Genomic DNA, 111,354 nt, shown 5'->3' with positions numbered 1-111,354 from the left:
CGGAGAGCGCGGCACCGGAAGGCGGATCGCCGGAGAGCGGCACGGACACCGCCGAGTTCCCCGCCGCCCGTTCCCGGGCCCGCCGCCGGAGCACCGCCGAGCAGCCTCCGCCCGGCAAACGCGGCGACACCCTGGTCGCCAGGCAGAAGAACCCTCCCGCGGACGGCTGAGCCGGCCGGGCGCCCCGCACCGGTGTCCCGGAGGGCAGGGGCGTCCCCTCTCTCGGACATGCCCGGGTGGACATGTCATGAAATCGACGCTCACATAGTGATAAATCCATGCACGGCTGTCGATCTTGCGGACAGAATGTGCGGCATGCGTCTGCCTGGCTGGTTCGCCGAGCGAGCCGAACCCGCGCCCCCGGAGACCGAACTGCGCGTCTCCACCCTCGAACTCTTCTTCGACCTGGTCTTCGTCTTCACCGTCACCCAGCTCACCCGGCTGGTCGCCGACGGCATCCAGAACGGCGCCCCGCTGCAGGGGGCCCTCCAGGCGCTGCTGGTGTTCGGCGCCATCTGGTGGATGTACGCGGGCTACGCCTGGCTGACCAACGCCATCCCCCCGGTGCGGTCCGCCCGGCGGGTGCTGATCCTGCTGGGCATGGCCGGGTTCATGATCGTGGCCTTGGCGATCCCCACGGCGTTCGACGGCGGCGGCGCCGCCTTCGCGATCGGCTACCTGCTGCTGATCCTCGTCCACGCGGCCCTGTACCTCCAGGCGACCGCCGCCATCTCCCGGGTGATCCCGTTCAACCTCGGCGGCGTGGCGCTGATCGGCGCGGCGAGCCTCCTCGGCCCGCCCTACGACCACCTGCTCTGGGGCGCGGCGGTGCTCCTGCTCTGGGGCAGCCCGTACTTCATCGGGCAGAAGGGCTTCGAGCTCAAGGCCGGGCACATCGTCGAGCGGCACGGGCTGCTGGTGATCGTGGCGCTCGGCGAGTCGATCGTGGCGCTCGGCATCGGCGCCGAGGGGCTCCCGGTCGGCTTCGCCCTGGGCCTGACGGCGGTGCTGGGGCTGGCCCTGGCCGCGGGCCTGTGGTGGGTCTACTTCGGCGGCGACGACGAGACCCGAGCCGAGCACGCCCTGGCCGGCAGCGAGCCGGTACGGCGCACCCGGCTGGTCCTCGGCGCCTACTTCTACGCGCACATCCCGATGCTGCTCGGCATCGTCGCGGTCGCCGCCGGGGTCAAGAAGGCGATCGGCCACCCGGTCGACCCGCTGAAGCTCAGCGCCGCCGTGACCCTCGCCGCGGGCGTCACCCTGTTCCTGGCGGGCAGCGCCTGGTTCCGCCGGGTGCTCGGCATCACGGGCAACCGGCTCCGGGCCGCGGGCGCGGCGGCCGCGCCGGTGACCGTCGCCTTCGGGCTCTGGTCCGCGCTGGCGCAGCTCACCGTACTGGTGGCCCTGGTGGTCGCGGTGGTCGTCCTCGGACGCCGCCCGGCCGCCGCCCCGCAGCCCGCCCCGCAGCCCGCTCCGCCCCGATCCGGCACGCTCTGACCCCCGTCACCCGCCGCTGCCGTACGGGCGGGTGATGATCTCCAGGTTGTGCCGGTCGGGGTCCTCGAAGTACAGCCCGCGCCCGCCGTCGTGGCGGTTGAACCGGCCGGGCTGCCGGTGGCCGGGGTCGGCGTAGTAGGCGATCCCGGCCTCCCTGATCCGCGCGAAGATCTCGTCGAACTCCTCCTCGGAGACCAGGAAGGCGTAGTGCTGCGAGGTGATCGGCCCGTCCCCGGCGTCCATGAAGTCCAGGGTGACGCCGTTGGCCGTCCCGACGGGGAGGAACGGCCCGTACGGCGGGCCGACCTCGAGCCCCAGGACCGCGGCCAGGAAGTCGGCGGACGCCTTCTTGTCGCGGGCCGCGACGATGGTGTGGTTCAGCTCGACTGCCATCTCGGATGCCTCCAAAGGCGTGCCGTCGGCGGCGTCCGCGTCGCCGGGCGAGGCCGCGACGGGCGCCGTGCCCCCATCCTAGGCGGCGGGTCCGATCTTCAACGGGCCTCGCGGCGGGCGGCGCCGCCCGCCGGCCGCGCCCGGCGGGGCCCGTAGGTCACCGCGCGCAGCACCCACTCGACCGGACCGTACCGGTGCCGCCGGGTCCACCAGGCGCTCAGCGGGAGCTGGAGCGCGTAGACCACCGCGGCCACGCCGAGCACCGCCCACGGGGAGAGCTCCAGCCCGGCGACGGTGAACAGGATCGAGGTGGCCACCGACTGGCCGATGTAGTTGGAGGCCGCGATCCTCCCCGCGGGGGCCAGCGCGGCCGGGACCGCCGGGTACCGGTGCATGAGCCGCAGGACGGTCGCCGCGTAGGCCGCCGAGAGCAGGGGCGAGGCCAGTTCGGACAGGGGTTCCAGGAACGGGGCCGCGCCCCGGTCCGCCCACCGGGACGCGGAGACCGCCAGTGTGACCGCGCCGCCGACGCCGTACCCGATGAGCTGGATGCGGGGCAGGAACGGCAGGTAGCGCTCGGGGTCCTCCAGCAGCCGGGTCCTGCCCGCGGCCAGGCCGACGAGGAACATGGCCAGCACCGTCGGGAGCTGGAAGACCACCAGCAGGACGCCGATCGCGCTGTACAGCTCCCAGCGCACGCCGGCCGCCTCCAGCCAGCCGGAGCGGAACTCGGCGCGCATCCTCTCCTGGTTGGCCGGGTCGAACAGGCCTCCGGTGGGGTCGCCGGCCTCCAGCGTGCTCGTCGCCAGGGAGAGCAGAGTGACCAGGATCATCAGGGTCCCGGCGACGATCAGCGCGGTCCGGGGCCGGATCGCGCGCATCAGCAGCAGGATCAGGCCGGTGATCCCGTACAGCAGCAGGATGTCCCCGAGCCAGAGGAACACCGCGTGCAGCGCGCCCAGCACGATCAGCGCCAGGCAGCGCCGTACCGTCCGGGCCCTGGCGCCGGCGCCGTCCCGCTCGGCCGAGCGGAGCTGCATCGTGAAGGAGTAGCCGAACAGGAACGAGAACAGCACGTAGAACTTGCCCGCGAACAGCAGGCCCACCAGGTCGTCGGCCGGGTGCCCGTCGCCGCCCAGGAGATTGGCCATGGCGGAGACGTTGACCATCAGGATGCCGCCCAGGGCGAAGCCCCGCAGGACGTCGAGCGCGGCGATTCGGGGGACGGCGGGCGCCGGCGGGAACGGGCCCGGCGGGCTCGTGGACGGATTCATGGTTCGACGGTAGGAGCGGCACGGCGCCGGAGGATCACCCCCGATGCCGATCCCGGAGTGCGACCCGGAGATGACCGGCATGGCCGATAGATGCCATCAAACTGGCCGAAAGACTGGCATTCCTCAGTTTGATCCGCATAATTAGCGATCTACTGACGGATGCCTCGGGGGGAGCCGTAATGCCGGAGATCGGTCCGGGTGATCCCGGCCGCGTGGACGGGTACGAGATCGCCGCGAGGCTCGGGGAGGCGGTCTACCTGGCGCGCTCCCCCTCCGGGAACCGGGTCGTCGTCCGGCTGCTGCCGGCGGGTCTCGACCGGGAGCAGGTCCTCGCCTCCGTCGCGCCGCTGCGGGAGGTGTCGGCGTTCTGCACCGCCGAGGTCCTGGACAGCGGGGTGGCGGACGGCCGGCCGTACATCGTGAGCGAGTACATCGACGGCCCCACGCTCGAGGAGGCGGTCGCCTCCGGGGGCACGCTGCGGGAGGCCGTGCTGCACCGGCTCGCGGTCGGCACCATGACGGCGCTGGTCGCCATCCACCAGGCGGGGACGGTCCACGGCGACGTCCGGCCGGACAACGTGGTCCTGGGCCCCGACGGGCCGCGGGTGATCAATTTCGGGGTGGCCCGGGCGATCGCGGCCGCCGCCGACACCGACACCCGCCGGGTCGGCGTCCCGGCCTTCACCGCCCCCGAACTGCTCCGGGGGGCCGCCCCCGCGCCCCCGGCGGACCTGTTCGCCTGGGCCGCGACCCTGGCGTTCGCCGCGACCGGCCGCTCTCCCTTCGACGCCGGGTCGATGGCCGGGACCGTCAACCGCATCCTGCACGGCGACCCCGATCTGAGCGCGCTCCCCGACGACCTGCACGGCGTCGTGGCCGCCTGCCTGGCCAAGGAGCCGGAAGCCCGCCCCGCCGCGAGCGACGTCCTGCTCAAACTGGTCGGCGAGCTGCTCACCTCCGACCTCGGCCCGCCGCCGTCCGCCGGCCGTCCGGCGCGGCGGAGCCGGCCGCTGCTCCTCGGCGCGGGCGCGGCGGCGATCGCCCTGCTCTCCGGGGGCTCGGTGTACCTCGCCACGTCCCTCGCCGCTCCCGCTCCCGCCGTCTCGGCCGCCGCGACCGCCTCCGCGGCCCCGGCGGGAGAACCGCTCCCCTCCGCCTCGCCCGCCGCGAGCGGCCCGGAGACCGTGCTCTCCCCGCTGGAGGAGGTGGAGAAGACCTCCGAGGAGGTCGTCCTCCCCGACGTCGGCGTCACCCTGCGCGAACACCCGCAGGACCCGGCCGGGCTCGGCGCCTACACCGTGGTCGGGAAACCGTTCACCACCTTCGCCAGGGAGAGGGGCGGACACGCCTTCCGCACGGTGGACCACGGGATGGCGCCGGTCCTCTCCCCGGACCAGGAGCGGGTGGCGCTCAACCCCTTCCTGAAGTTCAACCAGTCGGACACCGACTACCTGAAGATCACCGAAGTCGCGACCGGCGAGACCTTCACCGTGCCGACGGTGCGCAAGCCCTTCCAGACCTTCGTCCCGGTGTGGTCGGCGGACGGCTCCAAGGTGCTGCTCTCGGTCCACCAGCCGGACAAGAAGGTGATCGGCGGCTTCGTGGTCGTGGACGTGGCCGCGCGGAAGTCCACGCTCGTGGTGACGGAGGTGGTGGGCGACGAGTCCAATCCCTTCACCTTCGCCCCCGACGGATCGGTGGCCCGCCGCTACTTCGACGGCGAGAAGTCCGGCGCCGACTTCTACAACCTCCAGGGGCAGATCGTCCGGACCATGCACTGGGTCGGCGACCCCCGGGGAACGGACTGGTTCTCCCCCTCCGGGAAGCTCTTCTCCACCGTCTGCCCCCGGGGGCGGGACATCTGCGTGTGGGACACGGTGACCGGCAACCGCCGCCACACCGTCCCCGGCGCCGGCATAACGGAGCTCGTCGGCTGGTTCAACGAGAACCACCTGCTGGTGAAGAAGCGCGTCGGGAAGAAGCGCCAGGTCCAGGTGATCGACTTCGTCGGCGGCACGCACCGGGTGCTCGCCGAGATCGAGGGCGGGGAGGACAGGGCGGTCCTGAGCTTCACCCGCAGGCGGGCCTCCTGATGCCGGCCGAACCGCCCGCGGCCGGCGACCCCGGGCGGATCGGCGCCTACCGGATCACCGGCAGGCTCGGCGCGGGCGGGCAGGGCGTGGTCTACCTCGCCGTCTCCCCCTCCGGGGAGCCGGTCGCGGTCAAGCTGCTGCGCTCGGGCGCCCGCGGTCCGAGCGCGGCCGAGTTCGACCGGGAGATCGAGCTGGCCCTGCGGGTGAAGGCGTTCTGCACGGCGCAGGTGCTGGAGCACGGCGACTTCGACGGCGCGCCGTACATCGTGAGCGAGTACGTCGACGGCCCCACCCTCGCCCGGGTGATCTCCGAGCGCGGCGCGCTGCGGGGAGCCGAGCTGCGCAGACTGGCGATCGGCACCTTGACCGCGCTGTCCGCCATCCACCAGGCGGGTGTGGTCCACCGGGACTTCAAGCCCGCCAACGTGCTGCTGCCCAGGGACGGTCCCCGGGTGATCGACTTCGGGATCGCCCAGACGGCGGACTCCGCCGCCGCGGCCGCCGAGCACGTCGTCGGCACCCCGCCGTACATGGCGCCCGAGCAGTTCGGCGGGACGGGGAGCGGGGCGCCCGCCGACCTGTTCGCCTGGGCGGCCACGGTGACCTGCGCGGCGACCGGGGCGCCCCCGTTCGGGACGGGTCCGGTGCCCGCGCTGATCCACCGGATCCTGCACCGCGAGCCGGAGCTGGGCACGCTGGACGGGCAGCTGCGGGAACTGGTCCTGGAGTGCCTGGCCAAGGATCCCGCCGCACGGCCGACCGCCACGGACGCGCTGCTCCGGCTGCTCGGCCATCCCGTGCCGCCGCGGTCGCTGCCGGCCGAGGGCCACGCCCGGGCCGGAGGGCACGCCGGCCTCCGGGAAGAGGACACGCTCCCTCCCCGGGCCGGCGGCGGTACGCCTTCCGCCCGTCGCCGGGCGGCGGCCGGGCTCGCCGCCGTGTCGCTCGCGATCGCCTCCGGGCTCGGCCTCCACCTTGCGCGGGCGGAGGAGCAGCCGGCCGCCGCACCCCGGAGCACGGCCGGCCCCGCGGCGCGGCAGGGCTCCCCGGGGACGATGGCCCCCGGGACGACGGCCTCGGTGCGGATCCCCGGGACCGGGATCACCCTGCGGGAGGACCCCCGGGATTCCTGGCGGGTCACCTCCTACCAGGACAACCGGGAGTACCCGGCCTGGGGGCCCTCGCACGTCAGGACCGCCGGCGGGGACGCCTTCGAGGAGGTCGCCGGGCGGCATCACGCCGTCGTCTCCCCCGGCGGCTCGTACGTCGCGATCAATCCGGAGATCAAGGCCGACTTCTCCGACTTCGACCGGATCCGGATCGTCGATCGCGGCACCGGGCGGGAGACCACGGTCCGGACGGTCGGGCGGCCGGAGCAGACCCGCTTCCCGCACTGGTCGCCCGACGGCTCCCGGGTGCTGCTCACCGTCCTGGAGACCGTGGGATGGGACGAGCCCGGGCGGGACGTCGGCTTCGTGATCGTGGACGCGGCCTCGCACCGCGCGCACCTCATCCGGGTCGCCGACGACGGCGAAGGCCCCCATCCGTACGCCTGGGGACCCGGCGGGACCACCGTGATCCACCGGGCGCCCGGCGGAGCGGTGCAGGTCAGGAACCTGGACGGCACGCTCGTCCGCACGCTGCGCTCGGTCGGCGAGGCGACCTCCGACGACGCCGCGCCCAGCCCGGCGGGCACGGTGATCACCACGATGTGCCCCGGTGGATCGGGCGACGTCTGCCTGTGGGACTACGTCACCGGCGAGAGGAGGGCCAGGGTGCCGATCGCGAGGGGGACCTCCTTCGCGGGCCGGCTGGGCGAGCGGAACCTCATCGCCGTCAGGCCGAAGGGGAAGCGCAAGGAGGTGGTGATGCTCGATCTCGCGGGCGACGCCGTGCGCGTCCTCGCCGACGGGCCCGCCGCCGCGATCGACGGGATCGTGCTGCACTACAGCGCCGGGTGACGTACCACCGGACCTCGGACCATACCATCCCGGAAGTTCCGTTACCACACGTAAAAATACAAACTCGCAGGGTCACCAAACCCATTGAACCCGGACGCGTCGCCCCTATAGGTTGGCGCGCATGGCCTTCGGGGGAAGGCACCGTTCAAGCGGGCGCCAACCGGACGTCAAGCGCTCCGGCGCACAGTCACGGCAAGGAGAGGGGGCAATCGTGAGACGCATCAGAATCGTCCGGCCGCAGAGCCGCCGTCCCATCAGACTTCCCGACCTGGACCTCAGGTCCCCGTCAGGCCGCCGACTGCCCTACTGACGGGATCTTTACGACCGCTTTACGCGGTTATGTGCATATTCCATATAACGGAACCATCACGCCGGGGGGCTCAATGAAGAGACTTGTGGTCGTGCCACCATATGTCGCGCGGATCAAAATCAGGGACATCCGCTCTGCGGCACGCCGCAGAGCCCCCGGCGACACCAAGGTCGTCGACCTGCGCGCCTACACCGGCGGGAACGTCATCCGTTTCCCCCGCCCGGGCGGGCCCACCTCCGCCGCCTGAACCCGACCCCGGGAAGACCCGCGATCCGCGGGTCTTCCCCCGTGCGGGGAGGCCTCACCGGGATCCCCCCGCACCGTCCCCCCGGGGCCGTCCTCCGGACAGGGTGCTCGCACGGACCTCCGCGAGCACGCCGGCGAGTTCATCGGGGTGGGTGAGCTGCGGGCAGTGCCCGGCTCCGCCGATCACGACCGCCGGGCGGTCCACCGCGAGCGGGTCATGCTCCCCCGCCACGATCGTCACCGGCACCCGGACGCGGTCGAGCAGCAGGCGGAGTTCCGCGCGGCGGGCGTGGGCCGCCCGCATCGCCCCGACCACCCGGCGCGCCGCTCCCGGGCGGCGCAGGTCCGCCGGCGCCTCGGGCGGGACGCCGACGCGCTGCCCCAGCCGCTCCCGCGGCATGCGGCGCAGCACGGGGACCGCGAGCCGCGAGCGGGAGAACCACCCGGACGGCTCCTGCAGGAACGCCGGGGCGACCAGCACCAGCCCGGCGATCCGGTCCGGATGGGCGGCGGCGTACCGGAGGGCGGGGCCGCAGCCGAACGAGTGCCCCACGAGCAGCGGCCGGGTCGCGACCGGGCGGAGCAGTTCGGCCAGCCAGCCGTCCGTCCCGTCGGCCGCGGGCGCCCGGCCCGGACCCGTCCCTCCCCGCGCCCGCAAGGGGCGGCCGGAGGGGAGCGGGGCCGAGCGCCCGAGGCCGGGCAGGTCGGGGGCGAGCACGGAGTCGTCGAGCCGGGCCGCCGTCTCCGCCCACGAGTCGGCGTCCAGGGGCAGCCCGTGGAGCAGCACGTATCCGGGGGTCTCGCGCGCGCCGGTCACCCAGGTCCGGACTCCGGCGACGTCGCGGAAGCCGTACGGCCGCGCGGGGCCTGCCGCCCGGCTCCCCGCCGTCCCGCCGGTCCCGTACGGCTCGCGCCCGGCGGGTCCGGCGTTCCGGGCGGGGGCCGCGCCGAAGCGGGCGGCCACCAGGTCGTCGGCCCAGCTCCGGAGAGCCCGGCGGACCGGCGGCATGCGCAGCCCCGCCCGCTCGGCGAAGGCCAGCGCCGGCGCGGTGTCGTAGCGGTCCGCCGACACGAACGACAACGTCTCCGGGTCGGCCCCGGTCAGCGCGCGGGGCAGCCGCCGTACCAGCCCGACGGGGATCGACCGGCGCGGAGCGGGCACGCCCAGGTGGTCCGCGAGCAGCGCGACCAGTTCCGGCAGTTCGGGCGTCTCGTCGTCGAGCACCCAGTAGGCCCGGCCCGCGGTCTCCTCGTCCTCGGGCAGCGCGGCCATGAACCGGGCGAGGTAGCCGACGTCCACGACCGGCACGAAGACGCCGGGTCCGCCGGGGAGGGCGGGCAGCCGCCCGAGCCAGAGATCGCGGACCAGCGAGGCCAGGCCGATGAACTGGCCGGGACCGATCACCGTGGCGGGGTTCGCGATCGTCAGCGGGAGTCCCAGCTCCCGGGCCCGGACCCGGACCGCTGCGTCGCCCTCGCCCTTGGACGCCTCGTAGGCGCCCAGCCGCCGGTAGTCCGCCTCCGCGCCGCTCACCCGGTAGCCGCTGACGTGGACCAGGCGGCGCAGGCCGGGCCGGGCGGCGGCCCAGTCGGCCACGTTGACCGCGCCGGTGACGTTGGCGAGCCGCGCCTCCGCGGCGCTCAGCCCGAAGGCGAAGCGCGCGGCGGCGTTGTACACGTCGCGCACCCCGTCCAGGCCCGTGAGACCGAGGCCGGGCACGGTGATGTCCGCGGTGACGACGGCCAGCCCCGCCGTGTCCGCCCCCTGCGCGGCGAGCCAGGAGGTGAGCCGGTCCCCCGGCCCCCGGACGGCGGCGGCGACCCGGCGGCCCCGGCGGAGCAGCTCGGCGACCAGGGAGCGGCCGACGAACCCGGCGGCGCCGAAGACGATGGAGTCGGGAGTCATGTGCTCTCCTCTGAAAAAATAGATCGGTCTACATATTCGATGGCCGAAAAACAGGCCCTCCGGAGAGGGCCTGCGGGGCCGGACCGCGACGGCCCGCCCTACAGCAGCGCCGGGATCCGCCGGGCCACCCGGTCCAGCGGATCCCGGCTCCGGTGGGCCCTGGCCAGCAGCAGCGCCCCCTCGATCAGGGCGAGGACGGCGACGGCGGTGTCGGCGGGGTCGGGGTGCCCGTCGGCGGCCAGCCGGTCGCGCAGCGCGCCCTCCCAGGAGCCGTAGACCTCCGAGCAGACCTCGTGCAGCGGGTCGCTCGTGGCCGCCATCTCCAGGGCGACCGTGGCCACCGGGCAGCCCTTGCGCCACCCGGACTCCGCCAGCCGGTCGCCGAGCAGCCCGAGCACCCCGGCGACCAGGCTCCGGGCGTCGGGCGCGGCCGCCGCCAGCTCGCGGACCGCCCGGTCGATCTCGCCTCCGGCGCGCCGTACGGACTCCCCGACCAGCTGGTCCTTGCCGCCGGGGAAGTGGAAGTAGAGCGAGCCGCGCGGCGCCCCGCTGGCGGCGATCACCTGGTTCACCCCGGCGCCGGAGTAGCCGCCGGTCTCGATCAGGTCCCGCGTCGCGTCCAGCAGGCGCCCGCGCGTCTCCTCACCCTTCTGACCCATGCCGCAAAAATAGACCGGTCTTCCTATTCTTGGCAAGATCCCAGGACAGCAGGGCCAGCGGGACCACCACGGCGATGGAGAGCGTGACGACCTGGCCGACCACGTCCACCATCGCGAAATGCCGGAGATGGCCCAGGTGGAAGGCCAGGTGCGGTACCGCGTAGGCCAGGTATCCGGCGAGCACCGTGCGGACGAGCAGCCGCTCCGGCGTCACGGCCGCCACCGCCAGCATCATCCCGAACCCCAGGTTGAGGCCGCCGAAGTCCAGCAGCAGATGCTCGTTGTACGGCGGCAGCGTCGCCACCCAGCGCCGCCCCGGCAGCGGGAAGTCCTCGTAGAACCCGGACGGGGAGGCCAGCGCCCATGCCCCGACCGCGAGCTCGGCGACCGCCAGGTAGGCCAGTCCCGCCCGGAACCAGGCCGCCGCCCGGCGCGACCCGGGCCCCCGCGCCGCGGACTCCGCCGCCCGCCCCGGCCGTGCCGTCCCCCGGCCCGCGCTCACCGGTCCACCCCCGCGTACCCCGGGCGGCCCTGCGCCGCGGCCAGGAACTGCGCGAAGGTGATCCGGCCGTCGCGGTGGGCGGGGGCGAGGTGCACGCCCCGCCGGTAGGCCGCGAACACCCCGCCCGGGACCGGGACCGGCAGCACGGGCCGCCGCCTGCCCGTCGAGCGCAGGTAGATCCGGGCGAGCTCGGCCGCGTCCAGGATCTCGGGACCGCCCATGTCGGGCACCCGCCCGGCGGGTTCGCCCAGCGCCAGGCCGGCCAGCCGCGCGGCGACCTCCTCGGCCGCGACCGGCTGGAAGGCCACCCCGGCCGGGACGGGCACGACCGGCAGCCGGGCCAGCGTGCGCGCGCCGTACAGGACCAGGTCGTGGAACTGCGCGGCACGCAGGATCGTGTACGGCAGGCCGGAGCGCTCGATCATGCCCTCGACCTCGTACTTCGCCCGGTAGTAGGAGTAGGGGTGCCGGTCGACCCCGACGATCGAGACGAAGACCAGGTGCGTCCCCGCAGGCGCCGCGGCGATCAGGTTCCGGGCCCCCTCGACGTCGGCCCCGCGCCTGCGGGGGTCGCTGGCCAGGTGGACGACGGTCCGGACCCCGTCGAGCGCCGCCGCCAGGCCCGCCCCGGTGCCCAGGTCCCCGATGTACGGCCCGCGTGTGCGGCTGAGCACGCGGGCGGGGCGGCCGGCCTCGGCGAGCCGGTCCACGACGTGGCGGCCGAGGGTTCCGGTGCCGCCGGTGACGAGGATGTCCTGCACGGGACCCCCCGCGGTGTGCTCTGCGGGCGATCCCGTGGTGTGCTCTGCGGGGAGTCCCGCGGTGTTCTCTTCCATGCAACTGAGAACCGGCGGGCCCTCGCGAACGTGACAGTTCCGCGGAAAAAAATCCCGGAGCCGGGTCTCACGAGCCCGGCGGCTCTCCGAAACGGGACAGCTTGCCGGGGTCGAGCACGCTCCGCAGACCGACGACCACCCCGTCCGCGACGTCCACCACCAGGACCATGACGGCCTGCCCGCCGTACAGCGCGACGATCGCGTCCTGGCCGTTGACCTCGGCGTGGCGGACATCGAGGCCCTCGCCGGCGCCGGCCGCGATCCCGGCCACGTAGCGGATGACCTTCGCCCTGCCGAGGACGGGCCGCAGCGCCGCGCTGACCTTGCCGCCGCCGTCGGCCCAGGCGATCACGTCGGCGGCGAGGACCTGCTCCAGCCCCGCCAGGTCGCCGCTCCGCGCGGCCTCCAGGAAGCGCTCCACGATCAGGCGGCGCCGCCCGCCGGGTGCGTCGAACCGGCGGCGCTCGCCGACCCGCCGCCGCGCCCGGTGGTGGAGCTGGCGGCAGCCGGCCTCGGAGAGGTCGAGCACCTCGGCGATCTCGCGGTAGCCGTACGCGAACGCCTCGCGGAGGACGAAGACGGCGCGCTCGGCCGGGGTGAGCCGCTCCAGCAGGACCAGGAAGGCCATGGAGACGGAGTCGCGCTGCTCGGCGGTCTCCAGCGGGCCGAGCTCGCCGGTCGGCACGGGCTCGGGGAGCCAGGCGCCGACGTGGCTCTCCCGGGTGGCGCGGGCGGAGGTCAGCCGGTTGAGGCAGAGGTTCACGACCACCTTGGCCAGCCAGGCGCCGGGGGCCGCGACGCCGCCCGGCTCGGTTCCGCTCCAGCGCAGGTAGGCGTCCTGGACGACGTCCTCGGCCTCGGCCGCGGAGCCGAGCATCCGGTAGGCCAGGCCGAACATCCTCACCCGGTGGGCCTCGAACTCCTCGATCACGCACCCAGCGTGACAGAGATGCCCGGAATCATGCCAATCACGACGGGAGTCCCTTCTGTGAAGGCTCGAAAATTTAGGGCCATTTTGCGGAATTGGCCGGAGACGCGTCCTTCCCGGGCTTCTACGGTGGCCGCATGCATCCACTTCTCGGTGACGACCTCGCACGCCTGCCCGAACTGCTCGACGAGACCCGGGCCTACGCCGTACGGCTCCTGGCCGGCATGGACGACCGCCCGGTCGCCCGGACCCCCGTACGGCGCCCGCCTTCGCCCCTGCCCCTGGTGGGAAGCGGGGCGAAGGGGGCGATGGAGGCGTTCGCCGAGCGCTGGGAGCCCGGTTTCGCCGCCAGCGCCGGCCCCCGCTACCTGGGTTTCGTGACCGGCGGCGCCACCCCCGCCTCGCTGGCGGGCGACTGGCTGACCGGCGTCCTCGACCAGAACCCCACCTCCGGCATCGACTCCACCGCCCCCGACCTGGAGCGGGAGGCGGTCGCCTGGCTGCGCGAGCTGTTCGGCCTGCCGCCGGAGCACGAGGGCACGTTCGTCAGCGGCGCGACCATGTCCAACGCCGCCGGCCTGGCCATCGGCAGGGAGTGGCTGGGCGAGCGGCGCGGGATCCCGGTGGCCGAGCAGGGGGCCGCCGCGCTCGGTCCGGTCGCCGTGCTCTCCGGAAGCCCGCACTCCAGCGTCGGCAAGGCGCTGTCCGTGCTCGGGCTGGGCCGCTCGGCGATGCGGCGCGTCGATCTCCTGCCCGGCCGGGAGGCCGTCGACCCGGCGCGGCTCGCGGCGGCGCTGGAGGAGCTCGGCGGGCGGCCCGCGATCGTGGTCGCCAACGCCGGCACGGTGAACACCGTCGACTTCGACGACCTTCGCGCGATCATCGCGCTGCGCGAGCGGTACCCCTTCTGGCTGCACGTGGACGCCGCCTTCGGGGCCTTCGCCGCCCTCTCCCCCGGCCACGCCCACCTCGTCGACGGGCTCGGCGAGGCGGACTCGGTCTGCGTGGACCTGCACAAGTGGCTGAACGTCCCCTACAGCAGCGCGGTCCAGTTCACCCGCCGCCGCGACCTGCAGGCGCGGGTCTTCGCCAACTCCGCCGCCGCGTACCTCGGCCCGGTCGGCGACGACCCCGTGCACCTGACCCCGGAGAACTCCCGGCGGCTGCACGCCGTACCCGCCTGGTTCGCGCTGGCCGCCTACGGGCGCGAGGGACACGCGGAGATCGTCCGGCGCGACGTCGCCCTCGCCGGGCTGCTCGGCGAACGCATCGCCGCGCTGCCCGCCTACCGGCTGCTGGCGCCGGTCCGGCTCAACGTGGTCTGCTTCACCCTGGCCGACGCCCCCGAGCGGGCCGGGGAGCTCGTCAACGCGATCATCGAGTCGGGAGAGGCGTTCCTCACGCCGACGGTCCACGACGGCGTGCCCGCGCTCCGCGCCGCCTTCAGCAACTGGCGCACCACCGAGGCCGACGTCGAGCGGGTCGCCGACCTCCTGAAGCGGCTCGCGCCGTAGCCGCCCTCCGGTCTCGTGGACCGGGCACGTAAGGTGAAGATCATGACATATCCGGAACCGAGTTACTTCGGGGAGAAGGGCGAGATCAGCGCGACCTTCCGCCCCGCGGGCCACGAGCCCGAGCTGACCTACCAGAGCGGCAACACGGTGGACTACCTGGCGACGGGGGCCTCCACCGGCGGGAAGTTCGGCCTCTACCGGTGGAACATGGGACCCGAGCCGTCCGGGCCCGGCCCCCACTTCCACCGGTCGATCTCCGAGTCGTTCTTCATCCTCACCGGGACCGTGAAGATCTTCAACGGCGACCGCTGGATCGACACGCATCCCGGCGACTTCGTCCACGTCCCCGAGGGCGGGATCCACGGCTTCCGCAACGAGTCGGGCGAGCCGGCCTCCATGCTCCTGCACTTCTCCCCCGGGGCGCCCCGGGAGGGCTACTTCGAGGGCCTCGCCGAGTTCGCCGTCTCCGGCCGCCCCGGAGAGGAGGAGCTCGCCGAGTTCTACCTCCGCCACGACAACCACTGGCTCTGAGACCCCCCGCGAGGCCTCTCCCGCGGACCGTCCGCCGGGCTCCCCGGCGCGGGCCGGGGCCCCGCCGGCGGGAGCCGGTCCTTCTCCCCCGGGCGGCGGAGAAGGGAATGGGTGGCACCGGTGATGTCCCGCCGGAGCGGACCCGCGATCATTTACGACATGTTGACGAAGTTCATAACCGCTCTGGTCCTGATGACCGCCCCGGTGCAGGCGGCCGAGCCGCCGGCCCTGCAGGGGCTCGGCGCACTGGTCGACGAACACGTCACCGCGGCGATGGCCGAGGAGAAGATCCCGGGCGTGGCGGTGACCGTGGTGGCGGACGGCGAGCGGGTGGTGCACAAGGGATACGGCTGGGCCGATACGGAGCGGCGGGTGCCGGTCGACCCCGAGCGCACCCGGTTCCTCATCGGCTCGGAGACCAAGTTGTTCGCCGCCCAGGCCGCCCTGCAGCTCGTCCGCGCGGGCAGGCTCACGCTGGACGCCGACGTGAACACCTATCTGAAGACGTTCACGGTCCGTGACACCTACCCGGGGCGTCCGGTCACGTTGCGGCACCTGCTGACGCACACGGCCGGGTTCGACGAGGACTACGTCGTGGGCAGCGGTGCGGACGTGCTGCCGCTGGGCGAGGCGCTGGCCGCGCACCAGCCGGCGCGGGTGCGCCCGCCGGGCACCGGGGTGTCCTACAGCAACTACGGGGTGGCGCTGGCCGGGTACCTGGTGCAGACCGTCTCGGGGATGCCGTTCGAGGAGTACGTGAAGCGGCAGGTGTTCGAACCGCTCGGCATGAAGGAATCCGTCGCCGCCTGCGGCGGGCTGCGCGGCACCAAGGCCTACCTGGCGGACGGGACGCCGACGCCGGTCGACTGCGCGGACTTCGCCGCCTCCGGCGCCGGCCCGGCCTCGACCGCCTCCGACATGGCCGTCTACCTGCAGGCCCAGCTGTCGCAGGACGGGCGCCTCGGGACCGGGATCGCGGCCGAGATGCAGCGCCGGCAGTACAGCGAGCACCCCGGCCTGGCCGGGATGGGGTTCATCTGGGAGGAGCGCCCGTACAAGGGGCACCGGCTGCTGTTCAAGGGCGGCGACATGCCCGGCATGCACGCCTTCATGTTCCTGCTGCCCGAGCAGGGCATCGGCGTCCACGTGATGGCCAACGGGGACGGCACCGGGCGGCACGGGCTGGACGGGTTCGCGCTGGTCGAGAAGATCATCGACCGGTACCTGCCGAAGACGGCGCCGCCCGCGGTCACGGCGCCGGCGGGCGCGTCCTCCCGCGCGTACGAGGGCTGGTACCAGAGCAGCGGCGTCAGCCGCGGCAGCCTGCTCAGGGTGCAGGCGCTGGCGGACACGCCGGTGCACGTCACCGCCACCGCCGACGGCGGCGTCGTCACCACCGGCCTGGGCGGCGGCGAGCGGCGCTGGATCCAGTTCGAGCCCGGCGTCTTCCAGCAGGAGGGCGGGTGGAGCCGCATCGCCTTCCCCGAACCCGGACAGCTCGCGCTCGGCGGCAGCACGGTCGTCTTCGACCGGATCGGCCCGCTGGAGCACTCGTGGCTGCATCTCGGCCTGATGGCGTGGGCGCTGGCGGTGTCGGTGATCGCCGTGGTGGCGTATCCCGTGGCGCTGGCCGTGCGCAGGATCCGCGGGCGTGCGGTGCAGGGGCCCTGGGCTCCGCGGCTGGCGGCCTGGCTCGGCGGCGTCGCGGTGACGGTGGTCGTGGCCGGGTTCGGCTCTCTGCTCGCCGACCAGAGCCGGGCGCTGCCGATGGTCCTGCAGGCGGCGCCGGCGCTGATCGCACTGCTGGTGCTGGCCACGCTGACCGTGGCGCTGGCCGCCGCACTGTCGGTCTGCGCGGTGATCGCCTGGTGGCGGCGCTGGTGGCGGCCGGCGGCCAGGATCGGCTACACGCTGGTCACGACGGGTGTCGTCGCCTTCGCCGTCGTGGCGGTCCTCTACAACTTCGTCGGCCCGCCCTACACCTGAACCGTCCACCGGCCCGCCCCCACCTGGAATAGGATCTCGCATCGGTATGTCAGCCATCACCCGATCAATCCGCCGGATTCCTCCGCTGGCCGCGGACCTCGCGACCGCCCTGGTGGTGCTCGCCGCGCATTCGGCCCCCTTCGTCCTGACGGTCCGGGAAGCCGACCCGGTGACGGGCTACACGCTCGGGCAGTACCTGCCCGTGCTCGGCCTGGCGCTGCCGCTGGTCTGGCGGCGGCGCGCACCGCTGGCGGTCCTGGCGGCGGTGATGACCGCGACGGGTGCGTACCTGCTCAACGATCCCGACACCGCCCCGCAGCCGATCCCCTACGCACTGCTGGTCGCGCTCTACACGGTGGCCGCGCACGGCTCGCCCCGCACCCGGACCTGGGCGCTGGCCCTGCTCGGGTGCGGCGCCGGTATCCAGCTCGCCGGGCTGGTCCTGAATCCGCCGAGTGCGGACACCACCGTGCGGGCGCTGGTGATGTACGTCGCGGCCTGGGCCATGGGCCGGGCGACGGCCAACCGGCACACCTACGTCCTCCAGCTCGAACGCGACAGGCAGCGGGAGGCGGAGCGGGCCGTCGAGCGGGAGCGGGCGGCGATCGCCCGGGACATGCACGACGTCCTCGGCCACGCGATCAGCCTGATCGTGGTGCAGGCGGAGGCCGGGCCGCTGGCCGTACGCCCCGACCCGGGCCGTGCCGAGGCCGCCTTCGACGCCATCGCCGAGACCGGGCGCGAGGCGATGGACCAGCTGCGCCGTCTGCTCGGCCTGCTCGGCAGCTCCTCGCCCGGCGCTCCGCCGACCGTGGCCCGGATCGAGGCGCTGGTGCACAGCGTGGACCGGGCCGGACAACGCGCTACGCTGACCGTCCACGGCACGCCGCGCCCGCTGCCCGCGGACGTGGAGGCCGCCGCCTACCGGGTCGTGCAGGAGGCGCTCACCAACGCGGTCAAGCACGCCCGGGCGTCCGCGGTGGCCGTCGAACTGGACTGGAGGCAGGACGCGCTCATGATCGGCGTCACCGACGGGGGCCGCGGCCACACCGGCGGCTCAGGGTACGGGCTGGTCGGCATCCGCGAGCGCGCGGCGGCGTGCGGCGGTTCGGCGTCCTTCGGCCCCGGGCCGGGCGGGCGCGGCTTCGCCGTCGCGGTGCGCCTGCCGGGAGCCGCCGCGTGACGATCCGCGTCGTGGTCGCCGACGACCACGAGCTCATGCGCAGCGGCTTCGCCCTGATCCTGGACACCCAGCCGGACATCACGGTCGTGGCCGAGGCCGGTGACGGCGCCCAGGCCGTCGCGGCGGTCCGCGCGCACGCGCCCGACGTCATCCTGCTCGACATCCACATGCCCGTCATGGACGGCATCCGGGCCGCCAGGACGATCTGCGCCGAGACCGGCACCAAGGTCGTCATCCTGACCGTCTTCGACCAGGACGAGTACGTCTACGAGGCCCTGCACGCCGGGGCCAGCGGTTTCCTGCTCAAGGACGTGCGCCGCGACGACCTCGTCCACGCCGTCCGGGTCGTGATGGCCGGGGAATCGCTGCTGGCGCCCGTCGTGACCAGAAAGCTGATCGACGATCTGATCCGCCGCAAGGCCCGCCCACCGGTCGCGATCTCGGGGATGGACGCCCTGACCGGCAGGGAGCGGGAAACCCTCGCCCTGCTCGGCCAGGGCCTGTCCAATCCCGAGATCGCCGCGGCCCTGGTGGTCAGCGAGCACACCGTGAAGACCCACGTCAGCAACGTGCTGTCCAAGCTCGGCCTGCGCGACCGGATCCAGGCGGTCATCTGCGCCTACGAGTCCGGCCTCGTCCAGCCGGGCCTCTGGCGCCGCTGAGGGGGCGGCGCCGGTGGCCCGACGGGAGCGGCGGCGGAGTCGGCCGCCGCCCCGCAGACCGCCCGTCCGGGCGCTCCCCCTTCGCACGGGCCGGACCGCGGCCCCTCCGCCGCCGGCGGACGGCGCATGGTTTGCTTGCCCCGTGGACGAGTCACAGATCACCCGTTACATAGACAGAATCGGCGCAACCCGACCTTCGCGACCGGACGTGCGGAGCCTGCACGCCCTGCAACTCGCCCATCTTCGGGCGGTGCCGTTCGAGAATCTGAGCATCCATCTCGGCGAGCAGATCTCACTCGAACCCGGGGCGCTGTTCGACAAGATCGTAAGTCGCCGGCGCGGTGGCTTCTGCTACGAGTTGAACGGACTGTTCGCCGAGTTGCTGACCTCGCTCGGTTACCGGGTGACGCTGCTGGCCGCCCGGGTCTTCCAGGACGGCACGCCGGGACCGCTCTTCGACCACCTGGCGCTCCGTGTCGACCTGGACGAGCCGTGGCTGGTCGACGTCGGCTTCGGCGACTTCGCCGACCAGCCGCTCCGGCTCGACGAACGCGCGGAGCAGAAAGAGGACGGAGGCGTGTTCCAGGTCGTGCCCGCCCCCGGCGGCCACGGTGATCTCGACATCGTGCGCGGAGGCGAGCAGAGCTACCGGCTGACCGCCCGGCCCTACGAACTGGCGGACTTCGTCCCGACGTGCTGGTGGCAGGCGACCTCTCCCCAGTCGCACTTCACCAGGTCGCCGGTCTGCTCGATACGCACGCCCGAGGGCAGGACGACGATCAGGGGCGGCAGACTGATCCGGACCGCCCACGGCGAGCGCACCGAACGCGTCCTGGGCGAAGCCGAACTCCGCTCCGCCTACCGGGAGCACTTCGGGGTCGCGCTCGACCGGCTCCCGCCCGCCGGAGCGTGACCTTCCCGGCGTGACCGGCGGGGCCGCCGGTCACGCCGGTCGCACCGCGCGCGACCCCGCCCGCTGTCAGCTGCAGCCGCTGGTGGAGCCGCAGCCCTCGCAGACGTAGCAGCTGCCGGCCGGGCGCATCTTGGTGCCGCAGGTCATGCAGAGCGGGGCGTCGGCGGTACGGCCCTGGTGAGACTCCAGGGAGCCGGCGCGCACCGGCTCCGGCAGGAGCTCGGCCCTGCTCCCGGTGTTCTCGGCGTTCTCGCCGCGGGGCTTCTCGATCGGGGCCGAGGTGGCCAGCTCGGCGATGACCTCGTCGTTGTGGACGACGGCCGGGTCCTCGCCCCGCTGCTGGGCGGCCCGCTCGGCGGCGGAGAAGATGCCGAGGGCGGCGCGCTCGTCGTAGGGCAGGTGGTCCAGGGCCAGCCGGCGGAAGATGTAGTCCATCACCGAGGCGGCCATGCGGATGTCCGGGTCGTCGGTCATGCCCGCCGGGTCGAAGCGCATGTTGACGAACTTGCTGACGTAGGTCTCCAGCGGCACGCCGTACTGCAGGCCGATGGAGATGGCCACGGAGAAGGCGTCCATGACGCCCGCGAGGGTCGAGCCCTGCTTGGACATCTTCAGGAAGACCTCGCCCACGCCGTCGTCGGGGTAGGACGAGGCGGTCATGTAGCCCTTGGCGCCGCCCACGGTGAAGCGGGTGGTCGTGCTGGGCCGCTGGTTCGGCATCCGGCGGCGGGTCGGGCGGCTGATCTCCACCACCCGGACCTCCGGCTCCGCGGCGGCACCGGTCTTGTCCCCGGTCTTGTCCCCGGTCTTGCCGTCGGTCTTGCCGTCGGTCTTGCCGTCGGTCTTCTTGCCCGCGGCCGAGAGCGGCTGACCGACCTTGCAGTTGTCGCGGTAGACGGCCAGGGCCTTCAGGCCGAGCTTCCAGCCCTCCAGGTAGACCTGCTCGATGTCCTCGACCGTCGCGGACTCGGGCAGGTTGACCGTCTTGCTGATCGCGCCCGACAGGAACGGCTGGGCGGCGGCCATCATGCGGACGTGGCCCATCGGGGCGATGGCCCGCTCGCCCATGGCGCAGTCGAAGACCTCGTAGTGCTCGCGGCGCAGGCCCGGCGCGTCGACGACGTGGCCGTGCTCGGCGATGAACTCGACGATCGCCTCGATCTGCTCATCCTGGTAGCCGAGCTGCTTGAGCGCCCGCGGGATCGTCTGGTTGACGATCTGCATGGAGCCGCCGCCGACGAGCTTCTTGAACTTGACCAGCGCGAGGTCGGGCTCGATGCCGGTGGTGTCGCAGTCCATCATCAGGCCGATGGTGCCGGTGGGCGCCAGCAGCGAGGCCTGGGCGTTGCGGTAGCCGTTCTTCTCGCCGGTCCTGAGGCACTCCTCCCACTGGCGGGTGGCCTCGGCGTGGACGGCGCCGTCGATGTCGTCCAGCGTGCGCAGGGCGTCGTTGGCGGCGGAGTGCTTGCGCATGACGCGCTTGTGCGCCTCGGCGTTGCGGGCGTAGCCGTCGTACGGTCCCACGACGCCGGCCAGCTCGGCGCTGCGGCGGTAGGAGGTGCCGGTCATCAGCGAGGTGATCGCCCCGGCGATGGCCCGGCCGCCGTCGGAGTCGTAGGCGTGGCCGGTCGCCATGAGCAGCGCGCCGAGGTTGGCGTAGCCGATGCCGAGCTGGCGGTAGGCGCGGGTGGTCTCGCCGATCTTCTCGGTCGGGAAGTCGGCGAAGGTGATGGAGGCGTCCATCGCGGTGATGATCAGCTCGGTGATCTTCACGAAGTTCTCGATGTCGAAGGAGTTGTCGTCCTTCAGGAACTTCATCAGGTTGATGCTGGCCAGGTTGCAGGAGGAGTTGTCCAGGTGGAGGTACTCCGAGCACGGGTTGCTGGCGGTGATGCGGCCCGTCTCGGGGCTGGTGTGCCAGTCGTTGATCGTGTCGTCGTACTGGATGCCGGGGTCGGCGCACTCCCAGGCGGCGGTCGCCATCTTGCGGAACAGGTCGCGGGCGTCGACCTTCTCGATGATCTCGCCGGACAGGCGGGCGCGCAGGCCGAACTCCTCGCCGTCCTCCACCGCGCGCATGAACTCGTCGGAGACGCGCACGGAGTTGTTGGCGTTCTGGTACTGGACGGAGACGATGTCCTTGCCGCCGAGGTCCATGTCGAACCCGGCGTCGCGCAGCGCGCGGACCTTGTCCTCCTCGCGCGCCTTGGTCTCGATGAACTCCTCGATGTCGGGGTGGTCGACGTCGAGGACGACCATCTTGGCGGCGCGGCGGGTGGCGCCGCCCGACTTGATGGTGCCGGCGGAGGCGTCCGCACCGCGCATGAAGGAGACCGGGCCGCTGGCCGTGCCGCCGCTGGAGAGCAGCTCCTTGGAGGAGCGGATCCGGGAGAGGTTCACGCCGGAGCCGGAACCGCCCTTGAAGATCACACCCTCTTCCTTGTACCAGTCGAGGATGGACTCCATCTGGTCGTCGACGGCCAGGATGAAGCACGCGCTGACCTGCTGCGGGGAGGCGGTGCCGACGTTGAACCAGACCGGCGAGTTGAAGCTGAAGACCTGGTTGACCAGGGCGTGCTTGAGCTCGTGGTCGAAGATCTCGGCGTCCTCGTCGGTGGCGAAGTAGCCGTTCTCGACGGCGGTGCGGGTGTAGACGCCCACCACGCGGTCGACGAGCTGCTTGAGGCTCCACTCGCGCTGCGGGGTGCCGACCGCGCCGCGGAAGTACTTGGTGGTGACGATGTTGGCGGCGTTGACCGACCAGGAGTCGGGGAACTCCACTCCGCGCTGCTCGAAGTTGACCGAGCCGTCACGCCAGTTGGTCATGACGACGTCACGGCGCTCCCAGCGCACCTCGTCGTACGGATGCACGCCGGCGGTGGTGAAGATGCGCTTCATCTTCAGCCCCTTGCGCGGCCTCTTGCCCCCGCGCGACGCCGTGCCGCTGACCGTCTCCGTCATGACTTCCCCCTTCCGGGACTCCGCACGAGCCCCCGATCCGGACCACATCAACGCGCCGCTGTTCGTCCCCCGGCGCCCGGGGATTGACTTCTTCAGTCGTGCTTGGCGGAGCGATCCGCCCGCAACTGCTCGATCTCGGCCTCGAAGTCGGCCAGCGTCTCGAACCCCCGGTAGACCGAGGCGAAGCGGAGATAGGCCACCTCGTCCAGCTCGCGGAGCGGCCCCAGGATGGCCAGGCCCACCTCGTGGGCGGGGATCTCCGCGGCCCCGGTCCCCCGGATGCCCTCCTCGACCCGCTGACCGAGCTGGGCCAGCGAGTCCTCGCTGACCGGCCGCCCCTGGCAGGCCCGCCGGACACCGGCGATCACCTTGTCCCGGGAGAACGGCTCGGTCACCCCGCTGCGCTTGCTCACCATGAGCAGCACGGTCTCCTGGGTGGTGAACCGGCGCCCGCACTCGGGGCACGTGCGCCTGCGGCGGATGGCTCCGCCGTCCTCGGTGGAGCGGCTGTCGATGACCCGCGTGTCGGGGTGGCGACAGAACGGGCAGTGCACGCGCGTCGCCTCCCTGATCCGCCGGGCGGCTCACCTGCCCCATGTGTCCCAGAGTGCCCACGCGGGGACGCTCGCGCACACCTCTTCTGAATCGAGGTGCAGTAACGGAAACACAATCTGTGGTGGAGTGCACCGGTAAAGCCACTAGATGTTGTGGTCCAACCGTAGAAGTGCGCGACCATGAACGCAAGTTAGACGAGGGCCCGCGGCCGAAGTCGCTGATCAGCGCTCCGAACGCGCCGCGGCCGGGCGTGTCGCCCCTCCGGCGCGCCCCCGGACGCCCTCGCGCTCCCCCGGGCACCCCGGCGCCCGCTCCCGCCCGCCCCCTCGGGCGGCGGCCCTCAGCCGGCCGGGCCGTCCGGCGGGTAGAGCCGGTCGCCGGACCTGATCACGGAGGCGGACAGGCCGTTGACGATCATGATCCGGTCGACGGCCGCGGCGGGGTCGCCCTCCGGAGCCGCAGCCCCGGCGATCCCCCGGAGGGTGTCGCCCGGGTGCACCACCACCCCGGGCGGGCCCTCCCGGCCCTCCTGCCCGGCCGCCGAGGCCGCGTCGACGCGCGAGGCGATCCACAGCAGCCCGAGGGTGGCCAGGACGAGCAGGACCAGCACCACGATCCGCCCCCGGCGGGTGAGCCGGAGCGGCGTGCCAGGATATCGGACGCCTCCCGCAGGTCCGGGCCGCCGGGCCGGAGCCCTGCCGGGCCCGGCGGGCCCGCCGGGCCGTCGCGTCCGAGCGGTCGCCTTCATCATGACCCCCATCCCTCCCACCTGGCCGAACACAGGTCGAAGAAAGATCGGCGAATCGAACACGATGTCGATCGAACTCCCGTACGATGTTGTACACCACGCCGCCATCGATTTCGAGGACGACTCGAACAATTGTTTGAAGATGATCTTCGACGAGGGTACGGTCGCTGTGTGCGACACGAGGAATACGGACCGGGAGGCAAGGAGATCGCATGAGCGAGCAGAAAGAGAACGGCGCGGCCGTCAGTGATCTGGCGGTGCGCAGACGCGACTCCCTTGGCCTCACTCCCAGGCAGCGCAAGATCCTTGAGGTGATCCGCGACTCGGTGCAGCAGCGCGGCTATCCGCCGTCGATGCGCGAGATCGGCGAGGCGGTGCAGCTCACCAGCACCTCCAGCGTTTCGCACCAGCTGACGGCGTTGCAGCGCAAGGGCTACCTCAGGCGCGACCCGCACCGCCCCCGGGCGCTCGAGGTCCGCCTGCCCGGCGAGCCGGTCCTGTGGGTGGATCCCGACGCCTCCACGGACGAGGCCCCGGTCAGCCGCCCGACCGCGGCCTACGTGCCGCTGGTCGGCCGGATCGCCGCCGGCGGCCCGATCCTCGCCGAGGAGAGCATCGAGGACGTCTTCGCCCTGCCCAAGCAGCTCGTGGGCGAGGGGACGCTCTTCCTGCTCCAGGTGACCGGCGACTCGATGATCGAGGCCGCGATCGCCGACGGCGACTGGGTGGTCGTGCGCCAGCAGCCGGTGGCCGACAGCGGCGACGTCGTCGCGGCGATGATCGACGGGGAGGCCACGGTCAAGACCTTCAAGCGCAAGGACGGCCACGTCTGGCTGGTCCCGCACAACCCCAACTACGACCCCATCCCGGGTGACGAGGCCACCGTCCTCGGCAAGGTCGTGGCGGTCCTGCGCAGGCTCTGACCCGGCCGGTCCGGGCAGGTCCGACGGCCGGTACGGCACACGCCGTACCGACTCGCAGGCACGCTGCGGGAACGGCGCGCCGGAAGGGCGGGATCCGCGCGAGCGGAGTCCCGCCCTTCCGCATGTCCGGAATCCCGGACATGCGGCAACCACGATGATCTTTCATTGGATCATGAAACGGCCTACGCTCACTCCCGCACAGAGCGCGGCCGGCACGCGTTCCCGGACGAGGGGGCGGGATCGCGGGGGTGCGGGAGCCGCGCGACAGACGCGACCGACAGGAGCGCCCCCATGCCGCGCCGAGCCCCCGAGCCGATCGGTGACCGCGACACCCTGCTCCGCTCCGGCCCGTTCCATCTCGCCCTCCGCGCCTGCATCCGGGAGAGCGGGCTCTCGCTCGACCGGATCCGGGCCCGCCTCGCCCAGCACGGTCCGGCGGTCGCGCTGTCCACGCTGAGCGACTGGCAGCGGGGGAACCGGCGTCCCGGCGGCGAGCGGTCGATGGCGGTGATCACGGCGCTGGAGGGCATCCTCGGCGTCCCGGAGCGGGCGCTGGCGGATCTCCTGCATCCCGGCCCGGGAGCGGACGAACGGCCAGGCGGACCGCCCGGCCCGTTCCCCGGCCGGTACGAGCAGCACGTGACCGTCATCAGCCAGCACCAGAAGGTGGTCCTCGACGCCGCCGGATGCCGCGCCTCGGTCTGGACGCGCACCCTGATCAGGGCCCGCCGGCACGGGGTGGACCGCTACCTGGCCCGCTCGCCCGACGGCCCGGGGGCGGACCCCGGCGCCCGCGAGATCCTCCCCCTGGCGAACTGCCGGCTGGGCGAGGTCCGGCGGGAGCCGGAACCGTTCGTGGAGCTCCTGTTCGACCAGGCGCTGCGCAGCGGGGAGACCTGGGTCTTCGAGTGGGAGGCCCGCGACCGTCCGCCCGTCCCCTGCACCGGCCACGGACACGGCTTCCGCCAGCCGGTGGAGCAGTTCCTGGTCGAGGTGCGGTTCGACCCGGCGGCGCTCCCGGCGGAGTGCTACGCCTACGCCCGGCACGGCGTGGACGGCGAGGTCCGCCGCACCGGAGCCCTGGCGCCCAACGTCCACCACACCGTGCACCTGTCGGCCTGCGGCGTCTCCTCCGGGGTGCTGGGCATCGCCTGGCGCTGGCCGCCTCCCGGCATGTCCTGAAACTCCCTTAAACCTCCGCCTTACCCCCGAAATTTCGCACCTTGACCGCCTGTGGTCACAGGGATACGTTCACCCCAAATTAATAGGAAAGCTTCTTATTAATTTAATCCCCCCGTGCAGGTAGGAGAGGTACAAGCCGTGCGCAACAGACTCACCCTGAAACTCTTAGCCGCCGCGGGAGCCATGCTGCTCCCGTTGGGCGCCGCCGCCGTCACCATGGCCCCCGGAGCGTACGGCGCCGCCGCCGTGCCGATCCGGGCCAACTCGGGCGGCGCGGCCGTCACCGACGGCGCGGGCGTCCAGTGGTCGGCCGACAAGGCCTACACCGCCGGCGACTGGGGCTACCAGACGAGCTACGGCACGAACACGACCAGCAGCCCGATCGCCGGCACCACCGACGACTCCCTCTACCAGAGCTACAACACCTTCAACGGCTGGAGCGGCTACCGCTTCGACGTGCCGAACGGCACCTACCAGGTGACGCTGAAGATGGTCGAGGACTGGGCCAACGGCGCGGGCCAGCGCAAGTTCGACGTCCGGGCCGAGGGCGCCGGCGTGCTGACCGCCTTCGACATCTTCGCCGCCTGCGGCCGGCTGACCGCCTGCGACAAGACCTTCCCGGTGACGGTCACCGACGGCGCCCTCGACGTGCAGTTCAACATGAACGGCGGGGCCAACTACGCGACCGTCTCCGCGATCTCGGTCACCGGGCAGACCGGCGGGGACACCCCGCCGACCGCCCCCGCGAACCTGCGCTCCACCGCGGCCACCACGACCAGCGTCTCCCTCCAGTGGAACGCCTCCACCGACGACGTCGGCGTCACCGGTTACGAGGTCTACCGCGGCGGCACCCTCGTCGCCACCGTCACCGGCACGAGCCACACCGACACCGGCCTGACGGCCAAGACCGAGTACGCCTACACCGTCCGCGCCCGCGACACCGCCGGCCAGCGCTCCGGCGCGAGCAACGAGCTCAAGGTCACCACCGAGGACGACGGCGGCGGCGACACCGAGGCGCCGAGCACCCCGGGCGGCCTGCGCGCCGGGGCCGTCGGCGCCACCACCGCCGAGCTGTCCTGGAACGCCTCCACCGACAACGTCAAGGTCACCGGTTACGAGGTCTACCGCGGCGGCGCCCTCGTCGCCACCGTCACCGGCACGAGCCACACCGACACCGGCCTGACGGCCAAGACCGAGTACGCCTACACGGTCAAGGCCCGCGACGCCGCCGGGAACCGCTCCGGTGCGAGCAACGAGCTCAAGGTCACCACCAAGGAGGGCGGCACCGGCGGGAGCAGGCTGCTGGGCTACTTCACGAACTGGGGCGTCTACGGCCGCAACTACCACGTGAAGAACATCGTGACCAGCGGCTCGGCGTCCAAGCTGACCCACATCAACTACGCCTTCGGCAACGTCCAGGGCGGCCGGTGCACCATCGGCGACGGCTTCGCCGACTACGAGAAGTCCTACACGGCCGACCAGAGCGTCGACGGCGTCGCCGACACCTGGGACCAGCCGCTGCGCGGCAACTTCAACCAGCTCCGCAAGCTGAAGAAGGCCTACCCGAACATCAAGGTCCTGTGGTCTTTCGGCGGCTGGACCTGGTCCGGCGGCTTCGGCCAGGCCGCGGCCAACCCGGCCGCGTTCGCCGAGTCCTGCTACAACCTGGTCGAGGACCCGCGCTGGGCCGACGTGTTCGACGGCATCGACATCGACTGGGAGTACCCCAACGCCTGCGGCCTCACCTGCGACACCAGCGGCCCGAACGCCTTCAAGAACCTGATGGCCGCGCTGCGCGCCAAGTTCGGCTCCGGCAACCTGGTCACCGCGGCGATCACCGCCGACGGCTCCAGCGGCGGCAAGATCGACGCCACCGACTACGCGGGCGCCGCCCAGTACGTCGACTGGCTCATGCCGATGACCTACGACTTCTTCGGTGCCTGGGCCGCCCAGGGCCCGACGGCTCCGCACTCGCCGCTCACCTCCTACAGCGGCATCCCGCAGGAGGGCTTCAACTCCGACGCCGCCATCCAGAAGCTGAAGAGCAAGGGCGTCCCGGCGAACAAGCTGCTGCTGGGCATCGGCTTCTACGGCCGCGGCTGGACCGGCGTGACCCAGTCCGCGCCCGGCGGCACCGCGACCGGCGCGGCTCCGGGCACCTACGAGGCGGGCAACGAGGACTACAAGGTCCTCAAGACCAAGTGCCCCGCCACCGGCACCATCGCCGGTACGGCCTACGCCCACTGCGGCAACCAGTGGTGGAGCTACGACACCCCGGCCACCATCGGCGGGAAGATGGGCTACTCCAAGAACCAGGGCCTGGGCGGCGCGTTCTTCTGGGAGCTGAGCGGCGACACCGCCAACGGTGAGCTGATCAGCGCGATGAAGTCCGGTCTCGGGTAATCAGTCCAGATATCTCACAGTAAGTCGGTCACCGTCCCAATTAGGCTGGGACGGTGACCGACTCCTCTTCCGCGAACGCCCAGAACGCCCTGAACGAGCTGACGTTGGAGACCCTGGCCTCCCGGGACGGGATCAAGTGGTCCCAGCCCGGGCCGGGAGTGATCCCGGCGTGGATCGCCGACATGGACTTCCCCGTGGCCCCGGCGATCAGCGAGGCCCTGGCCCGGCGGGCCCGCGGCGACCTCGGCTACCCGGGCTGGCTCGACCGGCCCGGATCCGGTCCCCTCGCCGAGGCGTTCGCCGCTCGGATGGACCACCGGTACGGCTGGCGCCCCGATCCCGGCCACGTCCGCTCCTTCAGCGACATCAACCAGGCGCTCCAGGTCGTCCTGCACGTCGCCGCCGCCCCCGGCGACGAGGTGGCCGTGCACGTCCCGGCCTATCCCCCCTTCCTCGGGACGCTCGCCGAGATGGACCGCCCGGCGCTCACCGTCCCGATGGAGCCCGCCGGGGACTCCTGGGGCTTCGACACCGCCGCCCTGGCCGCCCGGCTCGCCGCGGGCCGCTGCCGCGTGCTGCTCCTGGTCAACCCGCACAACCCGACCGGCCGCGCCTTCACCCGCGAGGAACTGACCGCCCTGGCCGAGCTGGCCGAGCGCCACGACCTGCTGGTGATCTCCGACGAGATCCACGCCGACCTGGTCCACGCCCCCGGCGGTCACATCCCCTTCGCCACGCTGCTGCCGGAGCGGACGGTCACGCTCACCTCCGCCACCAAGGCTTTCAACCTGGGCGGCATCCGCTGCTCGGTGGCCCACGTCGGCCCGCCCGCCCTGCGCGCGGCCCTGGAGGCCCAGCCGACGCACCTGTACGGCGCCGCCCACGTCTTCGGGGTCGAGGCGACGGTCGCGGCCTGGCGGCACGGCGACGACTGGCTGGCGGAGGCGCGGGCGGTGCTCGACCGCAACCGCCGCCTGATCGCCGAGCGGCTCCCCGAGGGCGTCGGCTACCGCGTCCCCGACGCCACCTACCTGGCCTGGCTGGACTTCACCGCCCTGGGCCCGGCCGAGGACCCGGCCGCGTTCCTGGAGCGGGAGGCCCGGGTGATGCTCAGCGCGGGCCCGCTGTTCGGCCCCGGCGGCGAGGGCTTCGCCCGGCTGAACTTCGCCACCTCCGGCCCGGTCCTGTCGGAGATCCTCGACCGGATCGCGCGGGCGGTGAAGTCGTCCGGGTCGTGAAGACGTCTCCCTGACCGTCCTGGCCGTCTCCCGGGCCCTGCCCGTCTCCCGGATCCCGGATCCCGTCCAGCTCTCGCTGCCGGATCCCGTCCGCCCCCGGTTCCCGGCCCACGCCGCCGCGCGGGCGGGGTTCAGGAGGCCGGGGTGGGCGGCGGCAGGCGGCTGCTCGCCGCCGTGGGGTCGGCGACCGCTTCCAGGTCGCGGCTGAGCAGCATCCGGTGCACGAAGGAGGCCGGGGTGCCCGGGGTGAGGACGAGGGTGGCGCGCAGGACCGTGACGTTCCCGCTCACCACCTCGTCGTGCTCGATCTCCTTGACGTGCTCCCCGTACCGCGTGCCCTGGGTGGTCGGGGCCGCCGTGGTGAGCTTGGCGGTGAGCGCCTGTCCCACCGCGGCGATCGCGCCGCTCCTGGGCGCCACGCAGATCACGTTGACCGGCGTGTCGCCCGGGGACGCGGGGCGGCGCAGCCCGACCCCGTAGAGGGCCACCGCCCCGGAGTCCTGCGGCACGGTGAGCACCGCGGTGACGACGTCGCCGAGGCAGTCGGCGACGGCGGCGTGCGAGGAGACGTCCGCGAGGGAACGGGCACCGCCGAGCACGGCGGAGACGGGCGCGGCGGCCGATCCCACGGCGAGCGTGGAGCCGGTGACGACGACCTTGTTGAGCTGGTTCACCAGGCCGAGGTCGATCAGCGGCCCGTCCGGATCGAGGGCGTGGTCGTCGGCGAGCGACAGTCCGTCGTGGTCGCCGATCTTCCCGGGCCTGCCGCCCAGCGCGGTCAGCTTGGCCTTGATCGCTTCGGCGTCCACGCCGCCGTCGATGCGGACCGCCGTGTCCGGCGGCACGCCGATCGAGACGGCGTGGTCGGCGGCGTAGGGGGTGATGCCCGTCCGTTCCGTCAGCGGCCGCCCCGCCCGGACCAGTTCGCCCAGGCCGTACCCGATGACGGACAGCCAGGTCTTGTCCCGCCCCGGCCCCTTGTCGGTGGCGACGCCGATGTCGCGCCAGTGGGCCAGGTCCCCGTACTCGAGGTGGAGGGCGGCGGGTCCCTCTCCGGAGACCTCGGCCAGCGCCGCCCGGAGCCCGCCGGGGGCCGCGGGGGTTCCGGAGCTCGCGGGGGCCGCCCGGGTCTCCCCGCGCCCGGGCTCGCCGTCCCCTCCGGAGCAGCCCGTCACGACCAACCCGCCCGCCAGCAGGAGCGCACCGATACGTCGCATGCCCGCACCCTAGTGTCAGCCGGACCCAGCCGAGAACGGGCGGGTCCCGATCCCCCGCAGCCGTACCGCGCGGTCCTCGCCGCCGGTGGCGGTCAGACGGCCGCCGGGCGCGAAGGCTCGGGGGAAGGCCGCCTCGTCGGCGGGGCCGAGGTGGCCGGCGAGGATGGTGCCGGAGAGGGGGAAGCGGGCGGACCGATCGATCGCAGTGGCACGAGCATGCCGCTTCCCGCCGGGTCAGGACGGGCCGGTCGCCCGGTAGTCCTCCGGGGCGAGCGTCCGGAGGAAGAAGGACGCCGAGGTCGTGGCGGTGTGCCTGACCGTGGCTCGGAGCACCGTGAGGTCCTCGAACGCGACCTCGTCGTGGACGATCTCCTCGGCGTGGTCGCCGAACGGCTTGCCCAGGCGGTTCTTCCCCTCCGTGGTGAACCGGGTGGGGAAGTCCCCGCGCACGGCGGCGTGCTCGGCCGCCTCCGGCAGCACGCACACCACGCTGACCGGCTGGTCGGTCACGGACTCGGGACGCCTCAGCCCCACACCCTGGAGCCTCACTCCCGGCCCCGAGCCCACCTCCTGGGGATCGACGATGAAAGCGGCGGCGACATCTCCGAGACAGGCCGCGAGGGCGAGGTATCCGTCCTTGCCGGCCAGGGCGGGCGATCCGCCGAGCACGTCCCTGACGCTCGACGCGAACGGGCTCGCCGCGATGACGGAGCCGGTGACGACCACGTTGCCGAACGGGTCGTCGGTGGAGGTCTGGACGAACATGCCGTTCTCCGAGGTGGTGGTGACGCCCTCGCCCCGGGTGATCACTTCGTGCCCGCCGAGCCTGCGGGGTGCTCCTCCGGCCGCCACCAGCCTGTCCCGGACGGCGGCGGCGTCGAAGCCCCCGTCCAGCCGTACGGTGTCCGGCGGTATGCCGATGGAGATCGCCCGGTCGGCTCCGGACAGATCGCCGCCGACCGGATCCCGCCGTTCCGGGACGCCGAACGCGCCGAGGCTGAAGGAGACCGTCTCCAGCCAGGGAGCCTCCGACTCCACTCCGGGCGTCAGGCCGAGATCCCGCCAGTGGGCCAGGTCGTTGTAGAGGAACGCCTGGCTCGCCGGCCCGCTCTCGGCCACCTCGGCCATCGCCCTGGCCAGTCCTGTCTCCGAGGGGTCACCGCCCGCCCGGGCGCAACCCGCCAGGGCCAGGACCGTCACCATCGTGAGCACACCGCAACGCCGCATGGGAGAAGCCTAGGGGGCTCCGGATCATGATCCGGAGCCCCCTTCCCGGCGGCGCCACGAGCTTGCCGCCGGCCCTACGGCACGATGTTGACCAGCTTCGGCGCGCGGACGATGATCTTGCGCGGCTCGCCGGACAGGAAGCCCCGGACCCGCTCGGAGGCCAGCGCCAGGGTCTTCAGGTCGGCCTCGGAGATGTCCGGGGAGACCTCCAGGCGGTCGCGGACCTTCCCGGCGACCTGCACGACGCAGGTGACGGACTCCTCGACCAGCAGGGCCGCCTCGGCGACCGGCCAGCCGGCCGTGGCGACCGAGGCGGGGTGGCCCAGGCGCTCCCAGCCCTCCTCCGCGGCGTACGGCGCGACCAGGGAGAGCATGACGGCCAGGGCCTCGCAGCCCTCCCGGACGGCCGGGTCGGCGGCGCCGGGGCCGGAGTCGATGGCCTTGCGCAGCGCGCTGGTCAGCTCCATCATGCGGGCCACCGCGACGTTGAAGCGGTAGGACTCGACCAGCTTGGTGACCTCGTCGACGACCTTGTGCACAGTCTTGCGCACCCCCAGGTCGCCGGTGGCGGCGTCCGCCCCGGGCGCGGAGGCGGCGCCGGCCTCGGCCATCACCCGGAAGGCGCGGGCCAGGAACTTCTGCGAGGCGGCGGGCGAGACGTCGGCCCAGTCGATGTCGTCCTCGGGCGGGCCCGCGAAGACCATGGTCAGCCGGACGGCGTCCACGCCGAAGGCGTCGATCTGCTGGCCCAGGTCCACGCCGTTGCCCAGGGACTTCGACATCGCCTTGCCCTGGTTGATGACCTGGCCCTGGTTCAGCAGGCGGACGAAGGGCTCGGTGAAGTCGACCATGCCCATGTCGTGCAGGACCTTGGTGAAGAACCGCGAGTACAGCAGGTGCAGGATCGCGTGCTCGACGCCGCCGACGTACTGGTCGATCGGGCCCCACTGGCGGACCTTCTCCACGTCGAACGGGCCGCCGGTGTGGCCGGGGTCCACGTAGCGCAGGTAGTACCACGAGGAGTCGACGAAGGTGTCCATGGTGTCGGTGTCGCGCCGGGCGGCCCCGCCGCACTTGGGGCACGCGACGTCCACCCAGTCGGCGGCCGAGGCCAGCGGGGAGACGCCCTTGGGGGCCAGGGCCTCGCCGCGCAGGTCGGGCAGGGTGACCGGCAGCTGCTCGTCCGGGACGGGGACCTCACCGCAGTCGGCGCAGTGGACGATCGGGATGGGGCAGCCCCAGAAGCGCTGGCGGGACAGCAGCCAGTCACGCAGCCGGTAGTTGACCGCCGCCCTGCCGGTGCCCCTCCCGTGCAGGATCTCGATGATCTTCTGGATCGCCTCGGTCTTGCTCAGGCCGTCCAGCGGGCCGGAGTTGACCAGGGCGCCGTCGCCGGAGGTGGCGACGCCGGTCTCGCCCGGGTCGGCCAGGCCGGTGTGGACCACGACCCGCACCGGCAGCCCGAAGGCGCGGGCGAAGTCCAGGTCGCGCTGGTCGTGCGCGGGCACCGCCATGATGGCGCCGTGGCCGTAGTCGGACAGCACGTAGTCGGCGGCCCAGATCGGCATGCGCTCGCCGTTGACCGGGTTGATCGCGTAGCGGCCCAGGAAGACGCCGGTCTTCTCCTTGTCGGTGGAGAGCCGGTCGATGTCGCTCAGCTTGGCGACCTCGGCCCGGTAGGCCTCGAAGGCCGCCCGCTGCCCGTCGGAGACGATCTCGGCGGCCAGCGCGGCGTCCGGGGCGACCACGAAGAAGGTCGCGCCGTACAGCGTGTCGGGACGGGTGGTGTAGACGGTGACCGGTTCGTCGCGGCCCTCGATCACGAAGTCGACGTCCGCGCCCTGGGAGCGGCCGATCCAGTTGCGCTGCATGCTCAGCACGCGCTCCGGCCAGCCGCCCTCCAGCTGGTGCATGTCGTCCAGCAGCCGGTCGGCGTATTCAGTGATCTTGAAGTACCACTGGGTCAGCTCGCGGCGGACCACCTCGGCGTGGCAGCGCTCGCACTTGCCGCCGACGACCTGCTCGTTGGCCAGCACGGTCTGGTCGTTGGGGCACCAGTTGACCAGGCCGCCCTTGCGGTAGGCCAGACCGCGCTCGAAGAAGCGCAGGAACAGCCACTGGGTCCAGCGGTAGTACTCCGGGTCGCTGGTGTGCAGGCGGGTCGACCAGTCGAAGGAGATCCCGTACCGCCTGAAGGAGGCCGCCTGGGTCTCGATGTTGGCGTAGGTCCACTCGGCCGGGTGCGCGTTCCGTTTGATCGCGGCGTTCTCCGCGGGCAGGCCGAAGGAGTCCCAGCCGATCGGGTGCAGGACGTTGTAGCCCTTCTGCACCCAGTAGCGTGCGACGACGTCGCCCAGGCCGAACGCCTCGGCGTGCCCCATGTGCAGGTCGCCCGAGGGGTAGGAGAACATGTCGAGCATGTAGCGCTTCTCACGCGTGTCGGCGGGGTCCGCGGAGGCCCGGAAGGGGTCCAGCTCCTCCCACCGCCGCTCCCACTTGACCTGCAGTGCCTGCGGGTCGTAGTGCTGCTCGTCGCTCTGCATGTCGGCTCGCTCGCTCACGTTTCTTCCCTCGGTGTCCGTCCGCGAAGATGATCTCAGTCATCCGACCCAATAGAAAAACCCTCCGCTCACGCGAAGGGCAGCCGCACCGGCGGGGCGCTCAGCGCCGGGAAGGCCGGTGCGGCCCGGTAAGCAGCAGGGTCGCGGCACGCATAATCACAGCCTAGCGCAGCCCGCAAGTCTTTTCATGAACCGCGGAGAGAGACGATCGGGCGAACCCGGGACACCGGTGGGACCCGGGCAGCACAATGGCGGAGTACTCCACCGAGAGGTGCCGGAAGACCGTAATGGTAGATCGGTTGTGACCTCGCACGTCCATCCCGTTTACCCTTTTCACCGTGGCACACTCAGCAGCGCCGGGGCAGGGCCCGGATCCCACGGAGGCGGGCCTGCCCCTGCAGGATCCTCCGACCGACCCCACCGGGCTCCAGTTCAGGGAAGCGTTCTCCCGTTTCCCTGCGGACTCCCCCGCCCCACATGAGAACATGCCCAATACCCCCAATTCGGGCACCCATCCGGGAGGTAAGGAACCCATGGCCTCGGAGCACTCCAGCCGGCCCCACCTGCCTCCGGCATGGGAGCAGACTCCCGAACCCCCGCCGGCCTGGGCCAACGACCCGCTCGGCACCGGCGGCACGGGTCCCCGCAACGCCCTGCCCGCGGACCCGCCCCCCTCGGGCAACACCTCGTGGAAGGCGTCCGTGCCCGGCAACGGCTCATGGCAGCAGGCCTTCGAGACCCTCGCCTCCACGCAGGGCGGAGCCTCCACCACCGGCCCCCAGAACGGCGGGCCCCAGAACGGCAGCCCCCAGAACGGTGCCTCAGGCCCGCAGGGCGGCGACGGCCTCCGGCAGAGCGCCCCTCCGGGGGAGAACTCCGGCACCTGGCCTCCTTCCCCGGCCGCCCAGGCTCCGGAGAACGGCGGGTGGGGCGCGGCCTCCGACCCGTTCGCCAAGCCCGACCCCTTCATGCAGGCGGACCCCTTCGCAAGACCGGACCCGTTCGCCAAGCCCGACCCGTTCACGCAGGCCGACCCCTTCGCAAGACCGGACCCGTTCGCCAAGCCCGACCCGTTCACGCAGGCCGACCCCTTCGCAAGACCGGACCCGTTCGCCCAGGCGGACCCCTTCCCCCGTCCCGACCCCCTCGCGAGGACCGCCGCATTCGGCGTTCCCGCCGCCCCGGACGCGGCTCCGCCCGGCGGCGGAGGGCAGCCCGGCGGCAACGGCCACTCCCATCCGCGCAACGAACCGCCCGGCGGCCCGTACGGCTCCGCCCAGCAGGGCCTCACGCACCCCGGCGCTCCCGGGCAGGGTCACCCGCAGCCCGCACAGCCGATGCAGCCCTCCCCCGACGGGCGGGGCCCCGCGCACCCGGACCAGCAGGGCCGGAACCACCCCCAGGGCCATCCGCAGGGCCACCCCCAGGACCGGCAGGCCGCGCCGGGCGGCCACCTCAGCCGCGACCCCTCCGACCCCAACCGGCCGTTCGTCACCGCGGGCCAGATCAGCGGGCCCAAGACGCCGCCGCCGGAGCGCCAGCAGGAGCTGTGGAACACCGTCTTCGGCGAGAACTACCAGGCCATCGGCGACGAGGACGAGGACGAGGAGCCCGGCAAGCCGGTCTGGATCTTCGCGCTCGCCGGGTCGGCGGTGATCGCGCTGGTCGGCGCGCTGCTCTGGGCGTTCCTGGCCGGGCCGCTGGCCTCCGCCGAGGAGAGCGGTCCGGCCGCCGGGACCAAGGCCACCGCCACTCCCAAGGCGAGCACCAAGCCGAAGGCGAAGATCGGCCGCCTGCCGCGCTACCCGGGTGACGCCTCACCCGTCGCCGGCACCGTCACCGACACCGGCGCGGCCCTCACCATCGCCAGGCTCGGTGCGCCGTGGCGGCAGGACACCCGGCCGACGGTGCCGACGACGTACGGCTTCAGCACCCGCCAGTACGCCCCCGCGGGCCAGGACTCCACCGGGAAGAACCAGTACGCCCAGGTGATGTCGGGGCCGCTCTCGCCCAGGCTGGAGAAGTACTACACCTCGCCGGAGAACCTGGCCCCGGTGATCAACGCGGTGGCGAACAGCGCGCGCAGGAAGTTCTTCCCCGAGGGCAACAAGGCCGCCAAGACCGCCCAGCAGACCCTGTCGGTCGGCGGGCTCCCGGGCCAGCTGGCCGCCTACGAGATCACCTCGGGCGAGGACAGGACCACCATCGTCGTGGCGGCCGTGAGCACCGGGGCCGACCTGCCCTCCATCGTCTACATGTCGGTGCCGGGCAGCGCCGGGGAGCTGCTGCCCGATGTGAACACCGTCTTCAAGTCGATCAAGACGACCACCGGGTGAGAACGGGGGCGGGCCGCGCGGACCGGGCGCGTGCCCGTCCCGCGTCCCCCGGGCCGCCGGAAGCGGCGGCCCGGGACCCGGCGTCTCAGAAGTCGCAGCGCATGCGCTTGATGCCGTTGATGAAGCTGGAGCGGAGCCGGTCGGGCTCGCCGACCGAGCGGAGCTGCGGCAGCCGGGTGAACAGCTCGCGGAACATCACGGTGATCTCCCGCCGGGCCAGGTGGGCGCCGAGGCAGAAGTGCGGCCCTGGCCCGCCGAAGCCCACGTGCGGCCCGTCGGTCCGCAGGATGTCGAAGCGGTAGGGGTCGGCGAAGACGTCCTCGTCCCGGTTGGCCGCCCAGTAGTAGAGCAGCACCTTGTCGCCCTCGCGGTAGTGGGTGCCGTTCATCTCGTGGTCGCGGGTGACCGTGCGGCGCATCCAGGCGACCGGGGAGGCGAGCCGGACGATCTCCTCGACCGCTCCGGCCGCGCGGCCGTCGAAGTCGGCCAGGAGCAGCTCGCGCTGGTCCGGGTTCTCGGTGAACAGGTGCAGGCCGTGCGAGATGGCGTTGCGGGTGGTCTCGTTGCCCGCCACCACCAGCAGGATGAAGAACGAGCCCAGCTCCTGCATCGTCAGCTTCTCGCCGTCGATGTTGGCCCTGGTCAGCGCGGCGATGAGGGTGTCGTCGCCGGCGTCGGCCGCGTCGGCGAGGGAGACGACGAGGTCCTGCAGCCGCTGCCCGGCGCCCAGGAGCAGCTCGGCCGCGCGGCTGATGTCCTCGATGAACTCGGGGTCGCCGCCGGAGAGGATGACGTTGGAGGCGTCGAAGACCGTCTGGTAGTGCTCCTCCGGGATGCCCATCATGTCGCAGATGATCTTCAGCGGGAGCCTGGCGGCCACCTCGGTGACGAAGTCGCAGCCGGGCCCCTTCGCGACGAGGCCGTCGACGATCCGGGTGGCCTCGGCCTGGACGTCGTCCTCGAACTGCTTGATCATCTTGGGGGTGAAGGCCCGGGAGACGATCCGGCGCAGCCGCGCGTGCCGGGGGTCGTCCATGTTGATCATCGAGCCGAAGTACTCGTTGAACTCGGCCGGGAGGTCGTGGATGCTCGTCGAGCTCTGCCCCGAGCAGAAGACCTCCGGGTTCCGGCTGGCCCCGACGATGTCGGCGTGCCGGACCAGCGCGTAGTAGCCGGGCCCCGCCGGGGCGAAGCCGATGTCGGGCTCCGGGAAGCGGACCGGGCCCGGCTGGGCGCGGAGCACGGCGAAGGCCGCCTCGCGCTCGGCCATCGGCCGCTCCCAGAACGCCATGTCGGACAGGTCGATGTCCGCCAGCGGGATCGTCACGCCAGCACCTGAAACCGCCACGCCAGCCTCCACTAGAACCGAGTTCGGTTTCTCACCGATCCTGCCACACCCTCACCGCGCCAACCAGTCCAGAATCAGGTTGTTCACCTCCTTGGGCCGCTCCAGATGGAGGAAGTGCCCGGCGTCCGCGACCAGTCCCGTCCGGGAGCCGGGCGGCAGGAACTCCGGGGCCGTCGCGGCCAGGCCCGGGTCCAGGCAGCCGTCGTCCTCCCCGTGCAGGTAGAGGATCGGGACGTCCCCGCCCGTCGCGGCCTGCTCGGCGGCGTATCGGCCGGTCGGCGGGACGGCGCCGAGCATGGCCCGGTAGTAGCCGATCGCCGCGGCCAGGTTGGCCGGATCGGCCAGGCTCCGCCGTACCTCCGCCACGTCCTCGGCGGCGTCGTAGCCCGGAGACCAGTCGCGCCAGAGCCCTTCGAGGAACCCCTCCTGCGAGGCGGCCGTCTCGGCCAGGGGCGTCTGGAACAGGAAGATGTAGAAGGACCGCTTGAGCTGCTCGTACGCGAAGAAGCTCGAGATCGTCGCAGCCGGCGGGGGCACCGCCATGGCGACCGCCCTGCGCCAGCGCGCCGGGGCGAAGGCGGGCGCGCCGTAGGCCGGGAACGCACCCCAGTCGTGGCCGATGAGCACCGCGTCGCCGTCCCCGCCGAGCGCCTCGTGCAGCGCGCAGGCGTCGGCGACCAGCGCACCCGGCTCGTAGGCGCCGTCGGCCGGGACCGAGGTGGGCGCGTAGCCGCGCATGAACGGCGCGACCGCCCGGTAGCCGCGCCCGGCCAGCTCGGGCAGCAGGTGCCGCCAGGTGTGCGCGGTGTCGGGGAACCCGTGCAGGCAGAGCGCGAGCGGCCCCTGCCCCATCTCCAGGTAGGCGAAGTCGACCCCGTTGGCCGTGACCGTCCTGATCTCCATACTGGGCAACCTAACACTTGCTCAGTCCCCTGCGGCGGGCACGCCCCCGGCGATCCCCTCCTTCACGGCACCGGCCGCGACCGGGCCAGGCGGGCCTGCCGTCCGGCTACGTCGTGTACGGCAGGTGCTTGATGCCGTTGATGAAGTTGGACAGCAGGTAGTCGGGCTCGCCGGTGGAACGGATCTCCGGCAGGCGGGTGAAGAGCTCGCGGAACATCACGGTGATCTCGCGGCGGGCCAGGTGGGCGCCGAGGCAGTAGTGCGGACCGGGCCCGCCGAACCCGACGTGCGGGTTGGGGTGGCGGGTGATGTCGAAGGCGTCGGGGTCGGTGAAGACGGCCTCGTCGCGGTTGGCGGAGTTGTAGAAGAGCAGGACCTTGTCGCCCTTGCGGTAGTCCATGCCGTTCATCGAGTGGTCGCGCGTGAGGGTCCGGCGGAACTGGATCACCGGGGTGGAGTAGCGGATGATCTCCTCGACTGCGCCGCCGATCCGGCCCTCGAAGTCCTCCAGCAGGAGCGCCCGCTGCTCGGGGTGGTCGGTGAGCAGCTTCAGGCCGTGCGAGATGGCGTTGCGGGTGGTCTCGCTCCCGGCGACCACCAGGAGGATGAAGAACGAGCCCAGCTCCTGCGGGGTGAGGGACTCCTCGCCGTTGACCAGCAGGCTGGTCAGGTCGCCGGTGGAGTTTCCCCGGCGGGTACGGCCGAGCCGGGCGGCCAGGTGGTTGAGCTCCCGGCCGGCGCCCATCAGCTTGACCAGGCCGCGGGCCACGTTCCAGCGCTTGAACTCGGGCTCGATGCCGGTGTACTCGGGATCGGCGTTGCCGAGGATGATGTTGGTCGCCCGGAGCACCCGGCCGTGGAACTTCGGGGGGATGCCCATCATGTCGCAGATGACCTGGACCGGAAGGCGGGCGGCGATCTGGGTGACGAAGTCGCCGGACCCCTCCGCGACGGCCTCGTCCACGATGCGGGTCGCCGCGCGCTGCAGGTCCTCCTCCATCTTGGACAGGATCCGGGGCGTGAAGGCCCGCGAGACGATCCGGCGCAGCCGCGCGTGCCGGGGGTCGTCCATGTTGATCATCGAGCCGAAGTAGACGGCCATCCACCGGGGCATGTCGACGATGCTGTTGGCGGTCGGCTCGCTGCTGAAGACCCCGGCGTTCCTGCTCGCCTCGGAGACGTCGGCATGCCGTACCAGCGCGTAGTAGCCGGGCCCGTGCCCGACGAACGGCACCCTGTTCTCCTTGGTGAACACGGGCCGTTCCAGCTCGCGCAGGCGCCGGAAGGCGTCGGCGCGCTCCTGCTGCGGGAGCGCCCAGAACGGGATCTGCGACAGATCGATATCGGCCACGTTCACGGTCATTAACCCAGATTTGTGCAAGTAACCACTTACGTCAAGTGTGAGCCACCCCACACTCGGCCGGCAGGGCCGTACGGTCTGCCCCAAAGGCCGTACGGCCCGCGGCCGGTCCGGTCAGGAGGCCGCGCGGTCCGCCGCGATCAGGTCCGCCGCCTTCTCTCCGATCATGACGGCCGGGGCGTGCGTGTGCCCCCGGTTGATGACCGGCATGATCGAGACGTCGGCGACGCGCAGCCCCTCCACCCCCCGCACCCTCAGCGCCGGATCGACCACCGACTCGGCGTCCGTCCCCATCCGGCAGGTGCCGGCCGGGTGGTAGAGGGTCTCGCTCCGCTCGCGGATCCAGCGGGCGAGCTCCTCGTCGCTCTCCGCACCCCAGTAGGGGTCCATCGGCGGGCCGGCGAACGGCTTGAGCGCAGCGGTCGCGAACAGCTCCCGGGCCTTCTTCAGCCCGGCCACCTGCCGCCGGAGGTCGATCTCGGCCGTCAGGTAGCCGGGGTCGATCGCCGCCTCCCGGCCGTTCAGCGCGATCCGCCCCCGGCTCTCGGGCTGGAGCAGGATGGAGGCGATGGTCAGGCCGTGGCCGGACGGGGGCGTCAGCCCGTGGTCGATGAACGGGCCGGGGGCGAAGATCAGCTCGATGTCGGGGGCGGGCTCCTCCGGGCCGGTGCGGATGAAGGCCACCGCCTCGCCGACGTTGGAGGTGAGCATGCCGGTGCGGCCCGCCAGGAAGCGCAGCAGGTTGGCCATCGAGTCGGCGCCGGCGAGCGTGACCGGCCGGGGGCAGTGCAGGATGACGGCCGAGGCCAGGTGGTCCTGGAGGTTCCGGCCGACCTGGGGCAGGTCGAGGACCGGCTCCACGCCCTGCTCCCGCAGCTCGTCGGCGGCGCCGACGCCGGAGAGCATCAGCAGGTGCGGTGAGCCGATCGCCCCGGCCGCCAGGACCACCTCCCGCCGGGCGCGCACCACCGAGGCGCCCGCCGGGCCGCCGTACTCCACGCCGGTCGCGCGGCCGTCCTCGATGAGGATCCTGTTCACGTGAGAAGAGGTGAGCACGGTCAGGTTGGGCCGTTTCAGCGCGGGCCGCAGGTAGGCGTCGGCGGCGCTCCAGCGGCGGCCCCGGTCCTGGGTCACGGGCGTGGCGCAGAAGCCCTCGTTGGAAGGGCCGTTCAGCTCCTCCAGGCGGGTCAGGCCGAGCTCCTCGCAGGCGGTCAGGAACGCGGTGGTGGTGATGTTGGGGCTGCGCAGCTCGGAGATGTGGATCGGGCCGCCGCTGCCGTACACGTCGCCGCGGTTGCTGCCGACGCGGTTCTCGGCCCGCCGGAAGTACGGCAGGACCTCGTCGTAGGACCAGCCGGGCACGTCCCAGCCGTCGTAGTCGGCCCGGTGCCCGCGGACCCACATCTGGGCGTTGAGCGAGGAGGAGCCGCCGAGCACCCGGCCGCGCGGCCAGTAGAGCTCCCGGCCGGACAGCTCGGCCTGCTTGGCGGTGGTGAAGTTCCAGTCGTAGTCGGTCTTGAACAGCTTGGCGAACCCTGCGGGCATGCGGATCTCGAGTTTCCGGTCGGACCCGCCCGCCTCCAGGAGCGCGACCGTCACGGCGGGGTCCGCCGAGAGCCGGCCGGCGAGCACGCAGCCCGCCGACCCGGCTCCCACGATCACGTAGTCGTACTGCTTGCCCATCGAGGTGCTCGTCGGCATGCTCACTGAACCCTTCCTCGCTCAGACGGCCGGCTCGCCTCCCCCCGGTAAGCGGGCTCTTACCTGCATACTCTCAGCCAGGGCACCCGTCAATTTGTGACCTGGGTTACCTACCGGTCGGTATGCTCGGACTGCAAGGATGAACCGGTCAGAGATTGTTCGGACGGAGGATCCACCATGCTCAACCTGTCGATCGTGCTGGAGGACAGCGCCCGGGAGAACCCCGACCGCACCGCACTCGTCTTCGGCGAACTGCGGCTGCCGTACTCCCTGGTCGACACGGTCGCCAACCAGGTGGCCAACCTGCTGGTCTCCCGGGGGATCGGCAAGGGCGACAAGGTCGCGCTCGCCTGCCCGAACCTTCCCTACTTCCCGTTCGTCTACTTCGGCATCCTCAAGGCCGGGGCGACGGTCGTCCCGCTCAACGTGCTGCTGCAGTCCCGCGAGATCACCTACCACCTGGAGGACTCCGAGGCCAAGGCGCTGTTCTGCTTCGAGGGCTCTCCCGAGCTGCCGCTGGGCGAGCGGGGCAAGGCCGGCTTCGAGGGGGCGGCGAACACCGAGCACTTCTTCGTGCTGCCCGCCACGCCGTTCGCCACCGAGTCGGAGTACGGCGAGACCATCTGGGCGGCACTGGACGGCGTCTCCGGGGAGTTCCAGACGGTGCAGACCTCGGCGGACGACACCGCGGTGATCCTCTACACCAGCGGCACCACCGGCCAGCCCAAGGGCGCCGAGCTCAGCCACCAGAACATGCTGATGAACGCCATGGTCTCGGACGAGATGTTCCCGCGCGCCGAGGGCGGCGACGCCTACCTCGCGGTGCTGCCGCTGTTCCACTCCTTCGGCCAGACCGTGATCATGAACGCCGGGTTCCGCCGCCGCGGCACCATCGTGCTCATGCCGCGCTTCGAGCCGGGGCCGGCGCTGGAGCTGATGCGCAAGGAGAACGTCACGCTGTTCGCGGGCGTGCCGACGATGTACTGGGGCATGCTGACGAAGATCCACGCCGACGGCGACGAGGTGCCCACCTCGCTGCGGGTCGCGGTGGCCGGCGGCGCCTCCTCCCCGGTCGAGGTGCTCAAGGACTTCGAGACGACCTTCGGCGTCGGCATCCTGGAGGGCTACGGCCTGTCGGAGACCTCCCCGGTGGCCAGTTTCAACCAGCCCGGCAAGCCCAGCAAGGCGGGCAGCATCGGCACGCCGATCTGGGGCGTGGAGATGAAGCTCATCGACGGCGAGTGGAACACGGTCGAGGGCGAGGGCCCGGGTGAGATCGCGATCCGCGGCCACAACGTGATGAAGGGCTACTACAACCGGCCCGAGGCGACCGCCGAGGTCATGAACGACGGCTGGTTCCGGACCGGCGACATCGCCACCCGCGACGCGGACGGCTACTACGCGATCATCGACCGGGCCAAGGACATGATCATCCGTGGCGGCTTCAACGTCTACCCGCGCGAGCTCGAAGAGGTCCTGATGACCCACCCCGAGGTCTCCCTCGCCGCGGTGGTCGGGGTCGCCCACGACTCGCACGGCGAGGAGGTCAAGGCCTACATCATCCGCACCCCCGGCGCGACCGTCACCGAGGAGCAGCTGGTCGCCTGGTGCAAGGAGAACATGGCGGCCTACAAGTACCCGCGGATCGTCGAGTTCCGCGACGCCCTGCCGATGACCGCCACCGGAAAGATCCTCAAGCGCGAGCTCCGCTGAGGGCTCCCGGTGGGCCCCGCCACGGCGGGGCCCACCGGATCCTCGCAGAATCCCTCAACCGGCGGACCGTCCTGCCGAAGAGGGGGACATGACGGTCGGCGGGACAAGGCTCTTCCTCGGTACGGCGGTCACGGCCGCGGTCGTGACCGCCGTTCTCTATGCGGTGCCGGCCGGCCAGATCCTCTACTTCGCCACTTACGGGGCGATCTGCGCCCTGTCCTGGTGGGCGGCGCTGCGGCTGGTGGCGGGCTCCGACCGGCGGCCGTGGCTGCTGGTCGCGACGGCCCAGACGCTCTGGCTGACCGGCGACGCGATCGAGATGGCGTTCTTCCTGTTCGGGGAGGTGCCCGCGGTCGGGGTCAGCGACGCCTTCTGGCTCGGCGGCTACCCGCTCGTCGCGACGGCCCTGGTCCTGATGGCGCGCCGCCGCGCCCCCGGCCGGCTCAGCGGCGGTGTGCTCGACGCGCTGACCCTCACCACGGTGGCCGCGCTGGCCTCCTGGCAGTTCCTGATCCAGCCCCTCTTCGAGTACGGCTTCGGCGACGCCGTCGTGCCCGCCCTCTACCCCGTCGGCGACATCGTGCTGCTGGCCGCCGTGCTGTTCCTGACCCTCTCGCCGGGCGAGCGCGGCGCCCCGACGCTCCTGCTGTTCGGCGCGGTCTCCACCTACCTCGCCGTCGACCTGGGCTACAACCTGCTGCCGTACGTGCTCGACTACCAGTACGTGGAGAAGCTCGGCGCGGGCCTGCTGGCCGGCCACGCCCTGATGGTCGCGGCCATGCTGCACCCCGGCCGGGCCGAGCTGACGCACCCCGGCTCCCGGGTCCGCACGCTGCACCCGGCGCGGGTCGTCTTCCTGGGCCTGGCCCTGCTCGGCACCCCCGCCCTGGCCCTGCGGTACGCGGGCTTCAGCGGGCAGGAACTGGCGACCATCGTCGCCAGCGCGGCCTGTGCGGCGTTCGTGCTGGCCAGGTTCACCACCGCCGTCCGCGAGCAGGAGCGGATGCAGGCCGAACTCGCCTACCAGGCGCACCACGACCCGCTGACCGGGCTGGTCAACCGGACGGTGATGCACGACACCCTGGAGGAGACCGTGCGGGTCTCCGGCACCGGGGCGGCCGTGCTCTACCTCGACCTCGACGGCTTCAAGGAGATCAACGACCGCCACGGCCACGACGCCGGCGACGCCGTCCTCGTCGAGATCGCCGGCCGCCTGTCGGCCGCGATGGACGGGACCGGCCTGGTGGCCCGGCTCGGCGGCGACGAGTTCGTCCTGCTGCGCCCGGAGTCCTCGGCCGAGGAGACCGTACGGCTGGCCGAACGGGTCCTGGAGGAGATCCCCCGGCCGGTCCTGTTCCGCGGGCACCGGCTGTCCGTGGGCGCCAGCATCGGCATCGCCGTCCACTCCGGCGACCTGTCCGAGGGGACGCCCACGGAGATGCTCCGCGCGGCCGACACCGCGATGTACTCGGCCAAGCGCCTCGGCAGGGGCCGCTGGGTGGCGGCCGACGGATCCGGCCCGCTGCTGGCGGCCTGAGCCGCGCTCCGGGCCGGTCCGGAGGCGCCGGAAAGCGCGGCCGGGCAGGCCGCGGCCCGTCCGTGCGGAACGGGGCCGCCGCCTGCCGCGGGCGGGGTCAGGGCCAGTCGAGGGAGGGGCGCAGCGGCATGCGGGCGCCGCCCCCGGCGTCGAGCCTGGTGGCCAGCACCTGGTGGAGCTGGATCTTGTTGCGTTCGAATCCCACCACGCAGCCGGCCATGTAGAGCCGCCAGACCCTGGCGGTGCCCTGGCCGACCTCCCCGACCGCCTCGTCCCAGTGCTCGTCGAGGTTGGCCCCCCAGTGGCGGAGGGTCCGCGCGTAGTGCTCGCGCAGGTTCTCCTCGTGGCGGATCTCGAAGCCGGTGTCCTCCATCTGGCGGATCAGGTGGCCGACCGACTCCAGTTCCCCGTCGGGGAAGACGTAGCGGTTGATGAAGCCCCCCGCGTTGAGGGTCTTCTCCGTCCCCGTCGGCCGGGTGATGCAGTGGTTGAGCAGCCGCCCGCCGGGGACGAGCTTGTCGTACAGGAAGCGGAAGTAGAACGGGAGCTGCTCCTTGCCGATGTGCTCGGTCAGGCCGATCGAGCTGACCGCGTCGAACCCGGTCTCGGTGACGTCGCGGTAGTCCATGTGCCGGATCTCGACCAGCTCGGTGAGCCCGGCCTCCGCGACGGCCTTCTGCCCCCACTCGGCCTGCTGGCGCGAGAGGGTGACCGCCAGGACCTTCACTCCGTACTCGCGGGCGGCGTGCATGGCCATGCCGCCCCAGCCGCAGCCCACGTCCAGCAGCCGCATGCCGGGCTGGAGCCCGAGCTTCTTCGCCACCAGGTCGAACTTGGCGAACTGCGCCTCCTCCAGCGAGGCCTCCTCGGAGGGGAAGACCGCGCAGGTGTAGGCCATGGAGGGACCGAGCACCCACTCGTAGAACCGGTTGGAGACGTCGTAGTGGTGGTGGATCACCTCGGCGTCGCGCTGCTTGGCGTGCCTGCTGCCCAGCTTGGCCAGGAGGCTGCGCCGCATCTCCTGGGGCGGGGGCGGCACCCGCATCAGCAGGGGCTTGACGCCGAGCGCGCGGACCGCGGCGGCCTTCTCGCTCATCGGGATGTCGTTGATGGTGAGCGACCACATGCGCGACAGCAGTGTGTACATGTCCCCGTGGACGTCGAGATGCCCGGAGACGTAGGCACGGGCCAGCCCCAGCTCGCCGGGGGCCTGCGCCAGGTAGGCCACCGCCGCCGGGCTCTTCACCTCCAGGCCGACGTCCGCGCCCGCCGTTCCCGCCTTGCTTCCGTCGTAGGCGACGAGGCGGATGCCCGACTCGGTGCCCACGACCTTCTCGAATACTTCCGCGAGCCTCACAGAAGAAACCTCCCTAACGCCCCCGTACACACTTGTCATAGAGGTCGAGCAACCGGCCGCCCGGGTCGTAGGCCCGTTTGACCGGCCAGTAGGCGTCCCCGTTGTAGAGGCGCCAGAATTCGTCCCGGGGGTAGAACGACGTGGAGTACAGCGACTTGTGCCCGTCGAGCGCGTGCACCTCGTGCTCGATGAGGCGGTTGTGGTAGCCGTCGAACTGCCCCCGGGGCAGCGGGACGGTCCCCCAGAAGCCGAAGTTCACATACAGCCGCCCCGGCTCCAGCGGGTAGAGCGGCCACCGGCCGGTGGAGGTGAGCGGGCACATCCAGACCGGCGTCATGCCGACGCGGTCGTGGAAGAACTCCAGGAAGTCGGCGCCGCGCTCCACGGGCACCTCGATGTCCTGGATGACCGACTCCTGCACGGGCTGGTTGCGCCACCGGTCCACCCGGGCGATCACGCCGTACCTGCGGTCGAGGCCGACGAGCCTGCGGTAGACGTCCGAGCGCATCCACCGGCGCGGCATCAGCGAGCGCACCAGCGGCCCCTGCACGCCGAAGGCGCGCGAGCACCAGAACCAGTCGGTGTCCCAGCGCCACAGGTAGTCGCGGACGGTCAGCCAGTCGCGGGTCCTGGTCTGGATCGACTGGTAGTAGATCCGCATGCCGGTGTAGTCGGAGACGTACGGCGCGCGCCCGGCGAAGCGGCCGAGGGTGACGTAGAGCTCACCCGGCTCGAAGAACGTGCCGTCCACGAAGTCGACCGGCTCGCCCTCGTGCTCGCCGCTCTCGCAGATCTCCTGCATGGCGAGCATGCACTTGTGCGCGTCGGTGAAGCGCACGTGGGTCAGGCGGACGTACGGCTGGACGGGCTTGAGCCGGATCCGGATGCGGAGCGCGTAGCCGAGCGTGCCGTAGGAGTTGGGGAACGCGCGGAACAGCTCGCGGTGCTCGTTGTCGTCGCGCGCGACGACGACGCGGCCGTCGCCGGTGAGGATCTCCATCTCCTCGACCGACTCGTGCGGCAGCCCGTCGCGGAAGCTGGTGGACTCGATGCCCAGCCCGGTCACCGCGCCGCCGAGCGTGATGGTCTTCAACTGCGGCACGACGTGCGGCATGAGCCCGTGCGCGAGCGTGGCGTCCACGAGGTGCTCGTAGGTCGTCATGCCCTGGACCTCGGCGGTCATCGCCACCGGGTCGACCTCGATGACCTTGTCCAGGTCCCGGGCGGAGAGCGCGGCCCCCCTCGGGCCGTTCCGGAACCGGAAGAGGTTCGTGGTGGCCTTCGCCAGCCGGGGCGGCGCGTCCTGCGGGATCGCGGCGTAGGACTCCCTGATCCGCTCGACCGCTCGCCGGTGCTCCGCCATCTGCGTCGTCTGCGCCACAGAACATCACCCCCAGGGCACTCCACCGGAAAGATCGCCTATAGAACGTTATATCCCTGATATCCCGTAGGCCAGGTCGGCCGCGTTAAACGCGCGAAAACTCTTCACGGGGGTGACACCGCCATGTCTTTCAGGACACCCGTTCGCGGGCCTGGAAACTCTCGAAGACGGTCTCGGCCGTGGCACTCAGGGCAGGCCACTCCTCGTCCGGAGCGGTCCAGGTCAGGACCATGGCCGTTCCGCCGACCTCGATGAAGCGCCGCTTCTCGTGGTAGGTCACCCCGGGGGAGACCCAGTCCTCCGCCCCGCCGCCCTCCTTCGGCCGCCAGGTGAACTCCCAGTCGAGGCCCTCGCCGTACGAGGTGACGACGCTCTCCGTCCGCCCCCCGACGATCTCGCCCCGCCGTCCGAAGTCCTCCTCCGCGCTCGCCTGCACGGACTCCAGGTCGAAGTACGAGCCCAGCTCCTCCACCGACATGGCGGCGCCCCCCTCGGGGCGGGTCCAGCGGGCGCCCTCCCCGCCGGTGGACCCCGCCGTCCAGCCGGCGGGGCGCATGATCGACCAGTCGCCCTGCGCCGCGGCGGTCAGCCTCGGGACGGAGGCCTCGGCCCGGGTCCGCTCCGGCTCCGGCTCCGGCGTGGGGGTGGGCGTGCGCCGCTTCTTCGCCCGGCCCTCGCCCTCCCCGCGGCCGGTGGGCGCGCTCGCGGACCGCTCCGGCTCCGCGACCGCCTCGGCGGACCCCGACGCGTTCTCCCTGAGCACGATCCATCCGACCGCGCCCGCACCGGCCAGGACCAGCGCCAGCGCCAGCGCCGGCACGACCGGGCTCCGCCGTCCTCTCCGCCGCCGCGCGGGCGGCTCCCCCGCCCCGTCCTGCCCGCGGCCGTAGCCGGGAAGGGTCTGCCCCGGGTGACTCCGGCCCCCCTCGTGACGGCCCTGCTCGTGACGGCCCTGCTCGTGACGGCCCTGCTCGTGACGGCCCTGCTCGTGACGGCCCTGCTCGTGACGGCCCTGCTCGTGGTGGCCGCGGCCGGTCCGGCCTGTGTGCTCCCGCGCCACCGGGCCGGACGCCGTACGGCGGGCCGCGGCGGCCGGGTCCCCCGCCGCCTCCGCCAGCAGCAGGTCGGCCTGCTCCGCGGTGAGCCGGTGGGCGGGCTCGCGCTGGAGCAGGCCGTACAGGACCTCGCGCATCTCCGGCGGCACCGGGCCGAAGTCGGGCTCCTCGGTGAGCAGCGCCCCCAGGGTGGCGATGGCGTCGCGGCGCTCGAAGGGGGCGTGCCCGACCAGCATCGCGTACATCGTGGCGCCGAGCGCCCACAGGTCCGACCAGGGGCCGGCGGGTGTGCCCGTGGCGCGTTCGGGCGCCAGGAAGCTGGGCGAACCGGTCACCATGCCGGTCTGGGTGAGCGAGGCGTCGCCCTCCACGGTGGCGATGCCGAAGTCGGTGAGCACGGCCCGGCCCTCGGAGGTGAGCAGGACGTTGCTCGGCTTGACGTCGCGGTGCAGGACCCCGGCCCGGTGGGCGGTGTGCAGCGCGGCCAGCACCTGGCGGCCGATCTCGGCGACCTGCCGCACCGGCAGCAGGCCGACCTCGTCCAGGCCCCGGGCCCTGACCAGCTCCATGACGATCCAGGGCCGGCCGTCCTCCTCGGCCACGTCGTAGACGGCGACGATGCCCGGGTGGTTGAGCTTGGCCGCGGTCCTGGCCTCCCGCGCGGTGCGGACCAGCTGGCGCTCGTGCTCGGCCGGTGCGAGGTTCGGCGGGAGCAGTACCTCCTTCACCGCGACCGGGCGGTTGAGGAGTGTGTCGTGCGCCTCCCAGACCGCGCCCATGCCTCCCCGGCCGAGCTCGCGCAGGAGCCGGTAGCGCCCGGCGATCTCCCGTCCCCCGTGCGGGTGTGCCATCCGTGTCCCCCCGTGCCGATCCGACAAGCTGCAAGTTTCCCACACGTCCCACGTGTCGGGCAGGGCGTCTTGCCAGGCCGATCCGAATGTTGTTCTACTTGCCCCGCAGGGAAGTTTCATCTGACCAAGCGATTGCTTGTTTACCGTCCGCCCGGCTAGAGTCGGGTCCGCGCCCCGGAGGAGAACGACCATGGATTCCATGAGTGAGCGAGCCGGCGGCCCCGGCAGGAAGGGCCCCCTGGCCGGAGTCCGGGTGCTGGAGCTGGCCGGGCTGGCCCCCGGGCCGTTCGCCGGGATGATGCTCGCCGACCACGGCGCGGAGGTGCTGCGGATCGACCGGGTCTCCGCCGTGGCCGCCGCGGGCGACAAGCCGCGCACGGACGTGATGGACCGCGGCAAGCGGACCGTCGGCCTGGACCTGAAGTCCCCCGAGGGGGTCGCCGCCTTCAAGCGGCTCGCCGCCCGTGCCGACGTGGTCGTCGAGGTCTTCCGGCCCGGGGTCGCCGAGCGCCTCGGCATCGGCCCCGCCGACCTGCACGCGGTCAACCCCCGGCTGGTCTACGGCCGGATGACCGGCTGGGGCCAGGACGGCCCGCTGGCCCCGACCGCCGGCCACGACATCGACTACATCGCGATCTCCGGCGTGCTGTCCATGCTCGGCCGCCGGGACGAGAAGCCCACCCCGCCGATCAACATCCTCGGCGACTTCGCGGGCGGCGGCCTGATGCTGGCCTACGGCGTGCTGCTGGCACTGCTGGAGCGGGAGCGGACCGGCGAGGGCCGGGTGGTCGACGCGGCCATGGTGGACGGGGCGGCGACGCTGTTCGCGATGTTCTACCACGGCGTGCAGAGCGGCTTCTGGGGGCCGCGCGGCAGCAACCTGCTCGACACCGGCGCGCCCATGTACGACACCTACGAGACCGCCGACGGCAAGTACCTGGCCGTCGGCTCCCTGGAACCGCAGTTCTGGGCCGAGATGGTCTCCCTCATGGGCCTGACCGACCTGCCCGACCGCAGCGACCGCGGCCAGTGGCCCGCGCTGCGCGAACGCCTGGCCGGGGCGTTCCGCTCCAGGACCCGCGCCGAGTGGGAGGCGGTCTTCGACGGCTCGGACGCCTGCGTCTCGCCCGTGCTGGAGATGTCCGAGGCCCCCGAGCACCCGCACAACAAGGCGCGGGGCACGTTCGTCGAGGTCGGGGGGGTCCGGCAGCCCGCGCCCGCGCCCCGCCTGCTGGGCGTCGCCGAGCAGGACCTCTCCCCCGCGACCCGGCTGGCCGACCTGTCCTCCTGGGGGCTGCCGGAAGAGACCGCCGCCGAGCTGCGCGAGGCGGGAGTGCTCGCCTGACGAAAGGGAACCCCCATGGACCAACCGGTCAGGATCGACCTGCTCGACGGAGACATGTACGCCGGGGACCCCGGGCCGGTCTACGCCTGGCTCCGCGAGCACGCGCCGGCGTACTTCGACGAGGGCAACGGGTTGTGGGGGATCTCCCGGCACGCCGACATCTCGGCGGTCGAACGGGACGGAAGGCTCTGGTCCAGCACCGGCGGCTACCGGCCGCAGCTCCCCAGCGACCCGTCGATGATCGGGATGGACGACCCCGAGCACGCCGAGCGCCGCCGCCTGGTCTACAAGCGCTTCACCCCGCGCTACGTGGCGGAGAAGTACAGCGACCGGGTCCGGGCCGTGGTGACCGAGCTGATCGACGAGGCGCTGGAGAGCAAGACGGTGGACGCCGTCCCGGCGCTGGCCGCGCCGCTGCCCGGCCGGATGATCGGCTGGCTGCTGGGCTTCCCCGACGAGCGCTGGCCGGAGCTGGTCCACTGGTCGGAGACGACGATCGTGGCCGGCGGCGGCCTGCGCTACGTCACCCACGAGGCGGCCGTGGCGGCGGGCGAGTTCGCCGCCGCCGTGCTGGAGCTGGCCGCCGAACGGCGCGGCTGCCCGCGTGACGACCTGACCTCGATCTGGGCCGGGCGGCCCGGATACGACGACGAGCACCTGGCCAGCGAGGCGCTGCTGCTGCTCGACGGCGGCGCGGAGACCACCAGGACCGTCATCGCCACCGCGATCGACGCCCTGATCAGGCACCCCGACCAGTGGGCGCTGCTCAGGGAGGACCCCGCGCTGATCGGGAACGCGGTCGAGGAGTTCGTCCGCTGGACCACCCCCGTGCTCAACATGTGCCGTGCCGCCACCCGGGACACGGTCCTGGCCGGGCAGAAGATCTCCGAGGGCCGGCAGGTCCTGATGATGTACGGCTCCGCCAACCGCGACCCGGCGGTCTTCACCGACCCCGACACCTTCGACGTGACCCGGACCCCCGGCGGCCACATCGCCTTCGGCCTCGGCACCCACTTCTGCCTCGGCGCGGCGCTGGCCCGGCTGGAGCTGCGGATCTTCTTCGAGGAGTTCGTGCGCCGGGTCGGCTCGGCCTCCTGGGCCGACGACCGGGGCCCGCGCATCCTGCCCAACGCCTTCGTCCGGGGCGTCACCTCCTTCCCCGTCACCCTGGAGCCCCGCTGACCGTCACCGTGCGGCCGTTCCGGCGGACGCGTCCGGGACCGTGACCGGCGGCGGGAGCGCCGGGTGCGACGTTCCAGGTGTACTGCCCTTCGTCGTACGAGTTGATTGATGTGTAGTACTTCTACTACATTCATCAGTATGAGTACTGCGGTGAGCGTGCGCGGGCTGCGGATGTCGTACGGCGCGGCCGAGGTGTTGCGTGGCGTGGACCTGGAGATCCGGCGAGGGGAGATCTTCACCCTCCTCGGTCCCAACGGGGCCGGCAAGACCACCACGATCGAGATCCTGGAGGGCTTCCGGAAGCGGTCGGCCGGCGAGGTGAGCGTGCTCGGGACGGACCCCGGGAAGGCCACCGACGCCTGGCGGGCCAAGCTGGGGATCGTGCTGCAGAACTGGCGGGACCACGCCAGGTGGGGCGTGCGGGAGCTCATCGTCCATCTGAGCGGGTTCTACGACGACCCGCACGACCCCGGCGAGCTGCTGGCCGCCGTCGGACTGGACGAGCAGGCCGGGCAGCAGGTCGGCCGCCTGTCCGGCGGGCAGCGCCGCCGCCTGGACGTCGCGCTGGGCATCGTGGGCCGTCCCGAGCTGCTGTTCCTGGACGAGCCGACGACCGGCTTCGACCCGGAGGCCCGCAACGACTTCCACCGGCTGCTCGCCAGGCTGGCCGCCGACGACGGCATGACGGTGCTGCTCACCACGCACGACCTGGTCGAGGCAGAGAAGCTGGCGCACCGCACCGCGATCCTGTCCGGCGGCCGGATCGCCGTCTGCGGGACCCCGGCCGAGCTGGCGCAGGCCGTCCAGGCCCCGTCGCAGGTGCGCTGGCTGGAGGACGGCCGCGAGCAGGTCATGACCACTCCGGACCCCTCCCAGGCCGCGTGGGAGCTGCACCGGAGGTTCGGCGGGCCGGTGCCGGGACTGGAGATCCGGCGGCCGTCGCTGGAGGAGAGCTACCTCGGACTGATCGGGAGGAACGTGTGAACGCCAGGGCACTGCGCATCGGGATGAAGCGGGGCTGGACCGAGCACAACCATCTGCTCAGGACCCGCAAGGAGCTGCTCGGCACCCTCATCGGCACGGTCGGCGTCTTCGCCGCCCTGACCCTGTGGATGGGCGACTCCACCGTCGAGGAGACGGGAGTCCCCACGATCACGTTCATGATGGTGGGATTCCTGGCCTTCACCGTCTTCGGCACCGCGCTGATGACATTCCCGATGGCGCTGGTCACCGACCGGGAGGAGGGCACGCTGCTGCGGCTGCGCACCATCCCCGGCGGCATCCCCGCCTACCTTGCCGGCCGGGCGGTGACCGCCCTGTGCCAGATCGCCGTGCAGAGCGTGCTGATCGTCGCCGCCGGCGTCCTGCTGGGCGGCGCCCCCCTGCCCCATGACTGGTTCACCCTGGCCTGGGTGCTGCTGCTGGGCACGGTCGCGACGGTCCCGCTCGGGGCGGCGATCGGCTGCGTGCTGCCGAGCAGGAACGCCGTCGGGGTCGCGACCCTGCCGCTGATGGCCCTGATGTTCACCTCGGGTGTCTTCATCCCCGTGACGCTCATGCCCGAGGTCCTCCAGTGGACCGCCCAGGCGTTCCCGCTCTACTGGCAGGGCCTCGGCCTGCGCGCCGCCTTCCTGCCCGACACGATGCTCGCCGCGGAGATCGGCGGGAGCTGGCGCCTGCCGTACGTCGCCGCCGCGCTGGCGGCCTGGACGGTGGCCGGCATGCTGCTCGCGCCGCCGCTGATCCGCCGGGTCACCCGGCGGGAGTCCGGCTCGCGGCTCGCCGCGCGCCAGCTCGCCGCGCAGCGCTCCTGACCCCCGCCGGGCTGGGAGACTGCTGCGATGTCCGCGGAAGAGGTGTACAACCGCATCCCGATGCTGAGGGCCGAGCGCGGCGTCTCGCGCAAGGAACTGGCGGCCGCGCTCGGGGTCCACTACCAGACGGTCGGCTACCTGGAGCGGGGCGAGTACAGCCCGAGCCTGTACCTCGCCCTGCGCATCGCCGAGTATTTCGAGGTTCCCTTGGAAGTGGTGTTCTCGTTGAGACCGTTCCCCCGGCTGGGCAGCGAGGTCAAGTGATGAGCGAGCGCAAGAACGTCCGGCAGCTGAGCTGGGCGGAGTTCAGGCGGCTGAGCCGGGCCGAGATCCTGCAGATGGACTTCCTGCCGGGCTGGTACGCCACGCGCACCCGGCGCAGGGTGCTGGCCGCGGCGGGGCTGGTCCCGGCGGCGCTGATGTGGATCAGCGCGCTGCTGGCCGCGCTGATCACTGACCGGGACGTCGAGCGGTGGGTCTACCTCGGCCTGGGGGCGCTCGTGCTGGTCATCTCCATTCCCGTCACCGGCGTGCTCAACACGGCCACCAGGGGCGCCACCGACCTGGCCGAACGGCACCTGGACGAATGGCAGCTGGCCCACCGGCTCCGGGTCACCGCCCTGGCCCACCGCGTCACGTTCGGGATCCTCGGCGCCGCCATGGCCGCGACGCTCGCCGTGTCCGCCGGTAAGGACGAGGAATTCCTGATCCCCGGCGACGTCTTCCTGACCATGGTGATCGCCCTGTTCCTGACCCACATGATCATGCCGCTGGTCATCTCCGCCTGGCGGCTCCCCGACCCGCCGCCGGACGACGAGGACTGAGGGCCGCGAGGACCGAGGGCCGCGAGGGCGCCGGGCCGTACGGAACGCGTGCCGCCGTACGGGACGGAGCACCCGTTCCGTACGGCCCGGCGGGGATCCGTTCAGCCCATCGGCGGGAAGACCGCGACGTAGAGGTCCACGCCCTCCGGGTGGTGGACCTCCACGTCGGTGGTGAAGGACCGGGGCGGGGTGCCGCCCGACTCGGTGTGCTTCCACAGCCGCTGCCACACCTCGATGAGCGCGCCCGGCATCGGCCCCCGGGCCTCCAGCCTCAGCGCGGGCACCGCGGGGACCCGCACCGCGACCATGCCCTCGGGCAGGCGCGGGATGCTGCGCACGGCCACCCCGACGATCTGGGTGTAGGAGCCGTGGTGGTCGCTCTCGTAGTCGGTCAGAACGGCGTAGAGGTTCTCGTCGACCCGCCCCGGCACGTGCGCGAAGGCCCCCGGGGCACCCGCCCGCTGCCAGAGCGCGGGCAGCCTCCCCCGAGACGGGTCCATCTCCTCGGCGTTGGAGGTCCGTACGGCATGACCCACGACGAGCGTCTCCTGCCGCTCCACAACGATCACAGCGCCTCCTCTGGCCAACCCGAATAAAACACGCAAACCGGATCTTAGTCCCAGCCTGCGCAGGCAACTCTCTTGACCGGGGCGGAAACGGGGAATGAACACCCGTATCCGCTCACCGCATAAGGTAGACCTCTGCGGGGTCTGGTGACACACACGCCGGATCCATGCTCACCCTATCGCCCCTGGTCAGCCCATGTTTCGATCATGGATGGCCGAAAAAATCGGGCTCCCACCCGTCCGCGTATAGGTGACTGACCACATAATCGGCCTCCCCCCGCGTAGCCCGATCCGTGGTCAGCAAGACGACAGGGAGCCCTCACCGTGACCGAAAACGTGGTCCCATTCGCCCGCCCCGACCGCCCCCGGAAGCCCCGCCGAATCCGTCACAGCATCCCGGCCGGCACCCCGCTGGAGGCGATGCTCGACTCCTGGCAGCTCCAGCTCGAAGCCGCCAATAAGGCGAAGCAGACCTACGAGCTCTACAGCCGGTCCGCCCGGCTGTTCATCACGTTCCTGCGCGAGCACGACATGCCATGCGACGCCGAAGGGGTCGCCGCGGAGCATGTCCGCGCGTTCCTGGTCGCCGAGACCGCGCGCACCTCGGCGCGGACCGCGGGGATCCGGCACGACTGCTTGAGCGTCTGGTTCAACTGGATGATCGCCGAGGAGGAGCGGACCACCCTCTCCCCCGTGCTGCGCGCAGACAAGCCGAAGTCGCCGAAGAAGGTCCGGCCGTACCTGACCGACGACGAGCTGCGCCGGCTCCTGGAGGCGTGCAAGGGCAGCGGGTTCGGGGAGCGCCGGGACACGGCGATGATCCTGATCCTCATCGACAACGGGGCGCGCGTGTCCGGGCTGGCCGGGCTGCAACTCGACGACGTCGACCTGCGTGGCCATCGACTGCGCATCGTGCTCAAGGGCGGGGACGAGTTCTGGGCGCCGATCGGGAAGAAGACTGCCGCCGCGATCGACCGGTATCTGCGGGTCCGGGCCCAGCATCCGTACGCGTCGGCGACGACGGCGCTGTGGCTGCCGTTGCGGGGTGTTCGGTCCGGGCAGATGACGCGGTACGGGGTGGCGGACATGCTGAAGCGGCGGGGCGCCCAGGCGCAGGTCGCGGGGGTACATCCGCATCGGTTCCGGGGAACGGCCGCTCACAAGCTGCTGGCGGCCGGCGCCGGGGACTCGGATGTGCAGCACATTCTCGGCTGGACGTCTCGGGCGATGGTGGAGCACTACACGGGCGAGCTGTCGCTGGAGCGGGCTCGGGCGACGCATGCCCGTCTGTCACCAGGTGATCAAATTTGAGGCCCCGTGCCCACTTTTGAGCTTTTTTGATAGTGACGTACCGTGCCCATGCCGGTACGATCCTCATTTAGCGGGGATTGCGGCGGGCCGTTTCTTGCAGGCGGCGTTGCTCGTCGCAATGACGTGATCGTATCCGACCTCGGTGACGGGAGGTCGGGGGCGGTCACCCTATCGGGGTGGACACGTATTCCTTACCGGGTAAGTGTTGCCCTAAACCTACATTCGGGCATTTGAGGTAATTCAACCTTCAATTTTTACGGTGCGTAACGTTGCGAATCCAGGTCGCTCACCAGCGGAAACAGATCAACAAAGAAGTCACTTACGCCCCTTTAGAATGGCCAGTGCGTGACGTACTGTGATCAAACCCCGCCGTCGCCTGCAACAACGGCCAACGTGAGACGCGTGGAGCGTTCCATGATCCACGCCTCATAAGGGAAGGAACACGATAGATGGCACGGCGTACCCTTACCCACCCGGCGACTCGCAAACTTCTCGTCGCCACCGTCACTCTCTGGGGCACCACCATCGCCGTCGCTATCGCCGACATCGGCAACGACCGGCTCCACTCCACGCTGGAGAACATCGCCCTGTTCTTCGGCATCGCGCTCGTGCTGGCCCGGTGCACGCTCAGCATCCAGGACCACCTGGCGGCCGTCGAGGACCGCGTCGACGGCGCCGTAGACGGAGCGGTCGAAGAGCTGAAGAAGACGCTCTCGTTCCAGCAGGGAGTGGTCGCCGGCGCCCGGATCGCGATGGCCAGCGTCCTCGGCCTGGGCGGCATGCGCAAGCGGCGCCCCAGCTCGGTTCCGGACGATGCGTCCGAGCTGGGGCAGTGGCGCGTTTAGAGGTAGACGGCGCGCAGGTGCGCGCGGACGTCGTCCGGGAGCTCGGGGTCGTTCACCAGCTCCCGGACGAGCGGGTCGTTGCTGAGCCGTAGCTCCTCCGGCTCAGCCAGGCCTGTGAGGACCAGGACGTCGCCGAGGGTGCGGCCAAGGGATCGGCCGGCTTCCCGCAGAGTTTGGATGTGACGCGCGGCGTCAGGTTCGATGATCGAGCGACGCGACAGGTCAGTGTCGGCGTCAAGCATGAAGCCTGCCGTCTGAGCCTCGATACCGATGAGCCCGGATAGGATCCCGGCCTCTCGGTGGCTGATGCCGATGGCGTCGGCGAGCTTGTTGACGGTTCTGGCCTGCGGTTTGTTCGCTTGGGTTTTGAGTCTGGCCAGGGTGACGCGGCCGATGCCGGCCCGCTCCGCCAGCTCTTCTTGGCTCCAGCCTCGCTCTACTCGGATCTGCTCCGCGCGCTCCCACAGGGGGCGGCCCGGCGCATGGTCGTGTCGTCCCTCGCGCTTCTGCATGCTTCGTATTGAACCACTGTGATTCAAATCGGGCTAGCTACTGGTGTCAGATGATGTAAACCTCACCTGTTCCATAAGCGTCCATGTCGATCCACGATGTTCCGTATTGCATCATCTGTACTCGCCATGTAACGTCATGCTTCACAACGCTCCAAACTGTTCCATCTTGAGCGAGGTTGCATGTCACTGACCCTCCCCGAGCTGTGCAGCACGCTGCGCATCTCCCGGTCCACGGCGAAGCGGGCCATGGACGACGGACTCCTGAAGGGCACGAAGGTCCACTCGTGCGGGTCCCCGTGCGGGTCCCCGGAGGTCTGTCGGCACGGTGACGCCCACTGGGAGTTCTCGGACGAGCAGGTCCAGGCGTTCCTCGCCGCGTCTGCAGTCAGGAAGGAGTCCCATGGCGACGCCTGAGGAGCGGTCCCGGGCCGCGCGGATCGCCGCGAACGTCCAGTGGGCGACCACCGCGAACCGTGCCGAGCGCACGGAGGCGGCCCGCCGGCGCTCGCCGGTCTCCCTCGACTACTGGATCGACCGGATCCGGGCCGAGGGGATCGTGCGTGAGCAGGACGTGGTCAAGGCCGCGACGAACGCGCACAAGGCGTACATGGCGCAGATGTCGTTGAAGGCGGCGAAGGCCCGGTCGCGGCGGGCCGCGGAGAAGAAGCCCAGCCGGAAGGCCGCATAGGACTGGCTCCCCGCCTGGTTGCCGCCGGGCGGGGAGCACACCACCCACCCCTAACCCCACTGCAAGGAGAAGAGACGATGTCTCAGGGTAACGGGGCCACCCAGGCCCCCCGCGTCGAGCAGCTGCTCACCCCCCAGGAAGTCGCCAGCCTCTTCCGGGTCGACCCGAAAACCGTCACCCGGTGGGCGAAGGCCGGCAAGCTGCAGTCGATCCGCACGCTGGGCGGGCACCGCCGCTACTACGAGGACGAGGTCCGCGCCCTGCTCGCCGGTGCCTCCGCGGACGCGGCCTGATGAAGTTCGGCGACCTCGCCCCGGGCGTGCTGGCCCGGATCCCGTTCGCGGAGAACAACGTGTTCGTGAACCCGACCAGGGCGCTGCCGCCCGCCGTCGAGATTCTCACCGCGCCAACCCCGTGCCCCGTCGCCCCGTGCGAAGGGCTCGAGGTGATGGCGCGGGAGGTCGACGGCGGCCGCCCGCACCTCTACCACCGGCTGCCGGAGCGGCCGGTCACCCTCATCACTCCCGCCGTTGCCGAGGAGGCCCCGCGTCATGGTGACTGATTCCCACATCGAGTTCCTGAAGGAGCAGCTCGCCCAGGCGGAGCGGGACGTCGCCGGGTGGCGGCAGATCCTGGGCCACGCCGAGCAGGTGGCGCGGGCCGGGACGCCGTTCCCGGACCCGATGGTCGACGACGTCCCCATGTTCAACGTGGTCGGAGGAGAGTGCCGGTGCGGTAACGGCGTTCCGGGCGTGGACGGGCACGGCATCGTCGGCTGCGGGCTCGTCCCGCCGATGCCGGAGACCGGCACGGTGCTGCGGGTCAGTGACCTGCGCCGCCAGCCGGGCCGGCCGTACACGCCGCCCGCGTTCGATGCGACGTTGCCGCCGAACCAGGAGAACGCCCTCCAGAACTACCTGACGGACACGGACGCCGAGCGGGTCCGCGAGCAGCAGGCAGGGGGCCGGGGATGACGGGCCCGGAGCACTACCGCGCCGCAGAGGAGTACCTGGAGAAGGCCCGCGGAAGCATGCTTCCGCAGTATGACGGCTACGTGACGCGGGCCCAGGCGCATGCGACGCTCGCCCTCGCCGCGGCCACCGCACTCACCGGGCCTGTTGCCGCCGAGCACTTCGATGACCCAGAGTACGGTGCGTGGCAGGCGGCGGCCGGGACGGTGCCGTCGTGATCCCGGTGCTGACGGTGGTGTGCGTCCTCGCTGCGTGCGGGGGCGCCCGCCTCACCTACATCGCGCACCGGCGCGGCTGGCACGGACACCGCGCCTGGGCTGCCGCCGCGAGCTTCCTGGCCGCCTACCTGGCGGCGACCCTGTCGATCGCGTGGGCCGACCCGCGGGTCCTGGAGTTCGCGGAGCGGTTGCCGTCCGCGCTCTGGCAGGCCGCCGCCCTCGCCGTCATGGCCGTCTCCCCGTTCCTGGCCCTGGCCGTCGCGCGGCGGCTGGAAGGAGCCCGCAAGTGAGCTACCTGGACATCACCCGGATCGAGCGGCTGATCCGCGCCGAGCGGGCCCGCCAGCTCGTCAAGTTCGGCCCCCAGAACCACCCCGACCGCGACCCGCTGGAGAACAACTACGCCGAGGGCGTGGAGTACGGATTCCGCGCTCAGCGCTGGAAGGAGATCAACGCCCAGCGCGCGAAGGACGGACGCACCGCGTGGGACGGCATTCTCCTCGAGGAGGTCTACGAGGCGCTCGCCGAGAAGGATCCGGCCAAGCTCCGGGAGGAGCTCGTTCAGGTCGCTGCGGTGTGCTGCACGTGGATCGAGGCGATCGACCGGAGGCCGTCGTGACGGCTCCCCGTGTCCTCGGCGTCGACCCGAGCCTCACCGCCACCGGCATCGCCCACCCCGACGGCCACACCGAACGCGTCACCTGCGGAGACCTGCGCGGCACCGGCCGCCTGGCCTGGATCTGCTCCGCCGTCATGGGGCCCGTCACCACCGGCGTCGACCTGGTCGTCATCGAAGGCCCGTCCTACGGCTCCATGTCTGGCGCCGGTCACCACGAGGCTGCCGGGCTGTGGTGGCTGATCGCCTACCACCTGGACGGTCGGGGTGTGCCGTACGCCGTCATCCCGCCGAGCAGCTTGAAGAAGTACGCCAGCGGCAAAGGCAACGCGACCAAGGCCGATATGCGGATGGCGTTGTTCCAGCGGACCGGCATGGATTTGCGCGACGACAACCAGGTGGATGCCGCCTGGCTGCGCGCCGCCGGGATGGAAGCTCTCGGCCACCCGGTCGTCGACCTCCCGAAGGCACAGCGTGACGCGCTCGCCAAGGTTGCCTGGCCGACGGCGGTGGCCCATGGGTAGCCGCCGCATCACCTGCGCCTGCTGCGGCCGGCCCGGCGACCACGACACCAACGGCTGGGTGAAGTCGTGCGCCGTCCGGTGGCGTGCCGCGGGCCGTCCCGCTGACGGTCCGCCTGCCCCCGGGGTGCGCGGCACCGGCGGCGAGTGGCAGGCAGCCCGAGAGCGCCGCGCCGAATACGCGGAGCTGGCCGGGCTCGGCTGGTCGAAGACGTACATCGCGTGGGAGCTGTCGGTGTCGGTTCGCACCGTGGAGCGGTACGCGGCCGCTGCGAAGGAGATGACCTGTGGGTAAGCCGCATCCGATCATGGTCGGGCTCAAGCACCGCCGCCGGGAGCTCAACCTCAGCCAGGAGGCGCTCGGCCAGATCCTCCACATCACCGGCGTCGGCCTGTCCCGGCGGGAGATCGGTGGGACGGTGCCGAGCCTCACCGAGGTGGACCGGCAGGCGCGTGCGCTCGGCCTGCGACTGGCCCTCGTCCCCCTGGAGAAGTGATGGACGACTTCCGCGTGGTTCTGCTTCCCGGCATGCCGGAGCTCCCTGGTCGGCTCACCATCGACGACATCGAGGACCCTCATGAAGATCACGATTAACGCGGGAGCGTTCGCGGAGGCGGTCGCCTGGACCGCTCACGCACTCCCCCGATCCTCCCCCCACCCCGTCCTCAACGGGATCCGGCTCGAAGCGGTCGACGGGGAACTCGCCCTGGCTGCGTTCGACTATGACACCAGCCGCCGCTGCACGGTTCCCGCGGATGTGGCCGACGACGGCCTGGTGCTGCTGCCGGGCCGGGTCCTCGCCGAGGTCGCCAAAGCCCTCCCGGCCGGGGACGTCTACCTGCACATCACGGACGGGATGGTCGCGGTCTCCGCCGCCGACCGTCGGACGACGTTCCGGCTTCTCGACCCCGAATACCCGAAATGGCGGAAGCTGCTCGATTTCGAGTGTGAGAAGTGGGCGACGCTGGACAACGTCGCCGAGCTGGCCGCCGCGATCCGGCGCGTCGCCCTCGTCGCGGAGCGGGCGACTCCTGTCCGGCTGCGGTTCGCTCCCCGGGAGCTGACCGTGTCCGCGGGCGGCGGCGAGGTCGGGCGCGGCCAGGAGGTCGTCGACGTCGACTACGACGGGGAGCCGTTCGAGATCGCGGCGATGCCCGCCTATCTGCTCAACGCGTTCGCCGCCTTCTCCTCGCGGGCCCGAGTCGGGATGAACGATCCGCATCGGCCGATGCTGTTCGTGCCGCCGGGCGTGGATCCGGAGCTCCGGTACCTGGTCATGCCGATCCGGCAGAGCTGAGAGGGGTCACGGTGGCTCTTGACTGGCAGGTCGCAGCAGCGGCCAGGACGCAGAAGTCGTCGCTTGGCCAGGACATGTTCGACCGGTCGGCGGCGGTGCTCGCCCCGTCCCGTTGGGAGCAGCACGAGGCGGCAGAGAAGCAGGGCGCGGCGGTCGTCGTCGTGCGCATCGCTCTCGCCCGGCACGACTGCCCGCGGCTCGCCGACGGCGCCGCGCTGTGCCGGGTCGAGGCGCACGAGCGGGACGTCGCGGCCGCCCGGGAGGTGCTGGAGCAGCTCGGCGTCGTCGAGCCCCGGACGACGACGCGGGTCTGCTCCCGGTGCCGGCGGGAGAAGGATCTCGGCCAGTTCGCGAAGAACGCGAAGGTCTCGGGCGGGCGGGAGACAACGTGTCGGATGTGCCGGGCCACGGACGCGCTCCGGAGGGAAGCAGAGAAGGAGGCGTCGTGATGGGCCTGCGGGACTGGTTCGCCGGCGACCCGGCCACCGAAATGCAGCGGCTGCGGGCCCGGGTGCGGGAGCTGGAGGGTCTGGTGTCGGAGGCGGCGGAGCTCGGCGAGCGGTTGGATCGGGAGCAGGCGGCGCGGGTGCGGCTCGGCCAGCAGATCGACAGGGAGCGGGCCTCCTATGAGCTGACGGCGGCGCGGATCCGCGAGCTGGAGGCGCTGCTCGGCGAGCGGGAGGCGTCGGCGCTCGACAAGCTGACGGTGCTGCCGCCGGCCCGGTCGACGTCGCCGACCGCGGAGGTGCTGCGGGAGCGGGCGCGGGCGGATGCGCTCGCCCTGCGGGTGGAGGAGCTGCAGGCGGCGAACCTGCGCCTCTACAAGATTCACATCCCGTAGCCCACGAATGTCCGGTTTTCCCTAGGTGATTCATATTGCTTCACTCTGCTCCACTTTGATACATTGAAGTGGAGCAGAACGAAGCATCCCACCTGCGGAGGCACCCCGTGAACACCATCCCCGCCGAGATCGTCCGCCCCGGCCGCGCCGTCCAGCGCATCAACGCCTACGACCGCCAGAGCCGGTTCGTGCGGCAGGTCCGTTACTACGGCACCGAGGTCGAGGCGCGCGCCTACGTCGTGCTGCAGGGCCTGCACGACTCCGAGCCCGGCCACGCCGTCGCCCTCGCCGAGCTGGCCCGCTGACGTTGCGTCCGAGCCACTCCTCCTCCCCCCGACCCCCGACGGCGGGAGGAGGGGTGGTTCCACGGAACGCCAGACCCTCAGCCCCACCTAGGAGTTCCCTTTGATGTTCACCCAGCCCGGGGCCGCCTACGCCCCGCCCGCACCGGCCGTCCCCGTGGCGCCACCGGTGTTCGACCACCCGCCCACCCCGGAGCAGGCCGCCATCCTCGACGCCGCGACCACCAGCCAGGACCTCGTCATCGAGGCCGGAGCCGGCACCGGCAAGACCAGCACGTTGAAGATGGTGGCGGCGGCCCGGCCGAACTACCGCATGCTGTACCTGGCCTACAACAAGGCCATCGCGACCGACGCCGCGGCGAGTTTCCCGCACACCGTGCAGTGCTCCACCGCGCACAGCCTCGCGTTCCGGGCCGTCGGCCACCAGTACGCGGACCGGCTCAACGGGCCCCGCGTCCCGGCCCGGCAGGTCGCCAGGATCCTCGGCATCCCGGCCGTCCTGGACCTCGGTGCGCACGCCCTCACCTCCGTGAAGGTCGCCCGCCTCGTCATGGACACCGTGGCCCGGTTCTGCCACTCCGCCGAGGTCGAGCCGGAGATGTACCACGTGCCGTCCGTGCCCGGCCTGGAGGACCCGGTCGTCATGGCCGCCCTGCGTCGGGAGATCGTGCCGCTCGCTCTCAAAGCGTGGGACGACCTGACCCGGGTCAACGGGAGCCTCAAGTTTCAGCACGACCACTACCTGAAAATGTGGGCGATGCACGAGCCCACCCTGCCCGGTGACATGATCTTCTTGGACGAGGCGCAGGACGCCAACCCGGTCATCGCGCAGATCGTCGAGAACCAGGCCGCGCAGAAGATCCTCGTCGGTGACTCCTCCCAGGCCATCTACGGCTGGCGGGGCGCCGTCGACGCCATGGCTTCCTTCGACGGGGCCCGGCTGCGCCTGTCGCAGTCGTTCCGGTTCGGGCAGCGAATCGCTGACGAGGCGAACGAGTGGCTGCAGCTGCTCAACGCGCCGCTCCGTCTCGCCGGGAACCCGGCCATGGACTCCCGGGTCGAGCGGATCCCCGCCCCGGCCGCCGTCCTCTGCCGCACCAACGCGGGCGCGGTCGGACAGGTCATCGCCGCCCTCGGCGCCGGCCACCGGCCCGCCCTGGTCGGCGGAGGCGACGACATCCGGCGCCTGGCGAAGGCCTGCCAGGACCTGCGGGCGGGCAGGTCGACCGAGCATCCCGAGTTGATGGCGTTCGCGTCCTGGCAGGAGGTCCGCGACTACGCCGAGCACGACTCCGGTGGCGCCGACCTGAAGGTGCTCGTCAAGCTCATCGACTCGCATGGGCCGGAGCGGATCATGCGGGTCGTCGACCAGCTCGTCACCGAGGACGCCGCCGACATCGTGGTGAGCACGGCGCACAAGGCGAAGGGCCGCGAGTGGTCGACGGTGAGGTTGGCCGCTGACTTCTCCGACCCGTACGACCCGAAGACGGGCCAGCTCATCTCCTCGGAGGCGATGCTCACGTACGTGGCCGTCACCCGCGCCCGGCAGGCCCTGGACCCGTTCGCACTCCCGGGCCGCGCTGGGGAGACGCCCACCTTGCCCAGCGTCGTCAACGACGGCCTCTTCGACACCCTGGTGCCGGACCCGGAGCCGATCGCCACCGACCTGCCCGCGGACCTGATCGGCTGGCTCGACCTCGCCAAGGAGGCCAAGGCCAACAAGGCGAAGTGGGCCGACGTCGAGAACGCGGCCGTCGAGAAGATCAAGGACCATCTGGCGGCGCGCGGCATGGAGGAGGCCACCGTGCACGGCCGCCCGGCCGTGTCGTGGAAGCCGTCCAAGCCCGCCATCACGGTCGACGTCAAGCGGCTCCAGTCCGAGCGGCCCGACATTTACGAGGCGTTCCTGACGACGAAGACGGCCGCCCGCCCCTTCAAGATCCTGGAGGGGTGACGGTGCCTGAGCATCCGCTGGCCGCCGTCTACGTGCTCGGCGCGTACGGCTGGCTCGCCGTCATCGCCGCCGCCCTGATCCTCCGGCCGTACGTCGCCGACAGGCTGACCCCTCCCGGCATGTCCCGGGGCGTGTTCATAGCGCTGCTTCTGGTCGCGTACAGCGTGTTCTGGCCGGTCATGGTCGTGGTGTTCCTCGCCCAGATCATCAACGAACGGAGGTAGCCGTGGCCGAGAGCATCAGCATGGAGTTGAACCGGGTCACCCTCACCCCGCCGCCCGTGCGCGAGTTCGCCGAGCAGATCGAGACGCCGTCCATCGACGCCCACCTCGACGAGACCCGGCCCGCACAGGCCCAGTACCGGGTGACCTACAGGCGGGTCGGTCGCCGCCGGGACATCCCGCCCCTGGTGGTCGTCGCTGCCGGTGCTGACCACCTCGCCGAGCTGGTCTACGACGACGCTCGCAAGTACCTGCTCTCGCAGGACGTCGACGTGGTCGTGGACCTGGAGGCCATGACCGGCGCGATCCTCTGTGGGGTCAACTCCGGCGGCCAGTTCACCATCGAGGCGCTGGCGTGACGGGCTTCTCGCAGCCGGACGCGGGCTGGGCCACCCAGCCCCTGTCCGGCCTCGCCGCCACCATCGCCACAGGCGTCGTCACCACCGTCAAGCAGGCCAGCGCCAACGCGCCCAGGTCCCGGCAGACCGCCATCGGCCCCTCCGAGATCGGCACCCCCTGCCTCCGCCGCCTCGCCTACAAGCTCCTCGACTGGGACCAGGTCAACACCAGCTCAGACCCGTGGGCATCCATCGTCGGCACCGCCGTCCACGCCTGGATGGAGCAGACCTACGAGGCGGAGAACCAGCGGCTCGGCTGGCAGCGGTACCTCATCGAGCAGCGGCTCCACATCCGCGACAACATCTACGGCCACAGCGACCTGTTCGACCGCGACCCGGCCGTCCGCTCCGTCATCGACTGGAAAGTCGTCGGCGACAAGCAGCTCGACAAGTACCGGAAGAACGGGCCCGGCCCCCAGTACGAGACCCAAGGCCACATCTACGGGCACGGCCAGGAGCAGGCCGGCGAGCCGGTCGACAACGTCACCATCGTCTTCCTGCCCAGGACGGGCCGCATCGACGGCCTGCACGTGTGGAGCGCGCCGTATAACCGGCAGGCCGCCATCGACGCACTTGACCGGCTCGACAACCTCAAGCTGGTCGTGTACGCGCTCGACCCGGAAGAGACCCCTGCCAACTGGGCGCTGATCCCCGCCACCGAGTCGTACTGCATGTTCTGCCCCTGGTTCCTGCCCGGTTCCACGGACCTGTCCCGCGGCTGCCCCGGCGCGTAACTCGCCGCTCCACTTCCCTGCTCCATATTGCTTCACTATGATTCACTCTGTACCATTTCCTGTATCGGATCACAGGATCCCGGAACACCACGGATCTTCGAAAGGATCACCATGTTCGCCTTCGCTCAGCCGTCCGCTGGTAGCGACTTCCGCGCCAAGGACCACGTCGGCCACCTCCTGCTCATCTACGTCCGCGAGCTCCGCAGCGGGATCGTCACCCAGTTCGGCACCTCCGACGCCATCTCCTGCGACGTCGTCGTCCTCACCGACCAGAGCGGGCCGCGCCTGGAGCCCGGCGTCCTGTTCTTCCAGAAGCCGCTCATCGGCTCCCTGACCGGTTCGATCGGCCGGGACCCGGTGCTGGCCCGGCTCGGCCAGGGCACCGCCAAGCCCGGCCAGTCCGCGCCGTACATCCTGCAGCCGTACACGGAGCAGGACGCCGCCTACGCCACCCAGTACCTCAACAACGTCGGCGGCAACCCGTTCCAGACCGCGCCCAGCTTCGCCCCCGCCGCCCCGGCCCCCGCGCCGGTCGCTCCGCTCCCCCAGGCCGTCCCGCAGGCGGCCCCCGTCGCGCCGGTCGGCTACCCCAGCGGTGCGCCCGCCGTCGCCGCCCAGCCCATCCCGCAGGCCCCGGCCCCGGCCGCCCTCCCCGTCCCCCAGCCCGCCGCGCCCGGCCAGATGACCGCCGAAGCGCAGGCCGCCATGGCCGCCCTCGGCATGCAGACCCCGCCCATGGCACCCGCCCAGTAGGGCGGCCCCGAGCAGCCCCGGAGACGAGCGCGAGTCGTCTCCGGGGCTTCCCCGTCCCACCCGGCACCACCGAGGGAAGCGCAACTTGGACGACAACCAGCTCCTGACGACGGCCCTCCGACTCTGGGACGCGGGCCTGTGCGTACTCCCGGCCGCCCCGGACGGATCCAAGCGGCCCGGCGTGCCGTGGAAGGCCTACCAGCAGGAGCGCCCCACCCGGGAACAGGTGCAGAAGTGGTTCACCGCCTGGCCCACGCAGGAACTGCAGCATGGGCTCGGCGTCGTCACCGGAGCCGTCTCCGGCGACCTCGAAATGCTGGAGCTCGAGGGCCGGGCGGTCGCCGACGGGATCGGCGTCGAGATGACGCAGCTGGCCGAAGCGTCCGGGCTCGGCGACCTGTGGCGGCGCGTCATGACCGGCTACCTGGAGACGACGCCGTCCGGCGGCGTCCACCTCCTTTACAAAGTAGACGGACCGGTCGCGAAGAACACGAAGCTGGCCCGCCGCCCCGGGCCCGTCGACGAAGCCACCGGCCGCCCCACCATCGAAGTGCTCGCCGAAACCCGCGGGGAAGGCGGCTGGGTCGTCCTCGCCCCCTCCTCCGGACCCACCCACCCAAGCGGGAAGCCGTGGGTGCTCGCCGCCGGCGGACCCGCCACCATCCCCACCATCAGTGCGGAAGAACGCGACAGCCTCCACCACCTGGCGACTGTGTTCGACCGGATGCCGCACCCCAGCGAGCAGACCGCGGCCGCGGCCGCCCCGTCCAGCCCTCTCTTCTCCCAGCCCGCGAGCGGGTTCGACGACGACGGCAGCGTCTCCCCCGGCGACGACTACAACGCCAAGAGCACGTGGGACGAGATCCTCGTTCCCCGGGGCTGGACGAAGCTCTGGACCGACACGGCGGGGGTCACCTACTGGCGGCGGCCCGGCAAGAAACAGGGCATCTCCGCGACCACCGGCCGCAACGACGGCGACAACCTGTACGTCTGGACCACCAGCACGGAATTCGAGTCCGAGCGGCCCTACGACCGGTTCGGGGCGGTCGCGCACCTGGAGTACGGCGGCGACCACTCGGCGGCCGCCAAGGCGTTGCAGGCGCGCGGGTACGGCGTCCGCGTCGAACCCACCCGCCCCGCATCACCTGCCCCCGGCCCGGGCCCGGTCGTCGACGGGAACCTGGCCACCGTCCACCAGCTCGCCCCCCGGCTGCAGGTGGTGGAGAAGACGTACGCGCAGTCCGACGACGGCGGCGCCCTCGACCTGATCGAGCAGTTCGGCACGGTGATCCGGTACGTGCCGGAGCGGGGCCGGTGGATCGCGTGGGACGGCACGAGGTGGGCATTCCAGCCCGCCGGCGGCGGCCTCGTCCGCGAGTACGGCAAGCAGGTCGCCCGCGGCCTCCCCGAAGACGACAAGGCCGCCGTCTCCTGGAAGAAGAAGGCGCTGTCGGCGCAGGGCACCACCAACATGCTGCTGCAGGCCTCCACCGACGTCCGGGTCGTCGTCCGGTTCGACGACCTCGACGCACACCCGATGGAGCTCAACACCCCGGCGGGGGTTGTCAACCTGGAGACCGGCGAGCTGGGCCCCGCGGACCCGGCCCGGCTGCACACGAAGGTCACCACCTGCAGCCCCGACCCGGACGCCGACCCCGGGCGTTGGCACGAGTTCCTGGCCGACACCTTCGGCCAGGACACCGAGCTGGTCGCCTACCTGCAGCGCCTCGTCGGCTACTCCGCGACCGGTTCGGTGGCGAAGCATGTCCTTCCGTTCGCGGTCGGCAGCGGAGGAAACGGTAAAGGTGTTTTCCTGGAAAGCCTCATCGGTGTTCTCGGCGATTATGCGACCACCGCGCCGTCCGGCTTCCTCATGGCGAAGAATGGCACCCAGCACGAAACCGAAATCGCTCGTCTCGCCGGTATGAGAATGGTCGTCTGCAGTGAGGTGGACGAGGATGCCAGGTTCGACGAGACAAAAGTTAAGCAGCTCACCGGCGGTGATTCCCTGACCGCAAGATTTATGCGTCAGGACCACTTCACGTTCCAGGCCACCCACCATCTGTGGCTCATGGGCAACCACCGACCCGCCGTCCGGTCCGGCGGCCGGTCCTTCTGGCGCAGGCTCCGCCTCATCCCCTTCGACCACGAGGTCGAACCCGAGAAGATGGTCGACGACCTGCAAGGGATCCTCGTGCGCGAGCACGGCCCGGCCCTGCTCGCCTGGATCATCCAGGGCGCGGCCCAGTACGTCGCCGGCGGCCTCGCCGAACCCTCCACCGTCCTCGCCGCGACCAGCGACTATGAGGCCGACCAGGACACCGTGCAGAGGTTCGTGACCGAGTGCTGCCACCTCGCCAGCAGCGACCAGGTCCAGATCCAGGGGACGAAGCTGAGGGAGGCCTACGAGCGGTGGTGCTTCAGCGAGGGCGAGTCTCCGGTGTCGGCGAAGCGGCTCACCATGGAGCTCTCCCGTCGCTTCAACGTCGGCCAGACACGAAACTCCCGAGCCAGGTCATATACGGGTATCACGCTCCTCACGGTGGACGACTCGGATCCGTCATCGGCTCCAGCGAGCGCTCCACATCTGTCACAGCCCGGAATGTCCCATAGGGACGATAGGCCGGGATCGGACGATCAGCCGTACGGCGGGCCCGGATGGTGATGACAGTTTGCGGTGACACATCCGTCATCGCCGAAAACCACGGCCTGACCTGCAAGGATGGTCGATTTTTCGGGTCGCCGATGACAGATGACAGATTCCGTCTGGTTATCGCCTTACGTGCGCGCGCACACACGCATGTGAGAGGGGAACGAGAAAAGAACTGTCATCCGTCACAACCGTCATTCCGGGGTCCGGAATGATCTCCATACCCGCGGTGCTCGACGCCTGCCCTCGATGCGGCATCATGATCTTGGTTGGGCACGATCAGGCCCTCCCCATCCGCGCCACTGCTCAGCCGCTCACCCGGGAGCAGGAGCTCGCCGAGATCCTCGCCGGCCGACACACCTACGACCTCCACCCCCTCGGCATGCCCCGGAAGCCTTTTCTCGTCTACCGGGATTCATTCCGAATCGCCGGAACCAGGGAATGGAAAGTCGTCGCCGACCACCATTGTCCGCCCGGAGCAGTCGCGCCCGCGTTTCGTTCTCCGCCGATCCCGCTCGTTCTCCCGTACGGCCAGCCTATTCCCGACGAACCACCATTCTGAGGAGGCACCTTTTATGCGTGACGAAGTGGTGGCGGACCTGGAATGGGTCATCGAATACTGGCCAGACCTCGTGGAGGCGAGAATTCCCGGCACCCGGCGCCCGTGGAGGCAGCCCACCCTCTCCCCTGAGGCCCGAGCCGCCCGGGACGCCCAGGCGCGCGTCGAACGCTTCGAGCGGACCACGCTCAGCCTGGGTGAGTCGCCGGCCCCGGTCGACGTCGCCATCCTGTCCACCGCGCTCGACATTCTCGTCGCCGCCGACGACCTCGCCGCGATGGTGGCCGAGCACGCGAGTCTTCCCGTGCTGCCGCCGCCCGGTATGGGTGAGCTCGACGCGTGGCCGTACCTCGCCTACGCCGCCGCCCACCTCACCGAGGAGCTGGTCGAGCACGCCGCGCCGATCGCCCGCTGGATGGTCGACCAGACCGCCCGCGCGCTGTGCCTCGTCTACGACGGCCAGACCCTCGACGTGGAGTGCCCGTGGTGTCACGAGGTTGGCGTGTGGCGGGTACGGGAGCTGCCCGGCGGCCTGGTCGCGATCGTCTGCCACGGCGTCTGTGAGCCCCCCGCCCGGGAGGTCGGCACCTGGTGGGGTGGACAGCCGGTGTGGCCGATCCAGGACTGGGAGCGGCTCGCCCGGCACGTCCAGGCTGCTGAGAAAGATGTCGCGTGAAGTTTTTTGTTTGCACACTGTTCACAGGGTTTAGCGTGGGCTGCGCGCCGCTATGGCGGGCTACGCGGCAAGGCCTGGCATGGCCAGGCAAGGCAAGGCCCGGCATGGCACGGCAAGGCACGGCAAGGCATGGGGATTCAGGTAGGGCGACCAGCAGCCTTCGAGGTGCGAGGCCTCGACGCCCGCGCACGGCGAGGCTCGGCTCGGCGTGGCCAGGCTCAGCGCGGTAGGGCACGGCAAGGTTAGGCCTGGCCCGGCGTGGCGTGGCAAGGCTTGGGCTCAACGACAGGAGTGAGCATGGACTTCACCATCACGATCACCGGCACCGCGACCCTGCTCATGCACAACTCGCGGCTCGCCAACCCGCTCGACCCCGCCACCAAGGCACTCAAATCCGTCACCAGCAAGCGCGGCAAAACCGACGAGAACCACGAGGAGATCGCCCGCCTGGAGCACGCGGGGAGCCTCTACTTCGACGACGACATCGGCCCGTACATCCCTGCCGACAACATCTGGAGAGCCCTGTTCGACGGGGCCAAGAAATCGAAGCGCGGGCCCCGCATCAAGGAAGGCGTCTTCATCACCACCGACGTCAACCCGCTCGCCTACGACGGCCCCCGCACCATCGACGGCCTATGGGCCGACGAGAACTTCCGGCACATCGCCTCCGTGAAGGTCGGCACTTCCCGCACCATGCGTTGCCGTCCTCAGTTCCGCAACTGGCGATGCCGCGCCACCGGCATCCTCGACACCGAAATCCTCGACCTCGCTGAACTCCGCGAGATCGCCGACACCGCTGGCAGTCTCATCGGGCTCGGCGACTGGCGCCCCCGCTACGGCCGCTTCACCGCCACCATCGAGGAGGCATGATGCCCACCTTCGCCCCCATCGGAGATCAGGCTCGCTGGCGCACCGTCTACGAACACCTCAAGGCCGCGAACATCGGCGACGTGGTCACCTATGAACAGCTCGGCGAAGCCCTCGGCCTCAACCCCGAGAAGGAACGCCACCCCATCCAGATGGCCGTACGGCGAGCCGCAAAGGAGTACCAGGACGTCGACAAGCGCGCTCTCGACTCCGTACCCAACCAGGGATACCGCATCGTTGAAGCAAGCGAACACCTCGTGCTGGCCAGACGTCAGCAGGCCCGTTCATCCCGCGCCCTGGAACGAGGCCATCGCGTGGCCACGAACGTGGACCTCAACCAGGTCGACGACCACACCCGTCGAGCACTCGAAGCGGTTGCCACTGCCTTCTCGTACCAGATGGAGTTCAACCGCCGGTTCGATGTACGGCAACGCCGCCTGGAACAGGCCGTGGCCGCGCAGAGCGAGCGCGTTGAGCGCACCGAAACAGAGATCGCAGAGCTGAAAGCAAGACTCAGCGAACTGGAGAATCGCGCCTGATCAGCGCCATGCTTGACGAGTTATCCACAGCCATGAGATCCTCTTCCCGGAGACGTATATCCGCTGAAGCCCCGCCACTGCGCGGGGCTTTCCCATGTCCGGGGGTGAGCTCGTGTGCCCCGAGGCAAAGCCCTCCCCGACGACAAGCGCCAGGCGATCCTCGACGACATCAAGGCCAGCCAGAAGTCCCGTAACGCCATCGCCCGCGACCACGACGTCAGCGTCGGCACCGTCACCAACATCGCCAAACGCAACGGGCTGACCACCGCGTTTGACCGGTCATCGACGAAACGTGCGACCGAGGCGAAGCAGGCCGACAACCGCGCCGTCCGCGCCGAGCTGTCCCGCCGCCTCCTCGCCAAGGCGGGCGACCTGCTCGACCAGATGGACGGCGAGTACCTCGTCTACTCGTTCGGCGGGAAAGACAACACCTTCAACTCGAAGGTGCTGCCGAAGCCGCCGGCCGCCGAACTGCGGAACCTGATGACGTCGGCCGCGGTCGCCATCGACAAGCACGTCGTCATCGACCGGCACGACTCCGGCGCCGGAGCCGAGCAGGCCGTGTCCCTGCTCGGGGCGCTGCTCGACGGGATGCAGGAGCGCCATGGCACCGCGCCTAAGTGACCTCCAAGAGCAGTCCATCGCCCACGCGACCGCGCGCATCAACATCTGGTCCGGCGCCGTCCGCTCCGGCAAGACCATCTCCAGCCTGCTGCGCTGGCTCATGTACGTCGCCCAAGCCCCCCGCGGCGGCGCCCTCGTCGTCACCGGCAAGACCTACGACACCGTGTCCCGCAACGTCTTCGGCCCGCTCCAAGACCCAAGCATCTTCGGCGAGGCCGCCCAGCACGTGAAGTACACGCGCGGCGCCCCCACCGCCACCATCCTCGGCCGCCAGATCGAAGTCATCACCGCCAACGACGCCAAGGCCGAAGGACGCCTCCGAGGCCTCACCGCAGCCGGCGCCTACGTCGACGAGCTCACCCTCATCCCCGAGGACTTCTTCACCCAGCTCCTCGCCCGTCTCTCCGTGGCCGGGGCGAAGGTGTTCGCGACGACGAACCCGGACGGCCCGGCACACTGGGCACGCAAGAAGTTCATCCTCCGCCAAGGTGAACTCGATCTCCGCTACTGGCATTTCACCCTCGACGACAACCCCGCCCTCGACCCCGCCTACGTCACCTCCCTCAAGCAGGAGTACGTCGGGCTCTGGTACCGCCGGTTCATCCTCGGTGAATGGTGCCTCGCCGAGGGCGCGGTCTTCGACATGTGGGACGAGACCCGCCACGTCGTCACCGAGCTGCCGCCCATCGTCCAATGGATCGCCGCCGGGGTGGACTACGGCACCGTCAACCCGTTCGCCGCGCTCATGCTCGGCCTGGGCGCCGACGGCCGCCTCTACTTCACCCGGGAGTTCCGGTACGACTCCAAGCTCAACCGGCGCAGCCTCACCGATGTCGAGTACTCCGAGCGACTCCGGACCTGGCTCAACGGCGGCGGCCACGAGCGCCCCCAGTACGTGGTCGTCGACCCCAGCGCGGCCTCGTTCCGGGCCCAGCTCCACTACGACGGCGTCACCACAGCCGCCGGCGCGAATGAGGTCCTCCCCGGGATCCGCACCGTCGCCTCCCTCTTGGCCACCGACCGGCTCCGCGTCCACCGCTCGTGCGCGGGGTGGATCGAGGAGGTGCCCGGTTACTCATGGGACGACAAGAAGGCGGAGAAGGGCGAGGACGAGCCGATCAAGGCGGCGGACCACTCGCTCGATGCGGGCCGGTATGCGATCCACACGACGCGCAACGTCTGGCAGTACCAGCTCGTCGAGCCCGGCAAGCTCGCCGCCTGAAAATCGGACATTTCTCCGGGTCAACTTACGGGAATGTTGATTCTCGGTAGTTGACCTTTCATCGCTCTGCAACTTTCCGTCAGAGCAAAAATCATGATCTCCCGGCCTGCCTGTTCCGTTGGGGAACGGGTGACAGGCGGGCCGGGCACCTCCGCTGCCTGAGAGGACGGACGTCATGCCGCTGCCGAGCGGCGGCACCTGGCCGCCCCCCGCCCTCGACCCCATCTACCAGCAGTACAGCGTCCTCGACGCCTGGTACCGCGGAGACGCCGACGCCCTCTCCCTCATCTACGGCGACCCCATCAACGGCAACCGGCCCGCGAACCGGCCGTCGCAGTACCGGGGCGGCATCGTCGGCGCCTTCGCCCGCACCTTCTGGGGCCAGCCCACCCCCGCCGGCGAGCGCAGGACGAAACTCCACGTGCCCGTCGCCTCCGACATCTGCACGATGTCCGCGGACCTGCTCTTCTCCGAGCCGCCCTCGATCACGGTCAAGTCGCTGGAGACGCAGGCCCGCATCGACGAGCTCATCGAGAACGGCCTCCAGGCAACCCTCCTCGAAGGCGCCGAAGTCGGCGCCGCGCTCGGCGGGTACTACCTCCGGGGGGTCTGGGACCAGCAGGTCGCGCCCGGCCCGTGGCTCGCCGCCGTCCACGCGGATGCCGCGGTCCCGGAGTGGCGGTGGGGCCGCCTGCACGCGGGCACGTTCTGGCGGGTCGTCGACCAGCCGAACGACACCGAGCGCCTGATCCACTTGGAGCGGCACGAGCCCGGGGCGATCCTCCACGGCCTCTACACCGGGTCCCGCGGGGACCTCGGCAAACCCCTCCCCCTGTCCTCGCACCCGGAGACCGCCGGCCTGGAGCCCGTCATCGCCACCGGCCTCGACCGGTGCACGGCTGTCTATGTCCCGAACATGCGCCCGAACAGGACGTGGCGGAACCTCCCGGCTGGCGCCAACCTCGGCCGGTCGGATTTCGACGGCGCGGTGCTCGGGCTGATGGACGCCCTCGACGAGGTGTACACGTCCTGGATGCGCGACATCCGCCTCGCGAAGGCGCGGTTGATCGTGCCCTCCTCGTACCTGCAGAACCAGGGCCCGGGCCGGGGAGCGTTCTTCGACCCGGAGCGCGAGCTCTACGAGACGATGAACGTCCTCGGCGGCGACGACCGCATGGAGATCAGCCCCCAGCAGTTCGCCATCCGCGTCGTCGAGCACCGCGACACGGCAGCCGACCTCCTCGCCGCCATCTTGAGGGCGACCGGCTACTCTGCCCAGTCCTTCGGGTTGAGCGGGGACGTCGCGGTCACGGCGACAGAGGTCGCCGCGAAGGAACGCCGCTCCCTCACGACGAGGGGGCGGAAGGCTGTCTACACCGCGCCGGAGCTGGCGTCCGCGGTCGAGATGCTGCTGCAGCTCGATGCCGTCCTCTTCTCCTCCGGCGTCGTCCCGGAGCGGCCGGCCATCGTCTTCGGTGACTCCGTCTCCGCCGACATCCAGGCCCTGGCCACCACGGTTGAGCTGATGCGCCGCGCTGAAGCCGTCTCGGACGAGACCGCGGTGAAGATACTCCACCCGGACTGGGACGAACCTCAGGTCCAGGAGGAGGTACGGCGGATCGCGGACGCCCGGCCGGACCCGGTGCTCGACCCTCTCGCGCTCCCCCCCACCCCGGGCGAGGGCGAGAGGGAGGAAGACGGGCCGCCCGGCGAGGAGCAGGGCAACTTTTAACCCGGAGTGAATAGTTCAGCGAGGGGGTCCTCGTGGCTGTGGACCAGGACCTCCTCGACTCCCTTGCCGGCACCGTCGCCGACCTCTACCGGAACGTCGAAGCCAGCCTCGTCCACGTCGTCGCCACCGAACTCCGCAAGGGGCTGGACGCGCCGACCGCCGAGGTGAAGCTGGACGCGGTCCGCCGGCTGCAGGCCGCCGCTCAGGCTGTCCACGCCAGGCTGCAGAAGACGAAGAGCGCCGCGGTGCGGGAGGCGATCCGGAAGGCGTACCTCAACGGGTACGGCACCGCCCTGGTGGACCTGCCCGTGTCGAAGCTGATCCGCGACGACGCCAAGCAGGCGCAGAAGCAGATTCCCGGCCTGGCCGTCATCGAGCGGATCGCCGCCGCGCTGCACCGCGACCTCGGCATGGTCGAGGGCAACATCCTCCGCGCCCCGGTCGACGCCTACCGAGCGGTCCAGGCCGACGCGGCGGCGCGCATCGCCAGCGGTGCCTTCACCCGGCGGCAGGCCTCCCAGGCGGCATGGCAGCGCCTCATCGACAAGGGCGTCGTCTCCTTCATCGACAAGGCCAACCGCAGGTGGCGCTTGTCGAGCTACGCGGAGATGATCGGCCGCACCAACGTCGCCCGCGCCGCCATGACCGCCCAGACCGACCGGCTCGCCGAGATCGGCATCGACCTCGTCATCGTCTCCGACCACGGCCAGGAATGCGCGAAGTGCAGGCCGTACGAGGGCCGGGTGCTCCGGCGCGACGCCGGGCCGGTCGGGAAGCTGCGCGTCGAGCACGCGACCCGCGACGGAGAGATGCTCACCGTGCACGTGCTCGCCACCCTCGACCAGGCCAGGGCGCGCGGTTTCCAGCACCCCAACTGCAGGCACAGCTTCAGCGCGTACCTGCCTGGCGTCACGAAGCCGCCGACGCGGGAGACCGCGGACCCGGACGGCGACAAGGCCCGCCAGCGGCAGCGCGCCCTGGAGCGGCGGATCCGGGCCGCGAAGGAGCAGGAGCTCGGTGCCCTCGACGAGGCCGGGAAGCGGGCCGCGCGCGCGAAGGTCCGGCAGGCTCAGGCCGCGCTCCGCGAGCACCTGAAGGCCCACCCGAAGCTGAAGCGGCTCACCTACCGGGAGCAGCTCGGCGCGGGCAACATCCCGCCGGCGGGCGGGCCGAAGGGCGGCCCCGTCACCGACCTGGAGCCGCCGCCCACCATCGACAATGCCCCCACCGTGGACCCGGACGCCGAGCAGAAGGCCGCGGAGGAGCAGGCCCGGCGGGAGGCATATGAGAAGGCCGCCGCGCGCGAGCAGGCCCGACGCGAAGCCGAAGCCCGCGAGCAGGCGGAGCAGGCGCAGCGCGCACGGGAGGAAGTCGAGCGGAAGGCCCGCGAGGCTGCCGAGGCCGCTCGCCGCGAAGCCGAGGAGAAGGCCCGCCGCACTGCCGCCGAGCAGGAGGCGGCCCGGCCGCGGACCATCGAGGGCCGCATCCGCGCCGCCTACGCCCAGCTCTCCGAGCCTGGCAGGTGGGTCAGCCTCACCCGCCTCCGGGCACTCCTCACCGACCTGCCCCGCGCGCAGGTCGACCAGGCGCTCCGGATGCTCAACCGGCAGCCGGACGCGCGCATCGTCCCCGAGGAGAACCAGAAGACGCTGACCCAGGCTGACCGTGACGCTGCGGTGGTCATCGGAGACCAGCACAAGCACTTCATCTCGCTGGAAGAGCCGTACACCGGGGACCGCGACCCGCACGCCGCCCAGGCCGAGCAGGACGCGGCGGCCGCAAAGAAGAAGGCCGACGAGCAGGCCGTCGTCGAGGCCGCAGCCAAGCGGGCAGCAGAGAAGCCGAAGCCCGAGCCGAAGCCGAAAGCCAAGGCGAAGGCGAAGAAGCCCACAGCGGCGGAGCGCGCCGACTACGAGCGGCGCCTGGCCGTAGCCAAGCGCGGCGAGGACGCTCTCCTGTCGGCACCCGCCTACGGGCAGGTCATCCGGGGCGGCATCCTCGACCGGAAGATCCGGCAGCGGGAACTGCAGGAGTTCGAGCGGACCATCGCGGCCTACACCGGCGACACCGGCAACGAGAACGTGTACGCGCTCATGAACCGGGCGCTGTACGCGGCCCGCGGCGGCCAGCTCGACGACGGCGTCCCGGACCGTATCCGGGAGCACATCACCCGGATGGACCGGATGATGCAGCTCGCCCCCACGAAACGCGACCTGGTCGTCTACCGAGGCGTCCGGGAACCTCACAAGGCGCTCGCGGACCCGTCGATGTGGGATCCGGCTGGCGGCAACGAGGGTCTGGAATGGCGCGGCGACGCGTTCTCCTCGGCGTCCGCCCGGGATGACGTCGCGCAGGACTTCGTCACCGGCCTGTGGGGGCAGGACGTCGGCTCACGTCAGGGCTCGGACGCGCGCTTCCCGACCGTGTACCGGATCCTCGTCCCCGCCGGCACCCGCGCGCTGCAGCTCACCGAGATGCACTCCGCGGCAGAGATCCTCCTGGATCGTGGTCTCCGCTACCGGGTGGTTGTTGACCATGGCATCGTGGACGGCGTCCACCGCGTCGACTTGGAGGTCATCCCGTGAGTGAGCAGACACCCGAGGTTCGAGGGCTGTTCGCCCGGTGGGCGGTCGAGGAGACGCTGCCGGTGGACGCGGTCCGCCCAGAGGATGAGCCCGAAAGCAACGATAGGGCTTAGTCGGGGATCTTCCCCTTGTGGCGAGGACACAGGCCAACAATCGCCGCACCCGCCACGAACGCTGACGTCTCCAACCCGAACTGCTCCACGCCGGATGTTGCGACCTGGGTGAGGGTGTAGCCGTCGTCCAGCGCCTTGCACATCTCCCTGCCCAGCTTCACCAGGTCCTCAGGGTCCGCGTTGCGCAGCGCGTCCTGCTGCTTCACCGTGGCCACGAACAGCGCCTCCCTGTCCGTGCGCGTCATCCGCGTTGAGGCCGGCTTCGGCGTCGGCTTCTTCGACGACTTCGCCTTCTTGGTCTCGGCGGTGCTGCTCGCCTCCTGCGTGGCCGTGGTCGTCGTCTCGCCATCCGTGAGCGCGACGATTCCACCGAAGACCGCGAGCACAGCCACCACGCTGGCGGCGACAGCGAGCGCGAGCCCGCCTCCCCGTTTCTTGGGCGGCGGCAGGGGCGGCTGCCAGCCGGGCGGCGGCCCATAGGGCTGCTGCTGCCAGCCGGGCGGTACCTGCTGCGTCGGCGGCCCGTACGGCAGCGGCTGCGTCATGTACGGCTGCTGCTGGGTTGGCTGGCCGTACGGCTGCTGGGGCTGATGCTGCGGAGGGTGCACAAGAACGCACCATACGCCTAAACGATCAACTTCCGTCCCGAATGTCCGGAGACGGACACCCGAAAACGGGCCGCCCGGAGCGGTCCAAAACCCCTTCGCCCGGCCAGGTGCCGGGCTCCACCACCGCGAGCCCCCAGGAGGGTCTCCATGTCCATGCCCGTCCCGCCCGCTGATGCCGGACAGCCCCCGGCCGCCCCGGCTCCGCCCGTTCAGGCGCAGCCGCCGACCCCCGCTCCTGCGCAGCAGGCCCAGCCTCCCGCGTCGCCTCCGGTTCCGCAGCCGCCCACCTGGACCCCGCCGCCGCCGTCCTCCCAGGGCGACGACAGCGAGGACCTGGCGAAGCTCCCGCAGAAGTGGCAGAAGCACATCCGCGACCTGCGCGACGAGTCCGCGAAGTACAGGACCACCGCACGGTCGGAGACCGTGCTCCGGCACGCCTACACCACCGCAGCCGCGCACGGCGTCAACCCCGACGCCCTCCTCGGCTCGGTCGCATTCATGGAGCGCGCGAAGGGCCTCGACCCCTCAGCGGAGGACTTCCCTGCGAAGCTCGCCGAGGCGATCCAGGCCGCGCTGACCGCGAACCCGTGGATGGCAGCCGCCCCGGCTGCGCCCGTCGTACCGCCTACTCCCCAGGTTCCGCCCTCCTCGGGCGGCGACTTCGGGGCCGGCAACGGCGGCGGCCAAGCACCGCGAAGCCTCCGCGACCAGATCGCCGACGCCGAGAGCAAGGGCGACTGGAAGACGGCGCGGCAGCTCAAGAGCGCGCTGCTCATTCAGCAGTCCAGCCAGTAACCAACTAGGGCCAGGCCCGAACGCCTGCCCGACCTCGACCAGAGAGGATGACCCATGGCGGGCATCACCGGGCAGGGCGACACCTTCGACCTGCCGAACTACGTCGGCGAGCTCTTCGCCGTCACCCCGGCCGACACCCCCTTCCTCAGCGCGATCGGCGGCCTGACCGGCGGCGAGGCAGCCTCGGCCACCCTGTTCCAGTGGCAGGGCTACGACCTGCGCGACGCGTCGGCGTCCCGACAGCGCCTGGAGGGCGCCGACGCGCCCACCGCCGAGGCCCGCGTGCGGTTCAACGTCAACAACGTCGTCGAGATCCACACCGAGGCGCTGGAGCTGTCGTACACGAAGCTCGCGGCGACCGGCCAGGTGGCGTCCACGGGGTCCTCGCACGCCGGATCGGTCGGTGTCTCCGGCTCCAACCCGGTGCTCAACGAGCTGGACTGGCAGATCGAGCAGCACCTCAAGCAGATCGCGAGGGATGTCGAGAAGTCGTTCATCACCGGCACCTTCAACAACCCGAGCAGCAACGCCACGGCCAGGCGGACCCGCGGCATCCTGGAGGCCACCTCCACCAACGTCTCCACCCAGGGCACGCTGATCGGCACGGCGACGATCGAGGCCGACACCGAGGTGTGGACGCTCACCTCCCACGGCCTGGCGGTCGGCGACCAGATCACCGTCACCACCCTGACCGGCGGCGCCAGCTCGGTGCTGACCGAGGACACCATCTACTACGTGCGTACCGCGCCGGACGCCAACACCTTCACCATCGCGACCCGGCCCGGCGGCGGCGCGGTCGCGTTCGGCACCGACGGCGGCGCCGCAGTGTACGAGGCCACCCCGCTCACCGAGGCGATCATCAGCGACCTGATGCAGCAGGTGTGGGAGAACGGCGGCATCCAGGAGTCCGAGACCGCCACCATCATGTGCGGCGCGTCGCTGAAGCGGGCCCTGACGAAGATCTACATCAAGGACAAGAACTTCCAGGAGTCGTCCCGCTCGGTCGGAGGCGTGTCCCTGATGACGTTCGAGTGCGACTTCGGCCGCATCAACCTCATGCTCAACCGGCACATGCCCACCTCCACGCTGGCCGTCGTCAGCCTGGAGGAGTGCTCCCCGGTGTTCCTGCCGATCCCCGGCAAGGGCCACCTGTTCGTGGAGGACCTCGCCCGGACCGGCGCCGCCGAGAAGAAGCAGATCTACGGCGAGATCGGCCTCAAGTACGGCAACGAGAAGAAGCACGGCAAGATCCTCCGCGTCGGCGCCCCGTCCGGGGCCTGACGTGCCGGTCTTCCGCTGTACGCGCTTCCCTGCTGGGGAGGTGCCGATCCGCACCACGGCCGGGCTCGTCTACTTCGTGGACGGCCGGGCCGTGGTCGAGGCCCCCGAACTCGCCGCGGCGCTGCGCGAGGTGCCAGCCGTGTTCGGGATCACCGAGGAGCCCGACATTCAGCGTCGGGAGAAGCCTCTCGTCGTCGTGGAGGGCGCCGGGACCCCGCCCTCGGCGCCTTCCTCCCCCCGGCCGAAGAGCCGCGGACGTGCCGCCAAGAAGACCACCACCCAGGAGGCGTAGCCCATGGCGCGCACCGCTCTCACCGCCGTCGCCTCCTCCGAGGACGGCATCAACCTCGAAACCGTCGACACCGCGGCGGAGCTCACCGACGGCAATTCGTTCGCGTGGACGGCCGACCGGCGGGTGTGGATCCGCAACGGCGACGACGCGAGCCTGACCGTCGCATTCCCCACCCCGGGCACGGTCGGCCGCGGATCCCGAGCCATCGCGGACGGCGGCGGTTCCATCCCGGCCGGCGAGCACCGGCTGTTCGGCCCGTTCGGGCCCGAGTTCCGGCAGGCCGACGGTTCGGTGTGGATCAACTACACCGGGACGACGCCGACGTCGGTCACGGTCGCAGTCCTGGACTGACGACCCCCATGTTCGCGCGGGCGGGTGAGGGTCTGAGGGTGCGCGTAGCCCGCCCGCGTACAACCACCACGGAGGGAGGCCGCCGATGGCGCACGCCACCAGCGAGCAGTACGAGACGTACACCGACACCACGGCCCCCTCCAACATCGGCCTTCTCCTGGCCCGGGCATCCCGGCTCGTCGACCAGGCGCTGCTCTGCGCCGTCTACGACGTCGACGACGACGGGGTCGCGACCGAGGCCGCCGTGCTCACCGCGCTGGAAGAGGCGACGATCGAGCAGGTCCACGCGTGGGTCGCTGTGGGAGAGGACGGCACGAACGCGACCGCCGAGTACGGGGATGTCGCGATCGGCTCGGTTCGGCTCGGCCGCCGATCCTCGAGCGGCGGGGCGGGTGGTGGCTCAGCTGCTACCCGTCTCGCACCCCAGGCCGCGATGGTCCTCGCTCAGGCGGGGCTGACCGGGCAGTCACCGTACTCCTACCAGGTGTGCGAGACCACCGATGAGTGATCTGCCCGCGTTCCTGCTCCGACACACCGTCACCGTGGAAGCGCTCACCGGCGAGGGGCCGTACGGCCCCGAGTACGACGACGCCACCACCGTGCGCTGCTTCGTCGACGACAAGCGCCGTCTGGTCCGGGACGCGACGGGCGGCCAGGTCGTCTCCGAGACGACGGTCTACATGCCGTTGTCGACGACGTGCCCGGTCGGGTCCCGCGTCACGGTGAACGGCCGCACCACCACGGTGCTCGTCTCCGCGCGGCGGGACGGCGGCGGCCTCCCGACACCGGATCACCTCGAAGTCGCACTCCAGTAGAGGAGGCTGTCCATGCCGCAGCGCGCCGTCTACCGATCCAACGTCGGCAAGATCAAGGCGAAGCAGCGCGCAGCCGCCGTCCTCGGCTTACGGAAGGCCGCCGAACACCTCCTGAAGGCCAGCCGGGATCTGGTGCCGATCGAGGAGGCGACGCTGGAGCGCTCCGGCGTCGCGAGCGTGGACGAGGGCGCCCTGCGCGCCGCCGTCTCCTACGACACGCCGTATGCGGTCCGCCAGCACGAAGAACTCACCTGGCGGCACGACCCCGGCCGACAGGCGAAATACCTCGAGCAGCCGATGACCGACGAGGCCTCCACGATGGGTGAGCTGGTCGCGGCCGAGCTCCGGCGAGCACTCCGGTGACCTAGCACCACCAGCGTCGGCTGCAGAACCGGGACTCGCCGCCGCCACCGTTGCCCAGGTCGACGTCGACATCGGTGTTCCCGTTCCCGGTGCCCGTGCTGCTGTTCGGATCGTCCAGGTTGTAGCCAATCACCACCCGGATCTTCTGCCCGAGTCGCAGCGGCGCGCCGGCCTTCGGAGAGGTCGCGATCACCACGTCCTTGCCGTAAGCCACCCGCTTACTCTCACGGCTCTCCGACTCGACCGCGGTCTCCACCGGCGTGAAGAAACGCTCGGCCTTCTCCTCCGACCAGCCGATGACCTTCGGCATCTTCTTCCACTTGCCGTACCAGGCGCGCTCTTCACTGGTCGTCCACGTGACCGTGACCTTGCCGTATCTTCCGACGACAGTGCCGGGCTTGAGCGACATCCGGAAAACGATGCAGTCGGTCTTGTCGTCGCAGGAATCGAACGAGCCGATGCCCTCGTCGTCGAAGCTGATGTCCATCGCCCGGATGGCATTCTCAGCTTCAGCGAGAGTCTTACCTCGCAGGTCGGGCAGTCCTTTGGCGCGTATGGCTTCGGCGGCCGCGGCTGCCTTCTCCGACTCGGTCTCGTAGCCGAACAGCCGCATGCAGCCGCCGACCACGAGGAGGATGACGACTAGAGTCAGGCAGCCTGCGGATTTGGAATTGCTGCGTGCCATGGTGCGCTCCGTGCTGGATCGGTCCCGAGGACTTGTCAGCGTAAAGCACACACGTCACGCGAATCGCCGTGAACCCAGCAAACCACAATTAACGCGCCAACCGAATCACCTATTCGGGCACACCGATTCGCACAGGGGGTGAAATGACCCTCCTGGAAGAACTGGCGCAACTGCTGGAAGACCTGGCCGTCGGCTCCTACCCCGGGACCATCTTCCTCACCCGGATGCCAACCAGCCCGGACACGTGCATCGTCCTGGCCCGGTACGGCGGCCAGGAATCCTCGCTCGGCGACGACTACGACGAGCCCCGCATCCAGGTTCGGGTGCGCGGGCCGGCCGCCGACGTGCGTACAGCGGAGGTCCTGGCCGAGCAGGTCTACGACGCGCTGCACGGTCTCGGCTCCCGCGAGCTGTCCGGCGGCACATGGCTGCAGCTCGCCGTCGGCCTCCAGTCGGGGCCGGTCTTCATCGGCGTCGACGCCAACAACAGGCCGGAGTTCACCGTCAACGTCCGCGCGGAGATCAGCCGGACCAGCACGAACAGGAGTGACCCGTGACGCAGCGGAAAATCAACGCGCGCGACATCGTGATCGAGGTCGAGACCTCGGTGACCGACACATGGCTCGGCATCGAGAACCTCGCCACCGTCACCATCAACAAGGGCGAGAACGAGGAGACCGTCGAAACCGGCGACTTCGACTCCGAGGGCGCATACGAGCAGGAGATCATGCAGCGTGGCGCCAGCCTGGAGCTGGAGGGCCAGTACAAGCAGGACCACCTCACCGGAGCGCTGCCGCCTGGCCGGGCCCGGGTGGAGGAGATGGCCGGCGAGGACAAGGTCGGCTCCGATTCCCTCGGCCGGATCCGGTTCCGGTACCCGCATGACACCCTCTGGAAGATCTGGACCTGCACGTTCAGCCTGGGCGAGCAGGGTGGCGGCCACAACGACAAGGGCGCGTGGGGCGCCACCATCGTCAAGTCCGGCCTCACCACCACGGCGGCGGTGAGCTAGCTCATGACCACTAACGCACCCTCCCCCGAGCACGACGACGACCTCGACGAGACCGAGGTCGAGCAGGACCAGCACGAGTCCTGGGACGCATTCTGGGCCGAGATCCAGCGCCAGGAGGCCGCCGAGCGCGGGGAATCCGCGACCGAGACCATCCGCGGCGTGCAGGTCGTCGTCCCCCACGACCTCCCCCTCCGCTTCGACCGGCGCCTGGAGCAGGTACGGGACAGCAGCGCCATCGGCGACATCACGGGCCTGATCGTCGAGCTGTTCGGCGCGGACGTGCTCGACGCCTGGGTGGACGCCGGGATGACCGCGATGGAGTTCCGGGTGGTCGTCGCCTGGGGTCTCGCCCGCGGCCGCGGCAGGGACCTCTCGTTCCGGGACGCCTACGAACTGGTCAAGAACAACTCGGAGGGAAAAGCCCCGGGGAAGGGGACCCGGAGGAGCGGCGGATCCGGCGGCTCTGGACAGCGGTCGAAGCGGACTTCCGGCGGGAGTACGGCCTCACGCCGTCGGGCATCGCGGACCTGACGCACCGCCAGTTCCGCGCCCTCCTGGCCGGCCTCTCCCCTGAATCCCTCTACCACCGGATCGTCGCGTCCGAGCCGGTCGAGCTGACCGGCGAGGACGCGCGCTCCTTCATCAACACCCTGTGATCACGCACGAGAGGCGGTGACCTCTCGTGTCGATGACCGTGGGCGAGCTCGTCGGCTACATCGACCTCGACGACAACGGGTTCGGCGCCACCCTGGTCCAGGCCGACCAGGACCTGCGCCGCCTGGAGTCCACCACCACCCGGGCGACCCGCAACATCGAATCCGAGGTCGAAGCGGCGTTCGCCGCAGTGGCGGAGGCGATCGCCTCCGGCGCCGACCCGGACGAAGCCCTGAAGGACCTGGACCGGCTCGTCGCCGGATTCTCGGCTGCGCTCGACGACGTCGAGGAGGAGGCCCGCGAGTCCGGACAGGCGATCGGTGACGGCATCGGAGACGGCGCCGAATCCGGCGGCTCCCGCCTCGGCGCGGCGATGCGGCGCGCCATCGGCGTCCTCGGCACCGTCACCATGGCGGCCCGCACCACTGCGGTCGCGGTCGGCCTGATCGGCGCCGCCGCCGCAGCCGCCTCTCTCGGCGTCGTCGGGATCGCCGCCGCCCTCGGCGGGCTGCTCACGCTCGGCGTGGCGGTGTTCGGCGGGGTCCTGGCCGCCTCCAAGGAGGTCAAGGCCGAGTTCGCGAAGGTCGGCAAGGAAGCGCTGACGGCCTTCCAGGAGGCAGCGAAACCGCTGCAGGGCCCGATCCTCGAAGGACTCGGCAGGCTGCAGGAGAAGATCAAGCCGTTCGCGAAAATGCTCGGAGAGGTTTTCGAGAAATCCGCACCCCTCATCGAAAAAGCCTTTGATGTCGCCATTGATGTCATAGACGAGCTAATCGAGAAATTGCCTGGCATTGTCGAAAAAGGAATGCCAATCGCCGAGTTTTTCCTGAGCACTCTCGGCGGTGCGATCACCGGGTTCATTGATTTCGTCGACTGGGGTCTCATCAAATTCCACGCATTCAAGGCGGCATTCTCCGAGAACTCGACGCTCGGCGCATGGGGCGCGAAAGTCCGCGAAATCGTCAGCCAGGTAAAGGGCTTCTTCTCCGACGTCTTCACGTCGATCCAGGAATGGATTTCCGAGAACCAGGGCACCATCGACGGCTGGGTTGAGAAGTTCAAATCCGGCTTCAATCACCTGCTCAACGCCGTGTCGTCCTTCGTCGACATGGCCAAGGCCTTCTGGGATGAATTCGGCTCGACAATCCTGGACACCCTAGGCGGAATCGTCTCCGCCATAGTCGCCATCTGGGACGGGCTAATGCAGGCCCTAGGCGGAATTTTTGAAACTTTCGCTGGTATTTTTTCCGGCGACTGGGAACGCGCCTGGGGGGGCATAAAGCAAATCGGAGAAGGCATCTGGAATGGCGTGAAGGGCGCTTTTGAAGGCATCTGGAATTCCTTGGTTGCAATTGCCGCAAAAGTCTGGGAGCTGATCAAGGAAGGTGCTTCCTCCGCCTGGGAGGGCATCAAGTCTGCGCTTTCTTCCGCCTGGTCCGGAATTAAATCCGCCGCCTCCTCTGCCTGGGAGGGACTGAAATCACTAATTTCCGAATCCTGGGAGAAAATAAAGTCGGCGGTTTCTACCGGAATTGACACCGTCGTCACATTCTTTAAGGAATTGCCAGGTAAAATCGTCAGCGCGCTCGGCAATTTGGGGTCGCTGCTGCTTCAGGCCGGAAAAGACGTCATCCAGGGGTTCATCAACGGCGTCAAGGCCATGGCGTCTCAGGCTGCCGCCGCCGTGAAGACCACGATCGGCAACGTCGTGCCCGGCGCGAAACTCGTCCTCGACTCGCATTCGCCGTCCCGGGTGTTCGAGAACATCGGCGCCGACACGATCAAGGGGTTCGTCGGCGGAGTCCTCTCCCAGGAGGGCGCCGCGGTCAACGCCGTGAAGGGCGTCATGGGAGCCGCGATCAACGCGGCGAAGGGCGCGGTCGGCGGAGGACTCTCCCCGAACGTCGGCAGCGTCGGTGGAGCCCTGAAGGGCGTCCAGAAGACCCCGATCAACCTCATCCCGGGCGACACCGGCGGAGGCCTCGCCTCCGAGCACAGCCCAGGCGCGGCCGGCACCTACGGCTCCGGCGTCAACATCACGATGAACGGCGTCACCGTCCGCGAGGAAGCCGACATCCACAAGATCGGGGCCCAGACCGGTTTCGAGCTGATGGCCCGCCCCTTCTAGATCACCCCTACGAGCACGAGGAGGTGGCCCGGCATGTCCCTGCAGGGCTACACCCCGGCCGACCTGGCCCGGCTGCGATCCGTCTCGGTCCGGCCCGCGGGCTGGTCCCACCGCATCAAACCCAAGGCCAAGGACGGCCGGCACCCGGTCACCGGCGAGCGCATCAAGGTCATCTTGGACGAGGTCGGCAACCGGATCCGCATGCGCCAGCACGGCCAGGACGTCCACGTCACCCTGCCGCACATCCGCGTCGACCTGTGGACTGGCATCACCGAGGAGCACTGACACATGGCGAAAAAGATCACGAGGAAGGCCGGGCTTCAGCGGCTCCGCGACGAGCTCGCGATGGCAGAGGCTCTGGAGCCGATCGAGGACGAGCTGCACGAGGCCAAGGAGGCGTACCGGGAGGCGCTCGCCTCCGGCGACCCGGACACCATCGCGGAGGCGAAGGCACGCAAGCAGGCCGCGGCCAACCACATCAACGAGACGAGGACGTGGCTCCGGCGGGAACGGCAGATCACGAAACTCCAGGCGACCGTCGTCGAGCTGGAACGCATCCTGGCCGGCCCGATCCTCGTCAAGAACGGGAAGGACGACGCCCGGGAGGATGCGCAGGCGCGCGCCGAGTACGAGGCCGCCCTGGCCGTAGCCCGCGCGGACCTGGACGAGATGAGCATCCAGGCCGTGAAGGTCCGAGCCGAGCTGGCTGCGCTCACCGAGGGGAGCAACTGACATGGCATCCGGCCTCTACATCAGCACGCTGGCGGACATCTTCGACGCCACCCAGCTCGCCCTGGACTGGGACGCCGAGGACCACCAGGCCGCCCTCTACACGTCGTCGAAGTCGCCGAACTACAACGATGACACCGTGTACAGCAGCACGAACGAGATCAGCGGCACCGGGTATACGGCGGGCGGCCTGGCCATCACCGGCACCGCCACCTCCAAGCCCGGGGCAGGCGTCCTGAAGTGGACGTCGAACGCGTTCCAGTGGACCGGCAGCACCTTGTCCGATGTGAAGCACATCGACATCTACGCGGCAGCGGTGTCCGGGGATCCGCTGATGATCGGCATCATGCTCGCCTCCGCGGTCAACACCTCGGACGGCACGCTGCTGATCACGCCGCACGCCAACGGTCTGTTGACGATCGACGGCACCCCGTAACACCTACGGCTACGCGCGCACCCTGACGGCCCCCTCGACGGGGCTTTTTTCATGCCCACCCACCTGATCCGAGAGGGGGCCGGGTATGGCAATCGCGATCGGCACGTCCCCCGCGATCGTCTCCACCAGCGACGCCACCAGCGTCACCACCGCATCATTCACGCGGCCGGCCGCCGGGCTTCTGGTCGCCATGGTGATGGTCGTCGGCTCCGACACCAACCCCACCGTGTCGGGCGGCAGCCTGACCTGGACCCGACGCAGCCAGTACACCGACGCCAACGAGGTTTTCTGCGAGATCTGGACCGCGCCGGTCACCGGATCGGGGTCGATGACGGTCACGCTGACCACGACCGGCTCCGGCAACGCGATCGCCCTCAAAGTCGACGCCGTCACCGGTCAGCACGCCAGCAGCTACGTCGGCGCCACCAACACCGGCACCACGACCACGAACAACGCGACGATCAACGCGTACACGTCGACGGCGGCAGCGTCCCGAGGGTTCTGTGCCGCGATCGATATGTCCTCGGCCGGCGCCGTCACCTCGACCGATGACGAGTCGGCGTGGACCGGCACCGTATCCGGGTTCTTCCCCGTTGCCGGCATGGCGATCCGCAAAGCGGCCAACACCGCGACGTCCGGCACGGGCGTCACCTTCAATCTGGACGCAGCCGGCAGCTCCGCGGCGGAGTGGTACTGGGCTGCGCTGGAAATCAAACCGGCCTCCACGGATGCCTCCGTCGAGACCACCACCGTGGCGATCGCCACCAGCGTCCCGGACCCGGCCACCAGCGTCGGGTCCTCCCCGGTCCCAGCCACCGTGCCGATCGCCACCACCGTCCCGGCCCCGGCCGTCTCCGCGGGCGCGGGCGCGTCCGCAGGCCCGGCCGCCGTCGCCGTCGACATCCCGGCTCCCTCCGTCTCCACCGAGGAGACCGAGGTCGCCGCCCCCGACACCGTCGCCGTCACCACCACGGTGCCGACGCCGGGCGTCGACTCCACCGTCTCCCTGGTCCCGGCCACCGTGCCGGCCACCGTGGACCTGCCCGCTCCGGCTGTCCAGGTGCACGCGGACGTCACCCTGGACGTCATCGGCATCACCGTCGCGGTGCCGACTCCGACCGTCACCGTGCCGGTCCTGCCTGGGGACCGGGTGGCGCGGGCCGGGCAGATCGAGTGGAACGGCACCCTGCTCGGGTCCGGGACGCCGTACTCGTGGCAGGAGCTGGCCGGGTGGCGCGACTGCCCGCCCATCATCAGCGGGAACGTCGACCAGCCGACCGGCCACGGCTCGTACGCGGGCCAGCCATACGCCGGTGAGCGGATCATCAACTGGTCGACCCTGATGAAGGCGCCCCGCGCGGAGATCGCCCAGGCGGTCGACGACCTGCAGATGGCTACCGGCCTCGCCCAGACTGAGGACGAGGGGTCCCTGGTCATCTGGGACTTCGACCTCGGCGCGCCGTACCTCGTCTACGCGCACTTGTCCGATCGGAAACCCGGCACGATCAACAAGCAGGCCAGGCTCGGGCTCATGCGCGGCGTCATCCAGTGGACATGCTCGGACCCCCGCCTGTACGGCGTGATCCGCCAGTCCGCGACCATCGCCCGGGACATCGAGACCGAGGTCCTCAACGACGGCAACGAGGCGTCCCCGCGGGTCGTCATCCGGATCCCGGGGCCGACGGTGACCCCGCAGATCGAAAACCCGACGCTCGATCGGGTGATCGCGTTCAACGTGTCCGTCGCCGACGGCGAGGTCCTGGAGATCGACGTCAAGCTGGGCACGGCCGTCATCGGCGCCACCGACCATGTCAGCGACCTCATCGAGGGTTCCACGTCGATCCCGGACTTCGTGCTCGGCGCTGGCGCCAACGTGCTCCTGTTCACTGCGGACTCTGGCGGGGCAGCCGGGATGGACATCCTGTGGCGTCACGCCCGCACCTGAGCCTGGAGAGGTGGTGGTGACGTGACGACCGCGACCCCGCGCAGCGCCCGCATCCACAGTGTGGAAGGAGCCTTCGACCTCATCACCGCTCCGTCCGGGGTCCAGGCCGGCGACATGCTGGTGGCGATCCAGACGACGATCGGCCCCTCCGAGGACATGTCGATCTCCGGCGGGGCCGGGTGGGCGCTGGCCGACGAGCGTCTCGACGACGAGTGGTTCACCACCCGGGTCTGGACGCAGGTCTGCGGCACCTCCAACCCGTCGACGTATGCCATCACGCAGGGCGAGGACGCCTCCGGCCTGGTCGCCCTCGTCCACCTGCGCGGCGCCACCCCCACCAGCATGATCCTCGTGAGCGACGGCTCCGACATGGGCGCCGGTCCGGGCACGGACGTGTCCGCGCCGGACGCCTCCCCGGGCGCCGCCGGCGGCATCGCCATCCGGTACGTGCTCGGCGGCGACTTGTTCGGTGACCCGGTCTCCTGGAGCCCGGACAGCAGCTACACAGTGGAGGACGAGAACGCGCACAGCGTGTTCGCCTCCGCGTTCGTGGGCGCGTCCACCATGCTCACCTCCGCGGCCCTGCCGGAGGCCGACTTCACCGTGGGGTCCACGTCCATCCAGTTCTGGCAGACCTGGACCCTCGTCGTTGTCCCGGGCGACTACGTGCCGCCGCCCCCGCCCGCGCCCGCGTTCACGCCGGCGAAAGGCTCGGCGCTGTACCGGTACACCGCGCACGACTTCCTGACCGGGGCGTACCTGGACGACATCTATCCGCAGGACCCGGTGTACGACAAGCGCATCGGCGAACCGGGATCCTTCAGCGGCACCCTGCCGATCCCCAACTCGCGGGTCGCGGCCGCGGCGCGCCGCATCATCCCCCGGCTGCGCTCCGACCTGACGACAGGTCCCGGCCGGGTGCAGATCCGCATCTGGAGAGACGGCCAGTTCCGGGGCCGCTACTGGCTGACCGGCGCCGTCCTTCGGCGGGACCGCAGCGGGAAGATCAGCGTCCAGCTCAGGGGAACGACTTTCGACGGCTACTTCTACAGCGTGCGGGTGCGCTCGGACCGCTCCTACTCCGGGGACCAGGTCGCCAACGTCCGCAGCCTCCTGCAGCACGCCCAGACGCAGACCGGGGCGAACATCGGCCTGCTCTTCCAGTCCGGATCCTCTGGCGTCAGCAGAGCCTTGGAGATCAAGGCCGACTCCAACACCTCCTACGGGCGCGGCGCCGCCGAGTACGCCAAGACGAGCGGCGGCTTCGAGTACACCCTCGTCGAGGAGATCGGCGAGAGCGGCGTCGAATCGACGTGGACGTGGGGCTACCCGAAGCTCACGAGCGACGTCGTGCACGTCTTCTCGGAGAGTCCGCACGGTGGCGACATCGCCGAGTGGGGCCTGGAGATGGATGCGCTGCGGGGCGGCACCGACTGGGATGTGCGGGGCGGCACCCCGGAAGGCGACGCGACCGAGGACCGGGTCCCGGTCTACTCGACGACGGTGACGACTCCGCACCGGGCCGCCGGCTGGCCGAGGATCGACCGGCTGATCGATCATCCGACGCAGTCGACCGACTCCGGTGTCCTGGACGACTACGCCCAGTACTGGGCGGACCAGGCTGGCGGCGCCGTCTGGGTCCGCTCCGTGACCGTCTACCTGGGACGACACGCCAGCCTGACGCACAACAGCCTCGGCGACCTGGCCAGATTTTTGATGACGAACGTGTGGTACGAGCGGCAGGACGGCGGCGCCGGCCTCGACGTCTCTGAGCGGATCATCGGCATCGCCTTCCGTCCGCCCGGCAAGGGCCGCGGGGTCGAGGAAGCCCAGCTCATCTTGGAGTCGGAGGTCATCGAGTGAGCCAGTTCGGCGCGGACCAGACCCGCATCATCCAGGACCTGATCCGCAGGGTGGAGAAACTCGAAGCCGCGCAGCGGTCCGGGCCGGGCATGACCATCGGGCAGGCGAGCAGCGAGTTCACGCTGCCGGACGTCGGCGCCCCGGCCACCCCGTCGGGCGGCGCCGTCCTCTACTCCTCCGCCGGCAGCCTCCGCTGGAAAGACTCCTCCGGCACGGACAGGTCCCTCATCTTCCAGCAGGCGGCCGCGGTGGACGACCCGGACGCGATCACCGCGCTGACCGCGCCCGCGTCGTACAACCAGTCGCACAGCCAGTCGATCGTGACGGACCTCAACAACCTGCAAGACAAGGTCACCGAGATCCTCGTCGCGCTCCGCAACGCCGACCACATGCTCGGCTGACCCGGCCGTTCACAGACCAGGGGCGTCGACCTGCAGGGGGAGCAGGCGGCGCCCCTTCTCCATATCCCCCTGGAGTGTCATGTCGGACCCGCTCGGCCCCGTCACCATCGGCGCGCGCGAAATCTACGACGAGCTGCAGAAGGTCGGCGGCAAGGTCGACGGCGTCTCCGTCAAGGTCGACGGAATCGTCTCCGATGTCGCCGACCACGAGGCCCGGATCCGGTCGCTCGAACGTAACCGGTGGCCTCTCCCGTCCCTGGCCGCGCTGTTCGGTCTCGCATCTCTGATCGTCGCCATCCTCTCTCTCGTCTTGAAATGAGGCGGCTATGGATCTTGTGTCCCGCTCCGAATGGAAGGCCCGCGCGCCCCGAAACCGGTTGACCCCGCTCCCCACCGCGCGCGGCGTGAAGATCCACTACATGGGGTCGTACGTGAACCCTGCGCTCCTGAACGACTGCGGCCGGTGCGTCGCCCTCGTCCGCTCCATCCAGGCGCATCACATCGACGGCAACGGCTGGTCGGACATCGCCTACAACCTGCTCGTCTGCCCCCACCGCAGGATCTTCATCGGACGCGGCCCCGGCGTGCTCAGCGCGGCGAACGGCAGCGGGCTCAACCAGGGGCATTACGCCGTCTGCGCGCTGCTCGGCGACCGGGGCCTCGTCCAGCCAACCGCCGCCATGTTGAACGGCCTCCACGACGCCGTGCAGTACCTGAGGCAGCACGGGGCCGGCCGGGAAGTCCTCGGCCACCGCGACGGCTACAGCACCTCGTGCCCAGGCCCGGTCCTCTACCGGTGGCTGCAGATGGGTATGCCGGTCGGCGCTCAGAAGCCGTCCACGCCGTCTCAGCCGTCCCGCCCGTCCCAGGGGAAGGCTCCGGCGTTTCCGGGCCGGATTCTCGCCTACAGGCCCGGCAAGCCGATGCTCTGCGGCGCCGACGTCGAGGCCTTCCAGAAGCGGCTGAAGGCCCTCCGGTACACGGTCACCGTGGACGGCGTGTACGGGCCGATGTCGGCGGCCGCGGTGCGGGTCTTCCAGCGCGCCGAGCATCTGGCCGTCGACGGCGCCGTGGGCCCGAAGACGTGGGCCGCCGCCTGGCGGTAGCTCAGTCCTTCTCCTCCAGCGCGGCGATGCGTTCCTCGAGGGAGCGGATCGTCGCCCGCATCTCCGCCAGCTGCTCCGCCAACCCCCATCCTCTACCGAAACGAGGGATCATGTCCGACGCCAACAAGCGCACCGCCCGCACCATCCTGCAGACCGCGGTCGGCATCGCCGTCGCCCTGCCGTTCATCATCGACGCCTCCGGCATCTCCGACGCCCTGCCGCCCGTCGCAGGCGCCCTCGCAGTCGCCGGCGGCTTCGCCCGAATCATGGCCCTGCCGATGGTCCAGGCGCTGCTGCCGTCCTGGCTGCGCACCTCGGACGCGTCCGGCCGACACGCGGGCGGCGAGGACCCGTACAGCCGGTAGTCAAAACGTGACCCCACGGCGTACCGTGAAGGTGCCGCGTGGGGACTCGCTGGCCGGCGATGACCGAAAAGGGCCCCCGGCTCCTGGAATTCACCCAGGAGCCGGGGGCCCTTTTCCGTGTGCCCGGGGCTACCGTTTCGTCTCGCCCTTCCCGCCGCACCGGCTACACGCGCCGTACGCCGCGCCGTTCCACGCCGACCGGCGCTTCCCCGACCCGCCGCAGCGGCGGCACGACCGCACCGGATGCCGCCGCCGATCCCACACCCACCAGAACCCGAGCGCGACGCCGACGATGAGGATGAGCTCCACAGCCGCCTCCCCTACTCGTCGTCTTCGTCGTCGAGGTCGACCCCGATACGGGACACGACCTGCCCGCCGACGATGACCTTCGTGCCGCGGATCGTCACCGGGCCATCGAAGTTCCTGACGATCGGCTGAGGCTTCTTCGGCTTGTCCTTGCTGGCCATCTCATCTCCTTCTCATCGCCCGTGAGCGGGGGCTCAGGGCCGTTTTCGAGGGGGTGCCCGGGAGGGTCTAGCGGCTCTAACGTGCAGGTCAGAGCGGCTAGACCCTGGGTAGACCCGGGCTAGGGGGTAGAGGTCTGATAGACCCTCTGCTAGACCGTGGTGAGCGCGGCCTCGACGTCGGCACGCCGGTAGCCGTTGCGGTTCCGGCCGTCGATCACGACCTGCGCCGGGCTGATGCCGTACGGCCGGAGCACCTCAGCGAGCCGGGCCGCCGACCAGCCGTCGCCGAGCGCCTCCACCAGCTCCGCGGTGTGCAACCGGTCCGCCTCGCCCATGGCGGCCAGGACCAGCTCGACCGGATGCTCCTCGACCGTGGGCGCGGTCTCCCGGGCGGGGAGGGTGCCGGCCGCACGCCGAAGCTCGTAGGCGACATCGGCGACCGCGACCAGATCCGGGTCATCCAGGAAGCAGGAGCGGAGCTTGGACGGGTCTTCGCCGTCCGCATCCAGGATGCCGACCCCGCGATGGCTCCGCGGGATCTCGGACGCGTCGTATCCGGCACCGGCCGCCCCGGGCCCGAGCACCGCGTTGGACGCGATCACATCCGGGCAGCGCATCGCCCACCGCAGCGAGCACACGCCCTTCAGCTCCGACGGGATCGCGTCCTTCGTCATCCGCTGGGAGGCGAGCACCAGCAGCACCCCGGCGGCTGGCCCGCGGGACGCGATGTCCACCATCAGCTCAACGATTTCCTTGCCGTACTCCGAGCACACGTAGTACCGGGTCTCGTCCACGATCGTCAGCTCGACGTCGACGCCGAACTGGCGGCACAGCTCCGGCGTGAGCTTCGTCGACGTGCCGTTCTCGTCGAGCAGGTCGAAGACGTGCTCCATCCGCGCCTGCATCTTCTTCAGGTGCGCGAGCAGGCCCTTCGCGTTGCGCTTCTGGGCGGTGTGCGCGATCCGCTTCCACACCCGGTGGTCGCCAGCACCCTTCCCGTCCCACAGGTGGATCTTCGGGGTGACGGCCAGGGCCGCCGCCCCGATGATGCCGTTCACGGCCGCGCTCTTGCCGGCGCGCGGCTCCCCTGCGACGAGCAGGGACGCGTCGACGAGGCGGAGCTTCTCCAGGCGTCCCCGTCCGTTGACCCCGGCCGGGATCCCGGCCCAGAAGTCGACCGGCTCGGTGCGGCCGATCAGCGGCGACGGGTACACCTTCAGGAACGGGTCCGCGGCGGCGACGAAGACGGCGAGCTGGCCCGCGTTCCCCGTCACCAGCTCGAACACGACCTGGGATTCGCCGACGCCGATTGCGGAGGCGAACGCGCCCTCCTTGCCGAGAGCTCCCCGCGCCTGGTCGCCCGGGGCGAGCTGCAGGATGGTGGACCAGCCGCCGTCCTCCGACAGGACCGGGGAGGCGAGCCGCATCCCGGCCGCCCGGCCGAGCTTGGCGTCGATGGCGGCCTTGACGACGAGGTCCTCCCGCGGAGTCCCGCCCTTCTTCCCGGGGAGCTTGAACGGCACCGGCCGCTCGGCGATGCGCTTCTTCACCTCGACAGCGGTCCCGGCAGCAGCGACCGCCCCGGCCGCGAGGATGCCCGCGGAGCCGCCGGTGACGTACGCGCCCACCGCCGACGACACGACATAGCCAGAGCCGACGAGCCACGCCGTACGGCGCCGCCGCGTCCGAACGCTCTCCAGGAACTTGAGGTCGTCGGTGCCCGCGTAGTCGTCGGCGCGGACCCACCGCCAGTAGATCCGGCCGAGCTGCCCGGTGCCGGCCACCGGCGCGGTCGCCGTACGCCACGCAAACCGTACGGTCTTCCGTACGGGCTGGCCCTGCCGCACCCGGTGGGCGACCGCACGGATCCGCACACCCGTACGGCCGCGGCGGGGACGGTCCCAGAACTCGGTCGGCGTGCGGGGCCGTACGAACTCCTCCGTCCGTACGGGCTGCTCGATCGTGGGCGCACTCATGCCGCGCCCCGGAGCTCGTCCCTCAGCGTCCGCGCGGTGGCCGGCGAGCACCGCAGCGCTTTCCGGATGTCCTCCGCCGTGGCCGCCGATCGATCGATCTCCCCAGCGTCGATCCTGCGGCGGAGCTCGATCCGGTGCTGCTCGATCGATCGGCGCGGCGCCGCCGCCTGCTCCGGATCGGCCAGGTCGAGCAGCGTGCCCGGGTCGATCGTCTCGGCGGACGGCCGATCCGTCTCGATCGGAGGCACCGGGGCGAGGATCGGGGCAGGCCGATCGATCGGGCGGGGAGCCGGCCGACGTCCGAACCCGGCGCCCAGGATCGATCGGGCCACGTTCTCCCGGTCGGCCTGGAACGCGCGCAGCCGGGACAGCGCCTCCTCCCCCGCCTCCGCCGATCGAGGATCGGGGGTGGCCTTCCGGACGATCGACCCGTCGACGATTACCAGGCGGCCGTCGCGGGCGTCGACCCGATCGGCCTTCAGCCGGGCCTTGACGATCGACCGGCCGATCCGCCGGTCCCGGCGGGTCGAGTCCGGGCCGAGCCCGTACCGGTCGATCCACGCCGCGGTCCAGGCGTCGCCGATCGTGCAGCCTCGCGCCGATCGGATCGATCCGGCGTTCCACGACAGGATCGGGTACCTCAGGCGCCGCCAGGCCGCGGTCCGGGCTTCGGTGACGGTACGGCCGCGCTGACGGCGCTCCCGGAGTCGGACGGTCAGCTCCCACAGGCCGACGCCGAGCAACGAGGCGAGGGCGAGCACGGCGCCACGCTGCGCCCCGCCCGCTGAGGTCGCCCCATGCCAGTAGTTCATGCCGGCGGCGACTCCGGCGAGGATCCACGCCCACGCCCGGTAGACGCCGGTCGGCAGCCCGGCCTCGGAGGCGCGGTGGATGAGGTAGGCGACATACCAGACCGCGCCCTCGAGGGCGACGGGGACGGCGGGGGCGAGCGGCCCGAGAAGCATGATGTCCCGGCCGAACGCCAGCTGGCCGGACCAGGCGAGAATGATGGGGGCGCCCATGGCGATGCCGCCAGCGAGAAGCGGGCCGGACCGTACCGCGGAGGCGGCGAGCTCGGCGCGGCGGGTCTTCCACCGGTAGGCACGGTCCCGGCGGGCCCGGTCACGCTCGGCGGCCTCCTGGCGGGCGTCGTCGCGGGCGGCCTGGCGGAGCCGGAGCTCGGTCTCGGCGCGGACGGCGGCGGCCGCGGCTTCCTGCTGGGCGGCGATCCCGGCCGCGATGAGGCGTTCGGCGCGGCGGTCGTAGAGGGTTGGCACGCTCACGGGCGTGCCCGTAGGGTTCTGCATGGTTCGGACTCCTACTTGGGTTAGGTGTCTGAGCTGGAAGAACCCGGTCAGCGTTGGCGCGCTGGCCGGGCCTTCTTCATTTACGGGGATGGGACGGCAGGTGGCCGCGAATGTCGGCGAGGATGATCTCGTCCCAGACGGCGCGGGCGGTGTTCAAGCCGCCGCGGCCGGCCTCCATGGTGCGGCCGTCTCGGTGGCGGAGGACGAGCCAGAGGCCGCCCATGGCGCAGAACTCGTAGTCCTGGCCGAGGTTGGCTTTCACGCGGAGGACGGCGCCGGACGGCCGGAACGGGGTCCAGTGGATACCGAGACCGTCGATGGCCATGGAGCGTCACCTCCAACGTGGGGGGCGCGGAGATGCGGGTGACGCCGCATCTCCGCGCCGATCGGGGCAGGCCGCCGTCCCTCCGAGAAAAAGCGGCCGCGACCCCGATTACACCACAACTGCTATGCCCTGCTCTATACGGCAGTGCATAGCTGTGCGGTTCTAGCCGCTTCAGGACCCTGCTACATGATCTTCTACGCTGCACTCCATGATCGAATGGCGCGCTGATCTACCCCGCTGGCAGCAGGTGGCGAACATCGTCCGGAGACGGATCGAGTCGGGCGAGTATCCGGCCGGCCGCATGCTGACCGAGCGCGCCCTGGCCGAAGAGTTCGGCGTCGCCTACACGACGATCCGGAAGGCGACGAAGTGGCTGCGGGAGCAGGGACACATCTACACCCGCCCGTACCTCGGCAGCTTCGTGGGCCCGGAGCCGACGGACGACGACGAGAGCAGCCCAGCGAACGGCAGCGGAGAGGCGTGACAGATGTGTCATCGCCCCGATTTGCCGCCTGACCTGCGAAAACGATGCCGGATGGCCCTCGTCTGTGACAGATGACAGATTTCCTCTGGTTATCCCCCCACGTGCGCGCGCGCATACGCATGTGGGAGGTGAACGAGAAGGAACCTGTCATCTGTCACGCGACACTCACCAGCAAGATCAAAAATCGTCGTATCGGTCCACCCGAAACCGGCCTTCCTGCTTCCCGCCCCGCTGTCCCAGCTCCCCGGGCAGATCGCGCTTACTCGCCACGTAATTTCGGAATACATAGGGCGACACTGGCCAGCACAGACTAGAGTCCGCGCATAGGTGGGGACTCGATAAGGTAGACCCACGTGAAGTTCCTCAACGACATGGCTCCGGCCCACGACCTGACCTACAGCGACGTCTTCATGGTCCCGTCGCGCTCCTCGATCGGCTCCAGGCTCGCCGTCGACCTGTCCACCGCCGACGGCACCGGCACCACCATCCCCATCGTCGTCGCCAACATGACCGCGGTCGCGGGGCGCCGGATGGCCGAGACCGTCGCCCGGCGCGGCGGCATCACGGTGATCCCGCAGGACATCCCCATCGACGTGGTCGCCGACGTCGTCGACTGGGTCAAGAAGCGCGACCTGGTCCATGACACCCCGCTCACCCTCGCCCCGCACGACACCGTCGGCGCGGCGCTCAGCCTGCTGCCCAAGCGGGCGCACGGCGCGGTCATCATCGTCGACGACGGCCACCGCCCGATCGGCGTGGTCACCGAGGCCGACTGCCAGGGCGTGGACATGTACACCCAGCTCTCCCAGGTCATGTCGGACCACCTGCTCGCCCTGCCCGCCGGGCTCGACCCGCGCGAGGCCTTCGACCGGCTGCACGAGGGCCGCCACCGGCTGGCCCCGATCGTCGACGGCGACGGCCGCCTGGTCGGCATCCTGACCCGGACCGGCGCGCTGCGCGCCACCCTCTACACGCCGGCCGTCGACGCCTCGGGGCGGCTGCGCATCGCCGCCGCCGTCGGCGTCAACGGCGACGTGGCCGCCAAGGCCAAGGAACTGCTGGAGGCCGGGATCGACTGCCTGGTCGTGGACACCGCCCACGGCCACCAGGAGAAGATGATCGGCGCGCTGAAGGCGGTCCGCGCGCTCGACCCCGGAGTGCCGGTCGCCGCGGGCAACGTCGTCACCGCCGCCGGCGTGCGCGACCTGGTCGAGGCCGGTGCGGACATCCTCAAGGTCGGCGTCGGCCCCGGCGCCATGTGCACCACCCGGATGATGACCGGGGTCGGCCGCCCGCAGTTCTCCGCCGTGCTGGAGTGCTCGGCCGAGGCCCGCCGCCTGGGCCGGCACGTCTGGGCCGACGGCGGCGTGCGCCACCCCCGCGACGTGGCGCTGGCCCTGGCCGCCGGAGCGGCCAACGTGATGATCGGCTCCTGGTTCGCGGGCACCTACGAGTCTCCCGGCGACGCTCGCACCGCCGCCGACGGCCGCAGGTACAAGGAGAACTACGGCATGGCCTCGGCCCGCGCCGTGAAGCTCCGCACCGCCGAGGACTCCCCCTTCGACCGGGCCCGCAAGGCCCTGTTCGAGGAGGGCATCTCCACCTCCCGGATGTACCTCGACCCGGTGCGGCCCAGCGTCGAGGACCAGATCGACGCCATCGTGGCCGGTCTGCGCTCCTCGTGCACCTACGCGGGCGCGGCCTCCCTGGAGGAGTTCCACGAGCGCGCGGTGGTCGGCGTGCAGAGCTCGTCCGGATACACCGAGGGCATGCCGCTCCACCAGAGCTGGTAGGGCGTGCCGCCACCGGAGCCGGTGACACGGGTCCCGCCCGGCGCCCGCATCCGGGCGCCGGGCGGTGCGCGCCCCGGCCCGGCGTCCGGCGCCCCCGGCGGGTGACGCAATCCCCGCCCCGGGGCGCGCATCCCGGCGCGCGCCCCGGGTAGTGCCCTCTTCCGAGTCACCCCCACTCGTCGGAAGGGCGAAGGACATGAACCAGCTATCCCTCGGCCTGGACACCCCGGTCGTCGTCGACCGCAGGGCCCTGGTCGGATATGACAACTACCTGGCAGCGCAGCGGACCGTGGACACCCTCTCGGACGCGGGCTTCCCCGTCGAGAACCTGGCGATCGTCGGCAGCGACCTCCGGCTGGAGGAGACCGTCACCGGCAGGATGACCAACGGCCGGGCCGCGCTCACCGGTGCCGGGAGCGGCCTGGTCTTCGGCCTGGTGGTCGGGATGTTCCTCGGCCTGTTCACCTCCACCACGCTCTCGTTCTTCATGCTCGTGCTCTGGGCGGGCCTGTGGGGCGCGGTGATGGGCGCCGCGTTCGGCTTCATCAACCACTTCTTCACCCGCGGCAAGCGCGACTTCGCCTCGCGCAGCGCGATCGTCGCCGGCCGCTACGACGTACTGGTCGCCGCCTCCCACTTCGACCACGCCCGCGCGGTCATGGAGGGCGCCCCCGTCCAGGCCGACACCGTGGTCGTCGACGCCCCGCCGTCCGCCGGGCCGTACGACCCCGCGGCCGGCCGCCCCGCCGCCCCGCCGGCCGCCTCTCCGGAGCGGTCCAACCTGTGATCACCGGCCCGCGGGAGCCGTACCGGGTGGATCTTTCTTCCACCCGGTACGGCTTCCGCCACCCCGGCCGTCACCACGTGTAGCGATCAAGAATGAGCTGTGCGTAGTCTTTTCCTCACCGGTCGGGCGCCCCCTCCACCGCCGTCGGTTCCCCCGTATTCGACGATGGCAAGGAAGAAATCGGTGAAGACGAAGCTGACCTACCGCGTGCAGACCATGGAGAGCGACATCGCCTCGCTCCGGGCCGACCAGCTCCTGCAGCGCGACATATCCACGGCCACCCTCTCCGTTCTGGGTGACCTCCGCACCCTGACGGAGCAGCTCCACACGACCACGCAGGAACTCCGCACGACCACGGAGGAACTCCGCACGACCACGGAGGAACTCAGGAAGGGACAGGACGAACTCCGCAAGGAGCAGGCGGAGCTCCGCGCCGAGATGCGCAAGGGGCAGGAGGAACTCCGCGCCGAGATGCGCAAGGGACAAGAGGAACTCCGCGCCGAGATGCGTGCCGGGCACTCCGAGCTCCGGGAGGAGATCATCACGGTGAAGCGCTCCGTCGGCAACCTCGAACTCTCGATGAAGCGGGTCGAGGACGATGTGGCCGAGCTCAAGGCCGGCCACATCGAGCTGCGCAACCTCGTCTCCGGCCTGATCAAGTAAGACAGCAAGGCCAGACGTGACGGCCGCCGGTGCCCGAAGGGCGCGGAGCACCGGCGGCGTCCGATCGCCCCTGCGGCGCACGGCCCGCGAGGGTTACGATCATCCCCACCGGAGCGAGAAGGGGAGCGGCATGAACTGGACCCTGGAAGTGGTGGTCGTCCCGGTCGCGGACGTGGACCGGGCCAAGGACTTCTACTCCCGGCGGCTCGGCTTCACCGTCGACCACGACACCGTGATCGACGAGGCGACCCGCATCGTCCAGCTCACCCCTCCCGGGTCGGGCTGCTCGATCGTCATCGGCAAGGGCGCCGTCCCGGACATGCCCCCGGGCTCGCTCCGCGGCCTGCAACTGGTCGTCCCCGACATCCGCAAGGCCCACGCCGAGCTCGTCGAGCGCGGCGTGCAGGTCAGCGAGGTCCAGGTCCTGGGCCAGAGCCCGACCCCCATGCCGGACCCCCTGGACAACGTCGGGTTCGTCTTCTTCGACGACCCGGACGGCAACGGCTGGGCCGTCCAGCAGATCTCTTCTCGCGGTTAGGACAAACCTTGGCGAATCAGGCCGGGGCACCAGGTGATGGCCACCGCCCGGTCAACTCTGAGAGCAGGCCGGCGGCGTCCTCCGGAGAGGCTGTCGCCGTACACCCTGATGGCGGGCGTCCGGTGGTTCGCTGGCGTACCCTTGGCTTCATGAGCCAGACCGTACGGCTGACCGCGACCGTGACCCCGGATGATGAAGGCTGGTATGTCGCGCGATGTCTCCAGGTCGAGGTGACGAGCCAGGGCCGCACCGTCGACGAGGCGCTGGCCAACCTCCGGGAAGCCCTTGAGCTGTACTACGAGGATGAGCCCGCTCCCGAAGCGTACGAACAGCCCATCGTGGCCCCGGTCGAGATCCGGCTGTCCGCGTGAGTCCACGGCAGTTCCCCGTGTGCTCCGGGGCGCAGGTGGTGCGTGCCTTGGAGAAGTGCGGCTTCGAGACGGTCAGTGTCAAGGGAAGTCACTGCAAGCTGCGCCTGGTCACCAAGGCGTAGACGCGCACGGTCATCGTCCCGCTTCACGACAGTATGGCCGTGGGCACGCTCGGCTCCATCGTGCGGCAGGCCGGGATCACGGCCGAGCGCCTGCGATCCCTCCTCTGACCGCTCGCAGCGGTCCTCCGACCGCCGGCACCACACGTCGATCACCTGACCCGAGCCGGGACACCGACCCGCCTTCCCTTCTCAAAGGGTAAACGAGAAGCTACTTTTAGTAATCTGCGTATCGCAGCCTGCCGTCCTGACGTGGACGGGCTCCACGACTCCTCCCATAGACCGAGAGATGGGGTCCCTCCGATGCCCGCAACCAAGGAGCTCGACCCCAGCACCAGCGTCGCCGCCTACTGGGGCGCCGAGCTGCGCAGACTACGCGAGGCCAAGGGCTGGAGCCAGCAGGAACTTGCCAAGCGCATCGCCTACTCGCACACGCTGGTCTGCCAGGCCGAGACCGCCGCACGTCCCCCGAGCAAGCCGTTCGCCGAGCGGTGCGACGAGATCCTGGAGGCCGGTGGGGCGCTCATGAACCTCTGGCCGTTGATCACCAGGGAGGCCTCTCCCGCCTGGGTCCGCTCGCTGCTGGAGCTGGAACAGGAAGCACGGTCACTGCGCAACTACGAAGTCACCGTGATCCCGGGACTGCTGCAGACCGAAGACTACGCCCGGGCACTCCTGCGGGCCGGGCAGGCGTTCGACGACGACGAGCAGATCGAGAAGCTGGTGGCCGCCCGGATGCAGAGAAAGTGCCTGCTGGACCGGCCCGACCCGCCGACCCTGCTCGTCCTGCTGGACGAGTCCGCGCTGCTCCGGCCGGTCGGCGGCAGGCAGGTCATGCGCGATCAGCTCGGCTGCCTGCTGGCCGCAGCGGCCCGGCCGCGGATTACGATCCAGGTGATCCCGCTCGACGTTGGCGCCCATCCCGGACTGGACGGCCCGCTGCTGATCCTGTCCTTCAAGACCTCGCCGGATATGGTGTATATGGAAAACGCCGAGGACGGGCAGCTGCTGGCCGACCCCGCCCGGGTCTACCCCTTGACCGCCCGGTTCGACGCGTTGCGGTCGTACGCGCTGCCGCAGACCGCCTCGGCGGCGCTGATCGAGAAGAGGATGCGCGCATGGACCTGAGCAGCGCCGAATGGCACAAGAGCAGCCTCAGCAACAGCAACGGCGGCAACTGCGTCGAGGTGGCCCGCAACCTCCCCGGCCTCGTCGCCATCCGCGACAGCAAAAACCCCAACGGCCCGGCGCTGCTCCTCGCCCCCGACACATGGGCCGCTTTCCTCACCCGGATCAAGTCCGGCTCCACGCCCTGACAGTGCTGACCTTGAGCACCGACATGCGCCGCGGCGAACTACTCGGATGCGCTATCTGACCGGCAGCACCCTGACCATCCGCCGTACCCTCCAGTGCGACGCCTAGCGGGGCCGGCTTGGTCCTTGCCCCCACCAAGACCATCAACTCGGAACGACGCATCGCTCCGTCGGCCCGTGTATCGACGCCCTGACCATGCACCGCGAGTAACAAGAGCGCGAACACCAAGCCATCGGAGCGACCTGGCCTGAGACCAGGCTGGTGTTCACCACTCAGCATGGTGGAATGGTCAACCTGACCAACGTCAACCGCGACTTCAAGGGCCTGCTTCAGCGTGCAGGACTACGCACGATCTGCTCCTACGCCTACAGCACTCGTGCGCCTCACTCCTGCTGGATCAGGGCATGGACCTACTCGTGATCAAGGAATCACTCGACCACACCCATATCTCGATCACCGCCGACGCCTACGTCCGACACTGCATCCAGCGCGACACCATCGAACACATGGGCGATGCCCTCGGCAAGACCGAACCGTAGCCATCAGAAAATGATCATCGGCGCTTTAGTCGTCAGATCACCTCTATCCGCTAGAACGAGAACCACGAAGACTCACAACCCATCGAACTCTACGAATTCAACCGGAGCATCTAGCCGAAGAAGGCGAGGAATAATAACCATGCGGCGCGATAAATACCGACTGAAAATAACGAGACAGACCGTCGTCATCACAGTCGTCACCGCCCTCACGATCTAATCCAATCGACGCTTCAGGTAGTAGAGGATGCCATTTGTCCTCAAAATCGATTCGATGCCCTAACCCTGCCAGTCGGGACAGAAAACGGTCAGCAGGCGTGGTGAAAACCGAAATGCCGAACAGGCTAACATCGATCAAGCTCACGTCATCCGGTCGCCAAATCTCAAGGGTGAACAGAGTACCGTCAGCCTCGAAAGCAGCGTATATCGAGAACGAGTCGTCGTGACCTTGCGTACGAAGACTGAGTGCACCTCCTGGAGCCGTCGCATCCAATACGTTTCCGTAAGAGGCCAGCCCTTCCCTGACCTGCGGCTCGTCCATACCGAACCGCAGGCCATCCAGCCCTGATCCAGCACGAACTTCAAGTATCCGTTCAGTCATCGCTGCACGAACTTCCTAAGGACACGTAGCACCTCCGATATAGTTTGCACGATGCACAGCAATCTCATGGTCGTACTTTCCAGGGAAACGTTGCTGTATATCGCGATACTCCATTTCCATTGCTTCATCATGTTTACCAGCGGCGACAAGCTCTCTTTGCCACTGCAGCCAGGCCTGCGACGGAAGCGAATTGCCTGTGGAGTACAAAGCCCGATGATCGGCTCTATCCATTCGAATCGTGGGGCCCTTACCGTAGCTGCTGCCAGCTGGTCTCGTGGAGTGCGGCGGGATATGGTGTCGCTCCTTACCTGTACCTGCTGGCGCCAACTCGGAATGGGTACCAACGTTCGGGTCAGGCGGGGCAGCATTGTGGACGAGGACCGACTGGTCGCCTGCAAGGACATGGTAGGTGTGGATCTCCACCTCGCTGGCCTGCGGTGTTGCAGGTCAACAGGGGTGTGTGAGTCCGCATCCGTCCAGCGAAGTCCGTGGTTGTCCACTGCTGTTGCCGTCAGCGTAGCCGTCAGGAGGCGTGTGGAGGTCAACGTCGGGAACGGCTACAGCAGGTCGTTCAGCTCGTCCACGGTGATGCCGGTCAACGACAAGATGTTGCGCAAGGTCCCCTTCGGGAGGTCTTGGCCGGAGTGGACGGGCACGCTGACCACACGCCCGTCATCGTGACGCATGATGTGATGGCTACCCCGGACTCGCGCGAGGGTGAATCCCGCCTTCTCCAGAGCGCGGACGACCTTGGCACCGGGGACGGCGGGGACGGGTGGCATCAGGCGACATCCACCGTCACGGCCACCTCGGGGGACAAGCCGACTTCCTCGATGAGCGCGATCAATGCCTCGCGCAGGTCGGCCACGGCTGCCTCGGCGGTGGGACCGTCGCCCACCGCGCCGACGCCGGGCCGAAGTTGCGCGCTGGCGCACCAGATCCCGTCCTCGTCCTGTTCCAGGACGTAGGGCACATGCTGGGTCCTGTTCATGGTGTTCAGTGTACGGCTCCCGTCTGTCCCGGGCAGGTCCCACGATCAGGATCACCAAGGCCTCACGCCTTGTCCGCCCGCTCCTCTCCCGCCCCGGATAGCTGCCAGGATCGGCGACTCGCGCCCGGGTTCGGTCAAGGGTGGCGCTTGCGCCATCGGCGAAGCCGACGCCGTAGGCGCCCTTGACGGGTTCCGGGTGCCGCCGAACAATCGGGCAGCCGGGGCAGAGAGAACCGATCGTCGTTTCGTCCGGAGCCGCTCTGCTCGCTCTGACCCCCGCTTGCCGCCCTCAGCGCGTGTGCGCACGTCTCGCAGTCCGGCCGCAGCCCGCGGGCCCGCAGCGCCCGGGTGAAGGTCGAGTAGCCACCCTCGTAGCCCAGCTCGACGACCTCGTCGAACAGCGTCGTGGCCCACAGGTGCGGATCCCCGGCTTGCTCATCCAGCCGCAACCGGCAGTAGTCGGCGTACGGCTCGAACGGATCGGCCAGGCTGCGCCGCCGCCGGCCCGGCTCCCGCTCGCCGTTCAGATAGGCCCGGATCGTGGGCCTGCTACGGCCCAGATGCCGCGCGATCGCCGAGATCGACCAGCCACGTTTACGCAAAGCCCGCGCATCCACGTCTTCCCCCTGTGTGAGCATCGAATACGGCTCCCCCGACTCGCTCCGGACAGTGATCCATCCGAAGCGTCGAGGGAGCCCACCGAGAGACGAACGATCTCTCCCGGCGAGTCGCTCACCTGGCAAATTTCAGAGAGCAGGTCTGGTCAAGTTGAGCTGAGCGCCAACACACGCAGCCACTCGATGACGAGCACCGCTGGAACATCGCACGCCGGCTCCTGCACGACGACACCCTCAAGTCCGAGGATCGCCTCGCGGGGCTGCTTCTCCTCCTCTATGCCCAAGGGGCATCAGCGATCAGCCGCTTGACCACCGAGGACGTCAAGATCAGTCCCGAGGGAGTCCGTCTGCGCCTTGGCGATGCTCCCGTCCAGTTGCCAGAGCCCGTCGCGGCAATGGCCCGCGCCGTTGCCGCGAACCGCAAGGGTCACGCGACCATCGGAGCCCTGGCCCCTCGCCATGGCTGTTTCCCGGAGGCCAGCCCGGCCGGCCGGTCAGCACCACACAGCTGACACAGCGGCTGAACCAGCTCGGGATCCGGCCCAACCAGGCCCGCAGCACCGCACTCTTCCAACTCGCCACCGAGATCCCCGCCGCGGTCCTCGCCCGCACCCTGGGCATCCACACCGACGTCGCTGTCGCATGGCAACGTCTCTCCGCAGGCGACTGGGCCACCTACGCCGCCGAAGTCAGCCGACGAGGCACCCCTTAATACTCCAGCCGCACTTATCGATCTCTGAGTCGTTGTCGCTGGTAGTGGGATCGTCGGGCACGGCTCTGGTGACGTAGCCGCCATGCCGACCAGTTGTCGCCGGATCCTGAAAACTGACCCCCAGGGGTACTCCGAAAATTGACCCCCTCCTCGATCGTGGAGGGTGCTGAAAGTGGAGGACTGGGCCAAGATACGCCGTCTGCACCGAGCGGAAGGCGTGCCCATCAAAGAGATCGCCAGGCGGCTGGGCGTGGCCCGCAACACCGTGCGGGCCGCGTTGGCCTCCGATCGGCCGCCGACCTACCAGCGGGCCCCGCGCGGGTCGGTCGCCGATGCCTACGAACCGCAGATCCGCGTGCTGCTGCGAGAGTGGCCGAAGATGCCCGCACCGGTGATCGCGCAGCGGATCGGCTGGCCGTACTCGCAAGGACCGCTCAAGAAGCTGCTGGCCCGCATCCGCCCCGAGTACGCGGGCATCGACCCGGTGGACCGGGTGACCTACCAACCCGGCCGGCTCACCCAGTGCGACCTGTGGTTTCCCGCGCCGAGGATCCCGGTCGCGCCGGGCCAGCAGCGGATGCTGCCGGTACTGGTGATGACGCTGGCCTTCTCCCGGTTCATGATCGCGACGATGATCCCGTCCCGCCAGGCCGGGGACATCTTGTCGGGCATTCGGCCGGGTCACCAAGACGCTGCTGTGGGACCGCGAGTCGGCGATCGGCGGCAGCGGACGCCTCAGTGTGCCGGCGGCGACCTTCGCCGGCACCCTGGCCACGCAGATCAAGCTGGCACCACCGCGGGATCCGGAATACAAGGGCATGGTCGAGCGCCACAACGGGTTCTTGGAGACCTCGTTCCTGCCGGGGCGGGTCTTCGCCTCACCGGCCGACTTCAACACCCAGCTGGCCGAGTGGCTGCCGCAGGCCAACGCTCGCACCGTGCGCTCGATCCAGGGCCGCCCCGTCGACCTGCTCCAGGTCGACTACCAATCCATGCTGGTCTTGCCGCCGCTGGCCCCGCAGGTCGGCCTGCACCACCGCGTCCGGCTGGGCCGCGACTACCACGTCCGCCTCGACACGGTGGACTACTCGATCGATCCGCGCGTCATCGGCCGCTTCATCGACGTGGTCGCCTCGGCGCAGGAGGTGACGGCGCGCTGCGACGGACACGTCGTGGCCCACCATGTTCGCTCGTGGGCCAAGCACGGTGTGGTCACCGACCCGGCCCACGCCGCCACCGCCGCTCAGATGCGCCAGGCGCTGGCCGCCGAGCGGCAGAGCCGTCAGGCGGCCATGCGCCATCACGCCGACGGCCATGCCGTCATGGTGCGGGCGCTGCCGGACTACGACGCCCTGTTCGGCGTCGACTTCACCCCATCGGGATCACAGACGAAAGCGAGAAGCGAGTGACCACAGCCAGCAGCGCGAACTTCCCGGCCGCGCCACCCAAGGACGGCCTGCCATCGATGATCGCCTATTTGACCCGGGTGCTGAAGACGCCCACCATCGGCGCGTTCTGGGAAGAACTCGCCGCCCAGGCCCGCGATGAGAACTGGTCGCACGAGGAGTATCTGGCCGCCCTGCTGCAGCGCCAGGTCGCCGACCGCGAGTCCAAGGGCACCGTCATGCGCATCCGCACCGCTCACTTCCCGCAGGTCAAGACCTTGGAGGACTTCAACCTCGACCATCTGCCCTCGCTGCGCCGCGACGTTTTGGCGCACCTGGCCACCGCCGCCTTCGTGGCCAAGGCCGACAACGTGATCCTGTTGGGTCCGCCCGGGCTCGGCAAGACCCATCTGGCCATCGGCCTGGGGGTCAAGGCCTGCCACGCGGGTTATTCGGTGCTGTTCGACACCGCCAGCAACTGGATCGCCCGGCTGTCGGCGGCGCACCACTCCGGGCAGTTGGAGGCCGAGCTGAAGAAGATCCGCCGCTACAAGCTGATCATCATCGACGAGGTGGGCTACATCCCCTTCGACCAGGACGCGGCCAACCTGTTCTTCCAGCTGGTGGCGTCCCGCTACGAGCAGGGCTCGATCATGGTCACCTCGAACCTGCCCTTCGGCCGGTGGGGCGAGACGTTCTCCGACGACGTCGTGGCCGCGGCGATGATCGACCGGCTGGTCCATCACGCCGAGGTCCTCACCCTCACCGGCGATTCCTACCGCACCCGCCAACGGCGGGAACTGCTGGCCAAGGAGAACCGCGCCAGCCGCGACTGACCAATCCCCGGGGGTTAATTTTCCCAGAACCGCAGGGGGTCAGTTTTGGGTATCCGTTGACACCAGTGGCGGATGTGCTGCTCATCGAGTGGTGGCCGGGTCAGCGACGCGAACAGGCGGCGGATCTCGTTGGCGGACACCGCGATCTCGGCGGCCCTGTCGTGTGGTGCGCCGGACACGGCCCCGGCGTTGGTGAGATTCGTGATGGTTTGACCGGTTGCTGATGGCGAGTTGCGAACGAGCGCGACCCTGCTGACCATTCAGGTGTCTA

116 protein-coding genes and 1 pseudogene (1 of these 117 only partly in view) are annotated in these 111,354 nt (G+C 70.7%); 85 read left to right on the top strand and 32 right to left on the bottom strand.

The window, feature by feature from the left end; all coding sequences use genetic code 11:
* Window positions 1–170, top strand: partial view of a DoxX family protein gene (locus FHS22_RS21855; RefSeq protein WP_184944299.1) — the 3' end only. The gene continues 577 nt to the left of window position 1, outside the view; 170 of the gene's 747 nt are visible here — the last part of the coding sequence; its start codon lies off the left edge, out of view; it ends in the stop codon at window positions 168–170.
* Window positions 171–315: 145 nt separating this feature from the next.
* A complete protein-coding gene (locus FHS22_RS21850; RefSeq protein WP_184944298.1) occupies window positions 316–1,497 on the top strand; it encodes a low temperature requirement protein A in 1,182 nt (393 codons plus the stop codon).
* Between the two features lie 6 nt (window positions 1,498–1,503).
* On the opposite strand, the gene FHS22_RS21845 is transcribed toward FHS22_RS21850, so the two are convergent.
* Both FHS22_RS21845 and FHS22_RS21840 read right to left on the bottom strand, forming a co-directional pair.
* Window positions 1,504–1,890, bottom strand: coding sequence for a VOC family protein (locus FHS22_RS21845; protein WP_184944296.1), 387 nt, complete (start codon window positions 1,888–1,890; stop codon window positions 1,504–1,506).
* Window positions 1,891–1,988: 98 nt separating this feature from the next.
* Window positions 1,989–3,164 carry a DUF418 domain-containing protein gene (locus FHS22_RS21840; protein ID WP_184944294.1) on the bottom strand — a complete coding sequence of 392 codons (1,176 nt, stop codon included), beginning with the start codon at window positions 3,162–3,164 and terminating at the stop codon, window positions 1,989–1,991.
* Between the two features lie 179 nt (window positions 3,165–3,343).
* On the opposite strand from FHS22_RS21840, the gene FHS22_RS21835 reads away from it, so the two are divergent.
* From FHS22_RS21835 to FHS22_RS21825, 3 genes are all read left to right on the top strand, one after another.
* Window positions 3,344–5,257, top strand: coding sequence for a serine/threonine protein kinase (locus FHS22_RS21835; protein ID WP_184944292.1), 1,914 nt, complete (start codon window positions 3,344–3,346; stop codon window positions 5,255–5,257).
* A complete protein-coding gene (locus FHS22_RS21830; RefSeq protein ID WP_184944290.1) occupies window positions 5,257–7,218 on the top strand; it encodes a serine/threonine-protein kinase in 1,962 nt (653 codons plus the stop codon). Before FHS22_RS21835 ends, FHS22_RS21830 begins: the two co-directional genes overlap by 1 nt.
* Window positions 7,219–7,619: 401 nt before the next feature.
* Window positions 7,620–7,775 (top strand): hypothetical protein, encoded by a 156-nt coding sequence (locus FHS22_RS21825; protein WP_184944476.1) that lies wholly within the window; start codon window positions 7,620–7,622, stop codon window positions 7,773–7,775.
* 54 nt (window positions 7,776–7,829) lie between these two features.
* Here the strand turns inward: FHS22_RS21825 and FHS22_RS21820 are convergent, their stop codons facing one another.
* From FHS22_RS21820 to FHS22_RS21800, 5 genes are all read right to left on the bottom strand, one after another.
* Complete coding sequence (locus tag FHS22_RS21820) at window positions 7,830–9,680, bottom strand: alpha/beta fold hydrolase (protein ID WP_184944289.1); 1,851 nt, start codon at window positions 9,678–9,680, stop codon at window positions 7,830–7,832.
* Between the two features lie 98 nt (window positions 9,681–9,778).
* The gene (locus FHS22_RS21815) at window positions 9,779–10,339 is read right to left on the bottom strand and encodes a TetR/AcrR family transcriptional regulator (RefSeq protein WP_184944287.1); all 561 of its coding nucleotides are present in this window, start codon (window positions 10,337–10,339) and stop codon (window positions 9,779–9,781) included.
* Window positions 10,323–10,841: a hypothetical protein gene (locus FHS22_RS21810; protein WP_184944286.1), complete on the bottom strand. Its 519-nt coding sequence runs from the start codon at window positions 10,839–10,841 to the stop codon at window positions 10,323–10,325. The genes FHS22_RS21815 and FHS22_RS21810 overlap by 17 nt, the downstream gene beginning before the upstream one ends.
* Complete coding sequence (locus FHS22_RS21805) at window positions 10,838–11,677, bottom strand: SDR family oxidoreductase (RefSeq protein WP_221473939.1); 840 nt, start codon at window positions 11,675–11,677, stop codon at window positions 10,838–10,840. Before FHS22_RS21805 ends, FHS22_RS21810 begins: the two co-directional genes overlap by 4 nt.
* Window positions 11,678–11,744: 67 nt before the next feature.
* Complete coding sequence (locus FHS22_RS21800) at window positions 11,745–12,608, bottom strand: RNA polymerase sigma-70 factor (RefSeq protein ID WP_338047877.1); 864 nt, start codon at window positions 12,606–12,608, stop codon at window positions 11,745–11,747.
* Window positions 12,609–12,742: 134 nt separating this feature from the next.
* Between FHS22_RS21800 and FHS22_RS21795 the strand changes: the two genes are divergently transcribed.
* The 6 genes from FHS22_RS21795 (at window position 12,743) to FHS22_RS21770 (ending at window position 19,394) form a co-directional block, all read left to right on the top strand.
* Window positions 12,743–14,119 carry a pyridoxal phosphate-dependent decarboxylase family protein gene (locus tag FHS22_RS21795; RefSeq protein ID WP_184944285.1) on the top strand — a complete coding sequence of 459 codons (1,377 nt, stop codon included), beginning with the start codon at window positions 12,743–12,745 and terminating at the stop codon, window positions 14,117–14,119.
* A 42-nt stretch (window positions 14,120–14,161) separates the two neighbouring features.
* Complete coding sequence (locus tag FHS22_RS21790) at window positions 14,162–14,650, top strand: cupin domain-containing protein (RefSeq protein ID WP_184944284.1); 489 nt, start codon at window positions 14,162–14,164, stop codon at window positions 14,648–14,650.
* Window positions 14,651–14,809: 159 nt separating this feature from the next.
* Window positions 14,810–16,636 carry a serine hydrolase domain-containing protein gene (locus FHS22_RS21785; protein WP_184944283.1) on the top strand — a complete coding sequence of 609 codons (1,827 nt, stop codon included), beginning with the start codon at window positions 14,810–14,812 and terminating at the stop codon, window positions 16,634–16,636.
* 46 nt (window positions 16,637–16,682) lie between these two features.
* Window positions 16,683–17,819, top strand: coding sequence for a sensor histidine kinase (locus FHS22_RS21780; protein WP_184944282.1), 1,137 nt, complete (start codon window positions 16,683–16,685; stop codon window positions 17,817–17,819).
* Window positions 17,816–18,481, top strand: a complete 666-nt coding sequence (locus tag FHS22_RS21775; protein WP_184944280.1) for a response regulator — start codon at window positions 17,816–17,818, stop codon at window positions 18,479–18,481. Before FHS22_RS21780 ends, FHS22_RS21775 begins: the two co-directional genes overlap by 4 nt.
* 142 nt (window positions 18,482–18,623) lie before the next feature.
* The gene (locus FHS22_RS21770) at window positions 18,624–19,394 is read left to right on the top strand and encodes an arylamine N-acetyltransferase family protein (RefSeq protein WP_338047876.1); all 771 of its coding nucleotides are present in this window, start codon (window positions 18,624–18,626) and stop codon (window positions 19,392–19,394) included.
* 66 nt (window positions 19,395–19,460) lie between these two features.
* Here FHS22_RS21770 and FHS22_RS21765 read toward each other — a convergent pair whose 3' ends face one another.
* The 3 genes from FHS22_RS21765 to FHS22_RS21755 form a co-directional block, all read right to left on the bottom strand.
* Window positions 19,461–22,355, bottom strand: a complete 2,895-nt coding sequence (locus FHS22_RS21765; protein WP_184944278.1) for a vitamin B12-dependent ribonucleotide reductase — start codon at window positions 22,353–22,355, stop codon at window positions 19,461–19,463.
* A gap of 92 nt (window positions 22,356–22,447) precedes the next feature.
* A complete protein-coding gene (nrdR, locus tag FHS22_RS21760) occupies window positions 22,448–22,909 on the bottom strand; it encodes a transcriptional regulator NrdR (protein ID WP_184944276.1) in 462 nt (153 codons plus the stop codon).
* A gap of 341 nt (window positions 22,910–23,250) precedes the next feature.
* Window positions 23,251–23,523, bottom strand: coding sequence for a LysM peptidoglycan-binding domain-containing protein (locus FHS22_RS21755; protein ID WP_184944274.1), 273 nt, complete (start codon window positions 23,521–23,523; stop codon window positions 23,251–23,253).
* A gap of 347 nt (window positions 23,524–23,870) precedes the next feature.
* On the opposite strand from FHS22_RS21755, the gene lexA reads away from it, so the two are divergent.
* The 4 genes from lexA (at window position 23,871) to FHS22_RS21735 (ending at window position 29,404) form a co-directional block, all read left to right on the top strand.
* Window positions 23,871–24,581, top strand: coding sequence for a transcriptional repressor LexA (gene lexA / locus FHS22_RS21750; protein WP_184944272.1), 711 nt, complete (start codon window positions 23,871–23,873; stop codon window positions 24,579–24,581).
* Between the two features lie 291 nt (window positions 24,582–24,872).
* A complete protein-coding gene (locus tag FHS22_RS21745; RefSeq protein ID WP_184944270.1) occupies window positions 24,873–25,763 on the top strand; it encodes a hypothetical protein in 891 nt (296 codons plus the stop codon).
* A gap of 183 nt (window positions 25,764–25,946) precedes the next feature.
* On the top strand, window positions 25,947–28,166 hold the full coding sequence (locus tag FHS22_RS21740) for a glycosyl hydrolase family 18 protein (RefSeq protein WP_184944268.1): 2,220 nt from the start codon (window positions 25,947–25,949) through the stop codon (window positions 28,164–28,166).
* A gap of 53 nt (window positions 28,167–28,219) precedes the next feature.
* A complete protein-coding gene (locus tag FHS22_RS21735; RefSeq protein WP_338047875.1) occupies window positions 28,220–29,404 on the top strand; it encodes a MalY/PatB family protein in 1,185 nt (394 codons plus the stop codon).
* Between the two features lie 131 nt (window positions 29,405–29,535).
* On the opposite strand, the gene FHS22_RS21730 is transcribed toward FHS22_RS21735, so the two are convergent.
* The 3 genes from FHS22_RS21730 to leuS form a co-directional block, all read right to left on the bottom strand.
* On the bottom strand, window positions 29,536–30,621 hold the full coding sequence (locus tag FHS22_RS21730; RefSeq protein WP_184944266.1) for a hypothetical protein: 1,086 nt from the start codon (window positions 30,619–30,621) through the stop codon (window positions 29,536–29,538).
* A 234-nt stretch (window positions 30,622–30,855) separates the two neighbouring features.
* Entirely contained in the window at window positions 30,856–31,848 is a 993-nt protein-coding gene (locus tag FHS22_RS21725; protein ID WP_184944264.1) for a hypothetical protein, read from the bottom strand.
* Between the two features lie 74 nt (window positions 31,849–31,922).
* Entirely contained in the window at window positions 31,923–34,391 is a 2,469-nt protein-coding gene (leuS, locus tag FHS22_RS21720) for a leucine--tRNA ligase (RefSeq protein ID WP_184944448.1), read from the bottom strand.
* 551 nt (window positions 34,392–34,942) lie between these two features.
* On the opposite strand from leuS, the gene FHS22_RS21715 reads away from it, so the two are divergent.
* A complete protein-coding gene (locus FHS22_RS21715) occupies window positions 34,943–36,745 on the top strand; it encodes a hypothetical protein (RefSeq protein WP_184944262.1) in 1,803 nt (600 codons plus the stop codon).
* 85 nt (window positions 36,746–36,830) lie between these two features.
* On the opposite strand, the gene FHS22_RS21710 is transcribed toward FHS22_RS21715, so the two are convergent.
* From FHS22_RS21710 to FHS22_RS21695, 4 genes are all read right to left on the bottom strand, one after another.
* Window positions 36,831–38,036, bottom strand: a complete 1,206-nt coding sequence (locus FHS22_RS21710) for a cytochrome P450 (protein WP_184944446.1) — start codon at window positions 38,034–38,036, stop codon at window positions 36,831–36,833.
* A 108-nt stretch (window positions 38,037–38,144) separates the two neighbouring features.
* A complete protein-coding gene (locus FHS22_RS21705; RefSeq protein ID WP_184944260.1) occupies window positions 38,145–38,996 on the bottom strand; it encodes an alpha/beta fold hydrolase in 852 nt (283 codons plus the stop codon).
* A 106-nt stretch (window positions 38,997–39,102) separates the two neighbouring features.
* Complete coding sequence (locus FHS22_RS21700; RefSeq protein ID WP_184944258.1) at window positions 39,103–40,359, bottom strand: cytochrome P450; 1,257 nt, start codon at window positions 40,357–40,359, stop codon at window positions 39,103–39,105.
* A 111-nt stretch (window positions 40,360–40,470) separates the two neighbouring features.
* A complete protein-coding gene (locus FHS22_RS21695; protein WP_260408168.1) occupies window positions 40,471–42,057 on the bottom strand; it encodes a GMC family oxidoreductase in 1,587 nt (528 codons plus the stop codon).
* A gap of 177 nt (window positions 42,058–42,234) precedes the next feature.
* On the opposite strand from FHS22_RS21695, the gene FHS22_RS21690 reads away from it, so the two are divergent.
* Window positions 42,235–43,770, top strand: a complete 1,536-nt coding sequence (locus FHS22_RS21690; RefSeq protein ID WP_184944256.1) for a long-chain-fatty-acid--CoA ligase — start codon at window positions 42,235–42,237, stop codon at window positions 43,768–43,770.
* A gap of 88 nt (window positions 43,771–43,858) precedes the next feature.
* Window positions 43,859–45,307, top strand: coding sequence for a GGDEF domain-containing protein (locus FHS22_RS21685; protein ID WP_184944254.1), 1,449 nt, complete (start codon window positions 43,859–43,861; stop codon window positions 45,305–45,307).
* A 97-nt stretch (window positions 45,308–45,404) separates the two neighbouring features.
* On the opposite strand, the gene FHS22_RS21680 is transcribed toward FHS22_RS21685, so the two are convergent.
* From FHS22_RS21680 to FHS22_RS21670, 3 genes are all read right to left on the bottom strand, one after another.
* Window positions 45,405–46,664: an SAM-dependent methyltransferase gene (locus tag FHS22_RS21680; RefSeq protein ID WP_184944252.1), complete on the bottom strand. Its 1,260-nt coding sequence runs from the start codon at window positions 46,662–46,664 to the stop codon at window positions 45,405–45,407.
* Between the two features lie 13 nt (window positions 46,665–46,677).
* The gene (locus FHS22_RS21675; RefSeq protein ID WP_184944443.1) at window positions 46,678–48,027 is read right to left on the bottom strand and encodes an FAD-binding oxidoreductase; all 1,350 of its coding nucleotides are present in this window, start codon (window positions 48,025–48,027) and stop codon (window positions 46,678–46,680) included.
* A 148-nt stretch (window positions 48,028–48,175) separates the two neighbouring features.
* A complete protein-coding gene (locus tag FHS22_RS21670; protein WP_184944250.1) occupies window positions 48,176–49,951 on the bottom strand; it encodes a serine/threonine-protein kinase in 1,776 nt (591 codons plus the stop codon).
* A 199-nt stretch (window positions 49,952–50,150) separates the two neighbouring features.
* On the opposite strand from FHS22_RS21670, the gene FHS22_RS21665 reads away from it, so the two are divergent.
* From FHS22_RS21665 to FHS22_RS21640, 6 genes are all read left to right on the top strand, one after another.
* A complete protein-coding gene (locus tag FHS22_RS21665) occupies window positions 50,151–51,296 on the top strand; it encodes a CaiB/BaiF CoA transferase family protein (RefSeq protein WP_184944248.1) in 1,146 nt (381 codons plus the stop codon).
* A gap of 15 nt (window positions 51,297–51,311) precedes the next feature.
* On the top strand, window positions 51,312–52,478 hold the full coding sequence (locus tag FHS22_RS21660; protein ID WP_184944246.1) for a cytochrome P450: 1,167 nt from the start codon (window positions 51,312–51,314) through the stop codon (window positions 52,476–52,478).
* Between the two features lie 138 nt (window positions 52,479–52,616).
* Window positions 52,617–53,462 carry an ABC transporter ATP-binding protein gene (locus FHS22_RS21655; RefSeq protein WP_184944245.1) on the top strand — a complete coding sequence of 282 codons (846 nt, stop codon included), beginning with the start codon at window positions 52,617–52,619 and terminating at the stop codon, window positions 53,460–53,462.
* Window positions 53,459–54,292: an ABC transporter permease gene (locus tag FHS22_RS21650; RefSeq protein ID WP_221473937.1), complete on the top strand. Its 834-nt coding sequence runs from the start codon at window positions 53,459–53,461 to the stop codon at window positions 54,290–54,292. The genes FHS22_RS21655 and FHS22_RS21650 overlap by 4 nt, the downstream gene beginning before the upstream one ends.
* A gap of 27 nt (window positions 54,293–54,319) precedes the next feature.
* Complete coding sequence (locus tag FHS22_RS21645) at window positions 54,320–54,556, top strand: helix-turn-helix transcriptional regulator (protein WP_184944243.1); 237 nt, start codon at window positions 54,320–54,322, stop codon at window positions 54,554–54,556.
* Window positions 54,556–55,116 carry a hypothetical protein gene (locus FHS22_RS21640; RefSeq protein ID WP_184944241.1) on the top strand — a complete coding sequence of 187 codons (561 nt, stop codon included), beginning with the start codon at window positions 54,556–54,558 and terminating at the stop codon, window positions 55,114–55,116. Before FHS22_RS21645 ends, FHS22_RS21640 begins: the two co-directional genes overlap by 1 nt.
* Before the next feature lie 101 nt (window positions 55,117–55,217).
* On the opposite strand, the gene FHS22_RS21635 is transcribed toward FHS22_RS21640, so the two are convergent.
* Complete coding sequence (locus FHS22_RS21635) at window positions 55,218–55,685, bottom strand: GyrI-like domain-containing protein (protein ID WP_184944240.1); 468 nt, start codon at window positions 55,683–55,685, stop codon at window positions 55,218–55,220.
* Between the two features lie 321 nt (window positions 55,686–56,006).
* Here FHS22_RS21635 and FHS22_RS21630 point away from each other — a divergent pair, with 321 nt between their 5' ends.
* A complete protein-coding gene (locus FHS22_RS21630; RefSeq protein WP_184944238.1) occupies window positions 56,007–56,993 on the top strand; it encodes a tyrosine-type recombinase/integrase in 987 nt (328 codons plus the stop codon).
* 449 nt (window positions 56,994–57,442) lie between these two features.
* Window positions 57,443–57,838 (top strand): hypothetical protein, encoded by a 396-nt coding sequence (locus FHS22_RS21625; protein ID WP_184944236.1) that lies wholly within the window; start codon window positions 57,443–57,445, stop codon window positions 57,836–57,838.
* Here FHS22_RS21625 and FHS22_RS21620 read toward each other — a convergent pair.
* Entirely contained in the window at window positions 57,835–58,350 is a 516-nt protein-coding gene (locus FHS22_RS21620) for a helix-turn-helix domain-containing protein (RefSeq protein WP_184944235.1), read from the bottom strand. The genes FHS22_RS21625 and FHS22_RS21620 overlap by 4 nt on opposite strands.
* Window positions 58,351–58,530: 180 nt before the next feature.
* Here FHS22_RS21620 and FHS22_RS21615 point away from each other — a divergent pair, with 180 nt between their 5' ends.
* The 28 genes from FHS22_RS21615 to FHS22_RS39315 all read left to right on the top strand — a co-directional run bounded on the left by FHS22_RS21615 (window position 58,531) and on the right by FHS22_RS39315 (window position 79,319).
* A complete protein-coding gene (locus FHS22_RS21615; protein WP_184944233.1) occupies window positions 58,531–58,764 on the top strand; it encodes a MerR family transcriptional regulator in 234 nt (77 codons plus the stop codon).
* Window positions 58,751–59,038, top strand: coding sequence for a hypothetical protein (locus FHS22_RS21610; RefSeq protein ID WP_184944231.1), 288 nt, complete (start codon window positions 58,751–58,753; stop codon window positions 59,036–59,038). Before FHS22_RS21615 ends, FHS22_RS21610 begins: the two co-directional genes overlap by 14 nt.
* A 77-nt stretch (window positions 59,039–59,115) precedes the next feature.
* Window positions 59,116–59,331: a BldC family transcriptional regulator gene (locus FHS22_RS21605; RefSeq protein ID WP_184944229.1), complete on the top strand. Its 216-nt coding sequence runs from the start codon at window positions 59,116–59,118 to the stop codon at window positions 59,329–59,331.
* A complete protein-coding gene (locus tag FHS22_RS21600; RefSeq protein WP_184944227.1) occupies window positions 59,331–59,600 on the top strand; it encodes a hypothetical protein in 270 nt (89 codons plus the stop codon). Before FHS22_RS21605 ends, FHS22_RS21600 begins: the two co-directional genes overlap by 1 nt.
* Window positions 59,590–60,012: a hypothetical protein gene (locus tag FHS22_RS21595; protein WP_184944225.1), complete on the top strand. Its 423-nt coding sequence runs from the start codon at window positions 59,590–59,592 to the stop codon at window positions 60,010–60,012. Before FHS22_RS21600 ends, FHS22_RS21595 begins: the two co-directional genes overlap by 11 nt.
* Entirely contained in the window at window positions 60,009–60,227 is a 219-nt protein-coding gene (locus tag FHS22_RS21590) for a hypothetical protein (RefSeq protein ID WP_184944224.1), read from the top strand. The genes FHS22_RS21595 and FHS22_RS21590 overlap by 4 nt, the downstream gene beginning before the upstream one ends.
* Entirely contained in the window at window positions 60,224–60,517 is a 294-nt protein-coding gene (locus FHS22_RS21585) for a hypothetical protein (RefSeq protein ID WP_184944222.1), read from the top strand. The genes FHS22_RS21590 and FHS22_RS21585 overlap by 4 nt, the downstream gene beginning before the upstream one ends.
* Window positions 60,514–60,846, top strand: a complete 333-nt coding sequence (locus tag FHS22_RS21580) for a hypothetical protein (RefSeq protein WP_184944221.1) — start codon at window positions 60,514–60,516, stop codon at window positions 60,844–60,846. The genes FHS22_RS21585 and FHS22_RS21580 overlap by 4 nt, the downstream gene beginning before the upstream one ends.
* Window positions 60,843–61,367 (top strand): Holliday junction endonuclease, encoded by a 525-nt coding sequence (locus FHS22_RS21575; RefSeq protein ID WP_184944219.1) that lies wholly within the window; start codon window positions 60,843–60,845, stop codon window positions 61,365–61,367. Before FHS22_RS21580 ends, FHS22_RS21575 begins: the two co-directional genes overlap by 4 nt.
* A complete protein-coding gene (locus tag FHS22_RS21570) occupies window positions 61,360–61,659 on the top strand; it encodes a helix-turn-helix domain-containing protein (protein WP_184944217.1) in 300 nt (99 codons plus the stop codon). Before FHS22_RS21575 ends, FHS22_RS21570 begins: the two co-directional genes overlap by 8 nt.
* Window positions 61,652–61,861 (top strand): helix-turn-helix domain-containing protein, encoded by a 210-nt coding sequence (locus FHS22_RS21565; RefSeq protein WP_184944216.1) that lies wholly within the window; start codon window positions 61,652–61,654, stop codon window positions 61,859–61,861. Before FHS22_RS21570 ends, FHS22_RS21565 begins: the two co-directional genes overlap by 8 nt.
* A gap of 81 nt (window positions 61,862–61,942) precedes the next feature.
* The gene (locus tag FHS22_RS21560) at window positions 61,943–62,662 is read left to right on the top strand and encodes a DNA polymerase III subunit beta (RefSeq protein WP_184944214.1); all 720 of its coding nucleotides are present in this window, start codon (window positions 61,943–61,945) and stop codon (window positions 62,660–62,662) included.
* Window positions 62,663–62,673: 11 nt separating this feature from the next.
* Complete coding sequence (locus FHS22_RS21555; protein WP_184944212.1) at window positions 62,674–63,111, top strand: hypothetical protein; 438 nt, start codon at window positions 62,674–62,676, stop codon at window positions 63,109–63,111.
* Window positions 63,108–63,503 carry a hypothetical protein gene (locus FHS22_RS21550; protein ID WP_184944210.1) on the top strand — a complete coding sequence of 132 codons (396 nt, stop codon included), beginning with the start codon at window positions 63,108–63,110 and terminating at the stop codon, window positions 63,501–63,503. The genes FHS22_RS21555 and FHS22_RS21550 overlap by 4 nt, the downstream gene beginning before the upstream one ends.
* 107 nt (window positions 63,504–63,610) lie before the next feature.
* Window positions 63,611–63,808 carry a hypothetical protein gene (locus FHS22_RS21545; RefSeq protein ID WP_184944209.1) on the top strand — a complete coding sequence of 66 codons (198 nt, stop codon included), beginning with the start codon at window positions 63,611–63,613 and terminating at the stop codon, window positions 63,806–63,808.
* A gap of 103 nt (window positions 63,809–63,911) precedes the next feature.
* Complete coding sequence (locus FHS22_RS21540; protein WP_184944207.1) at window positions 63,912–65,759, top strand: UvrD-helicase domain-containing protein; 1,848 nt, start codon at window positions 63,912–63,914, stop codon at window positions 65,757–65,759.
* Window positions 65,760–65,761: 2 nt separating this feature from the next.
* Entirely contained in the window at window positions 65,762–65,983 is a 222-nt protein-coding gene (locus tag FHS22_RS21535; protein ID WP_184944205.1) for a hypothetical protein, read from the top strand.
* A 2-nt stretch (window positions 65,984–65,985) separates the two neighbouring features.
* Window positions 65,986–66,339 (top strand): hypothetical protein, encoded by a 354-nt coding sequence (locus FHS22_RS21530; RefSeq protein ID WP_184944203.1) that lies wholly within the window; start codon window positions 65,986–65,988, stop codon window positions 66,337–66,339.
* Complete coding sequence (locus FHS22_RS21525) at window positions 66,336–67,112, top strand: hypothetical protein (RefSeq protein WP_184944201.1); 777 nt, start codon at window positions 66,336–66,338, stop codon at window positions 67,110–67,112. The genes FHS22_RS21530 and FHS22_RS21525 overlap by 4 nt, the downstream gene beginning before the upstream one ends.
* A gap of 111 nt (window positions 67,113–67,223) precedes the next feature.
* Window positions 67,224–67,865 carry a hypothetical protein gene (locus tag FHS22_RS21520; protein ID WP_184944199.1) on the top strand — a complete coding sequence of 214 codons (642 nt, stop codon included), beginning with the start codon at window positions 67,224–67,226 and terminating at the stop codon, window positions 67,863–67,865.
* Window positions 67,866–67,950: 85 nt separating this feature from the next.
* Window positions 67,951–70,530 carry a phage/plasmid primase, P4 family gene (locus tag FHS22_RS21515; RefSeq protein WP_260408160.1) on the top strand — a complete coding sequence of 860 codons (2,580 nt, stop codon included), beginning with the start codon at window positions 67,951–67,953 and terminating at the stop codon, window positions 70,528–70,530.
* 560 nt (window positions 70,531–71,090) lie between these two features.
* The gene (locus FHS22_RS21510; protein WP_184944198.1) at window positions 71,091–71,750 is read left to right on the top strand and encodes a hypothetical protein; all 660 of its coding nucleotides are present in this window, start codon (window positions 71,091–71,093) and stop codon (window positions 71,748–71,750) included.
* Between the two features lie 297 nt (window positions 71,751–72,047).
* Complete coding sequence (locus tag FHS22_RS21505) at window positions 72,048–72,620, top strand: hypothetical protein (RefSeq protein WP_184944196.1); 573 nt, start codon at window positions 72,048–72,050, stop codon at window positions 72,618–72,620.
* Complete coding sequence (locus FHS22_RS21500) at window positions 72,620–73,156, top strand: hypothetical protein (RefSeq protein ID WP_184944194.1); 537 nt, start codon at window positions 72,620–72,622, stop codon at window positions 73,154–73,156. Before FHS22_RS21505 ends, FHS22_RS21500 begins: the two co-directional genes overlap by 1 nt.
* Before the next feature lie 114 nt (window positions 73,157–73,270).
* On the top strand, window positions 73,271–73,780 hold the full coding sequence (locus FHS22_RS21495) for a hypothetical protein (RefSeq protein ID WP_184944192.1): 510 nt from the start codon (window positions 73,271–73,273) through the stop codon (window positions 73,778–73,780).
* Complete coding sequence (locus FHS22_RS21490; RefSeq protein WP_184944190.1) at window positions 73,761–75,002, top strand: PBSX family phage terminase large subunit; 1,242 nt, start codon at window positions 73,761–73,763, stop codon at window positions 75,000–75,002. Before FHS22_RS21495 ends, FHS22_RS21490 begins: the two co-directional genes overlap by 20 nt.
* A gap of 175 nt (window positions 75,003–75,177) precedes the next feature.
* Window positions 75,178–76,734: a phage capsid protein gene (locus FHS22_RS21485; RefSeq protein ID WP_184944188.1), complete on the top strand. Its 1,557-nt coding sequence runs from the start codon at window positions 75,178–75,180 to the stop codon at window positions 76,732–76,734.
* Window positions 76,735–76,766: 32 nt separating this feature from the next.
* Entirely contained in the window at window positions 76,767–79,319 is a 2,553-nt protein-coding gene (locus tag FHS22_RS39315) for a phage minor capsid protein (protein ID WP_184944186.1), read from the top strand.
* Between the two features lie 109 nt (window positions 79,320–79,428).
* On the opposite strand, the gene FHS22_RS21475 is transcribed toward FHS22_RS39315, so the two are convergent.
* Entirely contained in the window at window positions 79,429–79,977 is a 549-nt protein-coding gene (locus FHS22_RS21475) for a DUF732 domain-containing protein (RefSeq protein ID WP_184944184.1), read from the bottom strand.
* Window positions 79,978–80,187: 210 nt separating this feature from the next.
* Here FHS22_RS21475 and FHS22_RS37395 point away from each other — a divergent pair, with 210 nt between their 5' ends.
* From FHS22_RS37395 to FHS22_RS21440, 7 genes are all read left to right on the top strand, one after another.
* Window positions 80,188–80,835, top strand: a complete 648-nt coding sequence (locus FHS22_RS37395; protein WP_221473935.1) for a hypothetical protein — start codon at window positions 80,188–80,190, stop codon at window positions 80,833–80,835.
* Between the two features lie 54 nt (window positions 80,836–80,889).
* Window positions 80,890–82,116: an SU10 major capsid protein gene (locus tag FHS22_RS21465; RefSeq protein ID WP_184944182.1), complete on the top strand. Its 1,227-nt coding sequence runs from the start codon at window positions 80,890–80,892 to the stop codon at window positions 82,114–82,116.
* Between the two features lie 40 nt (window positions 82,117–82,156).
* Entirely contained in the window at window positions 82,157–82,408 is a 252-nt protein-coding gene (locus tag FHS22_RS21460; protein ID WP_184944180.1) for a hypothetical protein, read from the top strand.
* 3 nt (window positions 82,409–82,411) lie between these two features.
* Window positions 82,412–82,759, top strand: a complete 348-nt coding sequence (locus FHS22_RS21455; RefSeq protein ID WP_184944179.1) for a hypothetical protein — start codon at window positions 82,412–82,414, stop codon at window positions 82,757–82,759.
* Between the two features lie 85 nt (window positions 82,760–82,844).
* Complete coding sequence (locus tag FHS22_RS21450) at window positions 82,845–83,267, top strand: hypothetical protein (protein ID WP_184944178.1); 423 nt, start codon at window positions 82,845–82,847, stop codon at window positions 83,265–83,267.
* Window positions 83,260–83,574 (top strand): hypothetical protein, encoded by a 315-nt coding sequence (locus FHS22_RS21445; protein WP_184944177.1) that lies wholly within the window; start codon window positions 83,260–83,262, stop codon window positions 83,572–83,574. Before FHS22_RS21450 ends, FHS22_RS21445 begins: the two co-directional genes overlap by 8 nt.
* 12 nt (window positions 83,575–83,586) lie before the next feature.
* Entirely contained in the window at window positions 83,587–83,937 is a 351-nt protein-coding gene (locus FHS22_RS21440) for a hypothetical protein (protein WP_184944176.1), read from the top strand.
* A 1-nt stretch (window position 83,938) separates the two neighbouring features.
* On the opposite strand, the gene FHS22_RS21435 is transcribed toward FHS22_RS21440, so the two are convergent.
* Entirely contained in the window at window positions 83,939–84,622 is a 684-nt protein-coding gene (locus FHS22_RS21435; RefSeq protein ID WP_184944175.1) for a PASTA domain-containing protein, read from the bottom strand.
* A 143-nt stretch (window positions 84,623–84,765) separates the two neighbouring features.
* Here FHS22_RS21435 and FHS22_RS21430 point away from each other — a divergent pair, with 143 nt between their 5' ends.
* From FHS22_RS21430 to FHS22_RS21370, 13 genes are all read left to right on the top strand, one after another.
* On the top strand, window positions 84,766–85,179 hold the full coding sequence (locus tag FHS22_RS21430) for a minor capsid protein (protein WP_184944174.1): 414 nt from the start codon (window positions 84,766–84,768) through the stop codon (window positions 85,177–85,179).
* On the top strand, window positions 85,176–85,634 hold the full coding sequence (locus tag FHS22_RS21425) for a phage tail tube protein (protein ID WP_184944172.1): 459 nt from the start codon (window positions 85,176–85,178) through the stop codon (window positions 85,632–85,634). Before FHS22_RS21430 ends, FHS22_RS21425 begins: the two co-directional genes overlap by 4 nt.
* Window positions 85,635–85,637: 3 nt before the next feature.
* The gene (locus FHS22_RS21420; RefSeq protein WP_184944170.1) at window positions 85,638–86,165 is read left to right on the top strand and encodes a hypothetical protein; all 528 of its coding nucleotides are present in this window, start codon (window positions 85,638–85,640) and stop codon (window positions 86,163–86,165) included.
* Between the two features lie 151 nt (window positions 86,166–86,316).
* Window positions 86,317–88,416, top strand: a complete 2,100-nt coding sequence (locus FHS22_RS21415) for a phage tail protein (RefSeq protein WP_184944169.1) — start codon at window positions 86,317–86,319, stop codon at window positions 88,414–88,416.
* Window positions 88,417–88,449: 33 nt separating this feature from the next.
* Complete coding sequence (locus tag FHS22_RS21410) at window positions 88,450–88,701, top strand: hypothetical protein (RefSeq protein ID WP_184944167.1); 252 nt, start codon at window positions 88,450–88,452, stop codon at window positions 88,699–88,701.
* A gap of 3 nt (window positions 88,702–88,704) precedes the next feature.
* On the top strand, window positions 88,705–89,148 hold the full coding sequence (locus FHS22_RS21405) for a hypothetical protein (protein WP_184944165.1): 444 nt from the start codon (window positions 88,705–88,707) through the stop codon (window positions 89,146–89,148).
* 1 nt (window position 89,149) lies between these two features.
* Window positions 89,150–89,581, top strand: a complete 432-nt coding sequence (locus FHS22_RS21400) for a hypothetical protein (protein ID WP_184944163.1) — start codon at window positions 89,150–89,152, stop codon at window positions 89,579–89,581.
* An 85-nt stretch (window positions 89,582–89,666) separates the two neighbouring features.
* Window positions 89,667–91,526, top strand: coding sequence for a phage tail family protein (locus tag FHS22_RS21395; RefSeq protein ID WP_184944161.1), 1,860 nt, complete (start codon window positions 89,667–89,669; stop codon window positions 91,524–91,526).
* A 21-nt stretch (window positions 91,527–91,547) separates the two neighbouring features.
* Window positions 91,548–93,389, top strand: a complete 1,842-nt coding sequence (locus tag FHS22_RS21390) for a hypothetical protein (RefSeq protein ID WP_184944159.1) — start codon at window positions 91,548–91,550, stop codon at window positions 93,387–93,389.
* The gene (locus FHS22_RS21385; RefSeq protein WP_184944157.1) at window positions 93,386–93,790 is read left to right on the top strand and encodes a hypothetical protein; all 405 of its coding nucleotides are present in this window, start codon (window positions 93,386–93,388) and stop codon (window positions 93,788–93,790) included. Before FHS22_RS21390 ends, FHS22_RS21385 begins: the two co-directional genes overlap by 4 nt.
* A 79-nt stretch (window positions 93,791–93,869) precedes the next feature.
* Window positions 93,870–94,109 carry a hypothetical protein gene (locus FHS22_RS21380; protein ID WP_184944155.1) on the top strand — a complete coding sequence of 80 codons (240 nt, stop codon included), beginning with the start codon at window positions 93,870–93,872 and terminating at the stop codon, window positions 94,107–94,109.
* Between the two features lie 7 nt (window positions 94,110–94,116).
* On the top strand, window positions 94,117–94,896 hold the full coding sequence (locus FHS22_RS21375) for a peptidoglycan recognition protein family protein (RefSeq protein ID WP_184944153.1): 780 nt from the start codon (window positions 94,117–94,119) through the stop codon (window positions 94,894–94,896).
* Window positions 94,897–95,006: 110 nt separating this feature from the next.
* Window positions 95,007–95,261, top strand: coding sequence for a hypothetical protein (locus FHS22_RS21370; protein WP_184944151.1), 255 nt, complete (start codon window positions 95,007–95,009; stop codon window positions 95,259–95,261).
* Between the two features lie 320 nt (window positions 95,262–95,581).
* On the opposite strand, the gene FHS22_RS21365 is transcribed toward FHS22_RS21370, so the two are convergent.
* The 4 genes from FHS22_RS21365 to FHS22_RS21350 form a co-directional block, all read right to left on the bottom strand.
* Window positions 95,582–95,728, bottom strand: coding sequence for a hypothetical protein (locus FHS22_RS21365; RefSeq protein ID WP_184944149.1), 147 nt, complete (start codon window positions 95,726–95,728; stop codon window positions 95,582–95,584).
* Window positions 95,729–95,877: 149 nt separating this feature from the next.
* Window positions 95,878–97,704, bottom strand: coding sequence for an FtsK/SpoIIIE domain-containing protein (locus FHS22_RS21360; protein WP_184944147.1), 1,827 nt, complete (start codon window positions 97,702–97,704; stop codon window positions 95,878–95,880).
* A complete protein-coding gene (locus FHS22_RS21355; RefSeq protein WP_184944145.1) occupies window positions 97,701–99,011 on the bottom strand; it encodes a DUF2637 domain-containing protein in 1,311 nt (436 codons plus the stop codon). The genes FHS22_RS21360 and FHS22_RS21355 overlap by 4 nt, the downstream gene beginning before the upstream one ends.
* A 76-nt stretch (window positions 99,012–99,087) precedes the next feature.
* The gene (locus tag FHS22_RS21350) at window positions 99,088–99,336 is read right to left on the bottom strand and encodes a hypothetical protein (protein ID WP_184944144.1); all 249 of its coding nucleotides are present in this window, start codon (window positions 99,334–99,336) and stop codon (window positions 99,088–99,090) included.
* A gap of 208 nt (window positions 99,337–99,544) precedes the next feature.
* Here FHS22_RS21350 and FHS22_RS21345 point away from each other — a divergent pair, with 208 nt between their 5' ends.
* The 9 genes from FHS22_RS21345 (at window position 99,545) to FHS22_RS38245 (ending at window position 105,944) form a co-directional block, all read left to right on the top strand.
* The gene (locus FHS22_RS21345; RefSeq protein ID WP_184944142.1) at window positions 99,545–99,820 is read left to right on the top strand and encodes a winged helix-turn-helix domain-containing protein; all 276 of its coding nucleotides are present in this window, start codon (window positions 99,545–99,547) and stop codon (window positions 99,818–99,820) included.
* Between the two features lie 353 nt (window positions 99,821–100,173).
* Complete coding sequence (locus FHS22_RS21340) at window positions 100,174–101,613, top strand: GuaB1 family IMP dehydrogenase-related protein (protein WP_184944141.1); 1,440 nt, start codon at window positions 100,174–100,176, stop codon at window positions 101,611–101,613.
* A 196-nt stretch (window positions 101,614–101,809) separates the two neighbouring features.
* Complete coding sequence (locus tag FHS22_RS21335) at window positions 101,810–102,400, top strand: YflT domain-containing protein (protein WP_184944140.1); 591 nt, start codon at window positions 101,810–101,812, stop codon at window positions 102,398–102,400.
* Between the two features lie 183 nt (window positions 102,401–102,583).
* Window positions 102,584–103,063 (top strand): hypothetical protein, encoded by a 480-nt coding sequence (locus FHS22_RS21330; protein WP_184944139.1) that lies wholly within the window; start codon window positions 102,584–102,586, stop codon window positions 103,061–103,063.
* 130 nt (window positions 103,064–103,193) lie between these two features.
* Entirely contained in the window at window positions 103,194–103,601 is a 408-nt protein-coding gene (locus FHS22_RS21325) for a VOC family protein (protein WP_184944138.1), read from the top strand.
* Between the two features lie 149 nt (window positions 103,602–103,750).
* Window positions 103,751–103,972, top strand: a complete 222-nt coding sequence (locus FHS22_RS21320) for a type II toxin-antitoxin system HicB family antitoxin (RefSeq protein WP_184944137.1) — start codon at window positions 103,751–103,753, stop codon at window positions 103,970–103,972.
* Between the two features lie 422 nt (window positions 103,973–104,394).
* A complete protein-coding gene (locus FHS22_RS21310; RefSeq protein WP_184944136.1) occupies window positions 104,395–105,219 on the top strand; it encodes a helix-turn-helix domain-containing protein in 825 nt (274 codons plus the stop codon).
* A complete protein-coding gene (locus FHS22_RS21305; RefSeq protein WP_184944135.1) occupies window positions 105,210–105,407 on the top strand; it encodes a DUF397 domain-containing protein in 198 nt (65 codons plus the stop codon). The genes FHS22_RS21310 and FHS22_RS21305 overlap by 10 nt, the downstream gene beginning before the upstream one ends.
* A 402-nt stretch (window positions 105,408–105,809) precedes the next feature.
* Complete coding sequence (locus tag FHS22_RS38245) at window positions 105,810–105,944, top strand: hypothetical protein (RefSeq protein WP_260408159.1); 135 nt, start codon at window positions 105,810–105,812, stop codon at window positions 105,942–105,944.
* A 97-nt stretch (window positions 105,945–106,041) separates the two neighbouring features.
* Here FHS22_RS38245 and FHS22_RS21300 read toward each other — a convergent pair whose 3' ends face one another.
* The 4 genes from FHS22_RS21300 to FHS22_RS21285 form a co-directional block, all read right to left on the bottom strand.
* Window positions 106,042–106,542 (bottom strand): hypothetical protein, encoded by a 501-nt coding sequence (locus tag FHS22_RS21300; RefSeq protein ID WP_184944133.1) that lies wholly within the window; start codon window positions 106,540–106,542, stop codon window positions 106,042–106,044.
* 557 nt (window positions 106,543–107,099) lie between these two features.
* Entirely contained in the window at window positions 107,100–107,324 is a 225-nt protein-coding gene (locus tag FHS22_RS21295; RefSeq protein WP_184944131.1) for a type II toxin-antitoxin system HicA family toxin, read from the bottom strand.
* A complete protein-coding gene (locus FHS22_RS21290) occupies window positions 107,324–107,533 on the bottom strand; it encodes a hypothetical protein (RefSeq protein WP_184944129.1) in 210 nt (69 codons plus the stop codon). The genes FHS22_RS21295 and FHS22_RS21290 overlap by 1 nt, the downstream gene beginning before the upstream one ends.
* A gap of 134 nt (window positions 107,534–107,667) precedes the next feature.
* Window positions 107,668–108,171, bottom strand: a complete 504-nt coding sequence (locus FHS22_RS21285; RefSeq protein WP_221473934.1) for a helix-turn-helix domain-containing protein — start codon at window positions 108,169–108,171, stop codon at window positions 107,668–107,670.
* Window positions 108,172–109,025: 854 nt separating this feature from the next.
* On the opposite strand from FHS22_RS21285, the pseudogene FHS22_RS21280 reads away from it, so the two are divergent.
* Window positions 109,026–110,271, top strand: a pseudogene (locus FHS22_RS21280) (IS21/IS408/IS1162 family transposase).
* The gene (gene istB, locus FHS22_RS21275; protein WP_338047874.1) at window positions 110,268–111,083 is read left to right on the top strand and encodes an IS21-like element helper ATPase IstB; all 816 of its coding nucleotides are present in this window, start codon (window positions 110,268–110,270) and stop codon (window positions 111,081–111,083) included. Before FHS22_RS21280 ends, istB begins: the two are co-directional and overlap by 4 nt.
* Window positions 111,084–111,354: the final 271 nt, after the last annotated feature.

It is taken from the genome of Thiemannella venezuelensis (assembly GCF_014203605.1).
In the GTDB taxonomy this organism is placed as follows: domain Bacteria; phylum Actinomycetota; class Actinomycetes; order Streptosporangiales; family Streptosporangiaceae; genus Planomonospora_A; species Planomonospora_A venezuelensis.
Note: the sequence above shows the minus strand (reverse complement) of the source record. Positions and strands in the feature narration are given on the sequence as shown.

Bases quoted from the DNA above. Each gene is read 5' to 3' on its own strand.
- FHS22_RS21620 (WP_184944235.1), bottom strand. From the start codon at position 58,350: ATGCAGAAGCGCGAGGGACGACACGACCATGCGCCGGGCCGCCCCCTG.
- FHS22_RS21450 (WP_184944178.1), top strand. From the start codon at position 82,845: ATGGCGCACGCCACCAGCGAGCAGTACGAGACGTACACCGACACCACG.
- FHS22_RS21780 (WP_184944282.1), top strand. From the start codon at position 16,683: ATGTCAGCCATCACCCGATCAATCCGCCGGATTCCTCCGCTGGCCGCG.
- FHS22_RS21485 (WP_184944188.1), top strand. From the start codon at position 75,178: ATGCCGCTGCCGAGCGGCGGCACCTGGCCGCCCCCCGCCCTCGACCCC.
- FHS22_RS21570 (WP_184944217.1), top strand. From the start codon at position 61,360: ATGGGTAGCCGCCGCATCACCTGCGCCTGCTGCGGCCGGCCCGGCGAC.
- FHS22_RS21715 (WP_184944262.1), top strand. From the start codon at position 34,943: ATGGCCTCGGAGCACTCCAGCCGGCCCCACCTGCCTCCGGCATGGGAG.
- FHS22_RS21660 (WP_184944246.1), top strand. From the start codon at position 51,312: ATGGACCAACCGGTCAGGATCGACCTGCTCGACGGAGACATGTACGCC.
- FHS22_RS21665 (WP_184944248.1), top strand. From the start codon at position 50,151: ATGAGTGAGCGAGCCGGCGGCCCCGGCAGGAAGGGCCCCCTGGCCGGA.
- FHS22_RS21370 (WP_184944151.1), top strand. From the start codon at position 95,007: ATGTCCGACGCCAACAAGCGCACCGCCCGCACCATCCTGCAGACCGCG.
- FHS22_RS21795 (WP_184944285.1), top strand. From the start codon at position 12,743: ATGCATCCACTTCTCGGTGACGACCTCGCACGCCTGCCCGAACTGCTC.
- FHS22_RS21655 (WP_184944245.1), top strand. From the start codon at position 52,617: ATGAGTACTGCGGTGAGCGTGCGCGGGCTGCGGATGTCGTACGGCGCG.
- FHS22_RS21640 (WP_184944241.1), top strand. From the start codon at position 54,556: ATGAGCGAGCGCAAGAACGTCCGGCAGCTGAGCTGGGCGGAGTTCAGG.
- FHS22_RS21475 (WP_184944184.1), bottom strand. From the start codon at position 79,977: ATGACGCAGCCGCTGCCGTACGGGCCGCCGACGCAGCAGGTACCGCCC.
- FHS22_RS21410 (WP_184944167.1), top strand. From the start codon at position 88,450: ATGTCCCTGCAGGGCTACACCCCGGCCGACCTGGCCCGGCTGCGATCC.
- FHS22_RS21745 (WP_184944270.1), top strand. From the start codon at position 24,873: ATGCCGCGCCGAGCCCCCGAGCCGATCGGTGACCGCGACACCCTGCTC.
- FHS22_RS21405 (WP_184944165.1), top strand. From the start codon at position 88,705: ATGGCGAAAAAGATCACGAGGAAGGCCGGGCTTCAGCGGCTCCGCGAC.
- FHS22_RS21645 (WP_184944243.1), top strand. From the start codon at position 54,320: ATGTCCGCGGAAGAGGTGTACAACCGCATCCCGATGCTGAGGGCCGAG.
- FHS22_RS21610 (WP_184944231.1), top strand. From the start codon at position 58,751: ATGGCGACGCCTGAGGAGCGGTCCCGGGCCGCGCGGATCGCCGCGAAC.
- FHS22_RS21625 (WP_184944236.1), top strand. From the start codon at position 57,443: ATGGCACGGCGTACCCTTACCCACCCGGCGACTCGCAAACTTCTCGTC.
- FHS22_RS21290 (WP_184944129.1), bottom strand. From the start codon at position 107,533: ATGAACAGGACCCAGCATGTGCCCTACGTCCTGGAACAGGACGAGGAC.
- FHS22_RS21430 (WP_184944174.1), top strand. From the start codon at position 84,766: ATGACCCTCCTGGAAGAACTGGCGCAACTGCTGGAAGACCTGGCCGTC.
- FHS22_RS21560 (WP_184944214.1), top strand. From the start codon at position 61,943: ATGAAGATCACGATTAACGCGGGAGCGTTCGCGGAGGCGGTCGCCTGG.
- FHS22_RS21440 (WP_184944176.1), top strand. From the start codon at position 83,587: ATGCCGCAGCGCGCCGTCTACCGATCCAACGTCGGCAAGATCAAGGCG.
- FHS22_RS21305 (WP_184944135.1), top strand. From the start codon at position 105,210: ATGGACCTGAGCAGCGCCGAATGGCACAAGAGCAGCCTCAGCAACAGC.
- FHS22_RS21520 (WP_184944199.1), top strand. From the start codon at position 67,224: ATGTTCGCCTTCGCTCAGCCGTCCGCTGGTAGCGACTTCCGCGCCAAG.
- lexA (WP_184944272.1), top strand. From the start codon at position 23,871: ATGAGCGAGCAGAAAGAGAACGGCGCGGCCGTCAGTGATCTGGCGGTG.
- FHS22_RS21725 (WP_184944264.1), bottom strand. From the start codon at position 31,848: ATGCGGCGTTGCGGTGTGCTCACGATGGTGACGGTCCTGGCCCTGGCG.
- FHS22_RS21835 (WP_184944292.1), top strand. From the start codon at position 3,344: ATGCCGGAGATCGGTCCGGGTGATCCCGGCCGCGTGGACGGGTACGAG.
- FHS22_RS21830 (WP_184944290.1), top strand. From the start codon at position 5,257: ATGCCGGCCGAACCGCCCGCGGCCGGCGACCCCGGGCGGATCGGCGCC.
- FHS22_RS21785 (WP_184944283.1), top strand. From the start codon at position 14,810: ATGTTGACGAAGTTCATAACCGCTCTGGTCCTGATGACCGCCCCGGTG.
- FHS22_RS21435 (WP_184944175.1), bottom strand. From the start codon at position 84,622: ATGGCACGCAGCAATTCCAAATCCGCAGGCTGCCTGACTCTAGTCGTC.
- FHS22_RS21695 (WP_260408168.1), bottom strand. From the start codon at position 42,057: ATGCCGACGAGCACCTCGATGGGCAAGCAGTACGACTACGTGATCGTG.
- FHS22_RS37395 (WP_221473935.1), top strand. From the start codon at position 80,188: ATGTCCATGCCCGTCCCGCCCGCTGATGCCGGACAGCCCCCGGCCGCC.
- FHS22_RS21615 (WP_184944233.1), top strand. From the start codon at position 58,531: ATGTCACTGACCCTCCCCGAGCTGTGCAGCACGCTGCGCATCTCCCGG.
- FHS22_RS21420 (WP_184944170.1), top strand. From the start codon at position 85,638: ATGACCACTAACGCACCCTCCCCCGAGCACGACGACGACCTCGACGAG.
- FHS22_RS21590 (WP_184944224.1), top strand. From the start codon at position 60,009: ATGACGGGCCCGGAGCACTACCGCGCCGCAGAGGAGTACCTGGAGAAG.
- FHS22_RS21690 (WP_184944256.1), top strand. From the start codon at position 42,235: ATGCTCAACCTGTCGATCGTGCTGGAGGACAGCGCCCGGGAGAACCCC.
- FHS22_RS21395 (WP_184944161.1), top strand. From the start codon at position 89,667: ATGGCAATCGCGATCGGCACGTCCCCCGCGATCGTCTCCACCAGCGAC.
- FHS22_RS21295 (WP_184944131.1), bottom strand. From the start codon at position 107,324: ATGCCACCCGTCCCCGCCGTCCCCGGTGCCAAGGTCGTCCGCGCTCTG.
- FHS22_RS21730 (WP_184944266.1), bottom strand. From the start codon at position 30,621: ATGCGACGTATCGGTGCGCTCCTGCTGGCGGGCGGGTTGGTCGTGACG.
- FHS22_RS21505 (WP_184944196.1), top strand. From the start codon at position 72,048: ATGGACTTCACCATCACGATCACCGGCACCGCGACCCTGCTCATGCAC.
- FHS22_RS21540 (WP_184944207.1), top strand. From the start codon at position 63,912: ATGTTCACCCAGCCCGGGGCCGCCTACGCCCCGCCCGCACCGGCCGTC.
- FHS22_RS21445 (WP_184944177.1), top strand. From the start codon at position 83,260: ATGAGTGATCTGCCCGCGTTCCTGCTCCGACACACCGTCACCGTGGAA.
- FHS22_RS21670 (WP_184944250.1), bottom strand. From the start codon at position 49,951: ATGGCACACCCGCACGGGGGACGGGAGATCGCCGGGCGCTACCGGCTC.
- FHS22_RS21500 (WP_184944194.1), top strand. From the start codon at position 72,620: ATGCCCACCTTCGCCCCCATCGGAGATCAGGCTCGCTGGCGCACCGTC.
- FHS22_RS21850 (WP_184944298.1), top strand. From the start codon at position 316: ATGCGTCTGCCTGGCTGGTTCGCCGAGCGAGCCGAACCCGCGCCCCCG.
- FHS22_RS21455 (WP_184944179.1), top strand. From the start codon at position 82,412: ATGGCGCGCACCGCTCTCACCGCCGTCGCCTCCTCCGAGGACGGCATC.
- FHS22_RS21710 (WP_184944446.1), bottom strand. From the start codon at position 38,036: ATGGCGTTCTGGGAGCGGCCGATGGCCGAGCGCGAGGCGGCCTTCGCC.
- FHS22_RS21335 (WP_184944140.1), top strand. From the start codon at position 101,810: ATGAACCAGCTATCCCTCGGCCTGGACACCCCGGTCGTCGTCGACCGC.
- FHS22_RS21790 (WP_184944284.1), top strand. From the start codon at position 14,162: ATGACATATCCGGAACCGAGTTACTTCGGGGAGAAGGGCGAGATCAGC.
- FHS22_RS21765 (WP_184944278.1), bottom strand. From the start codon at position 22,355: ATGACGGAGACGGTCAGCGGCACGGCGTCGCGCGGGGGCAAGAGGCCG.
- FHS22_RS21510 (WP_184944198.1), top strand. From the start codon at position 71,091: ATGCGTGACGAAGTGGTGGCGGACCTGGAATGGGTCATCGAATACTGG.
- FHS22_RS21465 (WP_184944182.1), top strand. From the start codon at position 80,890: ATGGCGGGCATCACCGGGCAGGGCGACACCTTCGACCTGCCGAACTAC.
- FHS22_RS21840 (WP_184944294.1), bottom strand. From the start codon at position 3,164: ATGAATCCGTCCACGAGCCCGCCGGGCCCGTTCCCGCCGGCGCCCGCC.
- FHS22_RS21365 (WP_184944149.1), bottom strand. From the start codon at position 95,728: ATGGCCAGCAAGGACAAGCCGAAGAAGCCTCAGCCGATCGTCAGGAAC.
- FHS22_RS21360 (WP_184944147.1), bottom strand. From the start codon at position 97,704: ATGAGTGCGCCCACGATCGAGCAGCCCGTACGGACGGAGGAGTTCGTA.
- FHS22_RS21820 (WP_184944289.1), bottom strand. From the start codon at position 9,680: ATGACTCCCGACTCCATCGTCTTCGGCGCCGCCGGGTTCGTCGGCCGC.
- FHS22_RS21325 (WP_184944138.1), top strand. From the start codon at position 103,194: ATGAACTGGACCCTGGAAGTGGTGGTCGTCCCGGTCGCGGACGTGGAC.
- FHS22_RS21310 (WP_184944136.1), top strand. From the start codon at position 104,395: ATGCCCGCAACCAAGGAGCTCGACCCCAGCACCAGCGTCGCCGCCTAC.
- FHS22_RS21375 (WP_184944153.1), top strand. From the start codon at position 94,117: ATGGATCTTGTGTCCCGCTCCGAATGGAAGGCCCGCGCGCCCCGAAAC.
- FHS22_RS21345 (WP_184944142.1), top strand. From the start codon at position 99,545: ATGATCGAATGGCGCGCTGATCTACCCCGCTGGCAGCAGGTGGCGAAC.
- FHS22_RS21285 (WP_221473934.1), bottom strand. From the start codon at position 108,171: ATGCTCACACAGGGGGAAGACGTGGATGCGCGGGCTTTGCGTAAACGT.
- FHS22_RS21675 (WP_184944443.1), bottom strand. From the start codon at position 48,027: ATGGCGGAGCACCGGCGAGCGGTCGAGCGGATCAGGGAGTCCTACGCC.
- FHS22_RS21605 (WP_184944229.1), top strand. From the start codon at position 59,116: ATGTCTCAGGGTAACGGGGCCACCCAGGCCCCCCGCGTCGAGCAGCTG.
- FHS22_RS21740 (WP_184944268.1), top strand. From the start codon at position 25,947: ATGCTGCTCCCGTTGGGCGCCGCCGCCGTCACCATGGCCCCCGGAGCG.
- FHS22_RS21685 (WP_184944254.1), top strand. From the start codon at position 43,859: ATGACGGTCGGCGGGACAAGGCTCTTCCTCGGTACGGCGGTCACGGCC.
- FHS22_RS21815 (WP_184944287.1), bottom strand. From the start codon at position 10,339: ATGGGTCAGAAGGGTGAGGAGACGCGCGGGCGCCTGCTGGACGCGACG.
- FHS22_RS38245 (WP_260408159.1), top strand. From the start codon at position 105,810: ATGGACCTACTCGTGATCAAGGAATCACTCGACCACACCCATATCTCG.
- FHS22_RS21490 (WP_184944190.1), top strand. From the start codon at position 73,761: ATGGCACCGCGCCTAAGTGACCTCCAAGAGCAGTCCATCGCCCACGCG.
- FHS22_RS21300 (WP_184944133.1), bottom strand. From the start codon at position 106,542: ATGACTGAACGGATACTTGAAGTTCGTGCTGGATCAGGGCTGGATGGC.
- FHS22_RS21600 (WP_184944227.1), top strand. From the start codon at position 59,331: ATGAAGTTCGGCGACCTCGCCCCGGGCGTGCTGGCCCGGATCCCGTTC.
- FHS22_RS21845 (WP_184944296.1), bottom strand. From the start codon at position 1,890: ATGGCAGTCGAGCTGAACCACACCATCGTCGCGGCCCGCGACAAGAAG.
- FHS22_RS21805 (WP_221473939.1), bottom strand. From the start codon at position 11,677: ATGGAAGAGAACACCGCGGGACTCCCCGCAGAGCACACCACGGGATCG.
- FHS22_RS21700 (WP_184944258.1), bottom strand. From the start codon at position 40,359: ATGACCGTGAACGTGGCCGATATCGATCTGTCGCAGATCCCGTTCTGG.
- FHS22_RS21355 (WP_184944145.1), bottom strand. From the start codon at position 99,011: ATGCAGAACCCTACGGGCACGCCCGTGAGCGTGCCAACCCTCTACGAC.
- FHS22_RS21400 (WP_184944163.1), top strand. From the start codon at position 89,150: ATGGCATCCGGCCTCTACATCAGCACGCTGGCGGACATCTTCGACGCC.
- leuS (WP_184944448.1), bottom strand. From the start codon at position 34,391: ATGCAGAGCGACGAGCAGCACTACGACCCGCAGGCACTGCAGGTCAAG.
- FHS22_RS21380 (WP_184944155.1), top strand. From the start codon at position 93,870: ATGTCGGACCCGCTCGGCCCCGTCACCATCGGCGCGCGCGAAATCTAC.
- FHS22_RS21595 (WP_184944225.1), top strand. From the start codon at position 59,590: ATGGTGACTGATTCCCACATCGAGTTCCTGAAGGAGCAGCTCGCCCAG.
- FHS22_RS21705 (WP_184944260.1), bottom strand. From the start codon at position 38,996: ATGGAGATCAGGACGGTCACGGCCAACGGGGTCGACTTCGCCTACCTG.
- FHS22_RS21320 (WP_184944137.1), top strand. From the start codon at position 103,751: ATGAGCCAGACCGTACGGCTGACCGCGACCGTGACCCCGGATGATGAA.
- FHS22_RS21350 (WP_184944144.1), bottom strand. From the start codon at position 99,336: ATGGCCATCGACGGTCTCGGTATCCACTGGACCCCGTTCCGGCCGTCC.